The organism is Rhodoligotrophos appendicifer, assembly GCF_007474605.1.
Lineage (GTDB): Bacteria > Pseudomonadota > Alphaproteobacteria > Rhizobiales > Im1 > Rhodoligotrophos > Rhodoligotrophos appendicifer.
On record NZ_VHKL01000001.1, the window covers coordinates 113,608 to 228,950 of the forward strand.

At 61.4% G+C, this 115,343-nt stretch carries 97 protein-coding genes and 2 pseudogenes (2 of these 99 only partly in view); 54 read left to right on the forward strand and 45 right to left on the reverse strand.

The window, feature by feature from the left end; translation table 11 throughout:
* Positions 1 to 91 carry the beginning of an iron response transcriptional regulator IrrA gene (irrA, locus tag FKM97_RS00550; RefSeq protein ID WP_281290052.1) on the reverse strand. The gene continues 338 nt to the left of window position 1, outside the view, so only the first 91 of its 429 coding nucleotides appear in the window; its start codon is at positions 89 to 91; its stop codon lies beyond the left edge, outside the window.
* A gap of 261 nt (positions 92 to 352) precedes the next feature.
* Between irrA and fabA the strand changes: the two genes are divergently transcribed.
* From fabA to fabI, 3 genes are read left to right on the forward strand one after another with little or no spacing between them, the layout of a single operon-like run.
* On the forward strand, positions 353 to 868 hold the full coding sequence (fabA, locus tag FKM97_RS00555) for a 3-hydroxyacyl-[acyl-carrier-protein] dehydratase FabA (RefSeq protein ID WP_143957834.1): 516 nt from the start codon (positions 353 to 355) through the stop codon (positions 866 to 868).
* A gap of 29 nt (positions 869 to 897) precedes the next feature.
* Positions 898 to 2,118, forward strand: coding sequence for a beta-ketoacyl-ACP synthase I (gene fabB, locus FKM97_RS00560; RefSeq protein ID WP_143957196.1), 1,221 nt, complete (start codon positions 898 to 900; stop codon positions 2,116 to 2,118).
* A 19-nt stretch (positions 2,119 to 2,137) separates the two neighbouring features.
* Complete coding sequence (gene fabI, locus FKM97_RS00565; protein ID WP_246104880.1) at positions 2,138 to 3,010, forward strand: enoyl-ACP reductase FabI; 873 nt, start codon at positions 2,138 to 2,140, stop codon at positions 3,008 to 3,010.
* A gap of 273 nt (positions 3,011 to 3,283) precedes the next feature.
* Here fabI and pnp read toward each other — a convergent pair whose 3' ends face one another.
* The 22 genes from pnp to FKM97_RS00675 all read right to left on the reverse strand — a co-directional run bounded on the left by pnp (position 3,284) and on the right by FKM97_RS00675 (position 26,721).
* Positions 3,284 to 5,416, reverse strand: a complete 2,133-nt coding sequence (pnp, locus tag FKM97_RS00570) for a polyribonucleotide nucleotidyltransferase (RefSeq protein WP_143957197.1) — start codon at positions 5,414 to 5,416, stop codon at positions 3,284 to 3,286.
* Positions 5,417 to 5,557: 141 nt separating this feature from the next.
* Positions 5,558 to 5,827 (reverse strand): 30S ribosomal protein S15, encoded by a 270-nt coding sequence (gene rpsO, locus FKM97_RS00575; RefSeq protein WP_143957198.1) that lies wholly within the window; start codon positions 5,825 to 5,827, stop codon positions 5,558 to 5,560.
* A gap of 35 nt (positions 5,828 to 5,862) precedes the next feature.
* A complete protein-coding gene (gene truB / locus FKM97_RS00580; RefSeq protein WP_143957199.1) occupies positions 5,863 to 6,786 on the reverse strand; it encodes a tRNA pseudouridine(55) synthase TruB in 924 nt (307 codons plus the stop codon).
* A gap of 165 nt (positions 6,787 to 6,951) precedes the next feature.
* Entirely contained in the window at positions 6,952 to 7,365 is a 414-nt protein-coding gene (gene rbfA, locus FKM97_RS00585; RefSeq protein WP_143957200.1) for a 30S ribosome-binding factor RbfA, read from the reverse strand.
* A 108-nt stretch (positions 7,366 to 7,473) separates the two neighbouring features.
* Positions 7,474 to 10,122 (reverse strand): translation initiation factor IF-2, encoded by a 2,649-nt coding sequence (gene infB / locus FKM97_RS00590; RefSeq protein ID WP_143957201.1) that lies wholly within the window; start codon positions 10,120 to 10,122, stop codon positions 7,474 to 7,476.
* The gene (locus tag FKM97_RS00595) at positions 10,119 to 10,754 is read right to left on the reverse strand and encodes an RNA-binding protein (protein WP_143957202.1); all 636 of its coding nucleotides are present in this window, start codon (positions 10,752 to 10,754) and stop codon (positions 10,119 to 10,121) included. Before FKM97_RS00595 ends, infB begins: the two co-directional genes overlap by 4 nt.
* A gap of 21 nt (positions 10,755 to 10,775) precedes the next feature.
* Complete coding sequence (gene nusA / locus FKM97_RS00600; RefSeq protein WP_143957203.1) at positions 10,776 to 12,410, reverse strand: transcription termination factor NusA; 1,635 nt, start codon at positions 12,408 to 12,410, stop codon at positions 10,776 to 10,778.
* Between the two features lie 42 nt (positions 12,411 to 12,452).
* Positions 12,453 to 13,094 carry a ribosome maturation factor RimP gene (gene rimP / locus FKM97_RS00605; protein WP_428977885.1) on the reverse strand — a complete coding sequence of 214 codons (642 nt, stop codon included), beginning with the start codon at positions 13,092 to 13,094 and terminating at the stop codon, positions 12,453 to 12,455.
* An 80-nt stretch (positions 13,095 to 13,174) separates the two neighbouring features.
* A complete protein-coding gene (trmB, locus tag FKM97_RS00610; RefSeq protein WP_246104882.1) occupies positions 13,175 to 13,792 on the reverse strand; it encodes a tRNA (guanosine(46)-N7)-methyltransferase TrmB in 618 nt (205 codons plus the stop codon).
* Positions 13,793 to 14,019: 227 nt separating this feature from the next.
* Positions 14,020 to 15,189 carry a methionine adenosyltransferase gene (gene metK / locus FKM97_RS00615; RefSeq protein WP_143957206.1) on the reverse strand — a complete coding sequence of 390 codons (1,170 nt, stop codon included), beginning with the start codon at positions 15,187 to 15,189 and terminating at the stop codon, positions 14,020 to 14,022.
* A gap of 175 nt (positions 15,190 to 15,364) precedes the next feature.
* Positions 15,365 to 15,790: a helix-turn-helix domain-containing protein gene (locus tag FKM97_RS00620; protein ID WP_143957207.1), complete on the reverse strand. Its 426-nt coding sequence runs from the start codon at positions 15,788 to 15,790 to the stop codon at positions 15,365 to 15,367.
* A 193-nt stretch (positions 15,791 to 15,983) separates the two neighbouring features.
* Positions 15,984 to 17,630 (reverse strand): apolipoprotein N-acyltransferase, encoded by a 1,647-nt coding sequence (lnt, locus tag FKM97_RS00625; RefSeq protein ID WP_143957208.1) that lies wholly within the window; start codon positions 17,628 to 17,630, stop codon positions 15,984 to 15,986.
* A gap of 65 nt (positions 17,631 to 17,695) precedes the next feature.
* Positions 17,696 to 18,730 carry a hemolysin family protein gene (locus FKM97_RS00630; protein ID WP_143957209.1) on the reverse strand — a complete coding sequence of 345 codons (1,035 nt, stop codon included), beginning with the start codon at positions 18,728 to 18,730 and terminating at the stop codon, positions 17,696 to 17,698.
* A gap of 9 nt (positions 18,731 to 18,739) precedes the next feature.
* Entirely contained in the window at positions 18,740 to 19,276 is a 537-nt protein-coding gene (gene ybeY, locus FKM97_RS00635; protein WP_143957210.1) for an rRNA maturation RNase YbeY, read from the reverse strand.
* A 2-nt stretch (positions 19,277 to 19,278) separates the two neighbouring features.
* Complete coding sequence (locus tag FKM97_RS00640; RefSeq protein WP_428977875.1) at positions 19,279 to 20,310, reverse strand: PhoH family protein; 1,032 nt, start codon at positions 20,308 to 20,310, stop codon at positions 19,279 to 19,281.
* A 15-nt stretch (positions 20,311 to 20,325) separates the two neighbouring features.
* Positions 20,326 to 21,720: a tRNA (N6-isopentenyl adenosine(37)-C2)-methylthiotransferase MiaB gene (gene miaB, locus FKM97_RS00645; protein WP_143957211.1), complete on the reverse strand. Its 1,395-nt coding sequence runs from the start codon at positions 21,718 to 21,720 to the stop codon at positions 20,326 to 20,328.
* On the reverse strand, positions 21,717 to 22,703 hold the full coding sequence (gene olsA / locus FKM97_RS00650) for a lyso-ornithine lipid O-acyltransferase (protein ID WP_143957212.1): 987 nt from the start codon (positions 22,701 to 22,703) through the stop codon (positions 21,717 to 21,719). The genes miaB and olsA overlap by 4 nt, the downstream gene beginning before the upstream one ends.
* Positions 22,704 to 22,969: 266 nt before the next feature.
* The gene (locus FKM97_RS00655) at positions 22,970 to 23,401 is read right to left on the reverse strand and encodes a Fur family transcriptional regulator (RefSeq protein WP_143957213.1); all 432 of its coding nucleotides are present in this window, start codon (positions 23,399 to 23,401) and stop codon (positions 22,970 to 22,972) included.
* Positions 23,402 to 23,470: 69 nt separating this feature from the next.
* Complete coding sequence (locus FKM97_RS00660) at positions 23,471 to 23,944, reverse strand: GNAT family N-acetyltransferase (RefSeq protein WP_143957214.1); 474 nt, start codon at positions 23,942 to 23,944, stop codon at positions 23,471 to 23,473.
* Positions 23,941 to 24,615 (reverse strand): tRNA (adenosine(37)-N6)-threonylcarbamoyltransferase complex dimerization subunit type 1 TsaB, encoded by a 675-nt coding sequence (gene tsaB / locus FKM97_RS00665; protein WP_143957215.1) that lies wholly within the window; start codon positions 24,613 to 24,615, stop codon positions 23,941 to 23,943. Before tsaB ends, FKM97_RS00660 begins: the two co-directional genes overlap by 4 nt.
* Before the next feature lie 16 nt (positions 24,616 to 24,631).
* Entirely contained in the window at positions 24,632 to 25,189 is a 558-nt protein-coding gene (locus tag FKM97_RS00670) for an ActR/PrrA/RegA family redox response regulator transcription factor (RefSeq protein WP_143957216.1), read from the reverse strand.
* A 170-nt stretch (positions 25,190 to 25,359) separates the two neighbouring features.
* Positions 25,360 to 26,721 (reverse strand): ActS/PrrB/RegB family redox-sensitive histidine kinase, encoded by a 1,362-nt coding sequence (locus FKM97_RS00675; protein WP_246104883.1) that lies wholly within the window; start codon positions 26,719 to 26,721, stop codon positions 25,360 to 25,362.
* Between the two features lie 135 nt (positions 26,722 to 26,856).
* On the opposite strand from FKM97_RS00675, the gene FKM97_RS00680 reads away from it, so the two are divergent.
* The 9 genes from FKM97_RS00680 (at position 26,857) to FKM97_RS00720 (ending at position 35,578) form a co-directional block, all read left to right on the forward strand.
* Positions 26,857 to 27,612, forward strand: a complete 756-nt coding sequence (locus FKM97_RS00680; protein WP_143957217.1) for an ABC transporter ATP-binding protein — start codon at positions 26,857 to 26,859, stop codon at positions 27,610 to 27,612.
* A complete protein-coding gene (locus tag FKM97_RS00685; protein ID WP_143957218.1) occupies positions 27,609 to 28,436 on the forward strand; it encodes an ABC transporter permease in 828 nt (275 codons plus the stop codon). Before FKM97_RS00680 ends, FKM97_RS00685 begins: the two co-directional genes overlap by 4 nt.
* A 73-nt stretch (positions 28,437 to 28,509) precedes the next feature.
* Positions 28,510 to 29,133, forward strand: a complete 624-nt coding sequence (locus tag FKM97_RS00690; protein ID WP_205014634.1) for an SCO family protein — start codon at positions 28,510 to 28,512, stop codon at positions 29,131 to 29,133.
* Between the two features lie 259 nt (positions 29,134 to 29,392).
* Complete coding sequence (locus tag FKM97_RS00695) at positions 29,393 to 30,616, forward strand: polyhydroxyalkanoate depolymerase (RefSeq protein ID WP_143957219.1); 1,224 nt, start codon at positions 29,393 to 29,395, stop codon at positions 30,614 to 30,616.
* Positions 30,617 to 30,618: 2 nt separating this feature from the next.
* Entirely contained in the window at positions 30,619 to 31,347 is a 729-nt protein-coding gene (locus tag FKM97_RS00700; protein WP_143957220.1) for a M48 family metallopeptidase, read from the forward strand.
* 265 nt (positions 31,348 to 31,612) lie between these two features.
* Positions 31,613 to 32,626 carry a ligase-associated DNA damage response exonuclease gene (locus FKM97_RS00705; protein WP_143957221.1) on the forward strand — a complete coding sequence of 338 codons (1,014 nt, stop codon included), beginning with the start codon at positions 31,613 to 31,615 and terminating at the stop codon, positions 32,624 to 32,626.
* Entirely contained in the window at positions 32,623 to 34,227 is a 1,605-nt protein-coding gene (locus FKM97_RS00710; protein WP_143957222.1) for a cisplatin damage response ATP-dependent DNA ligase, read from the forward strand. Before FKM97_RS00705 ends, FKM97_RS00710 begins: the two co-directional genes overlap by 4 nt.
* Complete coding sequence (locus FKM97_RS00715; RefSeq protein WP_143957223.1) at positions 34,217 to 34,837, forward strand: DNA-3-methyladenine glycosylase; 621 nt, start codon at positions 34,217 to 34,219, stop codon at positions 34,835 to 34,837. The genes FKM97_RS00710 and FKM97_RS00715 overlap by 11 nt, the downstream gene beginning before the upstream one ends.
* An 81-nt stretch (positions 34,838 to 34,918) precedes the next feature.
* Positions 34,919 to 35,578: an endonuclease/exonuclease/phosphatase family protein gene (locus FKM97_RS00720; RefSeq protein ID WP_143957224.1), complete on the forward strand. Its 660-nt coding sequence runs from the start codon at positions 34,919 to 34,921 to the stop codon at positions 35,576 to 35,578.
* 8 nt (positions 35,579 to 35,586) lie between these two features.
* On the opposite strand, the gene FKM97_RS00725 is transcribed toward FKM97_RS00720, so the two are convergent.
* The 3 genes from FKM97_RS00725 to FKM97_RS00735 all read right to left on the reverse strand — a co-directional run bounded on the left by FKM97_RS00725 (position 35,587) and on the right by FKM97_RS00735 (position 40,323).
* Entirely contained in the window at positions 35,587 to 37,374 is a 1,788-nt protein-coding gene (locus tag FKM97_RS00725) for a chloride channel protein (RefSeq protein WP_143957225.1), read from the reverse strand.
* Positions 37,375 to 37,561: 187 nt separating this feature from the next.
* Complete coding sequence (locus tag FKM97_RS00730; protein WP_143957226.1) at positions 37,562 to 38,086, reverse strand: hypothetical protein; 525 nt, start codon at positions 38,084 to 38,086, stop codon at positions 37,562 to 37,564.
* An 89-nt stretch (positions 38,087 to 38,175) separates the two neighbouring features.
* Positions 38,176 to 40,323 (reverse strand): oxidoreductase, encoded by a 2,148-nt coding sequence (locus FKM97_RS00735; RefSeq protein WP_205014640.1) that lies wholly within the window; start codon positions 40,321 to 40,323, stop codon positions 38,176 to 38,178.
* Positions 40,324 to 40,483: 160 nt separating this feature from the next.
* Here FKM97_RS00735 and FKM97_RS00740 point away from each other — a divergent pair, with 160 nt between their 5' ends.
* The 6 genes and pseudogenes from FKM97_RS00740 (at position 40,484) to FKM97_RS00765 (ending at position 45,745) form a co-directional block, all read left to right on the forward strand.
* A complete protein-coding gene (locus FKM97_RS00740; protein ID WP_143957227.1) occupies positions 40,484 to 41,116 on the forward strand; it encodes a TetR/AcrR family transcriptional regulator in 633 nt (210 codons plus the stop codon).
* A gap of 65 nt (positions 41,117 to 41,181) precedes the next feature.
* Positions 41,182 to 42,732, forward strand: coding sequence for a trimethylamine methyltransferase family protein (locus tag FKM97_RS00745; RefSeq protein WP_143957228.1), 1,551 nt, complete (start codon positions 41,182 to 41,184; stop codon positions 42,730 to 42,732).
* A gap of 124 nt (positions 42,733 to 42,856) precedes the next feature.
* Positions 42,857 to 44,035, forward strand: coding sequence for a multidrug effflux MFS transporter (locus FKM97_RS00750; protein ID WP_246104884.1), 1,179 nt, complete (start codon positions 42,857 to 42,859; stop codon positions 44,033 to 44,035).
* A 3-nt stretch (positions 44,036 to 44,038) separates the two neighbouring features.
* Positions 44,039 to 44,823: pseudogene (locus FKM97_RS00755) on the forward strand (enoyl-CoA hydratase-related protein).
* 14 nt (positions 44,824 to 44,837) lie between these two features.
* A complete protein-coding gene (locus FKM97_RS00760; protein WP_143957230.1) occupies positions 44,838 to 45,485 on the forward strand; it encodes a CAP domain-containing protein in 648 nt (215 codons plus the stop codon).
* Between the two features lie 44 nt (positions 45,486 to 45,529).
* Complete coding sequence (locus FKM97_RS00765; RefSeq protein ID WP_143957231.1) at positions 45,530 to 45,745, forward strand: dodecin; 216 nt, start codon at positions 45,530 to 45,532, stop codon at positions 45,743 to 45,745.
* A 36-nt stretch (positions 45,746 to 45,781) separates the two neighbouring features.
* Here FKM97_RS00765 and FKM97_RS26620 read toward each other — a convergent pair whose 3' ends face one another.
* Entirely contained in the window at positions 45,782 to 46,507 is a 726-nt protein-coding gene (locus FKM97_RS26620) for a BA14K family protein (RefSeq protein WP_246104885.1), read from the reverse strand.
* Between the two features lie 99 nt (positions 46,508 to 46,606).
* Entirely contained in the window at positions 46,607 to 47,311 is a 705-nt protein-coding gene (locus FKM97_RS00775) for an EF-hand domain-containing protein (protein ID WP_143957232.1), read from the reverse strand.
* Between the two features lie 189 nt (positions 47,312 to 47,500).
* Between FKM97_RS00775 and FKM97_RS00780 the strand changes: the two genes are divergently transcribed.
* From FKM97_RS00780 to FKM97_RS00815, 8 genes are all read left to right on the forward strand, one after another.
* The gene (locus tag FKM97_RS00780) at positions 47,501 to 48,223 is read left to right on the forward strand and encodes a response regulator (protein ID WP_143957841.1); all 723 of its coding nucleotides are present in this window, start codon (positions 47,501 to 47,503) and stop codon (positions 48,221 to 48,223) included.
* Positions 48,220 to 49,620, forward strand: a complete 1,401-nt coding sequence (locus tag FKM97_RS00785) for an ATP-binding protein (RefSeq protein WP_143957233.1) — start codon at positions 48,220 to 48,222, stop codon at positions 49,618 to 49,620. The genes FKM97_RS00780 and FKM97_RS00785 overlap by 4 nt, the downstream gene beginning before the upstream one ends.
* 23 nt (positions 49,621 to 49,643) lie before the next feature.
* The gene (locus FKM97_RS00790) at positions 49,644 to 50,765 is read left to right on the forward strand and encodes an efflux RND transporter periplasmic adaptor subunit (protein WP_143957234.1); all 1,122 of its coding nucleotides are present in this window, start codon (positions 49,644 to 49,646) and stop codon (positions 50,763 to 50,765) included.
* Positions 50,762 to 53,845, forward strand: a complete 3,084-nt coding sequence (locus FKM97_RS00795) for an efflux RND transporter permease subunit (RefSeq protein WP_143957235.1) — start codon at positions 50,762 to 50,764, stop codon at positions 53,843 to 53,845. The genes FKM97_RS00790 and FKM97_RS00795 overlap by 4 nt, the downstream gene beginning before the upstream one ends.
* Before the next feature lie 138 nt (positions 53,846 to 53,983).
* The gene (locus FKM97_RS00800; RefSeq protein ID WP_143957236.1) at positions 53,984 to 55,525 is read left to right on the forward strand and encodes a CYTH and CHAD domain-containing protein; all 1,542 of its coding nucleotides are present in this window, start codon (positions 53,984 to 53,986) and stop codon (positions 55,523 to 55,525) included.
* Positions 55,522 to 56,154 carry a ParA family protein gene (locus tag FKM97_RS00805; protein WP_143957237.1) on the forward strand — a complete coding sequence of 211 codons (633 nt, stop codon included), beginning with the start codon at positions 55,522 to 55,524 and terminating at the stop codon, positions 56,152 to 56,154. Before FKM97_RS00800 ends, FKM97_RS00805 begins: the two co-directional genes overlap by 4 nt.
* 150 nt (positions 56,155 to 56,304) lie before the next feature.
* Positions 56,305 to 58,113 carry a translation elongation factor 4 gene (gene lepA / locus FKM97_RS00810; protein WP_143957238.1) on the forward strand — a complete coding sequence of 603 codons (1,809 nt, stop codon included), beginning with the start codon at positions 56,305 to 56,307 and terminating at the stop codon, positions 58,111 to 58,113.
* Positions 58,114 to 58,249: 136 nt separating this feature from the next.
* The gene (locus FKM97_RS00815) at positions 58,250 to 59,641 is read left to right on the forward strand and encodes a DcaP family trimeric outer membrane transporter (protein WP_143957239.1); all 1,392 of its coding nucleotides are present in this window, start codon (positions 58,250 to 58,252) and stop codon (positions 59,639 to 59,641) included.
* Positions 59,642 to 59,709: 68 nt separating this feature from the next.
* Here the strand turns inward: FKM97_RS00815 and FKM97_RS00820 are convergent, their stop codons facing one another.
* On the reverse strand, positions 59,710 to 60,522 hold the full coding sequence (locus FKM97_RS00820; RefSeq protein WP_143957240.1) for an outer membrane protein: 813 nt from the start codon (positions 60,520 to 60,522) through the stop codon (positions 59,710 to 59,712).
* Between the two features lie 294 nt (positions 60,523 to 60,816).
* Positions 60,817 to 63,099, reverse strand: coding sequence for an NADP-dependent malic enzyme (locus tag FKM97_RS00825; protein ID WP_143957241.1), 2,283 nt, complete (start codon positions 63,097 to 63,099; stop codon positions 60,817 to 60,819).
* 184 nt (positions 63,100 to 63,283) lie between these two features.
* Here FKM97_RS00825 and mutS point away from each other — a divergent pair, with 184 nt between their 5' ends.
* Both mutS and FKM97_RS00835 read left to right on the forward strand, forming a co-directional pair.
* A complete protein-coding gene (gene mutS / locus FKM97_RS00830; protein WP_143957242.1) occupies positions 63,284 to 66,028 on the forward strand; it encodes a DNA mismatch repair protein MutS in 2,745 nt (914 codons plus the stop codon).
* A gap of 78 nt (positions 66,029 to 66,106) precedes the next feature.
* On the forward strand, positions 66,107 to 68,893 hold the full coding sequence (locus FKM97_RS00835) for a [protein-PII] uridylyltransferase (protein ID WP_143957243.1): 2,787 nt from the start codon (positions 66,107 to 66,109) through the stop codon (positions 68,891 to 68,893).
* 17 nt (positions 68,894 to 68,910) lie between these two features.
* Here the strand turns inward: FKM97_RS00835 and FKM97_RS00840 are convergent, their stop codons facing one another.
* The 3 genes from FKM97_RS00840 to FKM97_RS00850 form a co-directional block, all read right to left on the reverse strand.
* A complete protein-coding gene (locus tag FKM97_RS00840; RefSeq protein WP_143957244.1) occupies positions 68,911 to 70,293 on the reverse strand; it encodes an AmpG family muropeptide MFS transporter in 1,383 nt (460 codons plus the stop codon).
* Positions 70,294 to 70,380: 87 nt separating this feature from the next.
* Positions 70,381 to 70,926, reverse strand: a complete 546-nt coding sequence (locus FKM97_RS00845; RefSeq protein ID WP_143957245.1) for a putative glycolipid-binding domain-containing protein — start codon at positions 70,924 to 70,926, stop codon at positions 70,381 to 70,383.
* Positions 70,927 to 70,941: 15 nt separating this feature from the next.
* Positions 70,942 to 72,066, reverse strand: a complete 1,125-nt coding sequence (locus tag FKM97_RS00850) for a DNA recombination protein RmuC (protein WP_143957246.1) — start codon at positions 72,064 to 72,066, stop codon at positions 70,942 to 70,944.
* A 138-nt stretch (positions 72,067 to 72,204) separates the two neighbouring features.
* Here FKM97_RS00850 and def point away from each other — a divergent pair, with 138 nt between their 5' ends.
* A complete protein-coding gene (gene def / locus FKM97_RS00855; RefSeq protein WP_143957247.1) occupies positions 72,205 to 72,723 on the forward strand; it encodes a peptide deformylase in 519 nt (172 codons plus the stop codon).
* Positions 72,724 to 72,740: 17 nt separating this feature from the next.
* On the forward strand, positions 72,741 to 73,667 hold the full coding sequence (gene fmt, locus FKM97_RS00860; RefSeq protein WP_143957248.1) for a methionyl-tRNA formyltransferase: 927 nt from the start codon (positions 72,741 to 72,743) through the stop codon (positions 73,665 to 73,667).
* Positions 73,668 to 73,689: 22 nt separating this feature from the next.
* Here fmt and FKM97_RS00865 read toward each other — a convergent pair whose 3' ends face one another.
* Positions 73,690 to 74,247, reverse strand: a complete 558-nt coding sequence (locus FKM97_RS00865; RefSeq protein ID WP_143957249.1) for a NifU family protein — start codon at positions 74,245 to 74,247, stop codon at positions 73,690 to 73,692.
* Positions 74,248 to 74,436: 189 nt separating this feature from the next.
* Between FKM97_RS00865 and FKM97_RS00870 the strand changes: the two genes are divergently transcribed.
* Both FKM97_RS00870 and FKM97_RS00875 read left to right on the forward strand, forming a co-directional pair.
* The gene (locus FKM97_RS00870) at positions 74,437 to 75,120 is read left to right on the forward strand and encodes a hypothetical protein (RefSeq protein WP_143957250.1); all 684 of its coding nucleotides are present in this window, start codon (positions 74,437 to 74,439) and stop codon (positions 75,118 to 75,120) included.
* A 53-nt stretch (positions 75,121 to 75,173) separates the two neighbouring features.
* Positions 75,174 to 77,489, forward strand: a complete 2,316-nt coding sequence (locus FKM97_RS00875; RefSeq protein WP_205014643.1) for an EF-hand domain-containing protein — start codon at positions 75,174 to 75,176, stop codon at positions 77,487 to 77,489.
* Between the two features lie 9 nt (positions 77,490 to 77,498).
* On the opposite strand, the gene trpS is transcribed toward FKM97_RS00875, so the two are convergent.
* Positions 77,499 to 78,533: a tryptophan--tRNA ligase gene (gene trpS / locus FKM97_RS00880; RefSeq protein WP_143957252.1), complete on the reverse strand. Its 1,035-nt coding sequence runs from the start codon at positions 78,531 to 78,533 to the stop codon at positions 77,499 to 77,501.
* Between the two features lie 30 nt (positions 78,534 to 78,563).
* A complete protein-coding gene (gene murJ / locus FKM97_RS00885) occupies positions 78,564 to 80,168 on the reverse strand; it encodes a murein biosynthesis integral membrane protein MurJ (RefSeq protein WP_170240669.1) in 1,605 nt (534 codons plus the stop codon).
* Positions 80,169 to 80,353: 185 nt separating this feature from the next.
* Here murJ and rph point away from each other — a divergent pair, with 185 nt between their 5' ends.
* The 4 genes from rph to hemW are packed head-to-tail and all read left to right on the forward strand — an operon-like array spanning position 80,354 to position 83,276.
* The gene (gene rph, locus FKM97_RS00890; protein ID WP_143957254.1) at positions 80,354 to 81,067 is read left to right on the forward strand and encodes a ribonuclease PH; all 714 of its coding nucleotides are present in this window, start codon (positions 80,354 to 80,356) and stop codon (positions 81,065 to 81,067) included.
* A gap of 4 nt (positions 81,068 to 81,071) precedes the next feature.
* Positions 81,072 to 81,482 (forward strand): VOC family protein, encoded by a 411-nt coding sequence (locus FKM97_RS00895; protein ID WP_143957255.1) that lies wholly within the window; start codon positions 81,072 to 81,074, stop codon positions 81,480 to 81,482.
* Positions 81,479 to 82,108 (forward strand): RdgB/HAM1 family non-canonical purine NTP pyrophosphatase, encoded by a 630-nt coding sequence (gene rdgB / locus FKM97_RS00900; protein ID WP_143957256.1) that lies wholly within the window; start codon positions 81,479 to 81,481, stop codon positions 82,106 to 82,108. Before FKM97_RS00895 ends, rdgB begins: the two co-directional genes overlap by 4 nt.
* Positions 82,095 to 83,276, forward strand: coding sequence for a radical SAM family heme chaperone HemW (hemW, locus tag FKM97_RS00905; RefSeq protein WP_143957257.1), 1,182 nt, complete (start codon positions 82,095 to 82,097; stop codon positions 83,274 to 83,276). Before rdgB ends, hemW begins: the two co-directional genes overlap by 14 nt.
* Here the strand turns inward: hemW and FKM97_RS00910 are convergent.
* Positions 83,273 to 84,517 (reverse strand): penicillin-binding protein activator, encoded by a 1,245-nt coding sequence (locus FKM97_RS00910; protein WP_143957258.1) that lies wholly within the window; start codon positions 84,515 to 84,517, stop codon positions 83,273 to 83,275. The genes hemW and FKM97_RS00910 overlap by 4 nt on opposite strands.
* A gap of 140 nt (positions 84,518 to 84,657) precedes the next feature.
* Here FKM97_RS00910 and rsmI point away from each other — a divergent pair, with 140 nt between their 5' ends.
* From rsmI to FKM97_RS00945, 8 genes and pseudogenes are all read left to right on the forward strand, one after another.
* Positions 84,658 to 85,608, forward strand: a complete 951-nt coding sequence (gene rsmI / locus FKM97_RS00915) for a 16S rRNA (cytidine(1402)-2'-O)-methyltransferase (protein ID WP_246104886.1) — start codon at positions 84,658 to 84,660, stop codon at positions 85,606 to 85,608.
* Positions 85,589 to 85,981, forward strand: coding sequence for a YraN family protein (locus tag FKM97_RS00920; protein ID WP_143957260.1), 393 nt, complete (start codon positions 85,589 to 85,591; stop codon positions 85,979 to 85,981). Before rsmI ends, FKM97_RS00920 begins: the two co-directional genes overlap by 20 nt.
* Positions 85,982 to 86,008: 27 nt before the next feature.
* The gene (gene gshB / locus FKM97_RS00925) at positions 86,009 to 86,947 is read left to right on the forward strand and encodes a glutathione synthase (protein ID WP_143957261.1); all 939 of its coding nucleotides are present in this window, start codon (positions 86,009 to 86,011) and stop codon (positions 86,945 to 86,947) included.
* A gap of 91 nt (positions 86,948 to 87,038) precedes the next feature.
* Positions 87,039 to 88,570: pseudogene (locus tag FKM97_RS00930) on the forward strand (YifB family Mg chelatase-like AAA ATPase).
* A gap of 130 nt (positions 88,571 to 88,700) precedes the next feature.
* A complete protein-coding gene (locus tag FKM97_RS00935) occupies positions 88,701 to 91,115 on the forward strand; it encodes a PAS domain-containing hybrid sensor histidine kinase/response regulator (RefSeq protein ID WP_143957262.1) in 2,415 nt (804 codons plus the stop codon).
* 124 nt (positions 91,116 to 91,239) lie between these two features.
* On the forward strand, positions 91,240 to 92,139 hold the full coding sequence (gene olsB / locus FKM97_RS00940; RefSeq protein ID WP_143957263.1) for a l-ornithine N(alpha)-acyltransferase: 900 nt from the start codon (positions 91,240 to 91,242) through the stop codon (positions 92,137 to 92,139).
* 78 nt (positions 92,140 to 92,217) lie between these two features.
* Complete coding sequence (locus tag FKM97_RS26165) at positions 92,218 to 92,367, forward strand: hypothetical protein (RefSeq protein ID WP_170240670.1); 150 nt, start codon at positions 92,218 to 92,220, stop codon at positions 92,365 to 92,367.
* 68 nt (positions 92,368 to 92,435) lie between these two features.
* Complete coding sequence (locus tag FKM97_RS00945; protein WP_143957264.1) at positions 92,436 to 94,121, forward strand: TetR family transcriptional regulator C-terminal domain-containing protein; 1,686 nt, start codon at positions 92,436 to 92,438, stop codon at positions 94,119 to 94,121.
* Here the strand turns inward: FKM97_RS00945 and FKM97_RS00950 are convergent.
* The 5 genes from FKM97_RS00950 to FKM97_RS00970 all read right to left on the reverse strand — a co-directional run bounded on the left by FKM97_RS00950 (position 94,067) and on the right by FKM97_RS00970 (position 102,074).
* The gene (locus FKM97_RS00950; RefSeq protein ID WP_143957265.1) at positions 94,067 to 96,190 is read right to left on the reverse strand and encodes an acetate--CoA ligase family protein; all 2,124 of its coding nucleotides are present in this window, start codon (positions 96,188 to 96,190) and stop codon (positions 94,067 to 94,069) included. The genes FKM97_RS00945 and FKM97_RS00950 overlap by 55 nt on opposite strands.
* 34 nt (positions 96,191 to 96,224) lie before the next feature.
* A complete protein-coding gene (locus FKM97_RS00955; protein WP_143957266.1) occupies positions 96,225 to 97,430 on the reverse strand; it encodes an aminomethyl transferase family protein in 1,206 nt (401 codons plus the stop codon).
* Positions 97,430 to 99,007 (reverse strand): phytoene desaturase family protein, encoded by a 1,578-nt coding sequence (locus tag FKM97_RS00960; protein ID WP_143957267.1) that lies wholly within the window; start codon positions 99,005 to 99,007, stop codon positions 97,430 to 97,432. Before FKM97_RS00960 ends, FKM97_RS00955 begins: the two co-directional genes overlap by 1 nt.
* Positions 98,994 to 100,613, reverse strand: a complete 1,620-nt coding sequence (locus FKM97_RS00965) for a phytoene desaturase family protein (protein ID WP_143957268.1) — start codon at positions 100,611 to 100,613, stop codon at positions 98,994 to 98,996. Before FKM97_RS00965 ends, FKM97_RS00960 begins: the two co-directional genes overlap by 14 nt.
* Positions 100,614 to 100,736: 123 nt before the next feature.
* Positions 100,737 to 102,074 (reverse strand): aspartate aminotransferase family protein, encoded by a 1,338-nt coding sequence (locus tag FKM97_RS00970; protein WP_170240671.1) that lies wholly within the window; start codon positions 102,072 to 102,074, stop codon positions 100,737 to 100,739.
* 380 nt (positions 102,075 to 102,454) lie between these two features.
* Between FKM97_RS00970 and FKM97_RS00975 the strand changes: the two genes are divergently transcribed.
* From FKM97_RS00975 to FKM97_RS01015, 9 genes are all read left to right on the forward strand, one after another.
* Positions 102,455 to 103,255 (forward strand): methyltransferase domain-containing protein, encoded by an 801-nt coding sequence (locus FKM97_RS00975; RefSeq protein WP_143957270.1) that lies wholly within the window; start codon positions 102,455 to 102,457, stop codon positions 103,253 to 103,255.
* A 14-nt stretch (positions 103,256 to 103,269) separates the two neighbouring features.
* Complete coding sequence (gene betI / locus FKM97_RS00980; RefSeq protein ID WP_143957271.1) at positions 103,270 to 103,947, forward strand: transcriptional regulator BetI; 678 nt, start codon at positions 103,270 to 103,272, stop codon at positions 103,945 to 103,947.
* A complete protein-coding gene (locus FKM97_RS00985) occupies positions 103,944 to 105,122 on the forward strand; it encodes an acyl-CoA dehydrogenase family protein (RefSeq protein WP_143957272.1) in 1,179 nt (392 codons plus the stop codon). Before betI ends, FKM97_RS00985 begins: the two co-directional genes overlap by 4 nt.
* A 162-nt stretch (positions 105,123 to 105,284) precedes the next feature.
* Entirely contained in the window at positions 105,285 to 106,388 is a 1,104-nt protein-coding gene (locus tag FKM97_RS00990; RefSeq protein ID WP_143957273.1) for a polyamine ABC transporter substrate-binding protein, read from the forward strand.
* Between the two features lie 27 nt (positions 106,389 to 106,415).
* Complete coding sequence (locus FKM97_RS00995) at positions 106,416 to 107,579, forward strand: ABC transporter ATP-binding protein (protein WP_143957274.1); 1,164 nt, start codon at positions 106,416 to 106,418, stop codon at positions 107,577 to 107,579.
* 5 nt (positions 107,580 to 107,584) lie between these two features.
* Positions 107,585 to 108,508, forward strand: a complete 924-nt coding sequence (locus FKM97_RS01000) for an ABC transporter permease subunit (protein ID WP_143957275.1) — start codon at positions 107,585 to 107,587, stop codon at positions 108,506 to 108,508.
* On the forward strand, positions 108,505 to 109,344 hold the full coding sequence (locus FKM97_RS01005) for an ABC transporter permease subunit (protein ID WP_143957276.1): 840 nt from the start codon (positions 108,505 to 108,507) through the stop codon (positions 109,342 to 109,344). Before FKM97_RS01000 ends, FKM97_RS01005 begins: the two co-directional genes overlap by 4 nt.
* A gap of 25 nt (positions 109,345 to 109,369) precedes the next feature.
* The gene (locus FKM97_RS01010) at positions 109,370 to 110,260 is read left to right on the forward strand and encodes a DMT family transporter (protein ID WP_170240672.1); all 891 of its coding nucleotides are present in this window, start codon (positions 109,370 to 109,372) and stop codon (positions 110,258 to 110,260) included.
* The gene (locus tag FKM97_RS01015; protein ID WP_143957278.1) at positions 110,257 to 111,144 is read left to right on the forward strand and encodes an NAD(P)-dependent oxidoreductase; all 888 of its coding nucleotides are present in this window, start codon (positions 110,257 to 110,259) and stop codon (positions 111,142 to 111,144) included. Before FKM97_RS01010 ends, FKM97_RS01015 begins: the two co-directional genes overlap by 4 nt.
* Positions 111,145 to 111,148: 4 nt before the next feature.
* On the opposite strand, the gene FKM97_RS01020 is transcribed toward FKM97_RS01015, so the two are convergent.
* From FKM97_RS01020 to FKM97_RS01030, 3 genes are all read right to left on the reverse strand, one after another.
* Positions 111,149 to 112,504, reverse strand: a complete 1,356-nt coding sequence (locus tag FKM97_RS01020; protein ID WP_143957279.1) for a malonyl-CoA decarboxylase — start codon at positions 112,502 to 112,504, stop codon at positions 111,149 to 111,151.
* Between the two features lie 121 nt (positions 112,505 to 112,625).
* Positions 112,626 to 113,162 (reverse strand): HdeD family acid-resistance protein, encoded by a 537-nt coding sequence (locus tag FKM97_RS01025; RefSeq protein ID WP_170240673.1) that lies wholly within the window; start codon positions 113,160 to 113,162, stop codon positions 112,626 to 112,628.
* 69 nt (positions 113,163 to 113,231) lie between these two features.
* Positions 113,232 to 114,134 (reverse strand): EamA family transporter, encoded by a 903-nt coding sequence (locus tag FKM97_RS01030; protein WP_246104887.1) that lies wholly within the window; start codon positions 114,132 to 114,134, stop codon positions 113,232 to 113,234.
* 96 nt (positions 114,135 to 114,230) lie between these two features.
* Between FKM97_RS01030 and FKM97_RS01035 the strand changes: the two genes are divergently transcribed.
* On the forward strand, positions 114,231 to 115,343 hold the start of the coding sequence (locus FKM97_RS01035) for a heavy metal translocating P-type ATPase (protein ID WP_143957281.1). 1,227 nt of this gene lie beyond the right edge of the window; the window shows 1,113 of its 2,340 coding nt (coding positions 1-1,113); it begins with the start codon at positions 114,231 to 114,233; its stop codon lies off the right edge, out of view.

A 115,343-nucleotide genomic window follows, 5' to 3' on the forward strand; every position in this document is an offset into this window, starting at 1 on the left:
GCGAAACGCGTTGCCGCGTAGGCCTCAATCCGGAATGACGCAGCTTTGCCACGACCATCGCCTCTCCGGCCTGTGCAACGGGTTCCATCATCTTAACCTTCGGTCCCTTCGGCACGAATGGCGTGCCGGTCCAGCAGTGAGAACGTCTCGCAATTACCATTTGTGAGCCACAGCGGCAAGCAGCATTCCGTCGCATAGTATGGCGTCCCACCATAAGGAGGTGAAAGCCTTTCGGCAGCGCGACTGGTGTGATAGGAAGCGGCAATGCAGGAGATTGGCTGGTGAACAGCCTGCCTTGGCTAGCCATCGGCCTCGTGAGAGTGTCGAACATTGAATGACAGAGCTGCGACGGATGCTTCACCGCAAATCGAGCTACCGCTATGAAGAGCTTCTTGCCTGCGCCCGGGGCGAATTGTTCGGGCCGGGCAATGCGCAGCTTCCTCTTCCTCCGATGCTGATGTTCGACCGTATATCGTCGATCACCGAGCAGGGCGGAGACTATGACAAGGGCCAGATCGTGGCTGAGCTCGACATCAGGAAGGACCTTTGGTTCTTTCCCTGTCACTTTCAGGGCGACCCTGTGATGCCGGGCTGCCTTGGTCTGGACGCCCTTTGGCAATTGCTTGGATTTTTCCTCGGCTGGCTGGGGAGTCCCGGCAAGGGTCGTGCCCTCAGTGTCGGCGAAGTGAAGTTCACCGATATGGTGGTGCCCTCCGTCACCAAGGTTGAATATGTCGTGAACCTGAAGCGTGTCGTTCAGCGAAAGCTGACTCTTGGCATCGCCGACGGCATTCTGAAGGCGGATGGGCGTCCCCTTTATGCGGCGACGGACTTGAAGGTTGGCCTGTTCACGCCAGCTAAGGCCTAGCGGAAATTCGGGAGAGGAAGGACCTGACCTTGAGGCGCGTCGTCGTAACCGGCATCGGGATCGTATCGAGCATCGGCAACAATGCGGAGGAGGTGACGGCCTCCTTGCGCGAGGCGAAATCCGGGATCGTCCGCGCCGATAGATATGCTGAGCTTGGCTTTCGCTGTCAGGTGCACGGCGCTCCTCGCCTTGACCCTGCCCAAGTCGTGGACCGTCGGGCCATGCGCTTCCTCGGCGAAGGAGCCGCTTGGAACCACGTCGCCATGGAGCAGGCGATCGGCGATTCCGGTCTTGAGCCGGGCGAGGTCTCCAACGAGCGCACGGGCATCATCATGGGCTCCGGTGGACCTTCCACGCGAGCTATCGTTGAGGCCGCGGATATCACGCGGGAAAAGGGGCCGAAGCGCATAGGGCCTTTCGCGGTCCCGAAGGCGATGTCGTCCACGGCGTCGGCGACACTTGCCACCTGGTTCAAGATCAAAGGCGTGAACTATTCGATCTCGTCTGCCTGTGCGACGTCCACCCATTGCATCGGCAACGCCGCAGAGATGATCCAATGGGGCAAGCAGGACGTCATGTTTGCCGGTGGCTGCGAAGAGCTGGACTGGACCCTGTCGAGCCTTTTCGATGCCATGGGCGCGATGTCGTCGAAATACAACGCGACGCCGGCAACCGCCTCGCGGGCCTATGATGTGAGCCGCGATGGCTTTGTCATTGCGGGCGGTGGCGGCGTGCTGGTGCTTGAGGAGCTGGAGCGGGCCAAGGCACGCGGTGCGAAGATCTACGCCGAGATCGTGGGCTACGGCGCCACCTCCGACGGCTATGACATGGTTGCCCCTTCGGGCGAGGGAGCGGAGCGCTGCATGCGCATCGCTCTTCAGGGACTGAAGGGCGAGAAGGTGGATTACATCAATCCGCACGCGACATCGACCCCGGCCGGTGACGGTCCCGAGATCGATGCCATCCGCCGCATTTTTGGCGCGGGCGACAAATGCCCGCCGATTTCTGCCACCAAGTCGTTGAGCGGGCATTCTCTCGGGGCTGCCGGAGTGCATGAGGCGATCTACAGCCTCCTCATGATGAGCAACAGCTTCATTGCGGAAAGCGCGAACATTCAGGATCTGGATCCGGCATTCGCCGACATGCCGATCATGCGGAAGCGCGTCGATGGCGCCGATCTGAATGTTGTGCTGTCGAATTCCTTTGGTTTCGGCGGCACAAACGGAACCTTGGTCTTCAAGAAGCACTAAGAATTGGAATTGATGAATAATGGCAAGATTGGGTGATGATATGGGGTCGCACGGGCTTATGGCAGGCAAGCGGGGCCTGGTCATGGGTGTAGCCAATGACCACTCCATCGCCTACGGCATTGCCAACGCGCTGCGCAAGCATGGTGCGGAGCTCGCCTTCACCTATCAGGGTGAGGCTTTCGGGCGCCGCGTTCGTCCTTTGGCGGCATCCTTGGGGAGCGACATCCTCATCCCATGCGACGTCGAGGATGTGGCGACGGTGGACAAGGCATTCACGGATTTGGGGGAGCGCTGGGAGACGGTCGATTTCGTCGTCCATGCCATCGCCTATTCCGACAAGAGTGAATTGAAGGGCCTCTATGCGGAGACGACCCGGGAGAATTTCATCCGGACCATGGTGATCTCCTGCTTTTCGTTCACGGAGATCGCCCGTCGCGTCGCGCCCATGATGCCGAAGGGCGGCTCGCTCCTGACATTGACATATGGCGGCTCGACCCGGGTCATGCCGAATTACAACGTCATGGGCGTCGCCAAAGCGGCTCTGGAGGCGAGCGTACGCTATCTGGCGGCGGACTTCGGCCCGCAGAACGTACGCGTGAACGCCTTGTCTGCGGGCCCCATGCGCACCCTCGCCGGCTCCGGCATCGCCGATGCGCGTGTCATGTACAACTATCAGAAGAAGCACGCGCCCCTGCGCCGGACCGTCACTCTCGACGAAGTCGGCGGCGCCGCGCTGTACCTGCTGTCAGATCTGGCCAACGGCGTGACCGGCGAGATCCATTACGTCGACTCCGGCTACAACATCATATCGATGCCGCGCCCCGACGACATCATCCGCGAGGCCGTGGAAGAAGAATCCGCCGCCCTCGCAGCACGCGAAGCCGCCCAGTAGCCAGCATCGATCCAACCATCCCGGCCGCCGTCATCCCGGCCGCCCCCTCCTGCACGTCATCCCGGGCGCACTGCAGCGCGAAGCGGTGCCGTGCAGACCCGGGACCCCATGCCCCTTCTTCCCCGTCACCCCGGCCACCCCCCCCCCCACGTCGTCCCGGCCGAAGAGCCGGGACCCCGTGCGACTGTCACTCCCAACGCCCTGACCCCGCAATGAAAAAGGGCGCCCTAACTTCAGGACGCCCTCGAATTCGCACCGAATGAGTTGGCAGCTTTACTCCGCTGCCTTCTCCTTCTTCGACAGGTCTTCGCCCGTCTCCTGGTCCACGACCTTCATCGACAGGCGGACCTTGCCGCGGGGATCGAAGCCGACGAGCTTGACCTTGACCGCTTGGCCTTCCTTCACCACGTCCGAGACCTTCTCGACCCGGTGAGGGGCCAGCTCGGACACGTGCACGAGGCCGTCCTTTGCGCCGAAGAAATTCACGAACGCGCCGAAATCGACGACCTTCACGACCTTCCCGTCATAGACTTCGCCGACCTCGGGCTCCGACACGATGCTCTTGATCCACTTCATCGCCGCATCGATCGCCTCGCCCTTCGAGGATGCGATCTTGATCGTTCCGTCGTCTGAGATGTCGACCTTCGCGCCGGTCTTCTCCACGATCTCGCGGATGACCTTGCCGCCCGAGCCGATGACTTCCCGGATCTTGTCCACCGGGATGTTCATCACTTCGATCCGCGGAGCATGCTCGCCGAGCCCTGCGCGCGCCGAGTTCAGCGCCTTCGACATCTCGCCCAGAATGTGCAGGCGTCCGTCCTTCGCTTGAAACAGCGCGGTGCGCATGATGTCTTCGGTGATGCCGGAGATCTTGATGTCCATCTGCAGCGAGGTCACGCCCTCCTCTGTTCCGGCCACCTTGAAGTCCATGTCGCCGAGATGGTCTTCATCCCCGAGGATGTCCGACAGCACCGCGACGCGGCCGTCCTCTTCCTTGATCAATCCCATGGCGATGCCCGCCACCGGACGCTTCAGAGGCACGCCGGCATCCATCAGCGCCAGTGAGGCGCCGCAGACCGAGGCCATCGATGACGAACCGTTGGATTCCGTGATCTCCGACACGACGCGGATCGTGTAGGGGAACTGGTCCTTCTGCGGCAGCAGCGGATGCACCGCCCGCCAGGCCAGCTTGCCATGTCCGATCTCGCGTCGCCCGGTAAAGCCGGTGCGGCCCGTCTCGCCCACCGAATAGGGCGGGAAATTGTAATGCAGCATGAAGGATTCCTTGTAGGTCCCCTCCAAGGCATCCACGAACTGCTCGTCGTCCCCGGTGCCCAGCGTGGTCACCACCAGCGCCTGCGTCTCGCCGCGCGTGAACAACGCGGTTCCATGGGCGCGCGGGATGACGCCCACTTCCGCCTCGATCTGCCGCACATCCGTCAGCGACCGACCATCGATCCGTTTGCCGGTATCGAGGATGTTGTTGCGGACGATCTTCTTCTCGAGGCTCTTGAAAGCTTCGCCGAAAGCCTGCGAATCCAGTGCGGGTTCGCCTTCGGCCGGCGCCAAGGCGGCCAGCGCCTGGGCCTTTGCCTCGCTCACCGCGTCCTGGCGAGAAGCTTTGGCCACGATCTGATAGGCCTCGCGCAGCTTGGAATCTGCAGCACCCTTGACCCGCTCGAACATGGCCGAATTGTCGGCCAGGCTGACATCGCGCGGCTCGCGCGCGGCATGCTCGGCCAGACGGACGATCGCATCGATCACCGGCTGGAAACCCCGGTGCCCGAACATCACGGCGCCAAGCATAATCTCTTCGGAGAGCTCATGAGCCTCCGACTCGACCATCAGGACGGCGTCCTGCGTGCCCGCGACCACGAGGTCGAGCTTCGTCTCGGCCATGTCGTGCAGGGGCGGGTTGAGCATGTACTCGCCATCCACATACCCGACGCGCGCCGCACCGATGGGTCCCATGAAGGGAATGCCGGAGATGGTGAGCGCTGCGGAAGCGGCGATCACTGCGACGATGTCCGGGTCGTTCTCCATGTCATGGCTGAGAACGGTGATGATCACCTGGGTCTCGTTCTTGAACCCGGGGACGAACAGCGGCCGGATCGGCCGGTCGATCAGCCGCGAGACCAGCGTCTCCTTCTCCGAGGGACGGGCTTCGCGTTTGAAAAAGCCGCCGGGAATCTTGCCGGCGGCGTAAGCCTTCTCCTGATAGTTGACGGTCAGGGGAAAGAAGTCGATCCCTGGCTTTGCGGTCCGCTCGGCGACAGCCGTGGCCAAAACCGTGGTATCGCCATAAGTCACCAGCACGGCACCGTCGGCTTGGCGAGCGATGCGGCCGGTTTCGAATTTCAGCGGGCGTCCGCCCCAATCCAATTCTTCTGTATGTATATCGAACATGTCTAACCTTCCTTCAGCCCTTCGCCACCCCATCGAGCGTTTATCGATGACCTTTGGCGGCATCCCTTATGGGCTAAGGACCGTCGGCCCCTGCCGGCGGTCCATGGGAAACGCGTAATCTGGTGTAAGCGGCAACGCCGATTAGCGGCGGATGCCCAGCTTCTCGATGATGGCCTTGTAACGGCCTTCATCCTTGCCCTTCACATAGTCCAGCAGCTTGCGCCGGCGGCTGACCATCTTCAACAGGCCGCGGCGGGAATGATTATCCTTCTTGTGCGTCTGGAAGTGCTCGGTGAGGTTCTTGATCCGCTCGGTCAGGACAGCGATCTGCACGTCGGCGGACCCTGTATCATTGGCGGAAAGGGCATTGTCTTTGATGACTTCGAGCTTGCGCTCGGTTGTAATCGACATCGGGGTTCTCCTGTACGTTCGGGCGACCTGGTCGTTCAGGTCAGATTGAACACGCGCTTCGGCTGAAGAGCCCCGTCACGGACCTCGACCAGCGCCACGGGCTTTCCATGGAGCTCGACGAGAAGTGTTCCGTTCAAGACGGGGGCGTCTCTGCCACGCATGACGACCGGCTGGCCTCTTTGAAGGCGAGCCGCATCCGCACTGCCGATGGCCAGGGCCGGGATGTCGTCCAGCGCGGTCCCGACAGGGCGGAGAACTTCTAAAAGGGCCTCGCGGCCGGGGTCCTTATCGCTCAAATCCTCAAGTTCTTCCAGCGAAATCATATCCTCTTCTGCAAGTGCGCCGACACGCATGCGTCGCAGCTCGGTCACATGCCCATGGCAGCCCAGAAGCCGTCCCATGTCGCGGGCCAGAGCGCGCACATAGGTACCGGGACCGCACTCTGTTTCGAAGACGAAATGATCGGCATCGAGGACTTCGATGAGGTCCAGGCCGGCCACGAAGACCTCGCGCGGCGGAATGAGAACCTCTTCACCGCTGCGAGCCAGGTCATAGGCCCGCTCCCCCGCGATTTTGATGGCCGAGAACTGGGGCGGCGTCTGCATGATCCTGCCGATGAAGCGGTCCAGGATCGCATCGACCTCCTCCGGCGTCGGCCGGATTGTCGATTCTGCGGTAACCTGCCCTTCCGTGTCGTCGGTGTTGGTCTCTTGCCCCCAGCGCACGGTGAAGCGGTAGTCTTTTGATCCCTCGACGACATAGGAGACGGTTTTGGTGGCTTCACCCAGGGCGATTGGCAACATGCCCGTCGCCAGGGGATCCAGCGTGCCCCCATGGCCGGCTTTCTGCGCATTGAACAGGCGCTTTACACGCGCCACTGCTTGCGTCGACGTCAGGCCCTGTGGCTTGTCCAGCAGGATCCAACCGTTTACCGCATCACCCTTCCGCCTGCGCGCCATCGTCTCAGCAGTCCTTTTTTCGTTAAGTCATGGAGCCCCCGCCTTTCGACGGTCTCTCCTTGCGGGAGAGGAAGGTCCCATTGCGCCGAGGATGTGGCGGGGCCGAAGCCTCTAGGCGAACCTGTCTCCTAGCCTCGACCAGGCGCACAAGGGAGGCGCATCCGCCTAATTCTTGTCGTCGCCTTCATCATCCTCGTCTTTGTCCAGATCCCGCGCGACTTCCGGCCGATGCAGGATCTCATCCACCTTCGCGGCGTAATCGAGTGATGTGTCTCGCCTGAAATGCAGATCCGGCATGAACTTTAAGTCCACCCGCCGACCCACTTCCGAGCGGAGCCGCTTGCGGCTGCGTTCGAGTGCGGGCATGACCTTGTCGGCCTTGTGCGTCCCGAACGGGACCACGAATGCCGTCGCATGTTTCAGGTCGGGGGTCATCGACACCTCCAGCACCGTCACGGCGCCATCGAGCGTCGGATCATCGACCTCGCCGCGCGCGAAGATGTCCGCGAGGGCATGACGGATGAGCTCTCCCACCCGCAGCTGCCTTTGGCCGGGCGTTCCCTTCCGATGTGTGATCATGATGGTGGTTCCAGATCATTTTCGAGCGAACCGGTCCCGGAGCGCGTCATGTACGAGATGCTCCGGGACCAAACCGCTTGATCGGACAATATCCGCCGGGGAAAACCCCTAGGCGAGACTGCGCGCGATCTCCTCGACGCGATAGCACTCGATGACGTCGCCCGGACGCATGTCCTGGTAGCCCTCGAAGGCCATGCCGCATTCTTGGCCGGACACCACCTCGCGCACTTCGTCCTTGAACCGCTTCAGGGTCGAAAGTGTACCTTCGTGGATGACCACGTTGTTCCGGATGAGTCGCACCTTCGCGCCGCGCTGGACGACGCCGTCGGTGACCCGGCAACCGGCGATCTTTCCCACCTTGGAAATGTTGAAGATCTCGAGGATCTCCGCATTTCCCAGGAACTCCTCGCGAAGCTCCGGTGCGAGCAGTCCCGACATGGCGCTCTTCACATCGTCCACGAGATCGTAGATGACGTTGTAGTAGCGGATCTCGATGCCTGCCTGCTCGGCGGCTTGCCGCGCTTGCGCATTGGCACGCACGTTGAAGCCGAGCACGACCGCCCCGGACGCGGAGGCCAGCGTGATGTCGGACTCGGTGATGCCACCGACCCCATACAGCAGCACACGGGCCGTGACCTCGTCGGTTCCCAGCTTGTCGAGTGCCTGGACGATCGCTTCGGTAGAACCCTGGACGTCGCCTTTGATGAGCACCGGCACTTCCTTGCGGGCGCCTTCGCGCAGCTGGCTCATCATCTGCTCGAGCGATGCTCTTGCAGTCGGTGCGGCACCCTTGAGCTCGCGACGCTTGCGCTCGCGATACTCGGTGATCTCCCGGGCGCGGCTCTCCGAATCGACGACGACGAACTGGTCGCCCGCTTCCGGAGTCGACCCGATGCCGAGAACCTCGACGGGGACGGACGGTCCGGCTGCAGTGATGTTCTGGCCGCGATCATTGATCAGGGCACGCACGCGCCCCCAGGCCGAACCAGCGACGAAGATGTCGCCGACATGCAGGGTGCCACGCTGAATCAGCACTGTGGCGACCGGTCCACGGCCCTTGTCGAGTTGTGCCTCGACGACGACGCCGTCTGCGGCGCGGTCGACATTGGCGCGGAGCTCGAGCACTTCGGCCTGCAGGATGATCGTTTCCAGCAACTTGTCGAGATTGGTGCCTTTGATGGCCGACACTTCGACTTCGAGCGTGTCACCGCCCATGCTTTCGACCACCACCTCGTGACGCAGCAGGTCGGTCCGGACCCGGTTGGGATCTGCGTCCGGTTTGTCGATCTTGTTGATCGCGACGATCATCGGCACACCGGCCGCCTTGGCGTGGTTGATGGCCTCGATCGTCTGGGGCATCACGCCGTCGTCGGCCGCCACCACCAGCACGACGATATCCGTCGCTTTGGCGCCGCGAGCACGCATGGCGGTGAAGGCCGCATGGCCCGGCGTGTCGATGAAGGTCACCGAACCCGACGGTGTCTCCACCTGATAGGCGCCGATATGCTGGGTGATGCCACCGGCTTCGCCCGCGGCCACCTTCTCGTGACGGATCGCATCCAGCAGAGACGTCTTGCCATGGTCGACATGGCCCATGACCGTCACGACGGGTGCGCGTGGAGTGGTGTTCTCAGCGGTATCGTCGATACCCATTAATCCTTCTTCGACATCGGATTCCGACACCCGCTTGACCCGGTGACCCATCTCTTCCGCGATGAGCTGTGCCGAATCGGTGTCGATGATGTCGTTGATCTTGAACATCTGCCCCTGACGCATCAGGAGCTTGATCACGTCCACGGCCCGCTCCGACATGCGGTTGGCGAGTTCCTGGATGGTGATGGCCTCCGGAATGACCACGTCGCGAACGATCTTCTCGCTCGACTGTTGGAACAGTCCGGTCTGCTTCTTTTGCCGCTCTTGCCGGCGACGCATCGCGGCGAGAGAGCGTTCGCGGCCCTCTTCTCCGGTAAGCGCGTTGCCGATTGTGAGCCGTCCACGCCGGCGCTCGGCGTCGGTTTTCGCACGGACCGGTGCCTTGACCTCGCGCTTGACCTTCGACCGGCCCCGCGCTTCCTCATCCTCGTCGATGTCGACGACTTTGGGGGCAGCCACGGGAGCGGCGACAGGCGCGGCCACAGGAGCTTTCACCGGTGCCGGCTCGGGCTCCGCCTTGACCGGCTCGCTTCTCTCGGCTGCCGGCTTCAGGGCCTCTTCCGCAGCGCGCAGCGCCTCGGCTTCCGCAAGGCGTTTTTCTTCCGCCTCACGTTCACGGCGCGCGATCTCGTCGATCTCGGCTTGTCGGCGTGCCTGTTCCTCTGCCCGTGCCCGATCCTCCGCGTCTCGGACGCGGGCATCGGCCAGAGCCTGGGTGCGGGCGTCCCGTTCCTCTTCGGTGAGCGTCCGCAGAACGATTCCGGGACGGTTATCTCGCGAGGGGGTCTGGGGGGGCCGACGGGTGGTTTCGGGCTGAGCGGCAGGTGCAGGCCGTGCCTGGGGAGCCGCTGGCGTGACTTCGACGGGAGCCGGGACGGGCTTGGGCTGTGGCGCCGGCGCTTCCGCCGTGACGGGCTGCTCCGGCCGGCCGCCGGGCGTGCCGGGCCCTACGATGCGCTTGCGTTTCTTCTCCACGACCACCTGCTTGGTGCGGCCATGGGAGAAGTTCTGCTTCACGCGTCCCTGCTCGACAGTGTTGCGGCGCAGACTCAAAGTCCGGCCGCCAGCCATCGAATTATTGTCAGTGTCTTTTGTATCCGTCATTCCTCAACGGTCCTGCAGCGCCACCTATCCGCCGTGGCAGAAACATAATGTCCGTACCTGTGCGCTGCCTTCAGGAACGCCTTTGTCAGTCTATCTTGGCCGAGCGCAGCATGTATCACATTTGCCCTGCCCAATGCCAAACTCAATTGCTCTCCGGTGAAGACTTCTACGGTCTCCACCTCCTTTTGACCCGATGCCGCGAGTTTGTCGGCAAGCTTGCGCCGACCATCCGCCGCCCCGTCTCGCGCTTCGACCAGAATCGCCACGCGTCGACGCGTGATCTGCTCGGCGACTTTCTCGAAGCCGGTCGTCACCAGACCGGCTCGATTGGCGAAACCCAGTAGTCCGAGCGCACGATCCGCCAACAATACTCCAACAAGGTCGGCGAGATCGTCAACAGCCCTTGCGGCCTGTTTGAACCCCCGTGCGAATAAACGCTTGCTGACCGCATCTGCGACCAGCGCCCGTTCCGCCGTCACCCATACCCCCCGACCTGGCAGCTCTCGCTTCAGGTCCGGAACCACCTGACCGTCCGGTGCGAGCACGAACCTCACCATGGCGTCTGGAGGCAATGTCGCCCGGGTCACGATGCATGTGCGTATGGGCTCCGCCGTCTCTCGCGACTTGACCATCGCAACCTGCCTCAGCCGGCCTTAGGCTTTCGCCTCCTCCGCCGCGTCGCCGTCGGCCCCGTCAACCGGTTCCTCGACTTCCGCGTCCGGCTCGGCCTCTTCGGCCGTGATCCAGCCGACCTTCACGCGCGCCGCCATGATCATGGCTTCGGCCTCTGGTCCGCTGACCTCGATCCCCTTGAAATAGCCGTCATGCTTGACGGTCTCGCCCTTCTGCCGCTCGGTCCAACCCACGAGGTCGTCCGTAGCGCAGCCGGCGAGATCCTCGACCGTCTTGACCTCGTTCTCGCCCAGCGCGACCATCATCGCGGGCGTCATACCCTCGATCTCGGCGAGCTCGTCGGAAACGCCGAGTTCCACCCGCCGCTGATTCTGCTCCGCCGAAAGCTTGTCGAGATGCTCCCGCGCCCGCATTTGCAGCTCTTCCGCGGTCCCCTCGTCGAAACCTTCGATTTCGGCGATGTCCTCTACCGCCACGTAAGCAACCTCCTCGATGGAGTCAAACCCCTCCGAGGCCAGGAGCTGGGCGATCATCTCGTCCACGTCCAGGGCTTCCATGAAGATCTGGGTGCGTTCGGCGAATTCCTTCTGCCGCCGCTCCGATTCCTCGGCCTCGGTCATGATGTCGATGTCCCAGCCGGTCAGCTGGGAGGCCAGGCGCACGTTCTGGCCGCGTCGTCCGATGGCCAGCGACAGCTGGTCGTCCGGCACCACCACTTCGATCCGCTCCGCCTCTTCGTCGAGCACGACCTTCGTCACTTCTGCCGGGGCCAGCCCGTTGACGATGAAGGTTGCCGCATCCGGCGACCACGGAATGATGTCGATCTTCTCGCCTTGCAGCTCGTTCACCACCGCCTGGACGCGGCTTCCGCGCATGCCGACGCAGGCGCCCACGGGATCGATGGATGAATCCTTCGACCGCACCGCGATCTTCGCGCGGCTGCCGGGGTCGCGCGCCACTGAGACGATCTCGACGATGCCGTCATAGACCTCAGGCACTTCTTGCGCGAAGAGCTTCGCCATGAAGTCGGGATGCGTCCGCGACAGAAAGATCTGAGGCCCCCGCTGTTCGCGGCGGACGTCATAGATATAGGCTCGGATCCGGTCGCCATTGCGCACCGTTTCGCGCGGCAGCGTCTCGTCCCGCCGCAGGATCGCCTCGCCGCGTCCGAGATCGACGATGACATTGCCGTATTCGACGCGCTTCACCACCCCATGGATGATGTCGCCGACACGGTCCTTGTATTCGTTATACTGCTTCTCCCGCTCGGCCTCGCGCACCTTCTGCACGATCACCTGCTTGGCGTTCTGCGCAGCGATTCGACCGAAATCGATGGGCGGCAGCGCCTCCGCGATGAAGTCGCCGACCCGGGCTGCGGGGTTTTTGCGGCTCGCCTCCGCAAGGCTGATCTGCGTGTGTTCGTTCTCGACGCTTTCGACGACTTCGAGCAGCCGCTGCAACCGCATTTCGCCGCTCTTCGGGTCGATCTCGGCACGAATGTCGTTTTCGCTGCCATAGCGAGACCGCGCTGCCCGCTGGATCGCATCCTCCATCGCCTGCAGCACGACGCTCTTGTCGATCGACTTTTCGCGCGCAACCGCATCCGCGATCTGGAGCAGCTCCAGCCTGTTTGCGCTAACCGCCGTTTCAGCCATTCATACCACTCCGATCATCGCCGAGGCGCCCCGCGCCGCGGTTCAACCCAGATATTCTTCGCCCTGTTCGTCTTGGCGCTTCAACGCCAGTCGGAACAACTCGTCCGTCATCACCAGCTTGGCCTCCGCGATGTCCTCGAACGGCACCACCACTTCGACCTTCTCACTCGCATCTTCGACCAGCACGCTGACGCTGCTGCCGGTGATGCCCTTCAGCGTGCCTCGAAATCGGCGCCGGCCATCCACCATACGGGTGAGTTCGACCTTCGCCACATATCCGGCCCACCGCTCGAAATCGCTCAGCCGAACCAGGGGACGGTCGATCCCTGGTGACGAGACCTCTAGCACATACTCTCCGGAAATCGGATCCTCGACGTCGAGCAGCGGCGAGATAACTCGGCTGACCGCTTCGCAATCATCGATGGTCATCGTCCCGTCCGGACGCTCCGCCATGATCTGCAGCGTCTGCCCGCTCTCGCCGGTTATCCGCACGCGGACGAGCCGGTATCCCATGTCGCTGAGTACGGGATCGATGAGTTCAGCCACAACCCGGGCCGGCCCTTCCTCTCGGGAGAGACGGGCTTCGAGTCCCAGCTCGGGTGTTTGATCCTCTTTATCAGGTGTATGCAACAACAAAAAAAGCGGACCCTTGACGGGCCCACTCCCACGATTGCCAAGCTCCAACAGAGCCAGCCATATGAGAATGACCATGCTTGGCCTGCAATATAGCGCTTTGGCATCGGAAGACAACCCCGTCGGCGCGTCTAGGGTACGGCATTCTGTCGACGGAAGCTCATATAGACGCTGCGGCGCCCTTCGCGTTCGGCTTTCTGTTCATAACGCGTGATCGGCCAGTCATCCGGTCGCACGCGCCAGTCGGTCGCGCTCTCGGCTGTCCATGCGAATCTCGGCACCTGTCGGGCATGCATCATGATCCAACGGACATAGCCGGGAATGTCGCTGCCGATTCTGAGGACCGACCCCGGTGTCATGATCCGCGCCAGATCTCCGAGCGTGTCGCGGTTGACGATTCGTCGCTTGTGGTGCCGCACCTTGTGCCAGGGATCCGGAAACAGGATGAAGGCACGCCCGATGCTGGCCTCCGGCAGTGCCGAAAGCAGCTCACGGGCATCCTGATCATAGACGCGGATATTCTGCAGCCCTTCGGCATCCGCCACCGTCAGCAGCTTGGCAACGCCGTTGACGAAGGGCTCCACACCGATGAAGCCGACATCCGGATGCTGTCGTGCCTGCCAGGCGAGGTGCTCGCCTCCGCCGAAACCGATCTCCAGCCAGATCTCCCGAACCGGGTTCGGAAAGAGGCTCCTGGGATCGTCGAGATGATCAAGGGAAACACGCAGCCGGGGCAGCAACTCGGCCATCAGCTCGCTTTGGGCGGCACGGAGCTTATGCCCATGCCTCCGCCCATAGATCATCCCTCGGCGTCGCTCCCCTGAAGCGCTTTCGCGATCCGATCCTTTGGGATCTGGGCAATCTTCAATCAAGGATCGATGGTCTCATATTGGTTTGAGGCGATGATCGTGTCGAACGCTCGAAAACGCAAAACCCCGGGGTCGCCCCCGGGGGTCAGGGCCGAACGAAACTGTCCTTACGCCAGCGCCCGGCGCAATTCCTCTGCGAGATCGGTCTTCTCCCAGGAAAATCCGCCATCGGCCTCCGGCTCGCGGCCGAAATGCCCGTAGGCGGCGGTCCGCGCGTAAATCGGACGGTTGAGCTTCAGATGCTCGCGGATGCCCCGTGGAGAAAGATTCATGATCTCGCCCAAAGCCTTCTCGAGCTTCGCCTCGTCCACTTCTCCCGTTCCATGCGTATCGACGTAAAGCGACAGTGGCTTCGACACGCCGATGGCATAGGAGATCTGGATGGTGCATCGGTCGGCAAGCCCCGAGGCGACGACGTTCTTGGCCAGATATCTGCACGCATAGGCCGCTGAACGGTCCACCTTGGTGGGATCCTTGCCCGAAAATGCGCCGCCGCCGTGAGGCGCCGCACCGCCATAGGTGTCGACGATGATCTTCCGCCCCGTCAGACCGGCATCGCCATCGGGTCCACCGATGACGAAACGGCCCGTCGGATTGACGTAGAAATCTTCATCCGCGCACATCCAGCCCTCTGGGAGCACGTCCAGCACGTAGGGACGCACGATTTCCCGCACCTGCTCAACCGAGACGCGTTCTGAATGCTGCGTCGAAACGACCACCGACGTGGCCCGCACGGGCTTCCCGTTCTCGTAAAGCAGGGTGACTTGGCTCTTGGCATCCGGCGCGAGGTCTGGCTGTGCACCGGAATGACGCGCTTCCGCCATGCTTTTAAGAATTTGATGGGCGAAATAGATCGGTGCCGGCATCAGCACATCGGTCTCGCGGCAGGCATAGCCGAACATGATGCCCTGGTCGCCGGCGCCCTCGTCCTTGTTGCCGGCGGCATCGACGCCAACGGCGATATCGGCTGACTGCGAATGGAGGTAGACCTGCACATCCGCATTCTTCCAATGAAACCCGTCCTGCTCATAGCCAATGTCGCGGATGCAAGCGCGTGCGACGTCGATCAAATGGTCCTTGGTAATGGTTTCTGGTCCCCGGACTTCACCGGCCAAGACGACCCGGTTCGTGGTCGTCAGGGTCTCGCAAGCGACCCGGGAATAGGGATCGGCGGCGAGGAATGTATCGACGACTGCATCCGAAATCCGGTCGCAGATCTTATCCGGATGCCCCTCGGAGACCGACTCACTTGTAAAGAGATAGCTTTTTCTGGCCACTGAACCTACTCAGCCCCCTGTTGGCCTTGGCACCTAAAAGGCGGCCAAGGACTGCAGCGCTCTGGAAATTGTTCAATTTCCCGCACCTCTGCCACAATCGCATGTGGCGCTCTTCTGTCAATTTACTTGAGGAGGGTCAAGATCAGCATTTCTCATCCGGGGTGGAAGTGCTGACTTATTGCTCGCGATCTGTGGCCTCGCCCGCGAGAGTCCGGACAAGCTCGACGACCTTTCGCCGCACGCTTGGATCTTTGATGCGGGTGAAGGCCTTGTTGAGTTGCAGCCCTTCGGAGCTCGTCAGGAAGTCCATGATGATGGGCTCACCGGCACTCTCCGCAAATCCCATCTCCGGAACCGAATTCGCCGACGAATGCGGCAGTTCCTCGAAGAAATACTGCACGGGAACACCGAGGATGCGCCCCATCTGGTACAAGCGGCTCGCACTGACGCGGTTCGAGCCCTTCTCGTATTTTTGGACTTGCTGAAAGGTGAGTCCCAGCTGCTCGCCGAGCTTTTCCTGGCTCATGCCGATCAGCATGCGTCGCATGCGGACGCGGCTTCCGACGTGAACATCGATCGGATTTGGATTGCGCTTTACCATACTCTGCCCCTCAGACCGTGTGCCCCCAGCCTGATCCCGCTCGAATTGTGAAGAATCGATACACTGTAATTGTCACCCGCACCATACGCTTGTGTAATATTCCTGCTCCGTCAAGTGTAACGCTGGGATCAATGACCGGCGTGTTTGCTTTAGAGAGGGGCGACTTCCACTCTCGGGACAGCCTAAGGTTGCGTTACAATATGGCTTGATTGTTCGGGGAATGGGCCCGCTTGGTGTTCAATTGAGTGAGTTTAAATCGAATTGAAAGCAGAAGAGCTGGAATGATCAGAAACAACATCATCCAGTTACCAAACTCGGCATAGATGGTTGGCGGCAGTGCTGTAGGAAGTTCGCCATCGATGACACCGCGTTCACCAAGCCCCAGGAATTTCACGATCCTGCCATAGGGATCAACGATGGCTGAAATTCCGGTATTGGCTGAACGGATCAGCGGCAGGCCCTCCTCGATGGCCCGGAACCGGGCTTGTGCAAAATGCTGATGCGGGCCCAAGGATGTGCCGAACCAGGCGTCATTGGTGACGTTCAGCAGCCAGGCGGGCCTGTCGGCTCCATCCACGACTGCGCCTGGGAAGACGATCTCGTAGCAGATCAGCGGACTGAACGGCAGAACGGCCTCCGCCTTCAGAGTTTCTGCCGCCTCTCCAGCCTGGAAGCCTTCCGGCAGGGTCACCAGTCGCCGGAAGCCGAGGGGTTTCAGCCAGGTCTCGAACGGCAGATACTCTCCAAAAGGCACCAGATGCGCCTTGTCGTAATGCGCCGTGACGGCGCCCGACCCGTTGAGGACAAGGAGGCTGTTATAGAAAATGCCCATGCTGTCCGGCGCTTGGGGGTCGGGTTCCCGGCGCAGTGCACCGGTAAAGAGCATCGTGTCCGGTGGCAGAATGGCGCCGATGGCACCGCGCACATCGGCCCTCTCTGCGACGAGGTAAGGGACCGCGCTTTCAGGCCAGATCACATAATTGATGCTGTCCAACCCCGCCGGGTTCTCCTTCGTGTTTTCACTCGAGAGTCTCAGGAAGAGCGAAAGCACCTCTTGGGCATGTTCGGGGTCCCACTTCTGCCCCTGCTCGATATTGGGCTGAACGATCCTCAGCCGGAGATGGGTGGAGCTGTCTGCGGGCTCCTGAGCCACGCGAATGGCGCCCCCTGTCCAGAGAACGCCCAGCACGGCGACAATGATGGCCAGGGGTAACATGCGTCTGCGCCTGTCTACGCTCTCATGATCGAGAGCCAGCACAGGGATCGCCGCCAGGACCAGCACGAGGAAGGTGAGGCCGTAGGCGCCCATCACGGAGGCGCTCTGGGCGAGCCCGTCAAGGATCCCCATCGCATAGCCGGGAAGGCTCCAGGGGAACCCAGTGAAGAGGACGCCCCTGAGCCACTCTGTCAGGGTGAGGCAGGCGGCCAGCGCGAGAATGCGGCCGGCACCGCGCTGCCAGAGTGAGCTGGCGGCGGCCGCTCCGGCACCCCAATAGAGCGCCATGCCCGCTGGCAGGAGGACGACGGCGAACGGTATCATCCAGGCATAGGTTTCCGCTTCGACCAGAAAGGCCTCTGCCACCCAGTAGAAGCTCAGCAGAAAATATCCGAACCCGAAGGACCAGCCGGTCTTGAAGCAGCTCCACAGCCGGCTGACTGGACCTTCGCCGCGAAGGCAGGCGCCATCGAGCAGCAGGACGAGGACCGGGACGCCGAGAAACAGCCCGGGAAAGATGTACAGCGGCGGCTGGGCGAGGGCGGATGCGGCGCCGGCGGCCATCGCGGCCGCCAGGCTCCGCCATCCGGTGAGAGCTCTGATCCGGGCGGCAAGGATGTTCATGCCCGGACCGATACCCTGCGGGCGCGCTCAGTCAACGCCAATCTGAGGATCCGTGTTGAAGGCCACTATTGCGGCGCCGAGGGGGCGCGCTCGCCATTCTGCGAACGGGCCAGGTGCGGTGACACATGGATCTTCACCGACTTGACCCGCCTTGGATCTCCGTCGACGACCTCGAATCGAATGCCGCTGCTGTGGTCGATCATTTCTCCTGGCGCGGGCATCCGCCCCACGAGGGAGAAGAGCAGCCCACCCACCGTGTCCACTTCCTCGTCGTCCTTGTCCGGCAGCAGGTCCACTTTCAGCAGCTCTTCGAGATCATCGATGTCCATCCGGCCGTCGGCGAAATACACGCCCTCCCCGAGAGGCTGGATGAGCGGCCCTTCGTCGTCATGCTCGTCATCGATGTCGCCGACGATTTCCTCGACGATATCTTCGATGGTCACCAATCCGCCGATCCCGCCATACTCGTCCACCACCAGGGCCATATGGCTGCGGGTCGACTGCATCTTGATCAACAGGTCGGCCGCCGGCATCGACGGCGGCACGAAGAGGACTTCTCTCAGGCAGCCGGTCTCCTTGACCGTCGTCTCGAGCGGAACCTTGGCCAGCGACAGTGCCGATGACGGTGCACCATCGATCACCTGCTCGTGCTTTCCCTGCCCGATGATCCAGCCGATCAGGTCCTTGATGTGAAGCATGCCTACCGGCTCGTCCAGGGTCTCCCTGTAGACGGGCATGCGCGAATGGTTGGCCTCGGCGAACACCAGCAGCGCCTGGGTCAGCGAGGTCGTCTCGTCGATTGAAATGATATCCGCTCGCGACACCATGACGTCGTCCACCCTGAGAGCACCGAACTCCAGGATGTTGAGCAGCATGGCCCGCGCTTCGGGCGTCACGACCACGTTGGAGGGCCCGGCATCATGTTGCTGGATGACGCCCTCCAGGCTCTGGTGCAGGCTGTCGTCCACGCCCGATCCGAAGACCTGCCTCAGCCGCGTCCAGATCTGGCTGAGGGGCTTGCGCTCGGTCCGCTCGGGCGGCGGCATCGGCAGGGAAACCGATGTCGATATGTTGGGTCTAGAGTGAGGGTCGTCGTCCATCGTCAAAAATCAGGGGTTGAGCGCGGCGATGGAAGGTCCCGCGGCATAGGGATTGGGCAAGCCAAGGCGCGCAAGAGCTTCCACCTCCAGCGCTTCCATCGTTTCAGCTTCAGCGTCGTTCTCGTGATCGAAGCCCGCAAGATGCAGCATGCCATGTACGATAAGATGTGTGACATGGTTTGCCAATGGCTTGGATTGCTCCAAAGCCTCTGCTGCGACGACCTCACGCGCCAGGACGATATCGCCGAACATGAGCGGCGCCCCCTCGGCGAGCGGTCCGCCCGTCGCCGGAAACGAAAGCACGTTGGTCGGCTTGTCTTTTCCGCGGAACTCGGAATTCAGCCGCCGCACCTCCTCATTGTCGGTGAACAGGACGCAGACTTCGGCCTCGTCGGCCTCCAGATCGGCCACTGCGCAAGCCGCCTCGATGGCCGAGCAGGTCAGCGCCTCGAGATCCGCGATCTCGCCCCATCTTTCGTCCTCGACGAGGATGTCGATGCTCAGGCCAGGCCCGTCCTCGCCCGTCTCCATGCTGTCTGACGTCATTCTCAGTCTTGGTCTTCCGGCCGCGACGTGGATCGTGAGTCTCTGTCATAGGCGTCCACGATCCGCATGACCAGCGGATGGCGCACGATATCGGAGCGCGAGAACTTCACATGGGCGATGCCCTCCACGCCCTCGAGCAGCCCGATCGCATCCACGAGACCGGACCGCACGCCGCGTGGCAGGTCCACTTGGGTCGGATCTCCCGTCACCACCATCCGCCCCCGCTCGCCAAGGCGCGTCAGGAACATCTTCATCTGTTGCGGAGTCGTGTTCTGGGCCTCGTCCAGGATGATGAAAGCCCGCTGCAGCGTCCGCCCTCGCATGAAAGCCAGCGGTGCGATCTCGATGGTGCCGTCCGTCATGCCCCGGGCCACCAGATTGGCCGGCAGCATGTCGTAAAGCGCGTCGTAGAGGGGTCGCAGATAGGGATCGACCTTTTCCTTCATGTCCCCCGGCAGGAACCCGAGCCGCTCGCCGGCCTCCACCGCCGGCCGTGACAGAATGATCCGGTCCACCTCCCCGGCAGCCAAGGCCGCTGCGGCCGCCGCCACCGCCAGATAGGTCTTGCCGGTTCCCGCTGGACCCGAACCGAACACGAGCTCATGGCTCTTCATCGCGGCCATGTAGGCGCGCTGTGTCGCGGATCGCGGATTGATGACCTTCCGCTTGGTGCGGATGCTGAAGTCTCCGGCCACGTCCGGTGCCTGCAGGCGCGACCGCGTCAACCTCAGTTGACCTTCCACTTCACCCAGATCCACCCGAGCGCCTCGCCTCAATTTTTCGAACAGTGCAAGCAGCACCTGCCGGGCAGTCTCTGCGGCCGCTGCCGGCCCGTGCAGAGCGACTCGATTGCCTCTTGGGGTGACTTCTATGCCGAGACGCTCTTCGATGAGCGCTAGGTGCTCGTCATGCTCCCCGAACAGCTCTGCCAGGAGCCGGTTGTCATCGAAGGCCAAGATCAGCGTATCTTCCTTGGCGACAGCGCGTCGCCCGCCTTCGAGAGTGTCGTCATCCGCCTGGAGGACAGGACTCAAAGTGTTGGATCTCCTTTAACCCGTTGCCAAGGCGTGAACCGGAGAATCGGAACCACTCTGTACAATATGTGCCGAAAGACTGTTGCCGCCAACTGAGTCGATGCACACTCGGACCACTTCGCCAATATTATTCGGACCGTGTTCTATATGCACCGCCTGCAGGTAAGGTGACCGTCCGGCCATCTGTCCCGGTCGACGCCCCGGCTTCTCGATCAATACATCCATCTCGCGCCCGATACAGGCCAGGTGAAACGCTCTTTGCTGCGCATTGAGGTAATCCTGCAGCCGGGCAAGTCGTTCCGACTTGAGCGTCTCCGGCACCTGCTCATCGAGCTCTGCTGCGGGCGTCCCCGGCCGCGGGCTGTACTTGAACGAGAACGCCGACGCATACCCCACAGCCTCGACCAGCTGCAAAGTTGCCTCGAAATCGGCATCCGTCTCTCCCGGAAAGCCGACGATGAAGTCTGACGACAAGGCGATGTCCGGCCGGGCCATCCGAATTCTGTCGATGATCTTGAGATAGTCTTCCGCCCGGTGGCGCCGGTTCATCGCCGTCAGGATCCGGTCGGAGCCGGACTGCACGGGCAGGTGCAGATAGGGCATCACCTTGGGATTGTCCCGATGGGCGGCGATCAGCTCGTCGTCCATGTCGCGCGGATGGCTCGTCGTATATCGCAGCCTCTCCAGTCCCTCGATGGTCGACAACGCCTCCAGCAACCGCCCGAGCGACCAGCGCCGCCCATCCGGGCCCTCGCCGTGATAGGCGTTGATGTTCTGGCCCAGCAGCGTGATCTCGCGCACGCCCCCGTCCACCAGCCGTCTCGCATCCGTGAGGATCTTGTCGATCGGCCGCGAACTTTCCGCCCCTCTCGTATAGGGCACCACGCAGAAGGTGCAGAACTTGTCGCACCCTTCCTGCGCCGTCAGGAATGCAGTCACGCCCCGCTTTGCGACCGCCTCCGTTGACGGCGCCCTCAGGTGATCGAACTTGTCTTCCGCAGGAAATTCCGTCTCCACCACCGCCGTCTTGCCCGACGCGAAGCGGGACATGAGGTCCGGCAGCCGATGGTAGCTTTGCGGGCCGAAGACGAGATCCACAGCGGGCGCCCGCCTGACAATCTCCTCCCCTTCCGCCTGAGCCACGCAGCCGGCGACGCCGATGATCGTTTCTTTTCCCGCTCTGCCCCGCTCCTGCTTGAGGGCGCGGTAGCGGCCGAGCTCCGAATAGACCTTCTCGGCAGCCTTCTCCCTGATATGACAGGTGTTCAGGATCACCAGATCCGCATCGTCTGGCGTTGCCGTTTGGTCGTAGCCCATCCCCGTGAGGACGTCGCCCATCCGTTCGGAATCATAGACGTTCATCTGACACCCATAGGTCTTGATGAACACTTTCTTCGGCGACGGCTTCATGACACCTGTTCTGCGGGAATGTCGTTGATGGGGACGCTGTACCCCTTCATCTCGACTGTCGGGCGCCCTTCGTCAACCCTGATGCCTCCGGCATCGCGTCCGCACAGCGCCGCGACCAGCCCGGCGCGCACCCGCTTTTCTGCCGTGATGGCGAGTTCCTTGCGCCCGTCGCAGGAGGCGATGTCCAGGGCATCATGCAGCACCACGTCGACCTCGAACGGCCCCAGCTTCAGCAGGGCCCACAAATGCGGGGCGAGTTCCATATCCCCATACCAGGTGAAGGCCGGCCTGAGGGAGCGGTCCAGCGGAATCCCGTAGCGACCGGTATAGGCGATGGTCACGGGCTGAACCGCGACCGGCTTCGCGTCGATCACCATGTTGGCGGCGCCGAGCAAGGCGCTCTTGAAGGGCAGGACGCGATTGCCGTCCGAGGAGGTTCCCTCCGGAAACAGCACGAGCCTGTCTCCCAAGGCCAGCCGCTTCTGTATTTCGTCGCGCGAATGATGCGTCCTGCTCCGCCGTTCTCTCTCCACGAAGACGGTTCGCTGCAGCCTGGCGAAACTGCCAAAGATCGGCCACCCTGCCACCTCCGACTTGGACACGAAGGAGAGCGGCGCGACGGCGCTCAAGGCCACGATGTCGACCCACGACGAATGATTGGCCGCAATCAAGCAGGGGCCGGCCTCCAGCGCGGCTCCTGTCACCCGCACCCGCATCCCCATCAACCGCGCGATGAACCGGTGATAGAGATGGGGGAGCCCGCGCGCGCCATCGAGCCATGTCCGCAGCAGAATGTGTTGCACCAGCATCAGGGGAGGCGTCACGATCGTAAGAACGCCGATGATGAAAGCCGCTCGTCCCGTGGCAAGCCACCCGCTGCCCAGGGCCTCGAGCCTCGCATCATCCGACGACAGCCCCCCGCGCGCCCGCTCCGGAGCCAACCCCCCCACTGTTCCAGGCCCTCGATAACCGCTCGACGTCATCCACCCAAACCGTCATCCCGACCGAAGCACGTCCCCCACCGTCACCCCAGCCGAAGCATTTCCCCCCTCAACCGTCATCCCGGCCGGAGCGAAGCGCAGAGCCGGGACCCCATGCGGCTCACGGATCCCGGGTCAAGCCCGGGATGACAGCCAGAAGAGACCCGCCTCCCAAGGACCTGCCCCCTCCCTCTCAACCGTCATCCCGGCCGAAGCGAAGCGCAGAGCCGGGATCCCAAGCCCCCTCCCAAAGCCCCAGAGCCGCGACCCTAATTCTTTCCCTCGGGCTTGATCGGCACGGCGAAAAGCTCGAGCCTGTGATCCACCAGCTTGTAGCCGAGCCGCCGGGCGATGAGCACCTGCAGCCGCTCGATTTCCTCGTCGCGAAATTCGATGATCTCGCCGCTGTGAAGATCGATCAGGTGATCGTGATGTTCCTCGGAAGCCTGCTCGTAGCGCGAACGGCCGTCCCGGAAGTCATGGCGTTCGAGAATTCCTTCGTCTTCCAGCAGCTTCACGGTGCGGTAGACCGTCGCCAGGGAAATCCGGTCATCCACCGCCGAGGCGCGGCGATGCAGCTCTTCGACGTCTGGATGGTCGGTGGCTTGCGCCAGCACCCGGGCGATCGTGCGCCGCTGGTCGGTCATGCGCAGGCCTTTGTCCTGGCAACGCTGCTCGATGCTGGTCCGATCTTCAATCATGCGCCCGACGCTCTGATTTTCGCTGTCATCTCCTGGTATAGAAACTTGGACCGCCCTGCGCAACGTCGGTCAGGACCGGTCGGATGGGGCCACCGCGCAGCGCATGTTCAGCGCATCATGGTGGCTGCCATCCGCATATCTGTAATAGCCTCGCCGGCGGCCGCATTCGGTGAAACCCATGCCGCGATAAAGGGCCAGTGCCGGTTCGTTTGTTGCATCGACTTCGATGAACATCATCTTTATCGCCGACCTTGCGGCGATCGCGAGCGCGGCTTCGATCATCCCTCGGCCCAATCCCCTCTGACGCGCTTCGGGAACCACGCCGATGCTGAGAATTTCAGCTTCGTCCGCGGCATGTCGGAGGATCGCGAGCCCAAGAGCCTCCTCTTGCTGCATCGCCATCAGGCAGTAGGAGCCAGGCATCGCGAGCAGCTTGGCGATTTCTGCGCGGCTCCAACCATCCTCGAAACAGGCGGCGTGGATCGCAGCAAGCACAGGCACGTCGCCCGCCCCCGCCAGTCGGACTTCCGCGTCAACAGTCACTGTCCCGCCCGCGACACCAGTGAGACCTGAGGTTTGGCATCAGGCGGACGAAGATAGAGCGGCAGCGGCGGTAATGTCGACCGCGCTGCAATCACGGCCACGCAGACCGGATCGGGAAGAATGTTGACTTCCGGCAGCGAGAACTGCCGATGCGGCAGAGCATTGGCCACGAGATGCGCGCCCGAGCCGATCAGGGCGACGTCGCCGTCAGGCAATACCCGCGCAGCATCATGGATCCCCAACACGAGCGGTTCGCCGACAGGAAGCATGTCGCATCCCGTGAAGACCTGGCCATAGACCTCGCCGCGGCTGGCATCGAAGAACACCGCGACCGGCATGCCCTCGCTTCGCCAGTTGCAGGCCACCGCCTGCAGCGTCGTGACGCCCACCACCGTCTTCGCGCTGGCCAGGCCGAACCCGCGTGCGGCCGCCACCCCGATCCGAGTTCCCGTGAACGTCCCCGGGCCGATCGTGACGCCGATGCGGTCCAGCTCAGTGAAGCTCAGCTCCGCCTGCGCCATGGTCTCGGCGACCATCGGGACCAGGGCCTCCGCATGCCCGCGAACCATGGCCGAGGAGGCAGACGCCATCACGCGGAAACCGCCGCTTTGGACATCGACGACCGCGACCGAGCAGGCATTCAGCGCCGTATCGAGGGCGAGCACCTTCATGAGCGGTGAGGCACGACTAGCGAGGCGCGCGTTTCGCGAGGATCCGTTGCAGCGTCCTGCGGTGCATGTTCAGACGTCGCGCCGTCTCTGACACATTGCGTCCGCAAAGCTCGTAGACGCGCTGGATGTGTTCCCATCTCACGCGATCCGCCGACATCGGGTTCTCCGGCGGCGGCGCCTTCTGCTCGCCATCGGCGACGAGGGCGTGATAGACGTCATCCGCATCGGCGGGTTTCGCGAGGTAGTCGACCGCGCCCAGCTTGATGGCGTTGACGGCCGTGGCGATGTTCCCATATCCGGTCAGCACGATGGCTCTGGCCTCGGGGCGAGCCTTGTGCAGGGCTTCGATGACGTCGAGACCGTTGCCATCCTCTAGCCGCATATCCACGACGGCATAGGCGGGGGGCAGCTTCTTCACCCGATCCACGCCGTCGGCGACCGTTTCGGCAATCTCCACGGCGAATCCGCGGGACTCCATCGCGCGTCCGAGACGCGTCAGGAAGGGTTTGTCATCATCGACGATAAGCAGGGTGCGATCGGTGCCGGCCCCTTCTTCAATCATTTGTTCGGCCATGTTCTTCGTGCCTCTTTCGGCAGGCTTCCAGATCTCGATCTGAGTATAAGCGTGTTTAGCTCTCCGATGATCCGGAACGCACAAACACGGTTATCGTGCTGCAACTCTATAACGCACTGGACGACAATTGGTCACAGGCGAGTCCCATTTGCTTACCCGAGCGGGTTTTTTCAAGAACTTCTTCTCTTTCCTGCCCTGTTCAGGTCGATGTCGTTGCGCCTCCACTCGATCCTGACCGTGGCGCCATGGTCCGGCGAGGGCTTGTTGGCGAGGGCGAGTGTGGCGCCGGATCTCTCGAGCAATGTCTTGGCGATGAAGAAGCCGAGCCCCATCCCGTCATGTCCCCCCGTCTCGCCGTCGAACGCGCCGCGGCGGCTGGTGACATAGGGCTCCCCGATCTTGTCGATGATGTCCTGGGCAAAGCCCGGCCCGTCGTCTTGCACAGTTAGCACGATCTTTTGATCGTCCCACCGCGCGTCGATCTCGACCCTCGAAGTGGCGAAATCCACGGCATTGTCGAGAAGATTGCCGAGCCCGTATCGGATCCCCGGATTGCGGGGGAAGATGGGCTCCTCGGCGGCGGCTCCTTCGACGCCCGGCGCAGGCTCGCAGGTCACCGCGACCTCGACGTCGCTGCCCGTCACCGGATCGGCGCATTCCTGGATCATCACCTTGAGCCGCAGCCGGTCGAACACGTGATCGCCCTCGGCGTCCTGGTTGGCCAGCTTGGCCAGGATGCCTCGGCACCGCTCCGTCTGGCTCGACAGCAGCTCCAGATCCTCTCGGAATCGCTCATCGTCCGGCATTTCACGCCTGAGCTCCTTCGCGACCAGCGCGATCGTCGCCAAAGGCGTCCCCAGCTCATGCGCCGCAGCCGCCGCCAGCCCATCCAGCGCCGACAGCTTCTGTTCGCGCGCCAGGACCATTTCCGTCGCCGACAGCGCCGCCGACATCCGCCGTGCCTCTTCCGCGATGAACCGTGAATAGATCGCGGCGAACACCGTGCCGGAGACGACAGCAGTCCACATCCCCGCCACATAGAGCCGGGGCAGCTCCAGCGGTTGGCCTTCATGCCAAGGCAGCGGCATGTGCGAGAAGGCCAGCACGGTCGCCGCCGCCAGCGACAGCCCGCTCAGCGCCACGGTCCTCTCCACCGGCAGGCTGGAGGCGGAGACCGTCACCGGTACCAGGAACAGGAACGCGAACGGGTTCTGCAGTCCTCCCGTCAGATAGAGCAGCACCGCGAGCTGCGCGATGTCGTAGGCCAGCAGCAACGCCGCGTAGCGGTCCGACAGCCTCAGAGTGGCCCGCCACCGCAACCCCAGCCAGATATTGAGCCAGGCCGAGAGCGCGATGACCGCGAGGCAGAGCCCCAGCGGCAGGTCGAAGCCCAGCCAGAACTTGACCGCCAGCACCGCGATCGACTGCCCCGCCACCGCCAGCCACCGCAGCCGCACCAGGGTCTGCAACCGCAAGCGGCCGCCATCCGTGCGGAAGAGATCCTGCTCCGTATCCGCCATGCTGAGGGTCACATGAGCCTCCTTCCGCGCATGGCTGTCCTACCATGTCTGAGATTGTAGCCTCGGCGATTCACGCTATGGTGCGCCCGCGCAAAACATTAACCACTGTCCGACCGGCCGCGGCGCCGGTCGCCGCGAGAATGACCGGTGCCGACGAACGCTTACCCCGCCATCAAAGTAACCGACCTTGTCAAGCGCTACGGTGCCGTCACGGCGGTGGATGGCCTGAGCTTTTCCATCCCCCGCGGCTCGATCACCGGCCTCCTCGGCGGCAATGGTGCGGGCAAGACCACCACCATTGGCATGCTCCTGGGCATCGTTCTCCCCACCGCGGGCGCGATCGAGATCTTAGGGGTCGACGTGATCCGTGATCGCTACCGGGTCCTCCCCTACATGAATTTCGAGAGCCCCTATGTCGAGATGCCCTTGCGCCTGACCGTGCGCCAGAACCTCTATATCTACGGCAAGCTCTACGGCGTCGCCGACATCAAGGCGCGCATCCGCCGGCTTGCCGACGACCTTGACCTCGGCAGCTTTATCGACCGTCCCACCGGCAAGCTCTCCGCCGGCCAGAAGACCCGTGTCAGCCTCGCCAAGGCCCTGGTGAACGAGCCGCTCATTCTCCTCCTCGATGAGCCGACGGCCTCTCTCGATCCCGATACTGCCGACTGGGTGCGCGGCCATATCCAAGAATATTGCGCTGCCAAGGGAGCCACCCTGCTGCTCGCGTCTCACAATATGGGCGAGGTCGAGCGCCTGTGCGATCATGTCCTCATGACCCGCCAGGGCCGCATCGTCGACCAGGGCAGCCCCGATGATCTCATCCGCCGTTACGGCCGCGACACCATGGAGGAAGTCTTCCTCGACGTCGCCCGCGGCACCAGCAGCATGGCCGCCGAATGAACGACCTGCCACCCTTGCGCCATTCCGTGACCTTCTCCATGTCCCGCGTCACCGCGCTCGTCCTGCGCTATGTCTATCTCCTGCGCGCCTCCTGGCCGCGCCTGTTCGATCTGATCTACTGGCCCACCATCCAGCTCCTGATGTGGGGCTTTCTCCAGGTCTATCTCTCCCAGCAGACAGGGGCCGTGGCCCAGGCGGCCGGCATCTTCCTCGGCGCCGTCTTCCTCTGGGATATCCTGTTCCGCGGCCAGCTCGGCTTCACCATCTCCTTTCTCGAGGAGATGTATTCCCGCAACCTCGGCCACCTCATGGTCAGCCCCTTGCGTCCGGCCGAATTCGTGGCCGCCCTCATGACCATGAGCATCATCCGCATTCTGATCGGCCTCGTGCCCGTCTCTCTCTTGGCCCTCGCCTATTTCGATTTCAACCTCTACGCCATGGGCCCCTGGCTGATTGTCTTCTTCTTCAATTTGATCCTCACCAGCTGGGCCGTCGGCCTCTTCGTCTGTGGCCTCCTCCTCCGCTATGGCCTGGGCGCAGAGAACATCGCCTGGAGCTTGATGTTCCTCTTCATGCCGCTGGCCTGCGTCTACTATCCGCTCGCGACCCTTCCCGACTGGCTGCAGTCCATCTCTCTCGCCATGCCGCCGACCTATGTCTTCGAGAGCATGCGCAGCCTCCTCCTTCACGATGTCGTGCGCACCGACCTCATGGTCACCGCCCTGGCCTTGAACGCCCTGTATTTCTTGATCGGTGCCGCGGGATTTGCTTGGTTCCATCGCGACGCCCGCATTCGTGGCCAGATGCTGTCTTTGGGCGAATGAAGCCGTCCATGGTGGGATGCGGCGTCAGTGACGCTTGCGTTTCACCGCCCCTCCGCGGCAGGAAGAAGACATCATGATCCGGTCACGCCTGTCTCTCGCCATCCTCTTGAGCTTCGTCGTTGCCCTCTTGGTCGGCGCAGCCGTCTTTCTCTACATGCCCACCGCCACCAACACGACGGTCACCAGCACCGGCAAAGCCCTGGTCGGGGGTCCCTTCACCCTCACCGACCAGGATGGCAAGCGCGTCAGCGACGCCGATTTCCGCGGCAAATACATGCTCGTTTATTTCGGCTACACATTCTGCCCGGATGTCTGCCCCACCGAACTGCAGGTCATGACCTCGGCCATTGGTCAGATGGACAAGGCTCAGGCGGATCGGGTTCAGCCGATCTTCATCACCGTGGATCCCGAGCGCGACACGGTCGAGAACATGAAGCTCTATGTGTCCAATTTCGGCGAGAGGCTGATCGGCCTGACCGGATCGGCGGAGGATGTGACGACGGCCACCAAGGCCTATCGGATTTACTCCTCCAAGGTGAAGGACGATGGCTCGACCGCAGAATACCTCATGGACCACACCAGCCTGGTCTTTCTGATGGGCCCGCAGGGTGACTTTCTCCGCGTGTTCTCCTACGGCACCGACGCCGAGACCATGGCCAAGGGAATCACCGAAGAGCTGCAGAAATCCGGCGCTTGAAGGCCCTATGATTTTTTTGCAATGCAGCAATCATCGGCATTTTTCTTGCCTTGCCCACTGAAATTCCCATATCTGCCCTAGGCTTTCGATCGGTTGCGATGCAGCGTTGGCGATCATGCAATGCAACGGAATATGAAAGGCTTGAGTTTACGAGTTCGTGATAGAACTATCGGCGTCGCCTCGGTTCAAGCTTCTATGCCTGACATCGAATGACGGATGACCTGCTTTTGGTCCGCCACGGCAGGGGAAAGGTTTTGCTTTGCTCTATTATCTCTATGAGATGAACCACGTCGCTGTAGCACCCTGGCGTGCCGCGGCGAATGCAACCAGGGCATTTTGGGACACCCCGATCAACCCACTGTCTTCGAGCGTTCTCGGGCGCACGATCAGCGCCGGCCTTGATGTCTTTGAGCGCATGACTCGGCGCTACGGAAAGCCGTTGTTTGGCATCGAGTCGGCCTGGGTCGATGGCGAGCGCGTGGCGGTTACGGAAGAGACGGTTCTTCAGAAGCCCTTTTGCGGGCTGCTTCACTTCTCCAAGGAGGGTGCAAAGCGCCATCAGCCCAAGCTCCTGATCGTGGCGCCCATGTCGGGGCACTACGCGACCCTGCTGCGCGGCACGGTTGAGACCATGCTGCAGGACCACGATGTCTACATTACGGACTGGGTCGATGCCCGGACCGTCCCATTGGTGGCCGGAAAGTTCGATCTCGACGACTACATCGATTACCTCATCGAGATGCTCCACCATCTGGGAGCGGGCACCTCGATCATGGCCGTGTGCCAGCCCTCTGTTCCCGTGCTCGCAGCTGTCTCGCTGATGTCGGAAGACAAGGATCCCTGCGTTCCTGCAGCCATGATACTGATGGGCGGGCCGATCGACACGCGCCGGAACCCCACGGAAGTGAATAAACTCGCCTCCCAGCACGACATCGACTGGTTCCGGAATAACGTGATCAGCACTGTGCCTCTCGGTAATCCGGGCTTCATGCGCGAAGTCTATCCCGGGTTCATGCAGCTGACCGGCTTCATGACGATGAACCTTGACCGCCACATCGACGCCCATCGGGCCTTGTTCTGGCATCTGGTTCAGGGTGACGGGGATTCCGCAGACAAGCACGACGACTTCTATGATGAGTATCTCTCGGTCATGGATCTCACAGCGGAATTCTATCTGCAGACCGTCGAGAAGGTTTTCATCCGGCATGAGCTGCCGAAGGGTGAGTTCATGCATCGTGGACGTTTGGTGCGACCCGAAACCATCACGAAGACGGCTCTGATGACGGTGGAAGGCGAGCGTGACGATATCTCCGGCGTGGGCCAGACCGAAGCGGCTCACACGCTGTGCAAGAACATTCCCGACGACCGCCGGGTGCATTATCTCCAGAAGGGTGTTGGCCATTACGGCGTCTTCAATGGCTCTCGCTTCAATGGTCAGATTGCTCCGCGCATTGCTGAATTTGTGGGACGAAGCATCGCCTGATTATGAAGCGCATGGGCCTGAAGCCCGCCACCCGCGGGTTGCTCATCGACGATCTGGAAGTGCCGGTTACGTTTCGGCGCAATGCACGGGCGCGCCGCATCGTCCTTCGCGTCAGTCCTGATCGCACGGGTATCGTGCTGACGCTTCCCCCGCGGACCAGTGAGCGTCTGGCGCTGGATTTCGCATCCAAGCAGCGAAGCTGGATCATGCAAAGGCTGAGCGACGGTGCCGGATCGGTCGCCTTCGCGCCCGGCTCGATCATTCCCCTGCGGGGCGAAGAGCACACGATCGTTCATTCGACGACCGGCCGCGATGTGGTGCGCATCGAGGTCGAAGACGGCGACCACCGCCTGCTCGTTCGCGGCGAACCCGCTCACCTTCCGCGCCGGATCGGAGACTGGCTGAAACGTCAGGCCAAGGCCGACATCGTGTCGAAATCGACTCATTATGCAGGCCGCATGGGAGTGACATTCAAGCGGATCACCATGCGGGATCAGAGAAGCCGTTGGGGCTCCTGTTCCTCCGACGGCAATCTGTCCTACTCCTGGCGCCTGATCCTCACCCCACCCTTCGTCCTCGACTATGTCGCGGCCCACGAAGTTGCCCACCTCCTGGAGATGAACCACGGCGACCGCTTCTGGTCTCTGGTCGAAAGCCACTGCCCCGCCACCCCCGAAGCCCGGAGATGGCTGAAGCAGCACGGCCCAGCCCTCCACCGCTACGGCCCTTGAGCCCGAAGCACTTCCCTCCCCCCCCACCGTCATCCCGGGCGCACTGCAGCGCGAAGCGGTGCCGTGCAGACCCGGGACCCCATGCGGCTCAGGGATCCCCGGTCAAGCCCGGGATGACAGCCAAAGAGACCCTCATCCTGAGGAGGCCCGCAGGGTCGTCTCGAAGGACGCCATCTTGTCTCCAACACTCCGCGGCCCGAGATAAGGGCCAGCCCATCCCGCTGGCCCGCCGCAACCAAGCCCTAGGCACCTGAGTTTCCCATCCATGCCGCAACCGCCCGTCCAGACTTGGCTCTACCCGACCGACCAGGGGCTCTATTGCGCGCCCGGAGACTTCTTCGTCGATCCCCATCGTCCGGTCGACCGCGCCGTCATCACCCACGGCCACGCGGATCATGCCCGTCCTAACAATCGCAACGTCCTGGGAACGCCCGAAACCATCGAGATCATGAAGGTCCGCTATGGCGAAGCGGCCGGCGGCACTCTGCAGGCTCACCCCTACCGCCGCGCCCTCGACATGAATGGCGTTTCCGTTTCCTTCGTCCCTGCCGGTCACGTTCTGGGCAGCGCCCAGGTCGTCATGGAGTGGCAAGGATGCCGCGCTGTCGTCTCAGGGGACTATAAGCGCGAGGCGGACCCGACCTGCGCGCCCTTCGAAGTCGTGACCTGTGATCTCTTCGTGACCGAGGCCACGTTCGGTCTCCCCGTCTTTCGCCATGAGCCTGCGGCCCGGGAGGCGGCACGCCTTGTCGCGGCCATGAAAGCCTCGCCCGAACGAGCTCATCTTCTCGGTGCCTATGGCCTGGGCAAGGCCCAGAGGATGATCAGCCTCGTTCGCGCCGCAGGCTATGACCGCCCCATTTACCTCCATGGCGCCATGATAGGCCTGTGCAATCTCTATGAACGGCTCGGGGTCCCTCTGGGAGAGCTTCTGCCCGTGACCGAAGCGGAGGTGAAGGGACTGCCCGGCGAGCTCATCGTCGCTCCGCCCTCTGCCTTGAACGACCGCTGGTCCCGCCGCCTGGCCGATCCGGTCACCGCCTTCGCGTCGGGCTGGATGCGTGTCCGCGGCAGGGCACGCCAGCGGGGCGTCGAGCTGCCCTTGGTGGTCTCCGATCACGCGGATTGGGAGGAACTCGTCACCACCATCGAGGAAACCGAGGCCGCGGAGATCTGGGTAACCCACGGCCGTGACGACGCCTTGGTTCATCAGATCGGCAAGATGGGCCGCAAGGGCCGCGCTTTGGCCCTTGTCGGCTATGAGGACGAGGACGAATGAGAGCATTCTCGGCCCTCCTGAATCGCCTCGTCTTCACCCCTTCGCGCAATGCCAAGCTGGCGCTGCTGAAGGCCTACTTCGAAGAAGCACCGGATCCGGACCGGGGATGGGCGCTTGCCGCGCTCACCGACGGCCTCTTCTTCCGCCTGCCCGTCCGACGCATCTTGACCGAGCTAATCGAGCCCTGGGTGGACCCCGTCCTGTACCGGCTGTCCCGGGACTATGTCGGCGACACGGCAGAAACCGTGGCCCTGCTGTGGCCCGAGCGGAAATCGGCTGGGGAGCCTCCGACCCTGGCGGAAGTCGTTAAGCAGATCGCCAAGGCGGACAAGACGGAGCTTTCCAGCCTCATTGCCGGCTGGCTCGACACCCTGGATGCGAATGGCCGCTGGGCTTTGCTGAAGCTGCTCACCGGGGCTCTCCGCGTTGGCGTGTCCGCGCGTCTCGCCAAGACGGCCATTGCCGACTTCGGCGGCGTTGATCCCGCCGATATCGAAGAAGTCTGGCATGCCGTTGAGCCGCCTTACACCGAGCTCTTCGACTGGCTCCGCGGCGCAGCAGATCGTCCTGATCCAGGTGCCAAGCCCGTCTTCCGCCCCCTCATGCTGGCTCACCCCATCGAGGAGGGGGATTGGCCGAACCTCGATCCGAAGGATTTTTTCGCCGAATGGAAATGGGACGGCATCCGCGTCCAAATTGCCGTGCGCGACGACGAGGTCCGTCTCTACTCCCGCGCGGGCGACGATATTTCCGCTGCCTTTCCGGATATCGCCTTCGCCTTCCGCGGCCGGCACGTGGTTCTCGACGGCGAGTTGCTGGTCGTCCGCGACGGCGAGATCGCCCCTTTTAACGACCTCCAGCAGCGGCTGAACCGCAAGGTCGTCACCCCGAAGATGGTCGAGCGCTACCCCGCTCACGTCCGGCTCTATGACATACTGATCGAAGGCACCGAGGATCTTCGTCCCTTGCCCATCGAGCAACGTCGCGCGCGTCTTGAGGATTGGCACGCCCTTGCCGCCCCGTCCCGCAGCGACGTCTCCGAGCTGATTGAGTTCGCCAGCTTTGCCGATCTCGACCTCCTCTGGTCGGCGGCCCGCGAAGCCGGGATCGAGGGCCTGATGCTGAAGCGTCGCGCCAGTCCCTATGTCGCCGGCCGTCCGAAGGGCCATTGGTGGAAATGGAAGCGAGCGCCCCTCACCGTGGACGTCGTCATGATGTATGCCCAGCGCGGCTCCGGAAAGCGCTCCTCCTATTATTCCGACTACACCTTCGGAGCCTGGCGCAACGGGGAAGACGGCTCCGAGGAATTGGTCCCCGTGGGCAAGGCCTATTCCGGCTTCACCGACGAGGAGCTCCTCCGCCTCGACCGCTGGATTCGCAACAACACGATTGACCGCTTCGGGCCGGTCCGCTCCGTCAAGCCCGGCATCGTGCTTGAGATCGCCTTCGACTCGGTGCACGTCTCCACCCGCCACAAATCCGGAGTCGCCATGCGTTTTCCGCGCGTCCATCGCATCCGCTGGGATAAGCCCGCCGAGGAGGCCGACCGCCTCGAGACCCTTGAAGCCATGATCGTGGGCACGCCTGCCGATGCTGCCTGAACCCTCTCGTGAATTCTTCGCTCGCGCCGCCCCCGACGTGGCCCGCGACCTCATCGGCGCCAGCTTCGCCGTCGACGGCATCGGCGGCATCATCGTCGAAACCGAGGCCTACGACCGCGAGGACCCCGCCTCCCACAGCTTTCCCGGCCCCACCATCCGCAACGCCACCATGTTCGGCCCTCCCGCCCACGCCTATGTCTATCGCTCCTATGGCATCCACTGGTGCCTGAACTTTGTCTGCGCCAATGCCGGAGCAGTCCTGATCCGCGCCATCGAGCCCACCATGGGCATCCCCGTCATGATCGCCCGCCGCGGTACGGATGTGCCTCGCCAACTCTGCGCTGGCCCTGGCCGACTCTGCCAGGCTCTTGCCGTCAGCCTCGAGCAGAATGGATGGCCGCTCGATGCCCCACCCTTTTCTCTGCGGATGGCCGGGGATAAGTCCGAAATCACCGTCGGCCCGCGGATCGGAATCACGAAGGCCGCCGAAATTCCATGGCGATTTGGCCTTGCCGGATCGCGATATCTCAGCCGTCGGTTTCCGTCCTTGTCACTGACGCCGCAGACAGGACCCGGGACACGTCGAAAAGTGTCTCAAAAGCCTCTGTAACGCGCGCATAACGGAAAACATGTCTCACTGTCTCAATAATTGGTCGCCGTCTTGAGCCAAACCATTGGAATAGCACGCATAATGACGTGGAACATCCATGGCGCGGTGGGTTTTGACCGGCGCTACGATCTTGATCGCATCATCGAGCTGATCCAGCGGCACGACCCAGATATCGTGGCTTTACAAGAGGTTGACGGCCGTCGGCGGGGTCGGAACAATGTCCCGCATGTTCTCTTGCAAGAAGCGCTCGGCAATCATGCCGCCGAAGCCCGGACCATCACCGCACCCGACGGCCACTACGGGCATGTGCTGATTAGCCGATGGCCCATGCAAGACATTGAATGTCATGACATTTCCGTCGGCAAGCGTGAACCGAGATGCGCTCTGTCTGTCCGGGTGCAGACGCCGGGGAAGCCGATTCACGTGGTCGCGGTCCATTTGGGATTGAGAACGTCCGAGCGGCGTTCTCAAGCGCAGCGTCTCGCCGAGATTGTAGGGACGGGAACCGAGACCACGGTTGCCTTGGGAGACTTTAATGACTTCCGCGGGATCGTCAGGCGCACCCTTTCGCCCCTCCTTCCCACCTTTACGAAGACAAGAACTTTCCCCTCGATCTACCCTATAATGCCGCTCGATCGCATTTATGTTAGGCCAGAAAGTGCCATGAGCAAGTATTTTACCGATACTTCGGCGTGGTACGCATCAGATCACCTTCCCCTTATCGCAGACATTCTGTACTAGGATCAGGATCATCTATCCCCAGCCAGGTCCTTTCTGGCCTTTTCCAGTTCTTCCGTATATCTGCGCAGAGTATGTGCTTCCGTGAGCAATCCGACGACCTTCCGGGTTGCGTTGCCGTCGATCACCGCGAGCGCTTCACTCTCGCTTTCGTCGAATTTCTGCGCAGCCTCTTTTATGTTCATCCAAGGCAGAAGAGCCAGGTCTTTATACCTTAGAAGTTCTTGGATCGTCTTCTTGTCGTCTTGCAGGGTTGGGCTATGAACGTCCGCGACCAATACAATGCCGACATAGCGTTCCTGGTCATCGACGACGATGACCCTCTGGGTTGATCCAAGGGAGAATTCCTGCCGGAATTGGCGGATGCTGATGGCATCGTGAATGGTCCGCACATCATGCCGCATGAGACGTCGCACGGTCAGATCGAACATCCAGCCGACGTCATGGGCGCTTCTTATGGCCTCGCCGCGAAGATGAAATCGCCAGGTGGCAAAAGAATATCCAAATGTTTTTCTCACTGCGACGGATGTAACCACTGCCGTACAAAGAACCGCGATGGTCAAAGGCAGGTCGTTGGTGGTCTCCAAGGCCAGGAATGCCATCGTTAGAGGCGCGCCGATGATGGCCACCGCGAGCCCGGTCATGCCGACGATCGCGGCGATCTGCGGGTCAGGCGCCAGCGCCGGATCGATCAAGGCGACGATCGCCACATAAGCCTTGCCCACGATCGCGCCCAGGAACAGCGACGCGAAAAACAACCCCCCGCGAAATCCGGAGCCCAGGGAAATGGCTGATGCGGCGGCCTTGAGGACGAGGAGAATGAGCAGCGCCCGCAATGTGGGCATGGAATCGTCGAGGACGAGTGAGAGTGCTCCGTGCCCAGATGACAGAATTCGGGGAGTGATGAGGGCGAGCATCCCGATGGCCAGACCGCCGACCGCCGGCCGGAGCCAGACAGGGATCTTGCTGAGCTTGAAGAGATCTTCGACTGCGGTCACTCCGCGCATGATCGCGATGCCCACACCTGCCGTGATGAGTCCGAGCAGCAGCAGGGTTGTAACCGCGGATTGTCCGAGCCCGATTGGCGAAGTGACGCTGATCGTATGGGCCGGCTCCACCAGGAGCGAGTTGACGACCACGCCGGTAATGGCGGCAAGCCCTATGGGGGCGAGGGCCGCAATCGTGTAGGTCCCCAGAATGAGTTCGAAGGCATAGAAGGCCCCCGCCAAAGGGGCGGCGAAAGCCGCGCCGATCGCACCTGCCGCCCCGCACCCGACCAGCAATCGCAGATCACTGCGCCGTAACCTGAACGCCTCTCCAATGGCAGAGCCGGTGCCTGAGCCGACCTGCGTATATCCCGCTTCCATGCCCACGGATGCGCCGAAGCCGTTCGAAATCATGGTTTGAAGGGCGATGTAGAAGCTGTCGATCAGAGACATCTTGCCGCCATGCAGGGCATTGGCTTCGATGGGATCGACCGGCGTGTTGCTGCGGTATCGACGGTAGGCCCAGGTGACAGCCATGAGCAGCAACCCACCCACTGCAGGCACCACCACGAACCACTTGTTGGGCAGGCTGTCGACACCGCTGAGATGTTCCGTCGCGCTGATGCCGAACAGAACTTGATGGAGGAATTGGGCGACCGCGGTCATCGCCGCGACGAGAACGCCTGACAGAGCCCCGATGATGCACGCAAGCAGGACCAGCCAGATTTCGCTGCGGCGGACGAGAGCGCGTAACGCCGTGGGAACCAGGACCAGACGATCCTGTACCGGCAAGCTCTGGTTTTCGGTGACCATGACCTGGGCGGCTTTGATGATGCCTTGAGCGGGCCAGAAGGAATGGCCTTATGTCACCAATCAAAGCCTATGTCAGTTGCTGATTGCTTAAATAGCAAAGGATAGGCGGCGAAATCTCAGGATTGTGATGCATCAGTGTGCGGGGACGCGATCGGGCAATCCCTGTGGGGAGCGCGTGCGCCAGCGCCTATCGCTCACGTCGCAGTTGTTCCACGGCCTCTTCTAAGGTATCGAAGCGTCTCCAGCCAGTAATGGTCTGAACATCCACGACCCCATTGTCATATTCGATGAAATGGCGTCCTTCGACCTCGCCTTCCTGCACGACCTGCGCGAACCCCGCCGCCGAGTCGGGCTCATCCGGCCTCGTTTCATCGACATGCACGGGCTGGAGTGGTGCACTCGGTTGGACGGCTGCGGGCGCTTTCACCACCGGCGCATGGGTCACGGCTCCCGCCGGCACGTCATGATCAAGCTCGGAGAACAATCGTGAAATGCGGGATGTGGCGAGTGCGATCGCCCCGAGGGTGATGAGCAGGTATCCCAGCAGAATGAGTTGCTGGACCAGGGCCACCCGCCCCACATCGATGCTGGGCGTACTTGGCATGTACGACAATGCTGCTGATGCCTGGCCTTCGAGGCCGTAGCCGGTCAAAAGGACGCCCCATCCCCCGAGGCTGACCAGCGCACCAATGGCAAGCAATGCGATTCCCATCTCTAACTCTCTCCTTGTGACGGCTCATCCTTAAGCCGATGTCCCCTTCGCCACAAGAGACCGTAACATTTCAGAACATGTCGCGACCACTATGCAATTGCTTCCAGCGCAGGACCTGATGCGTTCGGGCCGAACCTTTCGCTCGAATGCGGTATTTTGAAGTCGCCGTATTCGGATTCGGACGTGATCGGATGATCCTGCCTGTAGAGCCCATCGCTATCCGTATCGAGTTCCTCCGCATATTTGTGACCGAAAAAGACAGCATGCGCGATGGCGCCCGGCGCATACGCATCTCCGACTCTGTCGACCGATACGATACCCGCCTGTTCAAATCCGTTTCTCGACTGCATCAGCTCGTGGAAGAGCTGATCCCTGGAACGCCGCATTCCGACGATGACCAGGGATCTGCACGCAATATCGCGGCCTTCGCCTGTAAAGACATTGGCGAGCTCCAGCTTGGCGCCGTCGAAGCTCGATACGGTGGAAAGCGTAATGATGGCTACGCTTCTCCTCGCAAGCGCCTGATGAACTCTGGGCAATTCGTTGGACATGATTGTCCAGGCTGAAGCATGCCCCGACGGAGTGACATAGGATGTCTCAAGGCCTCTGATGGCCAGCAGCTCTGCGACGCAACTACCCATGTAATAATTATCAAAATCGAAAACGACGACGGGGCCCTCGATGTCTGCTCCTGCTGCAACGTCGTCCGGAGTGTAGATGCGAGGGCTATCCAACGGGGAACAAGGAAGCTCCATGGAGGAGAACAGCTCCGTCGTCCATGTGCTGCCCGTGGCCACGACGACCCTCTCGAAGCCTCCGCCCAGGATGTCGCCTGCGCTGAGATGGCTTCCCGCATAGAGGGAGACATTGGGCATTTGCCGCAGACGTCCCAGCCGAAAATCGACGACTCTGCCCCACTCCGATAGGCCCGGCAGCTTTCGTTCGAACAGGAGCCGGCCGCCAAGTTCATCTCGGCTGTCTGCGACGGTCACCTCGTAGCCTCTGCGACCAAGGGATAGTGCGCATTCGAGCCCCGCGGGACCACCACCAACGATCAGGACGCGCGATTGTGAGCCTTGCGGCCGCATGCGCTCTGGATGCCAATTGCGGCGCCACTCCTCGCCCGCTGTCGGATTTTGCGTGCAACGCACGGGAACGCCATCATGCCAGCTCGCGATGCAGATGTTGCACCCTATGCATTCGCGGATCTCATCCTCTCGGCCTTCTGCGATTTTACGGGGAAGGAAGGGGTCCGCGATCGATGGCCGTGCTGCGCCGATGAGATCGAGCACTCCTCTTCGGATCTGCGACACCATGGTGTCTGGTGACGTGAACCGACCCACGCCCACGACCGGCTTATCGGTGATTGTCTTCACGAAACTGATGATGGCCTCATGGCTTCCCTCTGGAGTAAACCGGGAAGCACCGCAATCGGTGGGACTTGAGTCCATCTTCACGTCCCAAAGGTCGGGCAGATCCTTCAATTCGGCAACGACCTCATGAGCCTCACTTTCTAGGTAAGATCCTGGTATTGCACGCAATTCCTCCAGGCTGATCCGGATGGCGACTGCACAGTGATCGCCCACTGCTTCCTTGGTCGCCTCGATCAACTGCCGCACCAGCCGCACGCGGTTGTGCACGGATCCCCCATATTCGTCCGTCCGCTGATTGTACTGGGGAAGGAGAAATTCATGCGGCAGGTAACCCATCCCTGCATAGACATAGATGATGTCGAAGCCCGCACTTTTGGCTCGTCTCGCGCCATCCGCTTGCCACCGAATGAGATCCTTGATGTCCTGCTGATCCATCACTTTGGGACGAAGATTCGACATGAATCCGGGGTGCGTGGGAAGCCAAGCGGTCCCGGAAGGCGACAGAGGCGCAAGTCGGCTTGTCCGATTCATCGTCGCCGCGCCTCCATGCCACAGTTCCACTCCGGCCAGTGCACCATGCCGATGCACGGCTTCCGTCATGAGTGCGTTGGAGCGTATGTCGTTGTTATCCCAAAGCCTTCCATAGGGAAGAGGACTGTCGTCGGAGGATTGATGAATGGCGCAGGTGCCTGTGCAGACGACGCCCCATCCACCTTCGGCTTTCATTTCACGAAATCCTGCTCTGACTCGCGGCAGGGCGTTGGTCATGCCGCTGGCGTGCGGCACCTGGTAAAATCGATTGGGAGCGGTTACCGGTCCGATTTGGACGGGCTCAAACAGAACGGCATATTGTGCATCCATCATTTCGCCCCGTTTTCCGACGCTCAGCAGTCTAACATGCCCCGGAGAGACGATAATAACTTTAATTGGTCAATCGTACAATTACCGCTGAGAACAGGAGATACCACGGGGCGACCCACAGGGGAATTTGAGATTCCGGAACCAATTTTGACGAGGACGAACGATGGCCGGAGAACAGAAGCTGCCGAGGCAGCGGCGATTGAATCATGCGGATCGACGGCAGCAACTCACGGAAGCCGCCATACGATGCATGGCCAAGAACGGCCCTTCCGGCACGAGCGTCAGGCAGATTTGCCGTGAAGCCGGCGTCTCCCCCGGTCTACTGAACTATTTCTTTCCGAGTTTTAAAGAGATTTTTCTGAGCTGCTACTTGCACATTACGAGCAAATTTGAATCGGAGCTTTTGGCCTCTAACAGTAGCGAATTTAATGATCCCGAGTCGGAATTACATTTTATATTGAATAACTACCTTTCCCCGGAATGGGTTAATTCGAATATTATTTCTGCATACATCACCTTATGGGCGTTCTCTCAAAATGAGCCGGAATTAAAGAAGGCGATGACCGAATCTCACCAACGCCAGATCGTCATACTATCTGAGCCTCTCAGAAAACTTGCGCGGGCTCGATCTCTTTCTTCGAATATCGAAGTCATCACTGAGAGTTTAATCATATTTCTCAATGGGATTTGGCTGGAGATGGGATTGAATCCCTCCAACTTGCCTCCCGAAAAAGCGCGTAAAATGCTCGACCTCTGGATCCGAGATCATTTCGATCAGAGACCTATAGCGCACTAGCGCCCATTGACGCCGCGCGACCTCACGTTATTGTACGTTCGTTCAATTGAACTGAGGTGGAAGCCATGACTCGCAGGGGCAAACGTTCTCAGGGGGTGGGAACAGCGTCGAGAATCGCGGGTACGATCCGCCAGGCACCGTTCCGGCAGGTCCAGTTCAACTATCCACCTATGGAAATACTGAGCAAAGATCATATCGCTCACATCCACGATGCATCTTTACGAATATTAGAAAACATCGGAATGCGAATACTTGAACCGCGTGCCCGTGAATATTTTCGCAAGGCGGGGGCATCGGTAGACGAACAATCTTTCATGGTGAAGCTCGATCGCCATTTGGTCCTTGAGAAACTGCGGCTCGCTCCATCGGAATTTCTTTTGGAAGCAAGGAACCCGTCCCGCAATGTCCATGTCGGAGGAATAAATACCTTTTTTTCAGCCGTCGGCGGTCCCGCATTCGTTCAGGACCTGGATCGAGGTCGCCGCGCCGGGACCTATGCTGAAGTCTGTGACTTTCTTAAGGTAATTCAAAGCCTTAACATTCTCCACCAAGAAGGAGGAAGTCCGTTCGAAGCTATGGATGTCCATGAGGATATCCGCCACCTTGATCTGCATCTGGCCCAGATAACCCTTCTTGATAAAAATTGGCAGCCTTGGGGTCTCGGCAGAATTCGCGCCAAAGACGGCCTCGAGATGATCGCGATTACATTAGGTATAGATCGCGAGTATCTCACCAATCATGTTGTTTTTACTTGCATCATCAACACCAACTCTCCCCTCACCCTGGACATACCGATGGCCGAGGGCCTCATCGAAATGGCGAGGCACGGGCAGGCTGTCGTGATCACGCCATTTACCCTGGCTGGAGCGATGTCTCCAATAACGATCACTGGTTCACTGGCGCAACAAAACGCAGAAGCCCTCGCCTGCATAACGCTGGCTCAATGTGTTCGGCCAGGCGCCCCAGTGGTTTACGGGGCTTTCACGACCAACGTCGACATGAGGACTGGATCCCCAGCCTTCGGCACGCCTGAATACACGCAGGCAGCCCAAATCTCTGGTCAACTTGCACGTTTCTACAACCTCCCCTTCAGGTCCTCGAATGTAACAGCGTCTAATGAGGTGGACGCTCAAGCAGCCTATGAGAGCCAGATGTCTCTCTGGGGCGCCGTCATGGGCCATGCTCACATGGTGAATCACGCTGCCGGTTGGCTTGGCGGAGGTCTCACGGCCTCGTTTGAAAAACTGATACTCGACGCAGAAATGCTCCAGATGATGGCAGCCTATCTCACCCCTCCCGTCATGGACGAAGAAAGCCTGGGGCTGAATGCGATCCAGGAAGTCGGCCCTGGCGGCCACTTCTTTGGCACTGAGCATACGCTCCAGCGTTATGAGGACGCCTTCTACTCCTCGATGATCTCGGACGGCGACAATTACGAGAACTGGCGTGACAAAGGCAGTCTGACAGCCACCCAACAAGCAAATCGGATTTGGAAGCAACTTCTCCACGAATATGAAAAACCCCCTCTCGATGCTGCGGTGGAGGAGGCGTTGCAAGACTATGTCCGGAGAAGAAAGGCCGAAATAAAGAGCGGTATTGACACCCCCTCAGCCTAGTTGGAGGGCATGCTTTACAGAACCAATGTTCTTTGGAGACACCTGCTTTCAAACTTGTTAGGACTGCCGCTCCCTCCAGAACGTAGATTCCTCGCAAATGAAGCTAAATCCCGGGACTCCGGCAATGACAGCGCTTCTTGCCATTCTGACGGCAATGGGCCCTCTCTCAACGGATATGTATTTGCCGTCCTTGCCGAGCATCACCCATTCGTTGAACACAGATGCTGCCTCGGTCCAACTCACTCTCAGTGTCTTCCTCGTTGGATTTGCTGTCGGACAAATCATTTACGGGCCCCTCTCCGACCGATTTGGCCGCCGGCCTATCCTATTAATAGGACTAAGCCTTTTCGGGATTGCGTCCGCCGGATGCATGCTTGCGAATACAATAGAGATTTTGATACTCGCCCGCTTCGGTCAGGCTGTGTCCGCATGCGCCGCTATTGTCATCGCCCGTGCAATAGTCCGGGATCTCTATCGTGCGGAGCAAGCAGGCAGGGTCTTGAGCCTGATGGGAGCGATCATGGGGATTGTTCCCGCCCTGGCGCCATTGTTGGGTGGCGTATTGGAGCCCTTATTCGGCTGGCGCTCCGTTTTCGGAGCAATCTCAATACTCGCCTCACTCGTTCTGCTGATCGTGGCTCTTTTTCTCCCCGAAACGTTGACGCACTCAAATCGTCAACCCGCGACGATTAAAGGAATGCTGAGCTCCTTTGGCGTCCTTCTGAATAACTTTCAGTTTCGTCGCTTCGTTGGGATGGTTTGCCTGTGTTACGGCGGACTTTTTGCATTCATCTCCGGATCATCTTTTATTCTCCAGGAGCACTATGGCCTCGACGAAATTCATTTTAGCTTCTCATTTTCTACCGCGGTCTTGGGGTATATTAGTGGAAGTCTTTTCGGCGCTCGATTTGGCACCAGGATCGGATTGAACCGGATGGTCTCAATTGGGGCCTGCATGTTGGCAGTCGGCGGCCTGACAATGATCATCCTCGTGCGCCTGCAGCCCCCAGCCGTTTGGCACGTCCTGATACCCATAACGATCTATATGTGCGGTGTCGGCCTCACATTACCACAATGTATGGCGGGTGCGATTACGCCCTTTCCTGAACGAGCAGGTGCAGCTTCGTCGCTGATGGGATTCCTTCAGATGTCTTTTGGCGCGTTGGTGGGCGTGTTGGTAGGACGTACGGTGCATCTGGGTCCTATGCCGCTGGCGATGACAATTGCAGCGGTTGGCTTATGCTGTTTTGGCATATCCTTGATGGGCAGGAGCTCGCCCCATCGACGCCACGAGGTGAGATAAACCATGCAGGAACAAGGACCTATACGAAGTCTGCGGCGCGGGCGGGTGCTTGAGGTGACGCTTGATCGGCCCAAGGCGAATGCCATTGACGCAGCAACCAGCCGCTTGATGGGCGAAACATTTGCCGCCTTCCGCGACGACCCCGAACTCAGGGTCGCCATCGTGACCGGCGCCGGAGAGAAATTCTTTAGTGCTGGCTGGGACTTAAAGGCCGTCGCCGAATCCGGCCATGCAGATTTCAACTTCGGCGTAGGAGGGTTTGCAGGCCTCCAGGAACTCCCGAATTTGAACAAGCCTGTCATCGCGGCGGTGAACGGAATCGCGGTCGGAGGAGGCTTCGAACTGGCTCTGGCAGCCGATTTGATCATTGCAGCCGATCATGCGCGCTTCGCTCTTCCCGAAATCAATGCGGGCACTTTGGCGGATGCGGCAACAATAAAATTACAACGTCGCATTCCGTATCATATTGCGATGGATTTGCTGCTCACAGGCCGCTGGATGGACACGGCTGAAGCAAAGCAATGGGGCCTGCTGAAGGACATTGTCCCAGCCTCCGAATGAACAGGGCCAGGGAGTTAGCGGATCTCCTGGCGGAGGGGCCACCGCTTGTCTTCGCCGCCATCAAAGAGACCATGCGCGAGACCGGTCATTTACCTACGCAACAGGTTTTTGATATGCTCAATGGGAAAAAACTCCCTAGTGTCAAGGCCTTATACGAGAGCGAAGACATGATGGAAGGAGCTCGGGCCTTCAGTGAAAAGCGAAAGCCGAGCTGGCAGGGGCGATAAATGAGACATCAAAAATGGATACGTTCTCACGCGACTACGTGTCATTTCCGATCGGCGGTGGAAAGCTCCAGAATTTCAGCATGTTGAGAAGATTGATACGGATCTTCGTGATCATCGGCCTGTGCCTGTTTCCTTCTTTTCAGCCCGCGTTTTCGGCGCCGGGCTATCGAGCCTACGCGGAAGGCCTGGTGAAAAATCCACCGACGGGAGCCTCCTTCCGACCCGAGCTGGAAGTCTACTTGGCAGACCTCCTGAACAGCTACCGCAAGTCGCAGGGCCGCAAGTCTCTCAACTACAGCAAGCAGGCAAACGTCGCCGCCCGCGCCCAGGCGCTGGACATGCTCAAAGGAAACTTCGTCGGTCATGAATCGGCGAGCGGCTATCGGTTCAATCAGCGCGTGGCCGCATTCGTGGGCGATACCCACAGCGTAGGGGAGAATGCTGCACGTGACAGGTTGCCAGGATCTGTCGACAACGCGAAGGCCAAGCGGCTCTTCCAGCAGTGGATCGACAGCACCGGCCACCGGCGGAACATGCTCTCGAACTCATATGCTGAAGTGAGCATCGGGGCGGTGCAGTTCGGCAATCATCTTTATGCCGTGCAGATCTTCTGGAAAAAGCAGGAAACACAAGACGGGTTATCTGCGTTTCGCACATGGTAGCGCCGTCAACCTGACGGCTTACAAACAAAAAGACGGAGATCCTCGTGAGCGACCATGTCTACAAAATCATCGAACTCGTCGGTTCGGCCCCGGACACGATTGAAGCCGCCATCAGCAATGCGATCTCCCAGGCTGGTGACAGCGTGAAGCATCTGCGCTGGTTTGTTGTCACCGAAACCCGCGGCCATGTCGAGAACGGCAAGGTCGCTCATTACCAAGTGACACTGAAACTCGGCTTTTCGATCGAGGCGACAATCTGAGAAAGCAAAGGCCCGGCATCTCGCCGGGCCTTTTTTCTAGCGGCAGAATTTCTGCTCACCCGCATAGGACGTATAATAGCCCGTCTCGGCGTTGAAGCTTTTGAACTTGTCGTAGCAATAGCTGTACCATGGCTTCGTCCAGGGTGCCGGCGTCCCACCTGAAGTGGCCCCTGAAGCTGAACCAGCATAGGCGACCTGGGCGGACTGCTGCTGCCGTCGCGGCTGCACGGGCGGCGGCGGCGGCGAATAGGCCGAAGCCGCACCCTGCTCGACATCCTCGCCGTAGCCTTGCGGCGCATAGGCTTCCGCATCCGACCCGTCATCATAGGACAGGCCATCTTCGGGATCGGCATAGACGACATCCGGACCATATGCCGGGTCACCATAAACCGGCGCGCCGTAGCCCGGCGGGCCGTAGGCCGGCGCCGGATAACCGGGCGCCATGTAGACAACGGGCGGACCATAGCCATAGGGATAGGCGTTCGCCGTGGCTGCAAGCCCCGCGGCCAAACCCACAGCCCCCAGCGCGACGGCTGCGCCGCCAGGACCACGTCGGTAACCACGGTGCCAACGCCGATCCGCATAATGGCCACGCTTCCAATACCGTCCCCCCGCCAGATGAACATCGCTTTGTGTCGCAACGCTCACCGAGGCGGAGCCAAGGGCAGGAGTTGCCAAACCTCCCGCCTGCGCCATCCCTCCAGAAGCCATGCCAACGCCGAGGGTGGTGGCGATTGCCGTAGCCTTGATCAAATTGAACATGGACATGGTCCTTGGTTGATGATGACGCCGCGATTTCATCGATGACAGGAAATCGCGGCGGGTTTTAGGCTGATATGCAAAGACTTACAGCCGGCTCTCTCAGTCCTCTGATCCACCTGTATCGTCGTCGGAATCACCAGACGTTTGGTCGCTGTCCCTTGGCGAGGCCCGATCATCATTCGGGGAGGCGCGATCGTTCATTTTTGCCGGTCCCGACTCGCAGCGGTCATTTCCCCGCGTTCCGGCACGACCTCCGCGACGATCCATTCGCTCGATGACACCATCCTTGTTCCGATCCAGGCGCTTGGCCATATCGGTGGCGAACTTGTTGTATTCCTCGATCGTCACCAACGCATCGCCGTCTCGATCGTAGCGCTGGAAGGAGCGAACCATCCGCTCACGCATCCGGTCGAGCCACAGAGCCTCGTATTCCGCGAGATCCAGCTTTCCGTCCACATTCTTGTCGAACTTCTTCATCTCGTCGGTCCGGATGGTAATCATTTCCTCGACCTTGATGCGACCATCATCATCGGTGTCGTAGCGCTCCATGATCATCTTGACGAAGCCACCAGGATGCGGCCCACCATGATGCGGCCCGCGATGACCACGGTCACCTCGTGGCCCGGAGTCGCCATGACGGAACCGGTCCCATTTCCGCTGCTCCCACCGCTTGCCCTCTTCCCAGCGCTTGCCCCAGCGCTCTCCTCCGCAATTTTCATCAGCCTGCGCTGTGGTGACCAAGGCTGATGCGCCAAGCGCAATCAGTGCAACACAACTGGTCAGTAATTTTGAACGCCGGGTCATGATAGATCCTCGTCTCGATTGTTGATGAGCCGGTTCTAGCAGTCATTTGTCGCAGATTTTCGCCGGTTGACCGCGATATTGTCTCAAGCTGTGTCATCCCTGGAGACTGACATACTTCGATACATTTTTGCACGAGCACTGGCCGATGCCCCGGGACATATAGGAGAGGTGAACGAAATGCTGGCCCAGATGGAACCTTCTCCGCACATTCTTGTGGTCGACGACCATCGCGATATCCGCGATGCCGTCAGCAAGTATCTTGCGCGCAACGGTTTGCGAGTGACCCCCGCCGACGGAGGGGCGGAGATGCGTGCCGTGTTGAAGACGGGGGCCGTGGATCTCGTTGTCCTCGATGTCATGATGCCTGGTGAGGATGGACTTTCGCTTTGCCGCTTTCTACGCGAGACGAGCGAGATCCCCGTGATCATGCTCACGGCGATGGCCGAAGATACGGATCGTGTTGTCGGACTCGAACTTGGAGCCGACGATTACGTGACAAAGCCGTTCAATCCGCGCGAGTTGCTCGCAAGGATCCGCGCTGTTCTCCGTCGCTCGCATTCCGGAGCGCGGCCCCGTGATCGCATCGATCCGCGTCGCACCCGATTCAATCAGTGGATTCTCGACTCGGCACGCCAGGAGATTCTGCAGGACGGTGGCGCCGCCATTGCCCTCAGCACCGCTGAGTTTCGCTTGCTCCAAACCTTTATCCAGCGTCCTCACGTGGTTCTTTCCCGAGACCAGCTTCTCGACTTGACCGCTGGCCGGGCTGCGCAAGTCTTCGACCGCAGTATCGACAACCAAGTGAGCCGACTCCGTCGCAAGATCGAAGAAGATCCAAAGAACCCTTCCATCATCAAGACGGTCTGGGGCGGAGGCTATGTTTTCGCAGCTGACGTCGAGGAACTGCCATGAGCCGCTGGCTTCCGAAGAGCATAGCCGGGCAGCTCATGTCGCTTTTGTTCGCGGCTCTCATTCTGTCTCAGGGATTGACCGTGGTCATGTTTTTCGGCGAGCGCGACGACGCCGTTCGGGAAGCCTGGCGCGAAGAGTTCTTCGCTCGGGTCGCTTCAGTGGCGAACCTGATCGACCAGACACCGGCCGCGGCCGAACGTGTCACCTCTGCAGTGAGCTCACGTTGGCAGACCTACCGCATCTCGAACACCCCTTCACCGGATACCCAGCCGCTGGATGCTGGGGATCGAGACCTTGTGCAGCGGCTTGGCGTCTATGTCGGCGGTGAGAGGGTCTCTGCCATTCGCATCCGATCTCGCGACGACGAACGGGAGACCCCAGCGTTCCTCCGATGGCTGGACGCGGCAGGCGGGGCCATCCTCGGGCGGTCAGGCAACGATGATTCTGATAAGGAACCGGTCCTGCAGATCGACGTGCCGCTCAACGACGGCCGTTGGTTGAATGTTCAGTTGCCGATGCGCGGCAGGCCGGTGGCATGGGCGCTGCTGCCCGTCGCATCATCAGCCATCATGGCCGCAGCGATCTTGCTGATCATCGCTCTCATCGTCCGCAGCATCACCCGTCCACTGCGCAACTTGGTTTCCGCGGCGGACAGTTTTGGGCGCGGTGAACCCATTTACGAACTTGAAGTCTCCGGACCCGACGAAATTCAACGACTTACAACAGCCTTCAACGAGATGAGCGCGCGCCTCACCCGCTTCATCGACGACCGCACCCGCATGCTGGCCGCCATCAGCCACGACCTGAGAACTCCGATCACAGCATTGCGCGTCCGCGCTGAGTTCGTCGAGGACGATGACACTCGCACACGGATGATCGAGACGCTCGATGACATGAAGCGCATGACGGAATCGACGCTGTCCTTCGCCCGTGACGAGTCCGTCGACGAGCCGGGGCGGCTCGTCGACGTGTCCGCGCTGGTCGAAAGCGTCGTGGACGACATGGCAGACCTGGGCAAGGCGGTCGACTTCGAGAGTACGGCTCCAGTTCCATTCACTTGTCGTTCCGCCAACCTGAAGCGGGCGCTGACAAATCTCATCGAGAACGCCCTGCGTTACGGCGGCAATGCGCATGTCAGCGTGGATGCGACGCCGGAGATCGTCACGATCACCGTCGATGACGACGGCCCTGGCATTCCTGAGGACAAGATGACCGAGGTCTTCGAGCCATTCATACGCCTGGAGAGTTCCCGCAGCCGAGACACCGGCGGCGCTGGGCTTGGGCTCGCCATTGCACGATCCATCGTCCTCGCGCATGGCGGAACCATTACCTTGGAAAATCGTCTGAAGGGTGGACTGCGGGCGATCATGGCGCTGCCGCGTCGGGCTTTGGGCTGAATTTTTGATCGAGGATACGACCTATGAGTAAGCTTTCCATGGCCTTGATCATCGCTCTGAGCCTCGGCGCCGGAGTCGGTTTGGGCGTGGGCGGCAAGTCGTTCGGCATCCCTGGCCTCGAGACCCTTGGGGTGACTGCTCCCAAACGCGAGGCCCGCGCTCCCGCTCGCCGCCCCAACGTCCCGGTGCAGGTCACCAAGATCGAAACCTCGACCTTCTCAGACGCCATCGAGGCCATCGGCTCGCTGCGGGCGAGGCAGTCCGTCAACATCGTCCCGGAGGTTGCGGGCAGGGTTGAGGAGATCCTGTTCCGTTCGGGTCAGAAAGTGCAGGCGGGGGACCTTTTGTTGCGCCTTGACGATCGCAATCAGCGCACGGCCGTCGAGGAGGCTAAGGCGGCCCTGTCCGAGGCCCTCCATGCCTATGAGCGCACCCAGAGCTTGATGAAGAACAGGGTTGCTACTCAGGCCACGCTCGAACAGACGCAGGCGGCCTATCTGAGGGCCCAGGCGGCGGTGGACCGGGCGGAACATGCTCTCGCCGACCGGCGGATCACCGCACCGTTCGATGGTGTGATCGGCCTCAACCAGACCGATATTGGTGCCTGGATCGACACGACCACCGTGCTGACCACCCTCGACGATCTGTCGGGAGTTGAGGTCGAGTTCTCCGTCCCGGAAAAGATGCTCCCCCGCGTCAGCGTCGGTCAGGTGATGACCGCGACGAGCGACGCTTATCCGGGCCGCAGCTTCGAGGGGACGGTGAAGGAAATCGACACGCGCATCAATCCATCCTCGCGCGCCTTCGCCATGAGGGCGGTCATTCCCAATCCAGATCTCGCCCTGAAGCAAGGCATGTTCGTGAATATTCGCCTGGTGCTCGATCAACGCACCGCATCCGCCTTGCCCGAGGAAGCCGTGCTGACGGCAGGCCGCGAGACATATGTCTTCACCCTGAATGACGGAAAGGCGGTCCGGAAGGCGGTGCAGCTCGGCGCCCGTCACGGCGGGCTTGTCGAAGTCGTGGAAGGGCTGCAGCCCGGCCAATCCGTGATCAGCAGCGGCACCCAGACCCTGACGGATGGGGTGAGCGTCGAGGTCATGAACAAGAATGTCGCCGAAGTCCGTACGAGGGCGGGGTCGTGAACATCTCGGAGCTTTTCATAAGGCGGCCCGTCTTTGCCATCGTCCTCAGCCTCATTATCGTGCTGTTCGGCACGGCGACGCTGCTGACCCTGCCCGTGCGGGAACTTCCCGACGTCGACACGGCCATTGTGACGGTGACGACGGAGTATACCGGCGCAGCCCCCGAAGTGACGGATACCCAGATCACCACGGTGGTCGAAGGCGCGATCTCCGGGATCTCCGGCATCCGGAGTATCACGTCGAGCTCGAGCCGCGGGCGGGCCCGCACCGTGCTGGAATTCGACACGTCTCGAAACATCGACGATGCCGCCAACGATGTCCGCGCCGCGGTCGCCCGTGTGGTCAACGACCTGCCCGTGGACGCCGACGAGCCGCGCATCACGAAGAGCGACAGCGACGATAGTCCGGTCATGCGTCTGAGCTTGACCAGCAGCCAGATGGATGCCGCCGATCTGACCGATTATGCCGACCGTTTCATCACCGATCGCCTCGCAGCGGTGGATGGCGTGTCGGACGTGGAGATCATGGGTGAGCGCACCTACGCGATCCGGCTCTGGCTCGACCGCCGTGCCATGGCCGCGCGCGAGGTGACGGTGCCGGAGATCGTGACGGCGCTCCAAACGAACAACGTCGAATTGCCCGCCGGCGAGATCGTCTCCACCACCCGCCGCTTCCAGGTGCGCACCGACACGCGCCTGTCCACGCCGGAGGAATTCGGCAATGTGGTGATCAAGACGAGCCAGGGCTATCCCATCCGCATGCGTGACGTCGCCACCGTCGAGCGCGGCGTCGAGGATGACGACACCATCGTCCGCAGCCTGGGCCAGACCGCCGTCACCCTCGGCGTTCTTCGCCAGTCCCAGGCGAACACGGTGAGCATCTCGACGGCCATCCGCGCCGAACTCGACGCCATGGCGCCGACCTTGCCGGAGGGCATGAAGATCGATGTCGGCAGCGACGACGCCGTCTTCATCCAGGCCTCCATCCACGAGGTCATGGTCGCCCTCACCATCGCCGTCCTCCTGGTGGTGGCGGTGATCTACGCCTTCCTCGCCTCTTTCCGCGCGACCCTCGTGCCCACCCTCACGATCCCGATCTCGCTGCTTGGCGCCTGCTGGGGCATCGCGCTCTTCGGTTACTCCATCAACATCCTGACCCTCTTTGCCCTCGTGCTGGCTATCGGCATCGTCGTCGACGACGCGATCGTCGTGCTCGAGAACATCCGCCGGCGCATGGAGGAGGGCGAAAGCCGCCTCGTCGCCAGCATCCGCGGCGCCAAACAGGTGACCTTCGCGGTTGTCGCGACCTCCCTGACCCTGGTCGCCGTCTTCATTCCGATTTCCCTCCTGAGCGGCACCGTGGGCCGCCTCTTCTCGGAATTCGGCATCGTCCTGTCTGTGGCCGTCGGCGTGTCCATGGTCGTGGCTTTGTCCCTGTGCCCGATGCTGTGCGCGAACATATTGCCCCAGGCGAACCAGCATGGCCGGCTGGAGCGCTATGTTGACCATGTGACCGAGAAGGTGAACCGGGCCTATGGCGCCAGCCTGCGATGGGCGTTGCGCATGCCGGCGGTGATCATCGGAGTGAGCCTGCTCATCGCAGCCTCCTCCGCCTATCTGTACACCCAGTTGCCGAAGGAGCTGACGGCACCGGAAGATCGCGGCGTCTTCTTCATCATGATCACGGCTCCCCAGGGGTCGAGCAAGGAGTATACGGACGCGGCGACGAAGAGGGTGGAGGCGATCGTCCAGCCCCTGGTCGACAGCGGTGAGGCAACGGCGGTCTCCACTTCCGTGGGCCGCAACAATGATCCGAGCACCGCCTTCGTGGTCGTCCGCCTGGCGGATTGGAGCGAGCGCGACCGGAGCCAACAGCAGATAACCCGCTCCCTGATCCCCGAATTGCGCAAGATCACCGATGTCCGCGCGTTCCCCATATCGCCGGCCGGACTGGGCATTCGCGGGTCCAGCAACCCGTTGCAGGTGGTTATCGGCGGCCCGGACTTCGAGAGCGTCAAGGAATGGGCGAACACCATGCTCGAGCGCGCCCGAACGAATCCGGGCCTTGAGAATGTTCAAATCAACTACGAAGAGAACCAGCCCGAGTTCGGCCTCTCCATCGACCGGGAGCGCGCTCGTGACCTCGGCATCGATATCGGTTTGATCTCCCAGACCCTCCAGGCTCTTTTCGCCTCCCAGGAGGTGACCCGCTATATCGACCGTGGGCGGGAGTACCCCGTGATCGTCCAGGCCAATGACGAGGATCGCACAAATCCCACCGACCTGACCGGCGCCTTCATCCGGACTGGCTCGGGCGCTCTCGTTCCGTTGAGCGGTTTCGTCACCCTGAACGAGACGGCCGCCTCCCCGAGCCTCGGACGCTATGACCGGCTGCCGTCGATCACCCTCTCCGCGTCCCTGGCCGACGGCTACGATTTGGGCCAGGCGATCACGTCGTTGCAGCAGACGGCAGAGGAGGTGCTGCCGGTCACCGCGAGGCTGAGCTTCTCAGGACAGTCCAAGGAATATCTGGAGACGTCTAGCGGAGCAAACCTGACGTTTCTGCTGGCGATCCTGATTGTCTATCTCGTGCTCGCAGCCCAGTTCGAGAGCTTCATCCACCCCATTACCATCCTGCTCTCGGTTCCTCTTGCGGTCACCGGAGCATTCCTGACCATCTGGCTCACCGGAGGATCGCTCAATGTCTACAGCCAAGTGGGATTGGTCCTGCTGGTAGGCCTGATGGCGAAGAACGGAATCCTCATCGTGGAATTCGCGAATCAGCTTCGGGACGAAGGAAAATCTGTCCGCGAGGCCGTCATGGAAGCCTCGGTCGTGCGCCTGCGGCCAATCCTCATGACCGTCATTGCCACCGTTCTCGGCGCCGTCCCGCTCGCCGTCGCAACAGGAGCCGGCGCCGAAAGCCGCATCGCGATCGGCACCGTGATTGTCGGAGGGTTTGGCTTGGCATCCGCCCTGACGCTCTTCCTGACGCCGGTTCTCTACGATCTCCTTGCGCGCCTCACGCGACCCCGCGCTCACGTGACGACGCGCCTCGAAGCGGAACTGCAGGGCGGATGAACATCCAGCGGTCGTTGTTATCCAATTGTCATAATAAGGACCGATGCTGATCGGCTGTTGCCCCGAGCTTCGCTTCTGATACGCTCCGCCAGCCTCCAAGCTGGAACGTTTCCGTTTCGGCGCCTAAAGGTCGTGAGCTTGAGTACGGAAACTGAGATCAAACTGGCGGTTCACCCCGAAGGGATGGCAGCGGTCGAGAAGCTGTTCGCCAAGGATTCTCCGATACTCGTCGAATCCACCTATTTCGACACCCCGGATTTTGCTTTTCGTGCCAAAGGCATTCAAATGCGCGTCCGGCGCGACGGTGACCAACTGCTCCAGACCGTAAAATTGGCGGGGGAGGATGGGAACTCCGCGCTGAGCCGGGCGGAGCATGAAGTCGAAATCGACGACGCGAAACCGAACCTCACTCATCTGTCCCTCGTGCTTCCTGACGGCATCGCCAGCAAGCTGGATCTGACCACTCTACAGCCGATCTTTACGACGAAGTTCATGCGGCGGCGCCATCGCGGGGGGACGGATGGCGCGGCTGAGTTTGCCTATGACCAAGGTGAGATTCTCGGCCGCGACGGCGCGACCCCGATTTCCGAGGTCGAGATCGAACTGAAGACTGCGGATGTCGCCGCCTATGTTCGTGCCTGCCTTGAGTTCCTGGAGCAGGTCCCTGCAGGCTTCATCGACAGCGGCAAGGCCGCCCGCGGTTACCGGCTGGCGACGGCCGAAGCACCACAAGCCTATTATTCGTCAAAGCTCGCTCTCGCTTCCGACATGCCGTTGCCGAGTGCCATTCGCTTGATGCTGCATCACAATTTTTCGCACTTCCTTCAAAATATCTCGGCCGTTCGGGCAGGCGTGCCTGAGGGCATCCATCAGATCAGGGTAGGTTTGCGCCGCTTCCGCTCGACCGTTTCCGCCTTCAAGCCGGTTTTGCGCACGCGCGAGGCCGACGCCGAGCTTGCCGCAGTGAAGGCGTTTTTCAACCTAACGGGCGCTGTGCGCGAAACGGATGTTTTCCTCGCAGAGACCCTGCCGCTCCTCGTCGAAACGGGGATGAAGCCACGTTTGGCGGAGGAGGTTACCAAAGCTGCTCACCGGTATCGCCAGTCCGCCTTGGACAAAGTCATATCGGCTCTGGACAGCACTGAAATGGCGCGGATGATCATTAGCCTGTATGGGTGGATCGAGGCCGGCAAGTGGATGAAGCGGACGACACCCTTGGATGCGCTCCTGGAGAACCGTCCGGTTCATGCATTTGCAGCGCCGCGCCTTCGCAAGCTCCATAAGAAGCTCCTGAAGATGGGCCGGGCCGCGCGGGGTTCGGTTCACGTGGCGGACTGGCATAAGGCTCGCATCTCGGCGAAGAAACTGCGCTACACTGCAGAGCCGCTTCTCACGACCTTGAACTTGGACGAAGCCGAGGTGGAGCAGTACCGGGACAATATCAGCGCCATTCAGGGTGAACTCGGGCGCCTGAACGATCTGAGTGTAGCGGAGGACTTCCTGAAGCGGTTGATCGAAGAGGCCCCTTCAAAAAAGCGCAAGCACCTAAAGGCCGCGCTGGACATTCTTCACCAATGGCATTTGACAGCCGAGGATGGTTTCATCGTGGAAGCTGCCAAAGCGTTTCGCAGCTTCGAACGTGAGGGCTTTCCCGTTCGTAACGGATCCCACGCCAAATGACTTTTTCCATCGCCGTCATGAACATCAAGGGCGGATGCGGCAAGACCACAATCGCCACCCACCTCGCTGCTGCCTACGCAGTGTCAGGGTTGGTGACAGCCTTGGCGGATTATGATCGGCAGAAGAGTTCCATGATTTTTAGTGAGTTGCGGCCGGAGAGCGCTGCATCCATCGATGTCATCGACTGGCGCGACGACTTTGGTGAGGTGTCCAAGAAGGTACAGCGTCTTGTCATCGACTGCCCGGCATCCCTGAAGAGCGAGAAGGTCCGGGAGGTCATCCGGGAGGCGGATGCGATCGTCGTTCCGTTGCAACCGTCAATCTATGACGAACGGGCGACTTTGAGCTTCTTGGATGAGATCGAGCAGGTCAAAAAGGTCAAAAGCGGAAAAAAGCAGACGCTGCTGGTGGCAAACCGATTTCGCGCGTCGACCCAGCAGGCAAAGCGCTTGGAGCGGATGATGATCGGCAATGGCTATATGATCGCCGCCCGCATTCCCGACCGGAGCGTCTATCCCCGCCTGGCCGAGCAGGGTTTGACTGTGTTTGACGTGAATACGAAAACCGCCCTGGCGGAGCAGGAACACTGGCTGCCGCTTCTCAAGGCGCTTGAATCATTCGCCGGATGACTGAAACCTCTGATCCTTGGCTTAAATCCAAGGCCCTCAGTCAGGTTTTCCGTAAACGGATTGAAATAATGGTCCCCCGAGGCCGGTGTGACTGCCTCCGCGGCCTCACGGCGCTTGACCGGCCCCCGTGGAGTGTTATCTAGCCCATCCATGACCGATCTCGCCCATATCCGTAACTTTGCCATTATCGCCCACATCGATCACGGCAAGTCGACGCTTGCCGACCGGCTTATCCAGTTTTGCGGCGGCCTGACCGATCGTGAGATGGCGGGACGTGAGCAGGTGCTCGACTCGATGGATATCGAGAAAGAGCGCGGCATCACCATCAAGGCCCAGACCGTCCGCCTCGATTACACCACGAAAAATGGCGAGCACTATGTTCTGAACCTGATCGATACCCCAGGTCATGTGGACTTCGCCTATGAGGTCAACAGGTCTCTGGCGGCCTGCGAGGGCTCTCTCCTCGTCGTCGATGCGAGCCAGGGTGTCGAGGCTCAGACCCTGGCCAATGTTTATCAGGCGCTCGAGGTGAACCACGAGATCGTCCCGATTCTCAACAAGATCGATCTTCCCGCCGCTGAGCCGGACAGGATCCGTCAACAAATCGAGGATGTGATCGGAATCGACGCGTCCGAGGCTGTCGAGATCTCCGCGAAGACTGGACTGGGGATCCCCGATGTGCTCGAAGCAATCGTCAAGCGCCTGCCAGCACCGAAGGGCGACTTGGCGGCCCCTCTGAAGGCCTTGCTCGTCGACAGCTGGTACGATCCCTATCTGGGCGTCGTGGTTCTGGTGCGCATCCTGGACGGTGAGTTGAAGAAGGGCCAGCGCATCCGCTTGATGAAGACCGGCGGCTCCTATTTGGTGGAGCGCGTCGGTTTCTTCCGGCCGAAGCAGGAGATCGTGGACAAGCTGGGTCCTGGCGAGCTCGGCTTTTTTACAGCAGCGATCAAGCAGGTGGCCGACACCCGCGTGGGTGACACCGTGACCGATGAGAAGCGGCAGACGGAGCACCCGGTGAAGGGCTTCCGTCCTGCGCAGCCCGTCGTCTTCTGCGGCTTCTTTCCAGTCGACTCTTCCGATTTCGAGAATTTGCGCGACGCCATGGGCAAGCTGGCGCTGAACGACGCTTCCTTCTCCTACGAGATGGAAACGTCAGCGGCGTTGGGCTTCGGCTTCCGCTGCGGCTTTCTCGGCCTGTTGCACCTGGAGATCATCCAGGAAAGGATCGAGCGCGAATTCGACATCGAGATGATCACCACCGCGCCGTCGGTGGTCTATCACATGCATATGACCGACGGCACGGTGATCGATCTGCACAACCCGGCGGACATGCCGGACGTGATGAAGATCGCCAAGATCGAAGAACCTTGGATCGAAGCGACGATCCTGGTTCCCGACGAACATCTCGGCGCCGTGCTTAAGCTCTGCGAGGATCGTCGTGGCCGCCAGAAGCAGCTGACATATGCAGGCGCTCGCGCCATGCTGGTCTACGAGTTGCCGCTGAACGAGGTCGTGTTCGATTTCTATGACCGCCTCAAATCCGTGAGTCGCGGCTATGCCAGCTTCGATTATCATATCCAGGGCTACGAAGAGGGCCAGTTGGTCAAGATGTCGATCCTGGTGAACGCCGAGCCGGTCGACGCCCTGTCCATGGTTGTGCATCGCGGGCGCGCCGAGCAGCGTGGCCGGGTCATGTGTGAAAAGCTGAAGGAGCTGATCCCCCAGCATCTGTTCAAGATCCCGATCCAGGCCGCCATCGGCGGCAAGGTGGTGGCCCGCGAGACGATCTCTGCGCTCCGCAAGGATGTGACCGCCAAGTGCTATGGCGGCGACATAACCCGCAAGCGGAAGCTGCTCGACAAGCAGAAAGCGGGCAAGAAGCGGATGCGGCAGTTTGGCAAGGTTGATATTCCGCAGGAAGCCTTCATCGCCGCGCTGAAGATGGACGCGAACTAGCTCTCCCTCCGTGTGACTTTCGGACAACAAAGCTCTGTCGTCGCTCGCTGACTACGAGCGGCTGTTGTCACGCTCCGATAAACGTAATACGTGCAGTTTGATTTTATGCACCTATTAGTTTTTGGAGTTTGTTTGTATGTGTCGCGTCGATTTCAAGCGGCTTCTTTTGGCCGGTGTCCCCCTGGCGATCTCTCTGGCTTCTGCCCAGGCGGATGAGCTCTCGTCGCTGAAGGCGGAGCTCGACCAGCTCCAGAACCGAATTCAGCACCTTGCTTCGCCGTCCCCGCAACCCCGCGATCCCGACGCCGCGATGGTCACGGTCCTTCGCGGACCTGGGCGATCGTCAGAATGGAAGACGAACCGAGCCGGCGAGCCGGCACCTGAGACGGGCGGCTTCACATTGGCCCTCACTCCAGCCGGAGATCGGCCAGCCCCCACCCACGAAGTCACCATATCCGGATACGTGAAGGGCGATGTCATCTATGACTTCGATCAGGATCTGGGTGACTTTTTCAGCTACACCCGAATCGCCTCTGTCAAGAACTCCACCCACACCCGCCTGCACGCCCGACAAAGCCGCTTCAATATCAAGTCGGGATCGGACACGCGCATCGGTCAGATCAGGACGCTGATCGAGGGCGACTTCATGGCGGGCGGATCCGAGGGCCCAGCCGAGTTTCGACTGCGTCATGCCTGGGGCGAATGGGATCTGACGCCGCATTTCACGCTGGGGGCCGGCCGCTACTGGCAGAACTTCATGTCCCCCTTCACCGGCATCACGACCGTCGATTTCAACGGCGATGTCGGTCTGATCGGCCGGACGCGCAACGACCAGGTGCGGTTCACATGGAGGGATGGCCCGGCTCTGGCCGCGATGTCGCTGGAGAACCCCACGGCCGAAAGGGGCGATCTGATATCGGCTGGAGCCAAGGCGGGCACCAAGGCGCCCGGCACGTCGGACAACCTGCCGGATCTCAATGTCCGCATGCAGTATGACATCCCCGGCGGTCACCAGCTGGTGGTCTCCGGGCTGCTCCGCAATTATCACGCCGAGTCGAATGGAGGTCGCGGCGGCGACGATGCCCTCGGATGGGGCGTGCAGGGGGCGGCAAACATCCAGCTGACCGAGTTTGCCTTGCTCTCGGCCGGCGCCATGTATGGAAGGGGCCTGGGGAGCTACCTGCTTGGCCCATCCTTCGGTGCCTATGTGAAGGACGGGAACATCGAATTGGTCGAGCAACTCGGCCTTTTCGCCGGCATCACTGTCAATGTGACGGATGCCACCTCGATCAATCTCGGCTGGGGCTATTCTGATCAGAACGACAAGGAAATCGCGGCCTCACGTGTCGAGAACGCGAATGTCGACGTCATGTCGGCTCATGCCAACATTATCTGGCAGCCCGTGGAGCAGCTGCGGCTCGGCGCCGAAGTGATGTGGGGTCGGCGGGAATTTACCACCGACAATCGGGGGACGGATCTGACCCGCGACGCCTGGCGCGGGCAGCTCGGCGCCTGGTTCTTCTTCTGAGCGTTAGACACACGAAAAAACGCGGCGCCCGAAGGCGCCGCGTTCCTCAGAGATCCCTTGAGGAGATCTCAGTAGCCGCCGAACTTGAAGCTGATGCCGGCCTGGACGGTGTGGTAGTAGAGATCGTCCTTGGTCTGCGCCTTGTAGGCATAAGCGTCGCCATTGATGCCAACGCCGCCCTTGTCTTCGAGCTTCACATCAAGGACGCCCTTGAAGCGATAGCCGACGTCGAGGTCGACTGCATCCGACAGGGCCCACTTGAAGCCGGCGCCCGCCTGGAAGGCAAAGTTCGTGTCGCTGTCGTCGATGAGCGAATCGTTACCAACCTTCAGGTGCTGATTGACGAAGCCAACACCGACGCCGCCGCCGAGATACGGCTTGAAGGGCATGCCCATGTTGAAATCGTACCACATATTGGCCAGCACGAAGAGGACGTCAGTGTGGTCCTTGGCATTGGCCTTGAAGCCACCGTTGTTCTCGATGATGAAGTCGCTATCATCGATGTCGAGGAAGGCATTGCCCTTCAGCCTGTCGTTGTTGGCCTGCAAGTAGGACAGTTCAACTTCGCCGCGGAGGCCATTGCCCATCTCGTAACCGACGTTGCCGCCGACCAGCCAGCCGGTGTCGTACTCGGTCTTGCCGTTGAAGCCAGCCGCATCGAACGTGTCAGTGGCACTGTCGTAAAACGCTGCGCCGGCCTTGGTCTTCGTGCTGAGCGGGAAAGCGGCACCGCCGAACACGCCGACATACCAACCACCGACCGGAGCCGGAGCGATCACCACTTCTGGCGGCGGAGGCGTGTAAAGGTCAGCTGCCGAGGCGGCCTGAGCGCCCAGGATCATTGCAGTGGCCGCAACCCCTGCATACAAATAGTTACGCATAATGTCTTCCTCTCTCCCGAAGAACTTACTGACAGGACCCTATACCTACGAGCAGGGAATGTCGGCAGAAAATGTTCGTCTGAGCAGGGAAGCGCGAGGGAATCGATAGGCCTGTTGCAGATCGGCAACGAGATTTCCTACTTATAGGTGCAATTTCGCCGTATTCCCGTATCGATCGATAAAGCTGTAGTCAAATTTTTACGATTTGTTCAGCAAACCGGCTGTTTGCCTGGCTTTTCACGGCGTCGTGATAGGGTTAAAAAACCCTCTCGGAAACCGTGAAAATGCTCTGTTTCATGTATTGAGGTCGAACGCCGCGATTGCAGCCATGTTCACGAGGTCATTCGCAGTTGCATTGAGCGGCGCGATCTGGACGGATTTCTGGAGGCCCACCAGAAGGGGGCCGACAAGCACCACGCCACCCAGCTGTTGGAGCATCTTCGTCGAGATGCTCGCCGAATCGGACGCCGGCATGACCAGCACGTTCGCCGGACCGGTGAGATTGCAAAAGGGATAGAGTGCCATTGTCTCGCGACTCAGCGCGACGTCCGCCTGCATCTCGCCGTCATACTCGAAGTCGACGCCGCGCTCGTCCAGGATCTGAATGGCCCGCTGGGCTTCCAGCGCCCGCTCGCTGGCCAAATGCCCAAAGGTCGACTGGCTCAGCAGCGCGACCCGTGGCTCGTAACCGAAGCGGCGGGCAACCCCGGCAGCTTCCTCCGCGATGTCGGCCAACTCCTCCGCCGTGGGCATGTCATGGCCGGTCGTATCGGCAACAAAGACTGTACGCCCGCGGCAGAGCGCCATGGAGACGCCCACAAGCCTCCGATTCTCGCGGATGTCGATGGCATGCTGAACGTCTTCGAGCGCCACGGCATAATGCCGTGTGATCCCCGTAACCATGGCATCCGCATCGCCGAGAGCAACCATACAGGCGGCGAAGACATTCCGGTCGTTGTTCACTAACCGCTGGCAGTCACGCATCAGAAAGCCGCTGCGTTGCCTGCGCGCGTAGATATAGCTGGCATATTCCGCATTCCGATCGGAGAGCCTGGCATTGAGAATGCTCACATGCTCGTGCAACTCGATCCCGAGAATCTTGACCGACTGCTCAATCTGGGCATCTCGACCGACCAGGATCGCCTGGCCCAACCCGGCATTCGCGAAGGCGTTGGCGGCGCGGATCATCCGCTCTTCCTCGCCTTCGGCAAACACGACGCGCCGCGAGCGTTGGCGCACCTGCTCGAAGATCCCTTGCAGCGAACCGGCGATTGGATCGAGGCGTGCCGACAGGTCCGCCGCATAGGCGTCGAGATCGACGATGTGCTTGCGCGCAACACCGGATTCCATCGCGGCTCGCGCGACGGCTTTGGGAATCGTGCTGATCAGCCGGGGGTCGAAGGGCACCGGAATGAGATAGGTCGGCCCATATTTGGGTCTCTGTCCGTGATAGGCGGCGGCAACTTCGTCGGGCACGTCCTCCCGTGCCAACCGAGCGAGGGCCTCCGCAGCCGCAATCTTCATCTCTTCATTGATGGTGCGGGCGCGAACGTCCAGTGCGCCACGGAATATGTAAGGGAAGCCAAGCACGTTGTTGATCTGGTTGGCGTAGTCAGAGCGACCGGTTGCCATGATGGCATCGTCTCGGACCTCGGCGACTTCCTCTGGCGTGATCTCCGGATCCGGATTGGCCATCGCGAAGATGATTGGCCGATCAGCCATGCTGGCCACCATTTTCTGCGTCAGTGCGCCCTGCACCGAGAGACCGAGGAACACATCCGATCCAGCGACGGCATCAGCCAGCGTGCGGGCATCGGTGACCGACGCATGAGCCGACTTCCATTGATTCATGCCGTCCGTGCGCCCCTGATAGACCACACCTTTCGAGTCGCAGAGAATGGCGTTTTGGGCGGGCAAGCCCATGGCCTTGATCAGTTCCACGCAGGCGATGGCCGCCGCACCCGCCCCATTGATGACGACTTTCACAGTCTTGAGCTCGCGCCCGGTCAAATGCAGCGCGTTGATCAAGCCTGCCGTCGCGATGATCGCGGTGCCGTGCTGATCGTCATGAAAGACCGGAATGTCCATCAACTCGCGGAGGCGCTGCTCGATGATGAAGCAATCCGGTGCCTTGATGTCCTCGAGGTTGATGCCTCCGAAGGCCGGACCCAGATAGCGGACGCAATTCACGAATGCGTCGACATCCTTGGTGTCGACCTCGAGATCGATCGAATCGACATCGGCGAAACGCTTAAAAAGGACGGCCTTCCCTTCCATGACAGGCTTTGCTGCCAGGGCACCCAAATCACCCAGTCCCAGGATGGCGGTGCCATTAGAGATGACGGCCACCATGTTTCCCTTTGCCGTGTAGTCGTAGACGGTATCGGGCTGTTCTGCGATCCGCCGCACCGGCACGGCAACGCCGGGCGAGTAGGCGAGGCTGAGGTCACGCTGAGTGGCCATCGGCTTCGTCGCGACGACCTCGAGCTTACCCGGCTTGCCGCGCTGATGGAACAGTAGGGCCTCGGCGTCGGAAACCTTGGGCTGCCGCCCGCCCGATCCATGCTCACCTGCCATCGTTCTGCCCTGCCCGTTGTTCTCTAGTTTAGTGGGGAGGCGAACCTAGACTGACAGTTTCCTCGTCTCAAGCCCCTATTGGGCATTCGTCTTCCATCAATCTCCCATGCAACGCGCTGTTATACACAGGCAACACCGATCGGCGTCGAGACAGTGCGCCATCCCCTCTGGTAATTTCCGCGCCATGAGAGACGCCGTCACAGAAGTTCGGGAAGGAATCGAGCCAGCCGCTGCAGACGCGGCTGCAGACAGTGTGGACGCGAAGGCGATCACTCCGATGATGGCGCAATACACCGACATCAAGGCTCAGCACCGGGATTGTCTGCTGTTTTTCCGGATGGGTGATTTCTACGAAATGTTTTTCGACGATGCCGTGAAAGCGTCGGACACACTTGGCATCGCGTTGACGAAGCGGGGGAAACATCTCGGCGAAGACATCCCCATGTGCGGTGTGCCCGTCCATGCGGCTGAGGATTATCTCGAGCGCCTGATTCGGGCCGGTCACAGAGTCGCAGTATGCGAGCAGACTGAAGACCCCGCTGAAGCGAAGAAGCGCGGTGCCAAGTCAGTCGTTCGTCGGGAAGTGATTCGACTGGTCACACCGGGCACCCTGACCGAGGACAGTCTCCTCGAGTCGAAGCGGCACAATTATCTTGCCGCGCTTGCACGCATCCGCTCCGGCGGAGAGCTGGGATTGGCTTGGCTGGACATCTCGACCGGCGACTTTTCCACTTGTGCACTCGATGCCGAAACGCTGCTTGCCGAGATTGCCCGGCTCGATCCGGGCGAAATCGTTGTTGCGGAGAATGTGTTGGCGGAACCTCGGCTGGCTTCCATGCTCAGAGGTCAGAAAGCGGCTCTCACCCCATTACCGACGTCTCGCTTCGACAGCATGAATGCGGAAAAGCGGTTGAAGGCTCACTTTGCGGTGGGAGCGTTGGAATCCTTCGGCGCCTTTTCGCGGGCGGAGATCTCTGCCTGCGGCGCGCTGCTGGATTACGTCGCCCTGACACAAGTCGGCAAGATCCCGCTTATCCGCGCACCGCGCCGCTGCGAGCAATCCGACTCCATGCTCATAGATGCGGCCACGAGGATCAATCTGGAGCTGGTGCGGACCACGTCGGGAGACCGTCGTGGCAGCTTGCTGTCTGCCATCGATCGGACCGTGACGAATGCCGGCGGCCGTCTGCTCGGCGATCGTTTGGCTGCCCCATTGACCGATTCCATCGCCATCAACGATCGCCTCGATACGATTGGATATTTCCTCGATCTCGATGAAATGCGCGCCGACATCCGGGCCGCCTTGAAAGCGGCACCTGATTTTGGCCGAGCCCTGTCTCGCGTGATGGTCGGTCGTGGAGGACCGAGAGACCTCGCATCCATAGGCTCGGGGTTGATGGCCTGTGCCACACTGCGGACGTTGCTGACCCGGGACACCGGCCTTGTGTCGCAGCCCGCCGGATTGTCGGCTCTGGTCCAGACGATGGAACAGGACGACGGCTCCCTGGCCCGTCGCCTGACCGAGACGCTCGCCGACGACCTGCCCCTCCAGGCCCGTGACGGCGGTTTCGTGCGTCGCGGTCTTATCGATGCGCTCGATGAGCAACTCCGGCTCCGCGATGAGAGCCGGAAGGTCATTGCCGGCCTGCAGGGTGACTATGCCGACTCGACCGGGATACGCGCGCTCAAGATCCGCCACAACAACGTGCTCGGCTTTTTCATTGAGGTGACCGCCCAGCACGGCGAAAAGCTCATGATACCGCCGCTCAATGCGCGCTTCGTGCATCGTCAGACGCTGGCGAATGCAATGCGCTTCACCACGGTCGAACTCGCTGACCTGGAGTCGCAGATCTCCATGGCCGGAGATCGTGCCGTGGCCATAGAGTTGAAGGTACTCGACGAACTCCTCGCTCTGATCCATCAGAACGCAGAAATGATTGCGATCATGGCCGGCGCCTTGGCTGAGATCGACGTTGCGACCGCTTTGGCGCAGTTGGCCGAGGATGAACGCTATGTCCGTCCTCGAGTTGACCAGTCGCGCGCCTTCCAGATCGAAGGAGGGCGCCATCCCGTGGTCGAACGCGCGCTCCAGGTCTTGGCCGAAGGCTCCTTCATCCCCAACGACTGCACCCTGACCGCGGATGAGGAAGGCCGTCACATCTGGTTGGTGACCGGACCGAACATGGCGGGCAAGTCCACCTTCCTGCGCCAGAACGCCCTGATCGCGATCATGGCGCAGATGGGCTCCTACGTACCGGCGGCATCTGCCCATGTCGGCATCGTGGATAGGCTTTTCAGCCGCGTCGGCGCCGCCGATGACCTCGCGCGCGGGCGTTCGACCTTCATGGTGGAAATGGTCGAGACGGCGACGATCCTGAACCAGGCGGGAGCGCGCTCCCTGGTCATCCTGGACGAGATCGGTCGCGGCACGGCGACCTTCGATGGATTGTCGATTGCCTGGGCCTGTGTGGAGCATCTGCACGAGATCAATCGCTGTCGTGCGCTGTTTGCGACCCATTTTCATGAACTCACCGCCTTATCCGAACGCCTGCCGAGGCTTGCAAACGCCACCATGAAAGTCCGCGAGTTCCAGGGCGAGCTGGTCTTTCTTCATGAGGTGGGCCCTGGAGCTGCCGACCGCTCCTATGGCATTCAGGTGGCCAAGCTCGCCGGCCTGCCAGCGCGGGTCATCGAGCGTGCCGCCGAGGTGCTGAAACTGCTTGAGAAGAGCGAGCGGGCAACGACACGACGCGGGGTCATCGACGACTTGCCTCTATTTTCCGTGGCTCGGGCGGCCCAGCCGCCAGCAAATGGCGGTTTTCGCGACAGCGCAATCGAGTCTCTGATGCGCGAGGTGCATCCCGATGATCTCACGCCACGGGAAGCGCTCGATCTGCTCTATGAGCTGAAGGCGAAGCTGGGCAGCTGAAGGCCCGTGCATGATGAGGACTTGAGGCCTATATAGCCGCCCATGGACAAGCTTGCTCAGCAGCCCCGGCAGGAGCCGATGGAATTGAAGCTGCGTGTCGCCGACGCCGATGCGTTGATCGATGGCGTCCGGCTGCGCCGCGAGCTGACCGAGCTGTACCGCCAGCACGAGGGCGATGACGCGGCAATGCGCCGGGCGCTGCTTTCGGCGTTGAAACAGGCTTTGCAGCAAGGGCGCCGGGAAGCCGAGCGGCGCCTCATGGAGGATGGCCGGGGAACGATCTGCGCCCGCAACCTGGCCTATGTGCAGGACGAGGTGATCTGCGCCCTCTACGACTTCACGGCCATCCACATCTATCGCGCCCGCAATCCGTCATCCGCCGAGCGGATCTCGGTCGTGGCGGTGGGAGGCTATGGCCGCGGAACGCTGGCCCCGGCCTCCGACATCGACCTTCTGTTCCTGCTGCCATACAAGCAGACGGCATGGGGCGAGAGCGTCATAGAATACATGCTCTACGTTCTGTGGGACCTGGGCCTCAAGGTCGGCCACGCGACCCGCAGCATCGATGAGTGCCTGCGCCTGTCGCGCAATGACACGACGATCATGACAGCCATCCTCGAGGCGCGCTTCATCTGGGGCGATCGCTCGCTATTCGAGGAGCTCGAGGGCCGCTACCGCAAGGAGATCGTGGCGGGTGGAGCCGCCGCCTTCATCACCGCCAAACTCGCCGAGCGCGATGCCCGCCACGCTCGGGCGGGCAATTCCCGCTATCTGGTCGAGCCTGACGTCAAGGATGGCAAGGGCGGTCTTCGGGACCTGCACACTCTGTTCTGGATCGCGAAGTTCCTCTATGGCACCGGCTCGCCCTCCGGCTTGGTCAGTGCGGGCGTCTTCACCCGCTCGGAAGCCCGCCGCTTCCGAGCTCGCGAGGACTTTCTCTGGGCCGTCCGGTGCCATCTTCATTTCATGACCGGAAGAGCCGGCGACCGCCTGACCTTCGACCATCAGGCCGAACTTGCGGAGCGCCTCGGCTATCACGCCCGCGGACGACTAAAGAGCGTCGAGCGCTTCATGAAGCACTATTTCCTGGTGGCCAAGGACGTGGGTGACCTCACCCGGATCTTTTGCTCGGTGCTGGAGGCCCAACAGGTCAAGAAGATCCCCACCATGAGCCGCATGCTGCAGAAGCTGCGCCCTCGCAGCGCAAGCCCCTTCGGCGACAACGCCGATTTCAAGCTCGATGTGGGTCGGATCAACGTGACCGATGAGACGGTCTTCGCCAGGGATCCGATCAATCTCCTCCGCCTGTTCCAGTTGGCGGAAAAGCACAACGTCCTGATCCACCCCGATGCCCTGAAGCTCGTCCGCCGCTCCCTGAGCCTCATCGACGAGGACGTCCGCAAGGATCCGGGGGCGAACGAGCTGTTCATGGAGATGCTGACCTCGCCTCGCGATCCCGAGACGATCCTGCGCAAGCTGAACGAGGCGGGCGTCTTGGGGCGCTTCATCCCCGAATTCGGCCGCATCGTGGCGCTGATGCAGTTCAATATGTATCATCACTACACCGTCGACGAGCATCTGATCCGCGCCGTCGGCATCCTCTCCGAAATCGAGCGTGGCGCTCTCGGCAGCGACCACCCCCTGTCCCACGACATCATCCGCAACATCCAGAACCGGCGCGTGCTCTACGTCGCGGTCTTCTTGCACGATGTCGCGAAGGGACGTCGCGAGGCGCACTCCTCTGCCGGCGAGCGCATTGCCAAGCAGCTCTGCCCGCGCTTGGGCCTGACGGCGGCCGAGACCGAGACGGTGGCCTGGCTGATCCGCAATCATCTGGCCATGAGCGATTACGCGCAGATGCGCGACCTCAATGATTTCAAGACCATCCTCGACTTTGCCGCCATCGTGCAGAGCCCGGAACGGCTGAAACTGCTGCTGCTGCTGACCGTGGTGGACATCCGCGCCGTGGGACCGGGCGTATGGACCGGATGGAAGGGACAGCTCCTCCGCACCCTCTATTTCGAGACGGAACCGATCCTGACCGGCGGCCATGCAAGCATCAGCAGGGCGGACCGGCTGGCGGAATCGCACCGGATCTTCAGCGGCGCCATCGCCGATTGGCCCGACCGCGAGCGCCGGCACTATATCGATCGCCATTACGACGCCTATTGGCTGAACGTGGATGCCGAGCATCATGTGGTTCATGCCAATCTCATCCGCAGCGCGGAGGCTTCAGGAAAGTCAGTAGCGACCCATGTGCGCACCGACGCCTTCACCGCAATCACCGAACTGACCGTCTTCGCGCCCGATCACCCCCGCCTCCTGGCCTTGCTGACGGGCGCCTGCGCCGTCGCCGGCGCCAACATCGTCAGCGCCCAGATCTTCACCACCACTGACGGCATGGCCCTCGACACGCTCCTGATCCAAAGGGAATTTGTCGAAGAGGAGGACGAGCAGAGGCGAGCCGAAAAAGTCACCTCCATGATCGAGCGTGCCCTGGCCGGCAAGGTCAACCTCGCCGAACAGATCGCCCGCAATACGAAAGGCCGGGGCCGCTACAGCGCCTTCAAGGTCGAGCCGCAGGTGATCATCAACAATGACTCCTCCAACCGCTTCACGGTCATCGAAGTCAACGGATTGGACCGGCTGGGCTTTCTCTATGACCTCACCGAGAGCCTCTTCCGCCTCAACCTGAACATCGGCTCCGCGCAGATCGCAACTTTCGGAGAACGCGCGGTCGACGTGTTCTATGTCACCGACTTGACCGGTGCGAAGATCACCAACAGCGCCCGCCGGGCAACGATCACCCGCCACTTGCTGGCGGCCATATCCGGCGAGAGGGCCAAACTGGAGAGCGCGAAATAGCCGACGGGCGCACCCTGTCAGCGGTCTTCTGCCTCAGGCTTTCGTCCCAGTCCCTCAAAGTGCCCTTTGCTCTGCAGCCAAGCCAAAAGAGCCAGGGCGGGCAAGGCGGCAACCGCTGTCAGCATGAAGAACAACACCCATCCGGTGGCCTCTGCAATGAAGCCGGAGACCGAAGCAAGGACCGTCCTGCCGACAGCGGACAGAGCGGAAAGCAGAGCATATTGCGTCGCCGTATGCAGTGGACTGGTGCAGAGACTGGAGAGATAGGCGACGAAGATCACCGTCCCGATCCCGCCGGTGAAATTCTCGACCGAAATGGCCACGGCCAGGGCGGTGAGATCATTGCCCACCCAGGCAAGCCATGAGAAGACCAGATTCGACCCCATCTGCAGGAAGCCGGCGATCCACAAGCAGGTCACCATAGGCAGCGCGCGAGCGAGAAAGCCTCCGGCAAATCCGCCAGCGAGGACGGCGAATAATCCGACGCCCTTCACGATCGTGGCGTAATCCGCCTTGTCGAAGCCGATGCGGATGACGAACGGCCCCGTCATGACCCCGGCAAAGGCATCGCAGAACTTGAACAGAAGCACGAAGAGCAGGATGGCGACGACATACGGCTTCGACAGGAAATCCGTGAAGGCACCATAGGCGGCGCTCCAGAGCTTCAGGATGGGATGGCCCTGCTCTGCTTCGGATGCTGCCGCCTCCGCAGCCGCGGCTTCCTTCGACGCAGGAGGCTCGGTGGCCATCAACGAGGCTCCGATGCCGACGCAGACGAGAGCCGCCATGGCGGCATAGCCGTAGAACCAGACGATGTCGGAAGAAATGCCGCTCCGCTCGAGCCACTCGACCAGGATGAGAACGAAGGCTGTGGCGACCAGCATGCCCACACGATAGGCGGGCACGAAAACCGCCATGCCGGGCGCCTGCTGGTCTTCGTCCAGGCTTTCCACACGGAAGGCATCGATCACCGTATCCTGGGTGGCGGACGCGGCTGCCAGGATCACCGCGCCCAGAGCGACGAGAACGGGAGCGGCAACAGGATCCTGAGCGCCGAGAAACAAGATGGCGGCCATCAGCACGATCTGCGACAGGATCAGCCAGCCGCGCCGTCGGCCCAGCAGACGCGACAGAACAGGGACGTTCCACGCATCCACGATGGGCGCCCAGAGAAACTTGATAGTGTAGGGCAGGCCGACAAGCGAGAACAAGCCGATGGCAGCCAGATCAACACCCCTATCGGTCATCCAAATCGCGAGCGTCGAGCCGGATAGAGCCAAGGGCAGGCCGGAAGAGAACCCCAGGAACATGATGGTCAGGACACGCGGCTCGAGATAGACGCTCAGCGTTCGCCGCCAGCGGTCCCGCCAACCTTCACCTGCCAACTGGCCGACACTCATGGTGCCTCTGTCCCTCAAGCCGAAATCTACCGATTCGCAATCAGTGACCTTACAGGCATGACGAGTGTTGGGCCAAATGGCACAGGTTCAGCCGATCCTGCGAAACAGCCCCGGATAGTGTGTCACCAATCCGAAGGCGTCCACCTCGATCTCCCGGGCGAAGCTTCCGTCGACGGCTTCATAGCGCCAGGACAGATCACCGATCCTGGTATAGCGCTGCTCATCGAGCGACACTGTGAGATCCGGAACGCTCACGTAAGCCGCTCGGATCACCGCAGCCTCACCGCGGGCGAGACCCAGCCGTCGAATGGGCAAGCTGTTCGTGAATGGCGTTGCACTCAGGTCCGCGTCGATGGCGCCCGCCAGAGCGGACAGCGGCGTTCTCGTCCCGGTGGTCCAGTTTCCGGCGCCATCGCTCCGCAGCGAAACCGACAGCTCGCTGCCGATGATCCGTGCATCCACGCTGACCACGCTCCAATCGGGACGGCAGCTGATGCGGTAGGACAGCGCGAAAGATTCGCCTTCTCGCCGCGCGATGATCACGCTTTCGATATGGATGCCGCTCCCGGTCTCCGACAGTTTGAGATGCTCTAGGGAAGCGCCGTCGCAATCGATCCACCGTGCCGTGATCATGGGCTTGCGCCTTGACTATTCCCCGGCCGCGAGTCGCGGTACCGGGGGTGTGAGGGCCTCAGGGGCCTGGAGATCCATCTGTTCGATCTTCAGCCCTCTCTTCGAGATTTTGTCGGAGGAAATCAGGATCTTGTCGATATCCGTAGAGGCTTGACCGAAATGCTTTTGAAGGTCGAGCACCCGGTCCTGAAGACGCCCGACATCCTCGAGTATGGCCGAAACCTCGCCCTTGATGAGCCCGGTCTGCTCGCGCATTCGGACATCTTTGAACACCGCCTGCAGGGTCTGGACGACGAGCATCATGATGTTGGGCGAGGCGATGATCACCCTGGATCTGTGCGCGCGCTGGATGACGTCCTCAAAATGCTCGTAGAGGTCTGCGTAGAGCGATTCCGAGGGGACGAACATGATCGCAGTGTCATGTGTCTCTCCGGCAATCAGATATTTCTGGGCGATATCCCGGATATGCTTGCCCACATCCTGGCGCAGACGTTGGGCCGCAGCGCGGATTTCCATGTCGTCACGGCCGGCCTTGAGGGCATTGAAAGCCTCCAGCGGAAACTTGGCGTCGATGACCAGCTTCAACCCGGTCTCTGGCAGGTCGACCAGACAATCCGGACGCATCCCGTTGGAGAGCGTCCCCTGCATCCGGTAGGCGTCCATGGGCAATCCGTCGCGAATGATCGCCTCCATTCGCGCCTGTCCGAAGGCGCCGCGGGACTGCTTGTTCGACAGGATATCCTGGAGACCGACGACACGCGTCGTGAGCTCGGTGATGTTCTTCTGCGCCCGGTCGATGACGGCGAGGCGCTCGTTGAGGAGGCTCAGACTGTCGCCCGTTCTTTTGGTCACCAGGTCCAGTCGCTGATCGAGGGTGCGCGAAAGATGATTTTCTCGGCTCGCGCTGGCCTCGGCGAAATGGCGTAGTTGCCCGGCCATGTCGGCGAGACGAAGCTCCAGGGCCTGTTCCCGGGCCAGACTCTGGGCATCGAACGGCAAATTCCGCCGACCGGCGCGCCATGCGAGGATGGTTATGGTGATGAGAAGCACCAACACCGAAGCCGCGATCCCGGCTGCAACTTGACCGTAAGTGATTGAGACGCCACCGAGAATGGCCAAGGTCTGGTTGGGTTCGAACATGGCGCCGACTGTACCAGATTCGCGCCAAGTGTATAGACCAAAGCAGGAACATCAGCAGCGAATATGACCGGTTTCCGCCGAAAAAGAACCACATTGACCCTTCACCGCAAGTCGCCTATCTCAGCGGTGGAGATTGATATGACCATCCGCCCGATCATTGAACTACCCGACCCATCCCTGCGCGAGGTCTCGAAGCCGGTCGCGGAGATTACGGACGAGACGCGAACGCTCATCGCCGACATGTTCGAGACGATGTATGACGCCGAAGGGATCGGCCTGGCAGCTGTCCAGATCGGGGTCATGCAGCGGTTGTTCGTGACCGATATAGCGCGGGACGAGGAGAGCCCTCAGCAGCTCGTCTTCATCAATCCGGAGATCGTCTGGTCCTCGGAGGCCGGCGAGGAATACGAGGAAGGCTGCCTTTCCATTCCGGAGCAGAAGGGCCTCGTGACCCGTCCATCTGAGGTCAAGATCACGTTTCTCGATCGTGAGGGTGCCTCGCAGGAGATGCATTGCACCGGGTTGCTGGCTATTTGCGTCCAGCATGAGTTGGATCACCTGAACGGCGTTCTCTTCATCGATTATCTCTCGCGGCTCAAGCGCGAGCGGATCACGAAGAAATTCGCCAAAGCCCGTCGCCTGGAGGGCACGAGCTGAGCGCCGGCCCGCGCAGCCTGCGCGTGATCTTCATGGGAACCCCGGGATTCTCCGTCCCGCCGCTGGCCGAGATTCTGTCGCAGGGTCATGAAGTCGTCGCCGTCTATACGCAGCCGCCACGTCCAGCCGGTCGGGGTATGGGAGTTCGCAAGTCTGCAGTGCAGAGCTTCGCGGAATCCCACGGCTTGACGGTCAGGCATCCGGCATCGTTGAAGACCGAGGCGGAACAAGCCGAATTTGCGGCGCTGAGGCCCGACGTGGCGATCGTCGTCGCCTACGGTTTGCTGTTGCCCCAAGCGATACTGGATGCGCCTGTTCAGGGCTGCCTGAATATCCACGCCTCGCTCCTGCCACGCTGGCGGGGAGCCGCGCCCATCCAGCGGGCGATCATGGCGGGAGATCCTGAAACGGGCGTGTCGATCATGCGCATGGAGGCCGGTCTCGATACAGGCCCTGTCTGTCTGTCGGAGCGCGTGCCCATCGAGGCGAGCACAACGGCAAGCGAGTTGCATGATACGCTGAGCGCAATGGGTGCCAGCCTGATCGGCAAAGCCTTGACGATGCTGAGCGAAGGCTCCCTTCACTGCACACCGCAACCCGAGGCGGGCGTCACCTATGCCCGCAAGATCGACAAGGCCGAGGCGCACCTGAACCTGGAGTTGCCGGCAGACCAGGTGTTACGCCATATCAACGGCCTGTCACCGTCGCCGGGCGCCTGGGTGATCATCGGTCCCCAGGGCGCGGCCTTCCGCCTGAAGCTGCTGAAAGCGGAAATCTCGCCGGAGAGCGGCGTGCCTGCGACAGTGCTCGACGACAGGTTGCTCCTGGCATGCGGCACGCAAGCCATACGGCCGCTCGTGGTGCAGCGCGAAGGCAAGGGGCCGATGGCATTGGCCGACTTCCTCCGCGGCACCAGCATCCAGCCCGGCAGCATGGTCCGCTAAAGTGTCGGCGCGGGCCTGAAAATCAGACCGCGCGAACTTCCTCGACTTCCGGAATGAAGTGGCGGAGCAGGTTCTCGATCCCATGCTTCAGCGTGGCGGTCGAACTCGGGCAACCCGCGCAGGCGCCTTCCATGTTCAGGAACACGACCCCGCTGCGATAGCCTTGGAAGGTGATGTTGCCGCCATCCTGGGCCACCGCCGGCTGCACCCGGGACTCGAGAAGCTCCTTGATGGTCTCGACGATCTCCTCGTCCCCATCATCGAAGAACTCGCCTTCGGTGCTCTTGGCCTCCGATCCTTCGTCGATGACCGGCTTGCCGGAGAGGTAATGCTCCATGATCACCCCGAGAATGGCCGGCTTCAAGTGCTGCCATTCACCATCCGCCTTGGTGACGGAGATATAGTCATCAGCCAGGAAGACGCCGGTGACGCCACCGACCTCGAACAGCCGGCTCGCCAAGGGAGACACGGCCGCATCGTCTTCGCTACGGAAATCCCGCGGGTCGCCGGGCAGAACGGTCCGGCCGGGAATGAACTTGAGCGTCGCCGGATTGGGGGTCGCTTCCGTCTGAATGAACATGCTGAAATCCTTGGCTTGGCAAAGTTCGGTTGCCCCTAAGATAGGAACGGCGGCGCGCGAAGTCCAGGCATAGCGGGGCCTCGAACTCTCCCGCGATCCGGTTGCGTCACAATCGAGCTCCGACCGAAATACCGCCCCCCACCAGACACATTCACCCGCTCATCTGCCCACGACAGCAATGGGGCAAAGATGAAGCCTAACCTGATCCTAAAAGGACTGATGATTGCCGCGATCACGCTGAGTGCGAGCCCGTCGCTTGGCCACGAAACCTGTGACCTGGGCACGCCCGAAGAGATCGTCTTCTACAGCGACTCTCCTGATCCGGAGCCGACCTTCTTCGAGCGGGTCGCGGGCTGGTGGAGATTCTGGTTCCACGAGCCGATCCCCAAGGAGCGCACCGAAGTCTACCTTCGGAAGTTTGCCGCCGATCCCAGCTTCACGGGAATCGAGCTGACCGGGATGGAGGTCACCTGCGGACCCGACCAGCTGACGCTTTTCAAATTAACAATGCTCCGCCAACCCAACGAGGAAATTGTATCGCATCATAAATTTGTATTTTCCAACACCATGGAGACGTTACGAAATAAACGGCATTCATTTGTCAATGAATGGGATGTTTACGGAGGCATAATATCCAAAAACACCCGCCGCTATGTTTTTAGTCGGAATGAATCAACGTTTGGAAGCTGCAGAGATGACTATAACAGTGTATACACAGTTGGTATTTGTCACTTTTACTCAAAGTTCGATAACTTGAAGATTGAAACATATATTATTGGCCAAAGACATGCCGATGATATTAGGAAAAACAAACATACAATAACAGAGAAGTTTGACTTTATTATAGATTCAATCTCAATAGACCTTAGGTAACAAGGTGTTACATGCAAACTAGTTCTAGTTATAGTAAAACTCACCACAGATCAATGACCAGTGACGAACACAAAATATTAGAATTCCTTAGTGAGAATTATCCAGAAGCTTCCTATCATTATCTATTTTCGATCACAGAAGAAACTTTTGATTCGAATGCTTGGTTTGCTCACGCCCGTTGGATAAACGCTGGAGTGGGCCCCGCGGCAGCATTTACCTACGCCAAAATACTTCATGCCTCCGTCGTTTTAGGGAGAACGTTGGATTCTACAGTCATCTCCAACGATATCCGAACTGATGTAGTTCAAAAAATACTTGATAGAAAATCCATCCCAACTCTCCATCAACTTCTTGAAAATGACGCTTCCGTAGTTGTGAACGGCCACAAAATTCCGAAACATCTCTGGGTTGGGAGGAGCATTTTATCTGAACTGTTTCTCGATGGTGATCAGGACACCTATGGCGACAACGCGAGCGATATAGCGCATGGCGTGGTGTCGGATCTTCTCGGAGGGTTGGCGGCATTCGGCCACGGCATCGCCCGGGGCCAGAGGCAAGACATTCTTCCTCAGATGATGATCGATGACCCGACCACCGAGAGCCACCATCTGGTGAAGTGGGAAAAGGCGATCGCTGAAGCTTATGTCGAAACGGGCGTGCCGCGCCCGGCCAGAGGCGACGCAAACGCAGCGCCGACCGAAAGGTCATGGTCCCAACTGATTGGCGACACTCTCGACACAGTGGAGCGCAACGTCGGCGACGTCTTCGATGAGATCGAAACAGTCGTGAATCACGTTACCAATAACAAGGATGAGTATATCGCTTTGCTGGGGACGCTTGGCGATGAGTTGCGGCTATTCAAGGACAGGCTTGAGGGCTCCACACCGGAGATGGCAGTCGGTGCCGGGACCACTCCCCTGCTCACTCATCAGCCCGCATCCGAAAGCAAGGCTGATGCGGAAGCCGCCAGCCCGCCCGGCATCTTCAAGACGGCGCCCATAGAACCCTTTCAACAGCCACAGGTGGAGCTGAAGGGCGACGCCGAGGCCACCGCCGCTCCTCTTTCTCCGACTCAATCCTACCCGCTCGGAAAGGAGTCGGCGCTTCCCGCAACGGTTGAGGCCATACCTGTATCGGCGTCGGCCCCGCCGGCGGCGGATGCGGCCCCCGAGCCCAAGACCCAGCCGACGCCGCGGCCTTACCATATCCTCGACTTGGCGCTCGAAGAGTTGTTTTCACCCGAAGCCTCCGCCTCACCGGCGAGGCCCGACACTGCCTCGCCGCACTCTGCCGCCCCGACTCCGGCCGACCCCGCCCCGATCGAGGAGCGGGCATATGTCGAAACCTCTCCCGAGAAATCCATCCACTGCAGGTTCAACTCTCTCGAACCCAGGTGCCAAACCAACCCCAATTACAATCCCGTGCACGTCCCGTCCGTACACATTCCCAAGAAGCCCAACTTCGCGCCCCCGAAGCCGGTTGCTCCCATCAATCCGCTTCCGGGTTTCAATCCCCGCCCGGGCTGGATGGAGCCGAAATGGGTACCGCCACATGAGACGTCCTCCGGAAGAGGCATGGGCACGTTCGGGGGGAGTAACGGCGGCGGAGGCACCGGCGAAGTCCGTTGGGTGCCGGATCAGAGTTGGAAGAGCAGTCCGCCGATCCCTCGAGCGAGGCCGGAACCCTTCGCTCCCGTCTCTCCCTTTAACATCAGCTCGCATACCGGCTTTGGCAGCAGCGGATTTGGTCGACGGGGAATGGTGCCGGTGGTCCTGGATCTGGACGGCGACGGAATTGAGCTGATCGGCGCCAGCCTTTCTCCCGTGGCCATGGACGTCGATGGAGATGGTGCGGTGGAGAGTGTCGGCTGGGTCGGACAGGACGACGCCTTGCTCGCCGTGGATCTTGATCAGTCCGGCGTCATCGAGGCATTGGAGGAATTCGCCTTTGCTCAAGCAGACGACGAACTGAGCGATCTGGAAGCCTTTGCGCGAGATTACGATAGCAACCGCGACGGCGTTTTCGATGCCGCGGATAGTGCATTCCCGCTGGCAGGCATCTGGCAGGACGAAAACCAGAACGGCATGTGCGAGCAAGAAGAATTCAGAACCCTCGCCGAAGCCGGCATTCTCGCCATCGATCTGGATGCCGAAAAGGATAATGTCGAGGTCGATGGCAACATCATCGTCGCCCACGGCCTGTATCGCCGTGATGACGGATCTGAGGGCATGCTTGCCGATGTTCTGCTCAGCCGAGAAGGCGATGATGACGAGGGTGACGGCCTAGAAAGGCATCTCGAACAGGCAATCGCCGAGATGACCGTGCTTGCGTTCCTCACGCAGCCTGAAACGGCCGCTTACGTACACTGAACCGGCCCATTACCCCACGAAGCCCACGATCTTCCTCACCTCTGCGAAGATCGGGGCGGCGATCTGCCGGGCGCGCTGGGCGCCCTCGGCGAGGATCGTGTCGATATGCGACTGGTCATCCATCAGCCGCTTCATCTCGCCGGTAATGGGGCTCAGTTTTTCAACCGCGACGTCGATCAGCGCCTGCTTGAACCCTGAAAACTGGGCACCGCCGAACTCCGTCAGCACATCGGCGATCGGCTTGTCGGTCAGCGCGGCGTAGATTCCCACCAGGTTTGAAGCTTCAGGGCGGCTTTCCAGCCCCTTCGCCTCGCTGGGGAGCGGCTCGGGATCGGTCTTCGCCTTGCGGATCTTCTTCGCGATCGTGTCGGCGTCATCCGTGAGGTTGATTCGAGACAGGTCGGAGGGATCGGATTTCGACATCTTCTTGGTGCCGTCGCGCAAGCTCATGACCCGCGTCGCCGGTCCCGCAATCAGCGGCTCGGTAAGGGGAAAAAAGCCATCATTGTAGCCGGCCTCGGCGATCGTCTCGGCAAAATCATTGTTGAACTTCTGTGCGATGTCGCGCGCGAGCTCGAGATGCTGCTTCTGATCCTCTCCGACAGGAACATGTGTCGCGCGATAGGCAAGAATGTCGGCCGCCATTAGACTGGGATAGGCATAGAGGCCGACGGAGGCATTCTCCCGGTCCTTGCCCGCCTTCTCCTTGAACTGCGTCATCCGGTTCAACCAGCCGAGCCTGGCGACGCAATTGAACACCCAGGCGAGCTCTGCATGGGCGGAGACCTGGCTCTGGTTGAAGACGATGTGCCGCTTTGCATCGATGCCCGCGGCGATGAAGGCCGCCGTCACTTCGCGCGTGTTATGGGCGAGCTCATGCGGATCCTGCCACACCGTGATGGCATGCATGTCGACGACGCAGAAGATGCATTCGAAGCTCTCCTGCAGCGGCACGAATCGCGACACCGCACCAAGATAATTGCCGAGATGCAGGTTTCCGGTCGGTTGAACGCCGGAGAATACGCGCGGGCGTAAGGAATTCATGAGGGTCTCCGCAAACTCGCGCTATATCGCCTAAATGTCCGGGGATGCCAAGCCCTCGGGTGGCGGCGACGCCGGCGGGCGGCGCATCATGCGTTTCATCTCGCCGAAGGAGAACGCCCTTATCAACTGGCCCACGCCGAAAAAAATCACCGCCCCACCGATGACCAGCGCCAGGAAGCAGCCAAGCTGCAGGAGGAAGGACACGCCCGGAACGAAAATTCCCGCTAGCGGCCATACCAATGCGGCGATGAGGCCGGCGCCCATGACGAGACTCGCCACCAGGATCCGCGGCAGCTTGGAGCGGAGCCGGTCATCCGTCTCGAACTGTCCTCGGTGCACCAGAATGCCCGCCAGCAGCAGCGTGTTGACCCAGGCGGAAAGCGTCGTTGCCAGAGCGATGCCCACATGGCCGATGAAGGAGAAACTCGCCAGGCTTCCGGTGATGTTGACCGCCACGGCCACCCCGGCGCAGATCATCGGCGTCTTCGTATCCTCATTGGCGAAGAATGTCGGCGTGAAGATCTTGATCAGCACATAGGCGGGGAGCCCGAGCCCAAAGGCAGCCAGCGCCTGCGAAGTCGCGACAGTGTCCGCCGCGGTGAAATTTCCGTACTCGAAAAGCATGTGCACGATCGCCACCGGCATGGCGACCAGCGCAATCGTCGAGGGCAGCGTCAGGAGCATCGACATCTCGATGGCGCGATTCTGGGTGTGCCGCATGCCGACCAGGTCACCCGCACGCAGGCGGCGCGACAGATCCGGCAAGAGCACGATCCCCATGGCGACACCGATCAGCCCCAGCGGCAGCTGATAGACACGGTCCGCGTAATAAAGCCATGCCGGGGCATGGGGAATGAGTGAGGCGATCATGGTGCCAATCACCAGATTGATCTGGGTGATACCGGCCGCGATCGTTCCCGGGATGCCCAGCCTGAACAGTCTGCGTACGCCGGGCGTGAGCCTCGGCATCCTGGGACGGAGATTCATGCCCGATGCATAGGACGCCCAGGCCAGCATGATGAGCTGCAGCAATCCGGAGATGGCGATCGACCACATCAGCAGTTCGGCCGTCCGAGCCTCTGCACCCCAGCTCAGCCAAGCGGCGGTCGCCAAAGTACCGATCTGCATCACGTTCAGGATGATGGGTGCGGCTGCAGGGAAGGAGAACTTGCCGAGGCTGTTCAGAACGCCAGAGAAGAAGGCGACTAGCGACATGAACATCAAATACGGGAACCCGATGCGCGACAGCGTCACCGCAAGGTCGAACTGTGCATCGCTCTCGGCAAATCCCGGTGCGATCACCAGCATGACGAGCGGCATGGCGATTTCGGCGACGACGACGAACAAGGTGAGCGCCACCACCATGACGCTCATGACCTCTTCGCCAAAGCGTCGAGCCGCGCCCTCCCCTTCTCCTTCCAGGCGCTTGGCGAAAAGAGGAACGAAGGCGGAGTTGAAGGCGCCCTCCGCAAACAGGCTGCGGAACATGTTTGGCAGCCGCACCGCCACCACGAACGCACCGGCCACAGGCCCGGTCCCGAGCATCCCGGCGGAGAGCGCGTCTCGCACATAGCCGAGCACGCGGCTCGCCATGGTGTAGCCGCTCACGGTCATCGCCGAGCGGAGAAGGTTCATGCCTCGGTCCCCGAAAAACATCTCTGTGGCCTAGTGCCTTATCAGTGCGGCGACTGAAGTTAAACGCGCCTTAAGCCGCGGCGGCGATCAAAGGCGGACTTTGCGTTGCGGCCTCCTCGTGCTTCGATTACAAACCCGGCTCGGTGCCGATCCGGCCCGCGACGACCAGCCGCTTAGGAGCATTGATGCGACCCTCTCACCGTGAAGCCCATGAAATCCGTGCCGTGAGCCTCGAGCGGGGCGTGTCGAAGCACGCGGAGGGCTCGTGTCTGGTCCGTTTCGGCGACACCCATGTCCTTTGCACGGCCAGCCTGGAGACACGCGTTCCAGGCTGGATGCGTGGCAACGGCAAAGGCTGGGTGACAGGCGAATATGGCATGCTGCCGCGCGCCACCCATGAGCGGACTCAGCGCGAGGCCGCCACCGGCAAACGCGGCGGGCGCACTTTGGAGATCCAGCGGCTGATTGGCCGGTCGCTGCGGTCGGCCGTCGATCTCGGCAAGCTCGGCGAGAACCAGATCACCATCGACTGCGATGTGATCCAGGCCGATGGCGGCACCCGGACGGCGGCGATCACGGGTGGCTGGGTGGCTTTGCATGACTGCCTCCATTGGATGAAGGCGCGCAACATGGTCAAGGAAATGCCCCTGACCCACCAGATCGCCGCCATCTCATGCGGCATCTATCGCGGCAACGCCGTATGCGACCTCGATTATGCCGAGGACTCAGAGGCGGGAGCGGATGCGAATTTCGTGATGAACGGCGACGGCCACCTGATCGAAATCCAAGGGACGGCTGAAGGAGCTCCCTTCACGGAGGAGCAGTTCATCGAGCTTCTGAAGCTGGCGCGTCAGGGGATCACCCGTCTCCTCGACCTCCAGAAAACAGCTGTGAGCTGAGACCATGAGCCCCGACGGCATCCTTGAGACGTCCCTCTACGCGACGGATCTCGACGCCGCTGAGGCCTTCTACACGGAGGTTTTGGGGCTGAAGCTGGTGATCAAGGTGAAGGGCCGTCATGTGTTCTTCTCCTGCGGTCAGCAGATGCTTCTGATCTTCAACCCTGAAGCGACGCGCGAACCGCCGAAGCCCGGAATGCTTCCTGTCCCGCCACATGGGGCGGAGGGGGAAGGCCATCTGTGCTTCCGCGCCGACGCCGAAGGACTCAAGCGTTGGCAGGCGCATCTCCAGGACCATGGCGTGGAGATCGAAGCGGCCTTTGAGTGGCCCAAGGGCGGCCGATCAATTTATTTCCGAGACCCTGCCGGCAACTCCATCGAATTCGCCGAGCCGAGCATCTGGGGCTTCTCGTGACGGCCCGTCTTTTCATCGGGCCGAAGCTGGTCGTGGCCAGCCACAATAAGGGAAAGCTCCGCGAGATCGCCGACCTCCTCGCCCCGCTCGGGATCGAGACCGTTTCGGCCGCAGATCTCGGGCTCGCCGAGCCGGAGGAAACTGGCAGCACGTTCGAGGCGAATGCCATCCTGAAGGCGCGTGCAGCGGCCATGGCCTCGCGATGGCCGGCGCTCGCCGATGACAGCGGCCTCTCTGTGGACGCGCTCGACGGAGCGCCGGGGATCTTCTCGGCACGATGGGCGGGCCCCTCCAAGGATTTTCACGCAGCGATGCAGAGGATCGAGGACGCGCTCCTGGAGAAAGGCGCCACGAGGCCGGAGCAGCGCGGTGCCTCCTTCGTCTGCGCCCTTGCCCTGGCCTGGCCCGACGACCATGTGGAAGTCTTCGAGGGCCGCGTCACGGGAACTCTGGTCTGGCCACCCCGCGGAAACCATGGGTTCGGCTACGATCCGATCTTCGTGGCGGATGGATCTTCCGAAACCTTCGGCGAGATGGACCCTGCGGCCAAGCATGCGATTTCACACCGCGCCCGTGCCTTTGCGGCGCTGACCGAACAGGTCTTGAAGACCCATGAGGACGACTGATCAGCCGGGTTTCGCGGTCTATGTGCACTGGCCTTTCTGTAAGGCCAAATGCCCCTATTGCGACTTCAACTCCCACGTCCGGCCGGATGCCGTGGCCGATGACTACGCCGCGGCACTGGTGCGTGAGATCGGCGACTTCGCCGACCGCACGCCGGGACGGACGGTGACCAGCATCTTCTTCGGCGGCGGCACTCCGTCCTTGATGCCGCCCTCGGCCGTCGGCCAGGTGATCGATGCGGTGGCCGGGCGATGGTCTCTGTCGCCCTGGGTGGAGATCACCCTGGAGGCAAACCCGACAAGCGTAGAAGCCTCGAATTTCGACGGTTACGCCGCGGCCGGCGTCAACCGTTTGTCCCTTGGCGTCCAGGCTCTGGACGACGCCTCCCTGAAAGCCTTGGGCCGTGAGCACTCGGTGGCCGAAGCCATGGCCGCTCTCGACATCGCTCAGACCCGCTTCAACCGCGTCTCCTTCGATCTCATTTACGCCCGCCCGGCCCAGACGGTGGCGGCCTGGACGCATGAGCTGTCGGCGGCCCTTGAACGCGGAACCGAGCATCTTTCCCTGTATCAGCTGACCATCGAGCCAGGTACACCCTTTGCCGCCCGCCACAAGCGCGGCACCCTGGTGGTCCCCGACGACGACTCTGCCATTGCGCTCTACGAGATCACCCAGGATCTCTGCAACGCCGCCGGCATGCCGGCCTATGAGGTCTCGAACCACGCGCGGCCCGGGGCCGAATCGCGGCACAACCTGACCTATTGGCGCTATGGCGAGTATGTCGGTGTGGGACCGGGCGCCCATGGACGCTTGATCATGAATGATGCTCGGCATGCTCTGCAGACCATTCGCACCCCCGCAGCTTGGCTCGCCGCCGTCAATCGCCGCGGCAACGGCATCGCTGACGACACCGCGCTCCTTCCTCAGGAGGCGGCGGAAGAACTCCTGCTCATGGGGCTTCGCCTCTCGGAAGGCGTATCGCTGGACCGCTTCGCCGACCTCCGCGGCGGTCGTCTGCGTCCTGGAACCCTGTCATCACTGGCAGAGGAGGGCCTCCTCCAGGTCAGCGACGACGGCCGCCGCATCGCCGCGACGGCCCGTGGACGGCAGGTCCTGAATGCCCTCATCGCCGCTTTGCTGACCTCCTTGGAGGCACAGGAAGCCGCCTAATAGGAGGCGCCGTTGAACCGGGTCGGCGCACCTTCCACGACCTGCGGTCCTGTGGACGTCACCTCCAGAATGGCGAGGCCGCGCTCGATCCTGCCGTCGGAGCGGAACCGGAACAATCCATTGACGCCCTGGAAACCCTCGGGATTGGTGATCTGTGCGGCCGAGAACCGCTGCTTGTCCGGAGCCTTCGCCATGGAGATCGACAGGCTGACGGCATCATACCCTAGGCTCGCCAGCCGCGGCGGCGTGCTGCCATAGGTGGAATCGTAGCGCTGCTCGAAGCGCGTGACCATCTGCGGCGCGACGCCCGCATACCAGCCCCCGAGCGAAATGGGCGTCGAGCGCGCGATCGGCCCGTCCCACAATCCCGTACCGAGGGTCTTCACCCGGTTCGGCGTCACACCAGCCGTCTGCAGACCATGTCCGATCTGCCGCAGATAGTCGCCGCCTTCCGGCAGCAGCAATGCCTGAACGTTCTTGGAGGGATCGTTGACCGCGGCCGCGATCTCTTTGATCGGATCGATAATTCCGGTCGGCGCGCGCGCATAGCGCGTCATCGTGACGATCTGACCGCCATTGATTCGCGCTGCTTCGACCAGCCCCCGCTCCACCGTCGCTCCGTATTGATCCTTGGGGATCATCGCGGCGATGTTCTTGCGGCCCTGCCGGATGGCGTATCCGGTGACGCTCGCCACCTCCTGCTCCGGTAGGAAGCTCATGAGATAGGTGCCGCCCCCCGCCACCGTACTGGACGAGGAAAAGGCGATCATCGGCACGTTGCGCTGCCGGGTCAGCGGCTGGACCGCCTGCACTTCGCTTGAGAGCAAGGGCCCCAGAATGATCTGTGCGCCTTCGTTAAGGGCTTCCTGGGCGGCGGCCTGCGCGCCTTGCGGGTTGCCCCTGGTGTCCTTGGTGATGAGCACGATGCCGGGGTCCCCGGAATCGAACATGGCGAGTTCGCCCGCCTGCTTCAGTGCCCGACCCACGCTGGCGGTATCGCCTGGACCCGAAAGCGGCACCAGCAATGCTACCTTGATGCCCTGCGTATTGATGCTCACCGTCTGCGGTGCAGCAGGTTGCACGGGGACCGGCGGCGCCTTCGAATCGCCGAACAGGCTGCTCGCGCTCATGCTGCAACTGGCGAGTGCCAGCGCGGCAAGCGCCGTCACGGCGACCTTGAACTGCGCGAACCGAGATGGAGAAGTGATGACCCTTCGAAGAGCGTCAGCAGATGATGCCACTGTGATTCCTGATGGCTGCTCTTGTCATTCAATTGGCAGACCGTCTGCCCGATAGATGTGGGCTAAGTCAATCCGCCCCTCGCCAGCCAGGCGAAGCTTCGCGTAAGCTATCGAAAGGCCGCAATGATGGAAAGCCTAACTTGTCCAGACCACTGAACGTTGATCCATCCTCGATCGAATCCGGCGAGGCAACGCGGCGTTTCGTCATCGAGGGTCGTAGCTTCTCGGCGGCGCGCGCCGAGCCCGGGCTGCATGTGACGGCGACGCCGATCGGCAATCTGGCGGACGTAACCCTACGGTCCCTGCAGACATTGGCGGGTGTCGACGCGATCCTGTGCGAGGACACGAGGGTCACGCGGAAGCTCACAACGCGGTACGGCATCGGAACGAAACTGGAACCTTACCACGATCACAATGCCGCGAAGGTGCGGCCGGGCATTCTGGATCGCCTTCAGGAGGGTGCGGCGATAGCGCTCGTGAGTGATGCCGGCACCCCGCTTGTCTCTGACCCCGGCTACAAGCTTGTCCATGAAGCGCGCGACCGGGGGATCCGCTTGCACGCGATCCCGGGCCCCAGCGCCGTGCTGGCAGGACTGACGATTTCCGGGCTCCCGAGTGACAGCTTCATGTTCGCCGGCTTTCTGCCCAACCGCGCCGGTGATCGAAAACGTCATCTGGCCCAGGTCGCCGATGTCCCGGCCACGTTGATCTTCTTTGAATCGGCCCAGCGGATCGAAGCGGCACTGGCCAGTGTCGCGGAGGTCATGGGAAACCGGCCCGTTGCCGTGACGCGGGAATTGACCAAGCTGCACGAGGAGGCCCTGACCGGTACTGCCGAGGAGGTCGCAGCGGCGATCGCAGTGCGCGGGGGCGTGCGGGGGGAAATTACCCTTTTGATCGGCCCGCCTGACGCGGCAGCCCAGGAAACCGACGATGGCGACATCGATGCCGAGGTGTTGACGGCTCTCCGCACAATGTCGGCCAGCCGCGCCGCAGCGCATGTCGCCGAAGCATTGAACCTGCCGCGGAAGCGCGTCTACGCCCGCGCGCTGGCCCTGAAGGAGGCGAGCGATGGCGGAAAGGACGCCTGAGCTCTCTCGCCGGCAGGCCTATCGGCGCGGCCATCGGGCCGAATCGGTCGCCGCCCTCCTGCTCCGCCTCAAGGGCTTCCGCATTCTGGAGCGACGCACCAAGACCCCCCTCGGGGAGATAGATCTGATCGCCGTTCGCGGCTCTCTGATCATCTTTGTGGAGGTGAAGCAGCGGGCCCGGAACGCGGCCACGCTGGAGGTGCTGACGCCGCGCCAGCAGCAACGGATCATGCGGGCCGCCCATTATTGGCTGCCGCGCCACCCTAGCCTCTCGGGGCACAACTACCGCTTTGACATGGTTGTTGTGCAGCCCTACCTATGGCCCCAGCATATCGCGGACGCCTTCACGGCCGGCTCTCATCGCTCGCCGTGATGTGCGTTTCTGTCCCCGGGGGGCTCCATGCCGTTGAAGATTGCCGTTCAGATGGATCCCATCGAATCCATCAGCATCAAGGGCGACTCGACCTTCGCCATGCTGTTGGAGGCCCAGCACCGCGGTCATGAGATTTTTTATTACGTCCCCAAGGCCCTGAGCCTGCGCGACGGCAAGCTGATGGCGCCCGGCTCCAGCTTGGAGCTGCGCGACGAACCTGGGGATTACTTCACCCTCAGCGATCGGCGGGTGGAGGATCTGTCGAATAGCGATGTGATTCTGCTTCGGCAGGATCCGCCCTTCGACATGTCCTACATCACGACCACGCACTTGCTTGAGCAGGTCCACCCCAAGACGCTTGTGGTCAACGACCCTGCCGAAGTACGTAACGCGCCGGAAAAGATCTTCGTCACCCGCTTTCCCGAATTCATGCCGCCGACCCTCATCACCCGTGACCGCGATGCGATCCGCGCCTTCAAGGACGAGTTCGGCGACATCATCTTGAAGCCGCTCTTCGGAAATGGCGGCGCCGGCGTGTTCCGGCTGAGCCACGGCGACGAGAACTTGGCCTCCCTGGTCGAACTCTTCGAACAATCCTTCCGCGAGCCGTTCATCGTGCAGAAATATCTGCCCGAGGTGCGAAAGGGCGACAAGCGCGTGATCCTGGTGGACGGCAAGGCCGTGGGCGCCATCAATCGCGTGCCCGCTTTGGGTGAGGCGCGCTCCAATATGCATGTGGGAGGGCGGGCTGAGCCGTCCGAGCTGACCCGCCGGGAACATGAGATCTGCGAAGCCATCGGACCCGAGCTGAAGCAGCGGGGCCTGATCTTCGTCGGCATCGATGTCATCGGCGACTGGCTGACGGAGATTAACGTCACTTCGCCCACGGGCATTCGCGAAGTGAAGCGCTTCGGCGGCGCCGACATCGCCGCTTTGATCTGGGACGCGATCGAAGACAAGCGCTGAGATCGTCAGCCCTCTGACGATGTTCTTTTTTTGTTCTTGTGCATGGATCCGCCGCGCGCTAGCCTGTTGCCACATGCAGCCGGGGGCGGTCGTGATCTCGCATATTGGAACGGTGGCCTTTCAGGGCATTGAGGCTGTACCCGTCGACGTGCAGGTGCAGATCTCGTCGGGCATGGTCAGCTTCATCGTTGTCGGTCTTGGTGACAAGGCGGTCGCCGAGAGCCGTGAACGGGTGCGCTCTGCCCTGACGGCGATCGGGCTTGCTTTCCCGCCGCGCCGCATCATCGTCAATCTGGCCCCCGCCGACTTGCCGAAGGAGGGCAGCCACTACGATCTGCCGATCGCACTCGGCTTGTTGTCGGCACTGGGCGTCATTCCCGGCGAGGCGCTGTCGCGTTACCTGGTCTTCGGTGAACTGTCCCTGGACGGCTCGATCTCGCCCGTGGCCGGGGCTCTGCCGGCCGCCGTCGCGGCGAACGCCCGCGGGCTTGGCGTCATCTGCCCCAAGGACTGCGGTCCTGAAGCCGCCTGGGCGGGCGAGGGTGTCGACATTCTGGCGCCGGCGAACCTCATCCAACTGGTCAATCACTTCAAGGGCGCACAGATGTTATCCCGCCCTGTGGTGAGCTTCTTGGTGGATCCTCCCCGCTTTAACGACTTGCGCGACATCAAGGGACAGGAGGCGGCCAAACGCGCTTTGGAGGTCGCCGCCGCCGGAGGCCACAACATGCTGATGGTAGGCCCCCCGGCGCAGGCAAGTCGATGCTGGCCCAACGCCTGCCTTCGATCCTGCCTCCGATGGAGCCTCAGGAAATGCTGGAGGTCAGCATGATCGCCTCCGTCGCCGGCGAGCTCGCCGGTGGACGGCTGAGCCGCAGCCGACCGTTTCGTGCCCCGCATCATTCGGCCAGCCAGGCGGCCCTGGTCGGCGGCGGCTTGCGTGCCCGTCCGGGCGAGATGGCCCTGGCTCACCGCGGGGTGTTGTTTCTGGACGAGTTGCCGGAGTTTCAGCCTCGCGCCCTCGAGGCTCTGCGCCAGCCCCTGGAGACCGGTGAGACGGTGGTGGCCCGCGCCAACCATCACATCACCTACCCCGCCCGGTTCCAGCTGCTCGCCGCGATGAACCCCTGCCGCTGCGGGCGCGCCGGAGATGCTGGCTTCACTTGCGCACGCGGCGCACGGTGCGCGACCGACTATCAGGCGCGGCTTTCAGGCCCGCTCCTCGACCGTATCGATCTCGTCATCGATGTGGCCCAGGTCCAGATCGGTGACCTCGCTTTGCCTCCCGCCCGCGAAGGCAGTGCCGAGGTGGCAGCCCGGGTCGCTGCCGCACGCGCCCTGCAACGGGCGCGGTTTCGTGGCTTGGGGCTTTCCCACCTCTCGACCAATGCCGAGGCGGATGGCGAGGTCCTGGAGACCATCGCACCAACCGATCCGGCTGCAGGCCGCCTGCTGAGCGACGTCGCGGAGCGCATCCGTCTGTCTGCGCGGGGCTATCATCGAGTTTTGAAGGTCGCCCGGACCCTGGCCGATCTCGCGGGCATGGAGACGATCACCAGGGCCCATGTGGCCGAAGCCCTGACCTATCGAAACGAAATGCGGAACCAGAGGCTTGCGGCATGATGGCCGGCTTTCGGTCCGAGGATGCCATGGGAGTCCCGTCCTCGGGCCTTGATCTCGTGGCCCGAACACGGTTTCTGTCCTAAGGTGCAGCAAATGCGGCCTGCGGGCGGCGCAGCAGGGATCCGGTTGAGTGGTCGACTCCTCTTCGCACAGTTTTTTGCCCTCCGACCCGGTACCGGTCCTCGACAGGAGCTCAGGCCGGGCCTCCTTTGGGCTTCACGACGAGCCGACTGTCGATCTTCCGACGAGGGATCTGCATCTGCTCCTGGCCTGTCTCGGACTGGTGGCCGTCATCCTCATAGCGGGTTGGATTGCGCTGGCTCCTTCTGTCTCGGCGACCGTGGAGGCGATGATTGCCGTCGCCTTTCTCGCATGCGTCGGAGCTGGCGTGTTCACTCTGATGGCGACACGAAAGTTGGCCCGAGTGGCGCCACAGCTCGAAAAGCGTCGGGACAGCGAAGCCCGATACCGCCAGCTCATCGACAATCAGGCCGATCCCATTTTCCACAGGGATCTGAACGGTCATATCACCTTCGTGAATGCAGCTTTCGAGCGCCTCTTCGGCACCACCAGCGAGACAGCCCTCGTCGAAGGCCTCAATTTCAAGGTCCTCGAGGGAATGACTCACAGCGAGGCGGACGCAAAGCTGTCGCTGCCGCCCCACAGGCTCAGTTTCGAACAGAAACTGCAAACTCGAACGGGCCACTGCTGGCTGTCTTGGGAGAGCGCTGCCCTCCTCGCGCCCGACGGCCGCTTGTTGGAAATTCAAAGTGTCGGCCGCGACATCACGGCCCAGGTTTCGGCCATCGAGGAGATCAGGCGGGCCCGCGACGACGCGGAGGCAGCCAACCGGGCCAAATCGATGTTCCTGGCGACCATCAGCCATGAGATCCGCACCCCGATGAATGGCGTGCTGGGAATGCTCGACCTGCTGATGGGCACCGATCTCACCCCGGAGCAACGGTCCTACATGCGGACGGCCGACATTTCCGGTCGCGCTCTCCTGTCGCTCATCGACGAGATCCTGGATCTGTCCAAAGCGGAGTCAGACCGGGTTGACTTGACCCTCGCCCCTTTCGATCTCACCGAGATGGTCGAGAACGTGACGGAACTCCTCGCCCCCCGAGCCCATGCAAAGAATCTCGAAATCGCCTGCTTTGTCGACCCCGCCTTGCCTCAGGAGATCGTCGCTGACGGCCCGAAGCTTCGGCAGATCCTGATCAATCTTGCCGGAAACGCTGTGAAATTCACGGAGAGTGGAGGCATAGCGGTCCGGGTATGCCTGAAGAACGACCTCGGTGGAACTGCCCGGGCGGGCCCCTATCTCACCGAGTGGTCGGTGACGGACACCGGCATTGGCATCGATCCCGATAAGATCCCCTTCATCTTCGACGCCTTCTCTCAGGTCGAGTCCGGGAATGCGCGGCGCTATGGCGGATCCGGCCTGGGACTGACCATTTCCCGTCGTCTTGTTGAACGGATGGGTGGCGATCTGAACGTTCGCAGTACGCCCTCGAGAGGCACGACCTTCCGTTTCGAGATCGCCGTGGAAGGCGTTGTTCCCGCAGAGTCCCAGGAGGAAATTCCGCCGCCGCTCCAAGGGATGACGGCCTTTTTGGTCATGAGCGACGGGACCCCGGCAGAGCTCCTGCAGGCCTATTTGGAAGGCGACGGCGCCGTTGTACACCGATGTCCGGATGCCGCGAGCCTTGGAAGCGTTGTGGATGCCATCGCTAAAGCACCAGCCTCGGGACCTCTGTCACAATTGCTCGTGCTGGTGGACAGTGACCTGTCGGCTGACTTCGTGTCTGCCATCGACGCAATAGGCAGGCCTGGGTCGCTTCCAAGGATCTGGCTGTTGCTCACCGCTGAAGAGCGGAGCGACGTCCTGCCTTTGATATCGGAGCTTTATGCCGGATACCTCGTGAAGCCGCTCCGGCGCAGTTCTCTCCGGCGCTGGTTGCCCCCTTCAGCCCATGTCGGTGGTGCCAAGGAGCAAAAAGGACCCCGGCGCAGCGAGGGCGCCCGGCCTCCCGAACCCAGGATTGACAGACCCCTGTCGATCCTCCTCGTCGAAGACAATCGGATCAACGCCATGCTGACCAGGGTCCTGCTTGAGCGGGTCGGACATAAGGTGACCCATGTGAAAACCGGTCTTGACGCCGTGGAGGCGGCCAGGGGGTCGATCGACACCGAGGGACAACCGTTTGATTTGGCGTTGATGGACATCCAGATGCCCGACATGGATGGTCTGGAGGCGACCCGCCAGATCCGTGCCGAGGAGGCGTCATCTGGCGACGGGCGCCGGCTGCCGATCGTGTCCCTCACAGCCAACGCGCTGGAAGAGGATCGCCTCGCCTGCCTGGCCGCGGGCATGGACTACTATCTCGTCAAACCATTCCGGCTTGCGGAACTGCAGGAGGCCATGGCCCACGCTTTATCAGCGCCGACGCTCCAGGTGTCGCAATCCGCAGCCGGCGCCGTCATGAAGACTGTAAGCCACTGGTCGCCTCCCAAGCGCCCCGCATCGGCACCCCCTCATTGAAACCAACGAGCAAGGTTCTTGAATCTTTCACCGTGATCGGGTTTGTGAGACAGTAACGTCATTTTCCGGGCCTACGGGAACATAGCGGCTTGTGACGGTCGCAAGTCAGGCAGGATCACAAGCGATGGGTGCCACCGCGAACTTTCAACAAGAATCAGACACCCTCACACGCCGAAGCAACGCGACCCCATCGGCGAGTACCTTGCTTGGCCGAAAGGGGTCTCTTGAGGTCCGCCTCTCCCGGGACCCCGATGACGTGGCTGCCGCGCAGTCCCTGAGATACCGGGTCTTTTACGAGGAGCTGAACGCCCGGGCCTCCGCCGAGACCCTGATCTGGCGCCGTGACGCCGACGCCTTCGACGCCATCTGTGATCACCTGCTGGTCCTGCAGACCGAGAACGGAGACACCAGCAGCGACGCCATCCGCATCGGCGATGCTCAGGTCGTCGGCACCTACCGGCTGCTGCGCCAGGAGGTGGCGCAACGGAACGCCGGTTTCTACACCCAGGACGAGTTTGACATTGCAACCCTCGTCGGCAGCAAGCCTGCACTGAAATTTCTTGAGCTCGGTCGCTCCTGCGTTCTGAAGCCCTATCGTACGAAACCCGTCGTGGAGCTGCTCTGGCAGGGGATTTGGAATTATGTCCGGCTGCATCAGCTCGATGTGATGCTGGGATGTGCGAGCCTCGAAGGGACCGATTTGGACGCCCTTCGCCTGCCCCTCAAATTTTTGCACGACGAGTTCTCGGCTCCCGCTGAATGGTACGTCCGAGCCCAGCCGGATCGCTATGTACCGATGGACTCTCCCGGTCTTCCTCCGGTGGATCCTCGGCAGGCGATGCGCAGCCTGCCGCCGCTGATCAAGGGTTACCTCAGGCTCGGAGCCTATATCGGTGACGGCGCCGTCGTGGATCATCAGTTCAACACCGTCGACGTTCTGATCATCCTTCCCGTGACGTCGATCAACAACCGCTATTTCAGCCACTTTGGCGCCCCTGACGACCTGCAGCTTCCCACGTCCTGACCATCAGCAAAATCGCTCCTCCCGGAACCTCGAGAGCACTCGTATCGTTTCTGCTGCAGAGGACCGAAAGGACGGAACATGCCGGATAAAAAGACCGAACAGCCGAAGAAGCAGGACGACAAGGAGTTGGAGAAAGCTCTCAATGACAGCTTTCCGGCGAGTGATCCTCCCGATCTGACCCCCAAGCCGGCCAACGAGCCTCAGCCGCCGAGACGCACACGTCCCTGACACCTATTGCGCGCCTCTACGGCTGGGATAGGATGGATATTTCCTCGACGCAGGGCGCGTAACGCAACATGTCGAAAGCGGGCCAGCCGCAGGGGGATCCTGTCAGAGAGCGGCAGTCACCAGATCGTCGTCGTCAACAACTAATTGACGCCGCCGTTCATGCCATCGCCCTTCACGGACTGTCCCGGGTAACTCTCCAGCAAGTGGCAAGCCTTGCCGGACTGACTGCTGGAATGGTGAACTTTCACTTCGACAGCAAACAGTCTCTTCTCACCGCCACCCTGAAGCACATCGCCAACGAATATAATTCTGCATTTGATCTCGCCGTCGAGAGGGCGGCGGGAGATCCGGTGGCGGCGCTTAGCGGTGTGATCGTTACCAGTTTGGATCACGCTGTGGCGTCTCCGGAGAAAGTCGCTGTCTGGTCGGCGTTCTGGGGCGAAACGCGGGCGAGAGACGAATATCTGTCTCTCTGTGGCGGCGTTGACGCCGCACAGCAAAAGCGGATCGAGGCCCTCATCAAGGAACTGGTGCAGCGCGAGGGTCGTCCTCTGGATGCCTATTCGATCGCCTTTGGCCTGAGCGGCGTCCTTGATGGTCTATGGCAGGAAATCCTGGTTCAATGGCAAGACTTTGATCGACATCGAGCGATCGAGCTATGCCATCGATACCTCGCGAATTTCTTCCCCGCATTTTTTGTGCCGCCACGACCGGAGGCGATCCCGCGTTCTTTGCCGGCATCAATCAGCCCTTATGCCAGTTTACCAGCGTCCGCCTATACAGACTCCAAGCGGTATCAACTCGAACGCACAGACATTTACCGCCACGCTTGGCACTTCATGGGCCATGAGAGCGAGATTCCGGACACCGGCTGCTACCGGACCCTGGCAGTCGCCGGCGAGCACGCCTTCGTAATCCGTGGTCCCGACGGCCTCATCAGGGCCTTCCATAACGTCGCTCCCCACCGTCCGATTCCGGTTGTCGAAGGAGAGCAGGGGGTAACGGGATCAATAATCACGATAGACGATCCTGGCCTGGCCTTTGATCTCAAAGGGGCCGTGCGAAATGCAACGCATTTGGCGGAAAGCAATCTGGCACTGCGACCTGTCGCAGTCGACGTTGCCGCGAATTTCATCTTCGTAAACTTCGGTGATGCCCCCAGGCTCATGTCCGATCGTCTGGCGGTATGGCCAGCCAACCCCTTGGCGGGCTTGTCGGGCCTGAACCAAGTCGTCTGGCGGGAGACCTGCGAATGTGGAGCCGATTGGAAGGCGGTGGTCGAAACCCTCCTCTACAATGGCGAAACAGCCAGCGCGCACACGGAGGAATTCGAGTCCGTGCGCATTGCCATACTCGACCAAGATCCCTTGAAGACCGCCTCCGGGGCGAAGGATGGCCTCGAACAGAGCGGCGATCCGGGTCAGCACTGCTTTCTCTATCCGAACCTCTTTCTTTCGGTGAGCGACGGAATAGTTCAGGCGATATCGGTTCTCCCGAAGGGTCCCGGCCGAACCAGCCTGCTCTCGGTGGGATACGCCGCCGGTGACCGGCTCGGACGGGCCGACTGGCCCGGCGAGTGGGCAGCATCACCGGCACTGAAATCCGCAGCCCGTCGCGCCGAGGCGATGCAGCAGCGGCTGCAGAGCCTCGCTTATTCCAGGGGGATGCGTCGCAAGGGTGAGCCAGCTCTCGGCAGCTTTCACGAGTGGCTGCAATCCGACGTGTCCTCGACCGAAGGAGACGATTTCGCTTGAGAGGAGCGCAGTTTGACGAGCGCATCCACCGCCACGCATCCTGTCGCTGTCACAAGGACGGGATTGACATCCATGGCGTCCAGCCACGGTCCAAGCTGTGACACCAGATGAGAGAACGCTGAAGCTGAGGTGCAGAACGCCTGGATATCCCCCGCGGGTCCGCCACGGACTCCATCGAGCAGAGGGCGCAGCCTGAGGCGTTGCAGGGCGATCAGGGCCTGGTCAGCCTCGAAAGGGGGAAGCAGCGCTTGGACGTCCTGAAGGATCTCGGCATGGATGCCGCCGAAGCCGAGCAGGACGATAGGGCCGAAATCCGGATCATGGATCATCCCTAGGAGCATTTCGATGGCCGGTGAAGTGATCATCTCGGCAACAATCATCTGCGGACCGAGGCGGCTCGCGATGTCCGCGAAGGCTTCTGAAAGTAAAGCCTCACCCGTGAGGCCGAGGCGTACGCCGCCTGCATCCGATTTGTGCGCGAGGCCTGGCGCGGCGGATTTCAGAACCACCGGATAACCTATGTCTCCGGCTGCCGCGATCGTATCGCCCAGAGAAGTCACCATCCGGTGCCTCGGGATGGTGATGCCGGCAGCAGCGAGCAGGCCGAGCGACTGAGCTTCGTCGAGTGGACTGCCGGAGGCCAACCGCTCCTGCCATTCATGATGGATGGGGTCGAGGCTCACCTTGCGTGCCGGAACGAAGTCGCGCCATCTCGTCAGATGGCCATAGGCCCTGAGGAAAACCGGAACGCCGTCGAGCACCGGAATGCCCGCCCGTGTGGAGTCGTTCGCCCTCGGATCGGCCCCGCTGCCCTGGTGGTTTGATACGATGAAAACGGGCTTGCCCGATGCTCGTCCAGCATGGGCAGCCATGTCGAAATAGTCGCTAAAGATGCGCCCGCCAACACCGCGGTCGAGCACGAGCGCGACAGCCGCCGTGTCCTCGTTCTCGGCAAGAGCCATTGTACAGGCATGGAAGTTGTCTGGATAATTGCGCCCCGTGCCCCAGGCATCCAGCGGATTGGCGGCGGCAAGGCCGGGATCCAAGGCCGCGGTCAGCCGGCCGATGGTCGCGGGCGACAGCGCCGCCATGGCGGTACCCGCATCACTGGCGAGATCGGCGAACAGGGCGCGCTCACCACCGGAATCATGGAGTGTGGCGAGGCCGCCAGGCCCGATGGCCGGCGTTGATTGGAAGGCGATCAACGTCGCGGCCAATTCGTCGATCGACGTGACGCGGGAGACGCCATAGGCCTCGAACACGGCCTGATACGCAGCATCATCGCCCGCCAGCGCACCTGAATGAGTCTCCGTGAAGCGGACTGCCGCTTCGCTGCGCCCGACCTTCAGCGCGACGACCGGGATCCGGCGGGCAGCGGCCTTCTCCAGAGCCAGGAGGAATCCGCCGGGGTCTCTGGCAGTTTCCATGAACAGGCCGATCACCCTCGTCTCAGCCTGTTCGAGGGCGAAATCCATGTAGTCGGCAAGAGTCAGCACGAGTTCCTGACCGGACGAGACCGCAAGGTTGTAGTCAATGCGCTCCTCTGCATCGAGGAGAGCCGTGAAAAGCGAGCCTGAATGACTGATCAAGGTCACGCCCCCGGGCTCGTGCCTCTCACGGGTTTGAAATCCGCAGACACGAACTCCGGCAGCGAAATTGTAGAAGCCCATGCCATTGCCGCCGCAGAGGAGAATGCCCGCGCTCCGGGCCATCTCTCCGATTCGATCCCGACGGGACACGCTGTCCGAGGTCTCGCCGGCGAGCGCCGAGACGATGGTGGCGGCACGGATGCCTTGAGCAATAGCGCTCCTGAACTCGCCCTCGATGCGGTCATCTGAGAGAGCGAACACCGCATGCTCTGGGACCCGGGGCAGCTCTGCCAAGGTGGCAAAGCATGGAACTCCCTCCACGCTGTCATAACCTGGATTGACGGCATGCAGCGCTCCACCATAGCCGCCTTGCAGCAATTGACGGATCATCAAATTGCCGACCGATCCGGGCCGCCGGCTGGCGCCGACGACGGCAAGCGAGCGCGGCTTCAGCAGTGGGTCAAGGCGATGGGGCGGCATGGAAGAGTCCTTGGCTGGTCCTTCGAGGCTCGCTCTAGAACCGCCCGGGCGGCGTCACCTTTTTCCTCGGCGGATCGAAGAATGGCCTCGGCACGATCCAGGCGCGCAACATGAGTTTCTGCCATTCCAGCTCTCGCATGGCATAGATCTCGACCCAGAGGTCATCCACCACCTTCACGCCATAGGGACGCTTGAGCGTGGCGATGGCGATGTTCCGCTTTGCCGTCGGCGACCACAAGGCGGCGGTGATGTGCCCGACTTCTTTGGATTTCTTGTGATAGATCAGCGAGTGGTCGGCCGCGACATTGCCCTCGATCTCCAGGCCCACGAGACAGAAGCGGGAGGTTCCCCGCTCCTTCTCGGCCAGCAGGGCGCGCCGGCCGTTGAAGTGGCCCTTGTCGAAGCTGAGCATCCACTCCAGGCCGATCTCGAAGGGCGAGCGCGGCCGGTCGCGTCGCACCGCCTGGTTGGCGGCGATAAAGTCCCCGTTGGTCTGGATGAACCCTGCCTCAATGCGCGCCATATTCAGCGCATGAGACCCGACTGCCCTCAGCCCGTACAGCGGGCCAGCCTCCCACAGGATGTCCCAAAGCGGCAGGGCATTGTCCACATCGGTCCACAGCTCGTAGCCGAGATCGCCTGTGAACCCGGTGCGCGAAATCAACACCGTGGCCCCATTCGCCAGCGAGAACTCCCGCAGATCGAAAGGCTTCAGCGTTTCGACCCCCTTGAACCCTGCCCGCTTGAGAACGGAGAAGGAGGTTGGCCCCTGCAGCGAGAGGGCGGCGATGTCGTCGGTCTCCTCCTCGATCTCGACCTGGAAGCCGATGGCGGAATCGAGGAGCCAGGGAAGATGCCGCTCCTGGCAGCACAGTCGGAAACGGGTGGGAGTCAGCCGAAAAATGGTGCCGTCATCGATGACCTTGCCATCATCGTCGCACCAGATTGTATAGACAACCCTCCCCGGTTTCTGCTTCGTCACATTACGGACCGTCAGCCGGTTCAGGAAATCCTCCGCGTCGGGGCCCTCGATGCGATACTTCACCATCGGCGTCAGGTCATAGAGGCTCGCCTGATTCCGGAGCGCAAAATACTCCGTCTCCTCTTCTTCATAGATGTTGACGGTGAGGTACCCGGCCCAGGGAATATAGGAGCCGAGCTTGCTCAGGGGCCTCGTGCGCTCGGCAAAAGGTGTCGGCAGCAGCGGAGTGCGGAAATGGCCCTTGTCGATCGGCTTCATCACTTGCCCTCCCGCTCCAGGACGCGCTTCGCCGCGTTCATCCCCGCAGCTCCCATGATGTGCCCCCCAGGATGACAGCCGGCGGAGGCGAGATAGAGCCCGCCGATGGGCATGTCGTATTGCGCGGCGAAGGGGACGGGTCGCAGCATGAACATCTGATCGATAGTGAGTTCGCCATGGTGCCAATGACCGCCCGGCATGCGGTAGCGCTGCTCGATGTCCGCGGGCGTCAGCAGGTCCGAGGCGACGATCTGGTCCTTGATGCCGGGGGCATACCGCTCGAGCCGATCGAGAATGGAGGCCTCGAATCCTCCCCGCGCGGTCTCCCAGCCATCCTTATGCTCGAAGGGCGCATAGATGACATTGGCTGACAGCACGTGCTTTCCCGCTGGCGCGAGCGACGCGTCGGTCATACTCGGTATGACCAGCTCCATGGCCGGCAGGACGGAGGCTTCGCCATACTTGACCGGGTTGAAAGCCTCTTCCAGCTCCGCGAGCGAAGGCGAAATGACGAGCCGTCCGGCCAGATGACGCGTCTCGAGCCCCCTGAAGGCCGGAACGCCGTCCAGTGCCAGGTTGAGCTTGGCGACATTGCCTTTCATGCGGATGGACTTCAGTCGCCGGACCATGCCCGTGTCGAGATGGCGGGCACCGACCAGATCCATGAGGGTCGTCCGCGGATTGGCGCCGCAGACGACGACCTTGGCCTGGATCTCCTCGCCGCTGGCGAGACGCACCCCGGTGACACGATCCTCTGCGACGAGAATGCGCGCGGCCACGGAGTCGGTGCGGATCTCGGCCCCGGCCGCCTGGGCAGCCTTGACCAGAGCATCCGCAACCGACCCCATGCCGCCCTTGGGCAGTGCAAGCGCACCGCCCATGCTTCCGCTGTCCCCAGCCAGGCGGAAGTAATAAGTCATCAGCGAATTGGGGGACCGTGGCCCCATATGGGTCCCGAGGACAGCATCGAAGCCGATGGCTCCCTTCAGGCCGACATCCTCGATCTCGTCATCGAGCACATCCTCGATGTTCATGAGCACCATACGCAGGAACTCGCGCATGTCCTCGCGTCCGAGACGGCGGATCGCCAGCCCGAGGCTGCCGAGCGTCATGATGTCCTTTGTCGAGCCGAAATCGAAGCGCGGCGGCGTCTTTGCCAGGAACGGCTTGAGGACGCCGGCAACGCGCGACAGCTTCACATGCAGAGCGGACCAGGCTGCCTTGTCCGCCGGGTCGAGCTGTCCCGACAGCGCCTCCACATCGCCGCGCCGGATGCGAAGGTGACGACCCCCTGCATCGAGCGCGATCGTATCGATGTCGCTGGCGGAAAGGCTGAGCCCGTGACGCTCGAGGTCGAGCCCGGAAATGACTTCGGAGTGGAGATGCGTCAGAACATGGGCAAGGCCGGAGACCTTGAACCCTGGTGCGATCTCCACGGTCCGGGCGCCTCCGCCGACGACACTGTCGGCCTCGACAACCAGAACCTTGCGGCCCTTTTTGGCCAGCAGACCCGCTGCGACCAGCCCGTTATGGCCGGCCCCGATGACGATGACGTCGTAGGACTTAGAGGGTGGCATAGGCGTCGCTCATCTCGACCGGCTTTTTCTTGAGGTCGCGCAGCACCTCGGCCGCAGCATTCCGACCCGGTGCACCCATGACGCCGCCACCCGGATGGGTTGATGATCCACACATGTATAGACCACGGACCGGCGCGCGATACTGCGCATATCCGGGGACCGGCCGGTTGAACAGCAGCTGGTCGAATGTCAGCTCACCCTGGAAGATGTTTCCCTCGGTAAGACCGACCTCGGCCTCCAGTTCACGAGGCGTTCTCACCTCCGCATGCAGGATCAGATCCTTGAAGTTCGGGCTGTACTCGGCGATCTGGTCGATCACCGTCTGGCCGAAAGCGTCGCGATCGGCATCCGTCCACGGCTTTCCCTCGATGAAGGGCGGACAATATTGGATGAAGCAGGTCATGTAGTGCTTGCCGGGCGGCGCCATGGTCGGATCGATCTGGGTCGGGATCAGCATGTCGAGGAACGGGTCGCGCGAAAAATGACCCCGTTTCCAGTCGTCATAGGCCCGCTCCATGCGCTCCACTGAATCGGTGAAGTGGAGGTCACCGCGATAGCAGGGAGAATCGTCCGGCAGGGCGGGGAATTTTGGCAACCCATCCAGCGCGATGTTGAGTTTCCCCGACGAGCCGCGGATCTTGAACCGCTTGACCCCGCGCAGGAAGGTCTCGGGCAGCTCTTTCTCCTCGACCAGCTTGAGAAAGGTGCGCTTCACGTCGAGATTGGAGAGGACGAGCTTCGCTCGGATTTCTTCGCCATTCTCCAGAACGACTCCGGTGGTGGCGCCGGCGTTGACCATCACCTTGTCCACGGGCGCCGAGGTCCGGATCACGCCACCATAAGATTGGAACGCCGTCGCTAGGGTGTTGGCGATCTGGCCCATGCCGCCGCGGGTAAAGCCCCAGGCCCCCACATTGCCATCGACCTCTCCCATGTAATGATGCAGCAGCACATAGGCCGTACCCGGTGAATAGGGACCGAGTGCCGTGCCGATGATGCCCGAGACGCAGAAATAGGCCTTCACCACGTCCGTCTCGAAATACTCGTCGAGGAATTCGGCGATCGACATCGTCCAGAACCGGACGATGTCGTACATCTCGGCTTCCGTCAGGCCATGAAATTTCTTGCCCAGGAACAGCAGTTCGCCGATGTCGCGGGGCTTGAACGAGGTGGGATCCGGCGGTGCCCGCATCAGCAGTGGCCGGATGAATCGGCACTGACGCAATACCTCGGCAGAATATTCGTCATAAGCCTCTGCGTCGCGCCGCGAAAAGCGAGCCAGCTCGCGCCGGTTGGCCTCGTGGTTCTTGTACGTCGCGAGATAGCCGCCATCCTGGGTCAGGACGGCGCCTCCCTGATAGGGGATGACCTGCAGTCCGTGCTTGGGCAGTTCCAGATCGCGCATGATCTCGGGCCGGAACAGGGAGCAGACATAGGAGCAGTTGGAATATTTGAAGCCCGGATAGAGCTCGCGGCTGACCGTGGCACCTCCGATATACTCGTTCTTTTCCAGCACGATGACATCGAGCCCGGATTTGGCCAGATAGCTCGCGGCGACCAGGCCATTGTGCCCGGCACCGACGACGATCGCGTCGTATGACTTCATGTGGCCCCTGCCCCTCTTGTTCTTGCCGGCCGCGCATCTTTCGAGCTCGCTGGCGCGAGCACCTCAGGATGAGGATTGAGGTCTACCTCATCCGGAGGAGGCCCACAGGGCCGTCCCGAAGGATCAGGACGCCGCGCTCATCCGCCCCTTGAGCTGCTCAAGCGTCAGGTCGACGGCCACCTCGAAACCCTTCAGCGTCGTCTCTAGGCAGCCCTTGTCATGGGCCTCGCAGATGAACCAAGGCTCGCGGCTGTCCGGCTCGCAGAGCACGCCCTGATCGTGCAGGTGCTGAGCCATCGTATCGTAGAAAGTATAATCCGAGGTCCGCCAGTCGCGGTAGTTCTTCGGCGGATTTTCCGCAAAGAACAGACCGCCCATGGACGGATGTCCAGAGAAGGAATGCACGATCCCGCGCGCATTCAACACGGCGCTCATGCCCTTCTGCATGTCCTTGCCATACTGCGCGATGGTCTCCAGGGCTGGCGTTTCCTGAATGATCTCAAGGGTCTTTGCCGCTGCTGCGATCGAGACGGAATGCGCGGTATAGGTGCCCCCATGAGCGACCCCCTGCCCGAATTTGCGCATGATCTCCTCGCGCCCCCCGATGGCCGAAATCGGATAGCCATTGGCCAGCGCCTTGGCGAAGGTCGAGATATCGGCCTCGATGCCGAACAGCTCCTGGACCCCACCGCGGGCGACGCGGAAGCCGGACTTGACTTCGTCCACGATCATCAGCACGCCATATTTCGTGCACAGCTCACGGACGGCTTTCACATAGGCCGCATCGGCGGTGATCCCGCAGCAATTGCCCATGATCGGCTCGATCAGGATGGCCGCGATCTCATCGGCATGGGCTTTGAAGATGCTCTCTACCCTGTTGGCGTCGTTCATCGGCGTCATATGAAGAAGCTGCCGAGCGACCTTGGGAATCCCCTGGCCATAGGGAATGACGGTCGGATCGATGTTGGACCCAGGGACCCATTCCGACATGTTGGCCGCCCACATGGCCGCATCGAAGAGCCCGTGATAGCCGCCTTCATGGAGAACGTAGCCATCCTTCTTGGTGAAGGCGCGCGCCAGCCGCAGCGCAGCCATCACCGCCTCGGTGCCGGAATTGGAAAAGCGCACGAGATCGACCGAAGGCACCATCTGAGCGATCCGGTCGGCGACTTCGTATTCCTTCTCGGTGGCGAGCGCGAAGACACCACCGACCTTCATGCCCTCGATCACGGCCGCATCGACTCGGTCGTCTGCATAGCCGAGGATCGCCGGGCCATAGCCAAGGCGGTAATCCACATAAGCATTGCCGTCGAGGTCCCAGATCTTGCCGCCCTTGGCGTGATCGACATAGAGCGTCTTGTCCTCACCCCAATACCGAAAGTTTGACGCCACGCCCAAAGGCAGCCGAGACACGGCCTTTTTGAAATGCGCGTTGGATTTCGCCAGATTTCTGGTCGTCATTTTAGTCTCCATGGTTTGGCCCGCGCGACAGGAGGCACCTGTCGCCATCGGGGCAGCCAAACCTGAGCGAGCATCACGAGAGGTTTGTGCAGCCAATGCGGCCGCGCCTCGATGTTGATTGAACAATCATTCAGAAAATGCCCTACAGCTCATTGAATGGTCAATCAGAATCTTGCTCGGGCGGGAAGATGGTGCTTATGATCTCGCAGGGGTGAGAGCGATTGGAACATGAACCGTTTACAGCACGTCGTCCTCGGGCTTGACCGGAGGACCCGGGGGCCGAACGGTACAAGCTTCCCCCTACAGTCTTGGATCGCCGGGTCAAGCCCGGGGATGACGAGGCGGAAGAACACGGGGCGGGCAACGATGACGAGGCTTCGATGACGGCGGACACCCTCGACACTGAAGACGACGATCACTCCTACACAAATGAATTGATCGGCATGCTCGAGATCGTCTGGGGCGAAGGTTGGCTTTCGCCTGGTGGTCCCCAGGAAGTCGATCGTGTCGTCGAAGGGCTGGATCTTCGCGACAAGCACGTTCTCGACATCGGATGTGCCGTGGGCGGCATAGACTTTCACCTGGTGGAGAAGCATCACGCCGGACATGTGACGGGAGTTGACGTGGAGGGGCCCGTCCTCGCAATCGCGGAGCGGCGCGCGGAGGAGCGTGGCCTCAGCGGTCGGATCGACTTCAAGAAGGTGGAACCCGGGCCCCTGCCTTTTCCGGATGCGAGTTTCGACATTGTCTTCTCCAAGGATGCGATGGTCCACATTCCCGACAAGGACGCCTTGGCTCGAGACCTCTTTCGAGTCCTGAAGCCGGGAGGAATTCTCGCGGCCAGCGATTGGATGATCGGCCATGACGGCGCACCTTCCGCAGAGATGCAGCACTACATCGATCTCGAGCATCTCGGTTTCGGAATGGGCTCGCCCGAACGCTATCGCCGTGCTTTTCGTGATGCGGGATTCATCGATATCCGGCTGACCGATCGCAATCACTGGTATAAGACGGTTGCCCGCGACGAATTGGCGACGATGCAGGGCGAGATCTATGACGAGGCGGTCGCGAAGCTCGGTAAGGAGTTCGTCGACCACAACATCGAGATCTGGAAAGCGATGATCGTCGTCCTCGACAAGGGTGAACATCGGCCGACGCATCTGCGCGCCCGTAAACCGTGATTGGATCGAACTCGATGATAGCAGGCCAGGTGGCACGCGCTGCGGTTCCCAGCCGCAAGGCGCACAAGGAGGTCCGCCGACAGCAATTGATCGAAGCCACGATCGACACCCTGGCGACCAAGGGTTATTCCGACACGACGATTGCCGAAGTGGCCCGCCGCGCCGGAATGTCCAGCGGCATCGTCAATTTCCACTTCGAGAGCAAGGAAAAGCTTCTCGTCGAAACCCTGAGTTACCTCTCGGAAGAATATCGCAGCAACTGGCGCAATGCCGTGGCGAAGGCGGGAGCCGCCCCTGCGGCACAGCTGGCGGCGGTCATCGAGGCCGATTTCGATCGTAAGATTTGCACAAGGCGAAAGCTGGCGGCCTGGTGCGCCTTCTGGGGCGAGGCCAAGACCCGTCCGGCCTATCTCCAACATTGCGGCGCCAATGATGACGAGTTCCAGGCGACGGTCCGCGATCTTTGCACGAGACTGGTGCGCGAGGGTGGCTACGAGGGCTATGACGAACAGCATATAGCGCGCGGGCTCGACGCGTTGCTCGAGGGCCTTTGGCTCAAGCTGCTGACGGCCTTCAGGAATGTCTCCCGTGAGGAGGCGCGTGCCACAGCCTTTGCCTGGCTCGCCATGGTGTTCTGGAAGCACTTCACGACCGAAGGACCCATACCGCATATCGAGGGAGGGAATCGTTGAGCTTCGCGCTGACGGAAAGCGCCAGAGCCTGGGCCGTGCGGATCCGCGACTTCGTGGACCGTGACCTCATCCCCTGGGAAGTCGAAGCCGAGATGAACGAGGGCAAGATTCCGCCCGATATCGCCCGGCAGCACGAAGAGAAGGCCATCGGCCTCGGCCTCTCACGGATGGACGTTCCAAAGCACCAGGGCGGGCTCGCAAGTCCGATCCTGGACCAGGTCGCAGCCGTGGAGCAGATCGGCCGCGTGACCAACGCCCTGGGATGGTGTTACGGCGAAGGCCAGCAATGGATGTACGAGGCCTGCAACGCCGAGCAGGTCGAGCGGTATATAAACCCGATCTGGCGGGGAGAGCGCCACGCGGCCTACGCCATCACCGAAGAGGGCGCCGGGTCCAATGTCGATGATATCGAGGCCACTGCGAAACGCTCCGGCAACGGCTATGTCTTGAACGGAGAGAAGTGGCACGTCACGAGCGGCAACAAGGCTGATTTTTTCATCTTTCAGGGAAAAGTGGTCGGCGGTGAGAACGACGGCGGCCATGCTCTTTTCTTCGTCGAGGCGGATTTACCCGGCATCGAGCTGGTGCGCACCCCGCTCTACACCCACACCTATGATCATCATCACCCGATCTATCGTTTCGAAGATGTCGTCGTTCCCGCCGACAATCTGATCGGCGAAGAGGGCGACGGCATGGCCTTCACCCATGGCTGGTTCCGCCGCGAGCGGCTGATGATCGCCGCCCGCTGTTGTGGCGCAGCTGCCCGCCTCCTGGAAGAGACGACGGCCTTCGCCCAAAGCCGCATCATTGGCGGCCAACCGATCGCAGAGTTCCAGTTGATCCAGGCGATGCTGGCGGACTGCCTCATGGAGCTCCATGCGGCACGGCTGATCACCTATGAGGCGGCCGAGGCCCATGATCGCGGTGAGGATGTGAAGTCGCTTCACGCGCGCTGCTCCCTGGCGAAGCTCTATGCCTCGGAGATGGCATGGAAGGTCGCCGATCGTGCGGTCCAGATCTTTGGCGGCCGTGGCTACATGCGTGAGAACGTGGCGGAGCGCTTCCTGCGTGAGCTCCGGGTCGATCGCATCTGGGAGGGAACCAGCGAGATTCAGCGACTGATCATCGCCCGCAGCCTGTTGAAACGAGGGGTTGCCGGGACGATTGGAGGCTGATCGCCATAGAGATCGTGAGGTTCATAAAATCTGCAGCGAGCCCTTAAGCATCTAATCACTTTGGGCGGTTGCCGCCGCTGAATTTCCGGACCATGATCCCGTGATCGAGGGTTGAGGGACTTGAGCATAGCAAAAGTGCAATGACTTGTGGGGAGGGGCCAGATGTTTGCTGTGAAGAGCTTTGCCAGCGCGATGATGGGGATGGTGATCGGCCTCGGTTTCGCACCCGCCTCCGCTCAGGAAGAAAAAGTCGTCAACGTCTACAATTGGGCGGACTACATCGGCGAGACCACCCTCAAGGACTTTGAGGAGGCAACGGGCATCAAGGTCGTCTACGACACCTATGACGCCAGCGAAACCGTCGACGCAAAGCTGCTTGCCGGTCGCTCCGGCTACGACGTGGTCCTGCACTCCAGCTCCTTCATCCCAAGGCTCATCCAGGCCGGCATCGTCCAGAAGCTCGACAAGGCCGCACTCACCGGCTGGTCTCACCTCGACCCCGAGCTGATCCAGAAGATGGAAGCCTGGGATCCGGGCAATCAATACGCTGTCCCCTACATGTGGGGGACGGCGGGCGTGACCTACAACACCGACATGGTCAGCGAGCGTATCAAGGATGCGCCTTACAACTCGCTCGATATGCTGTTCAAGGAGGAATATTCGTCCAAATTGGCGGATTGTGGCATCAGCATTCTCGATAGCCCGACCGACATCGTGCCGATGGTTCTCTCCTATCTCGGCAAGGATCCCCAGTCTGAGAACCCCGAGGATTTCGACGCCGTGGTCGCAGCCTTCCAGCCGATCCGCAAATACATAAAGACCTTTGATTCCGCCAATTACCTGAACGCCTTGCCGAACAAGGAGCTCTGCATGGTGTTCAACTGGTCGGGCGACTACGCGACGGCGACCCAGCGTGCGGAGGATGCGAAGGTGGAGATCAACCTGGCCTATTATGTGCCCAGCACCGGCTCACCGGCCTGGTTCGACGCCTGGATCGTGCCCGCCGACGCGCCTCATGCTGAAAACGCGATGAAATTCATCAACTTCCTGCTTGATCCCAAGGCGATCGCAGACGCGACGAACTTCACCTATTACGCCAACGCCAACAAGGATGCCGTCGAGTTCGTCAACAAGGATATCCTGAACGATCCCGCCGTCTATCCCACGCCTGAACTGATGAAGCGCCTTTGGAACCCCCACATCTATTCGCAGAAGGGCCAGCGTGCGCTGACCCGCGCCTGGAGCAGGATCAAGACGGGCCAGTAGAACAGGCCATCGGGAGGCGCGGAGGCGATGACGATGGTGCAGGATCGGCCAAAGGCGAATGAGCAGCTCGTCGTCGATCGTCCCTGGCTCGATCCCAAAGCACCCCCCTTTGTCCATCTTCAGGGGATTACCAAGAAGTTCGGCGACTACACGGCTGTCGACGATGTCGACCTGAAGATCTACAAGGGCGAGCTCTTCGCCCTTCTCGGCGCGTCCGGATGCGGCAAGACGACCTTGCTGAGGATGCTGGCCGGTTTCGAGACCCCGACCGACGGCAAGGTCTTCATCGACGGCGTCGACATGACCAAAGTCCCGCCCTATGACCGGCCTGTGAACATGATGTTCCAGTCCTATGCGCTGTTTCCGCATATGACGGTCGAGAAGAACATCGGCTATGGCCTGAAGCACGAGAGCATGTCCTCGTCCGAACGGCAGGACCGCGTCCGAGCCATGCTGGAGCTGGTTCAGCTCCAACCTTTCGCCAAGCGGCGGCCGCACCAGCTCTCGGGCGGGCAGCGTCAGCGCGTCGCTCTGGCCCGCGCGCTCGCGAAAGAACCGAAACTGCTGCTCCTCGATGAACCTCTGGGCGCCTTGGACAAGAAGCTGCGCGAGCAGACGCAGTTCGAACTCATGAACATCCAGGACAAGATCGGCGTCACCTTCGTGGTGGTCACCCACGACCAGGAGGAAGCCATGACCCTGGCGACGCGCATCGCCGTGATGAACCGCGGCTATATCGCCCAGATCGGCACACCCACCGACGTCTACGAATTTCCTCAGACGCGTTTTGTCGCTGATTTCATCGGCTCGGTGAACATCTTCGACGGTAATGTGGAGAGCGTGGAGGCGGACCGGATAACGATCGCATCAGGCGAGGTCGCCTGCCCCTTGATCGTCGGCCAGGGATCCACTGCCCGCATCGGCACCTCGGTCGGCGTGGCCGTGAGACCGGAAAAAATCCATATTGCCAAGACGCCCCCGCCGGAGGGGACCGCCAATGTCGTCCGCGGCAAGGTCCTGGACCTCGGCTATTTCGGCAAGGACTCGCTTTACCGGGTGCAGCTCGCCTCGGGCAAGATCATCCGGGTCAACCACGCCAATGAACGTCGCCTGGCGGAACGCAAGCTCGAATGGGAGGATGAGGTCTATATGTCCTGGGATCCGTCGTCCGCCATCTTGCTGCTCGAGTAGCCCCTATGGCGACAGCTCCAGGCCACCGGCTTTCGGATCGTGTCGCCAACCTGTGGCGGGCGATCTTCCTGGTCGTGCCCTACGCCTGGCTCCTGGCTTTCTTCCTGATTCCCTTCGTCATCGTCTTGAAGATCAGCTTCGCCGAGTCGCTGATCGCACTGCCGCCCTATTCCCCGCTCTTCCAATGGGCGGAGGAGGCGACGTTGCAGATAAAGCTGAGCTTCGCGAACTTCCTCTATCTGACCGAAGACAATCTCTATTGGTACGGCTACCTGAACTCCATCAAGATCGCGGCGATCTCGACCGTCCTGACGCTGATTATCGGCTATCCCATGGCCTATGGTATCGCCAGGGCCTCCAGCACATGGCGCAACATCCTGCTGTTGCTCGTGATCCTGCCGTTCTGGACGTCGTTCCTGCTGCGCATCTATGCCTGGATGGGGATGCTCAACCGCGAGGGCGTGATCAATAACGTGCTGATCTGGCTGGGGCTGACCAGCGAGCCGATCCAGATGATGAACACGGATTTCGCCGTCTATCTCGGGATCGTCTATTCATACCTGCCCTTCATGATCCTGCCGCTCTACTCGACCCTGGAACGTCTTGATCTGAACTTGAACGAGGCGGCGATGGATCTGGGCAGCCGCCCCATGCGGGTCTTCTTCGACGTGACGCTGCCCTTGTCGATGCCCGGTATCATCGCCGGATGCCTCCTCACCTTCATCCCGGCGACCGGCGAATATGTCATTCCCGCTCTCCTCGGCAGCCCCTCGAGCCCGATGATCGGCAGGGTGCTGTTCGATGAGTTCTTCTACAACCGAGATTGGCCGGTCGCATCGGCGGTGGCCGTGGTGATGCTGATCGTGCTCGTGGCCCCGATCATGTTCTTTCAATATCTGCAGAGCCGCGAAGCCGGGGCCGCACGATGAGGAACCGATCCATCTTCCTCATGACGGCTTTGATCCTCGGCTTCGCCTTTCTCTACATCCCGATTTTCTCGCTCATCTTCTATTCTTTCAACGCCGCCCGGCTCGCCACCGTATGGGGCGGTTTCTCCACCAAATGGTATTTCGAGCTCTTCAAGAACGAACAGATTATCGACGCAGCAATCTTGAGCCTTCAGATTGCGACAGTAAGCGCCACGGTCGCCACTGTGTTCGGCACCATGGCAGGCATCGTGCTCACCCGCTTCGGCCGCTTCCGCGGCCGCACCCTGTTCACGGGAATGATCACCGCGCCGCTCGTGATGCCGGACGTCATCACCGGCTTGTCGCTGCTCCTGCTTTTCGTGGCGATGGAGCTGACCTTCGGCTGGCCGTCCGGCCGGGGGGCCACCACCATCGGAATTGCGCATATCACGTTCTCCATGGCCTATGTGGCCGTGATCGTGCAATCCAGGCTTGCCGCTATGGACGAGAGCCTGGAAGAGGCCGCCATGGATCTCGGCAGCCGGCCCTTCCGGGTACTCATCGACATCACCTTGCCCCTGATTGCCCCGGCGATGCTCGCTGGCTGGCTTCTGGCATTCACCCTGTCGCTGGACGATCTCGTCATTGCGAGCTTTACATCTGGCCCGGGCGCGAGCACCTTGCCCATGGTCATTTATTCGAAAGTCAGACTAGGCGTGACACCCGACATCAATGCGCTCGCAACGATCATCATCACAGTGGTGACGGTCGGCGTGATCATCGCCGGCATCGCGATGCATCGTCGTGAGAAGCAGCGGCTCAGAGACATGCAGATGGCGGCTTCGGGGAACTCGTGAGTCTGTCTCGCTGATGTCCGCCTCCATGGATGAATCTGCCCGCAGGAGCCGCGGCATCCTCTACATGGTGATTGCTTTCACCATGTTTTCGGGGCTCGACGCTTCTGCCAAATACCTGTCCGCGAACTACCCGACGATCCAGATCGTCTTCGCCCGCTACAGCGTGGCCTTCGTCTATGCGGTCGGCTACCTCTTCCTGACCCGGACCATTTCACATGCGCGAGCGCGCAATCTAAAGCTTCAGGTCATCCGCGGAATGCTCTTGCTGGGCTCCACCGCTCTGAACTTCCTGGCCTTGCGCTATCTGCAGCTCGCAGAAACCGCATCCATCTCCTTCTCGAATCCTCTGTGGGTGTGCGCGCTTTCTGTACCCCTTCTCGGCGAGCATGTGGGACCACGTCGTTGGATGGCCGTCATTGTCGGCTTCATCGGCGTGCTCATTATCGTCAGACCCGGCCTCAGCGGCTTTCAGCCGGCAGCTCTGATCTCGGTGATCGCGGCACTGCTTACCGCCCTCTACCAGTTGGCGACCCGGAAGATTGCTGAATATGACAGCGCCGAAACCACCCTGTTCTACACGGCTGCCGTGGGAACGGCCGTTCTCATACCGGTCATGCCCTCGGTCTGGGTCGCACCCGACACTCAGGGTTGGATGCTCATGCTGCTGGTGGGAGGCATCGGCGGCGTCGGTCACCAGCTCCTGATTCATGCCCATCGATTGGCCCCGGCACCAGTCCTGGCCCCCTTCTCCTACAGCCAGATCGTCTTCATGGTCGTCTTCGGCTATTTCATCTTCAACGATGTTCCCGATCGTTGGACGATCGCCGGCGGGTTAATCGTGATTGGCAGCGGCCTCTACCTTTTCTACCGTGAGAGGCAGATCAAGAACCGCCAAAAGGAAATGCGATCGCCATGAGCCTGCCCCGGATCGGCTTTCTCGGCACCGGCATCATGGGCGGCCATATGGCCCGCCGCCTGAGCGAGGCTGGTTACCCCGTCACCGCCTGGAACCGCACGGCAGCGAAAGCCGCTGCCCTGGAAGCCAACGGGGTTTCATGCGTGTCTCACCCACGAGATGTGGCCATGGCGGCGGAGGCCGTCATCGTCATGTTGAATGACGGACCGACCTGCGACGAAATCCTGTTCGAAGAAGGCGTGGCATCGGCCATGCCTGCCGGCGCGATGGTGGTCGTCATGGCATCGATTCCGGTGGAGACGGCGAAACTCCAAGCCGAGCGCTTAGCGCCCATGGGTCTGCATTACCTGGATGCGCCGGTCTCTGGCGGCGAAGGCGGCGCCCGTGATGGCACCTTGGCGATCATGGTCGGAGGCGCGAGAGAGGATTTCACGCGCACCGAACCAATGTTCAATGTTCTGGGTCGCCCCACGCTGGTTGGCCCGGTCGGATCCGGTGAACTGGCGAAATTGGCAAACCAGATCATCGTCGCGAATACGATCGCGACCGTCGCCGAGGCTATTCTTTTCGCCGAGCGCGGAGGTGCGGACCCCACGGCCGTGCGCCAAGCGCTGATGGGAGGCTTTGCGGACTCGACGATCCTCAAAATTCATGGGGCCCGGATGATCGACCGGAACTTCGTGCCCGGTGGAAAGGGCAAGATTCAGCTTAAGGATTGCCGTACCGCCATGGCTTTAGCTCGCAGCATCGGCCTTGACCTGCCGGTATCGGAGATGGTGACCGAGCTGTTTGCGGAAATGGTCGAAAATGGCGGCGCCGATACGGACCATTCTGGGCTGTATCTGGAGTTGGCGCGCCGCAATGGCCTGGTGAGCGGAGAATAAAGCCTCAGCTGGCCGGTACGAGTGAACGGCGGGAACGCTCGGTCCTGGCCAGCTTGGTGACGGCACTGGAACTGACCACCTTTCCCTGCTCCGCATAGGCCTCGTGATTTTTCTCGATGTCTTTGAGGTCATAGAGATAATTGACCATCAGGCCCGCGGCCTGCGCCAGTCCGCGCGGGGAAAGATCCCCCGGCCAGTTGATCCGCTCCAGCCGGGCGCCATTGCCAAGATGAAACCGCGCCACAGGATCGAGCGGCTGTCCGTTCGCACGCTTCTCCCGCACGAAATAATGCGCGCCCAGCTCGCACAGCAAAGGCTTCAGCAGGCGCACCGCTTCGGTGTCGTTGTACCAGCCCTCCTGATCCATCAGGCTCAGCGTCTCTGCCTCGGCAGCGCCGATGACCTGAGATGCCTCGGCCTCCCGCTCGCCGTCCAGCCAGGCCTTGAACCCCGGGACCGGCGACAGCGTGACGAATGTCTTCAGCGAGGGGATCTCGCGGGAAAGGTCGGTCACCACCTGCTTGATCAGGAAATTTCCGAAAGAAATGCCGGCAAGTCCCTTCTGGCAGTTCGAGATCGAGTAGAAGACTGCCGTATTGGGCGTTTCGGTAACGGCGGCGGTCTCGGCTCTTATCAGATCCTCGATGGATCCTTCGATCTGGTGAACCAGGGCGACTTCCACGAAGATCAGCGGCTCGTCGATCAGCGAGGGATGGAAGAAGGCGTAGCAGCGGCGGTCTTGGGGATCGAGCCTCCGCTTCAGGTCGTCCCAACCATGAATCTCGTGCACCGCCTCATACTGGATGATTTTCTCCAGAATGTTCGCGGGCGTCGACCAATCGATCCGCCGCAGGACCAGGAAGCCTCGATTGAACCATGAGCCGAACAGATGAACGATGTCCTCATCGACCGGCCTGAGTTCTGGATGCTCCTTGAGCAGATCCAGCAGATCGGCGCGCATGCCGACGATAGCGGAGGTGCCCCCCGGCGCGAGATTGAGGCGGCGAAAGAACTCCTGCCGCGGCGGCTCGATTGATGCGCTGAGCTGCTGCAGTCGCTGTGGCGTCTGTTCCTCCGAATAAGCAGCAGCCGCCGCCAGCACGCGGGCGACATCAGGAGCGAGATCGGTTGCCAGCATGGTGAAGAAGGCAAGCCGTCCTTCCTTCGGAAGCGACGCATAGGCATTGAGGATCCGTTGGGCCAGAACGGCACCCGTCGACTCACCCCGGCGGGAGAGCAATTGCCTGCCCAGATCCACGGCCTCGGCGTTCGAGTCGTTGGAGCTTAGGGTCAGATTGGTGAGTGCCCGCCCTCTGTCGACGATCGTATCGAGCAGTTCGCGGAAGAAAGAGACATTCATGGCCGAGCCTGGGCGAAAGACTTAATCGTCGACTATGTGGTGAGCCATCGATGACAGCACCATGAAAACATCAACGGCGGAGGCTTTCGCCGTGGATTGTCGTCGCAGCGGGAGACGAAGATTATTTTGGAGCGTAGGCGGAGGTGCCCAGCGCGATGAAGCTGGCACCGGCGAAGGCCAGGTTGATTCCGAGGAGCATGCCGATCGCCCATATGGCGGATCCCGGCAGATTGGCCCAGATCATGCCCCCTAGGACGATGGACACGACGCCTCCGAAGATCAGCCAGATCGCCCCGCTATGCGGCCGCGCCTTGAGACCCAACAGGATGCGGAACACGCCATCGACGATGAAGATGGCCGCCAGCGCCATAGTGAAGGCGATGATCCCGCCCAGGGGATTGAATAGAAAATAGAGCCCGCCGACGAGATACAGGACACCCATCAACAGCTCCCAGAAGAAGCCGCTCCAATTCCGTTCGCTGAAAGAATGAAACAACAGGGCGAGACCGCCCGCCGTGAGGCCGATGCCGACGAGGATTTCTGCGGTCAGCGTCAGGATGAAGGGAAAGAGGACGGAGAAGACCCCAACCACCAGCAACACGATGCCGAGAGTGAGAAACCATCCACGGTTTGAAGCAACAACATCGGTATGGGCCATGGTCCATCTCCCTCCAGCGAATCTGATGCGCGGATCATAACTCATTCGCACAAACTATACAGTCGTCGCTTACACGAGACGGAGAACGGCAGCGCCGGCGACGATCATGATGGCTGCGGCCGTGCGCCAGCGCGTCAAGGGCTCCTTGAGTGCGATCACGGAGATGGCCAGGGCGAACAGGATGCTGGTTTCCCGCAATGCGGCAACGGCGGCGATGGGAGCGCGGGTCATGGCCCAGATCGCGATCCAATAGGCCGACAGTGAGAGCGCTCCCGCGATCAGTCCGGAGACCCACACCCCGCGCAGCTTGATGATGGCTTTTGGTCCCCGGACGGCAAGCGCGATGGCGACCATGACGACACCCTCGAGCCCGAGCAGCCAGAGTGTGTATCCCGAGGCGCTGCCGGACGCCCGGCCGCCGATCCCGTCGAGGATGGTATAGGCGGAGATGAATCCGGAGACGAACAGCGCTGAGACCACGGCATGGCGGTGGAGTTGCGCCTTCTCCCGCCCGCCTTTGAAGGACATGAGCCAGACGCCACCAACCAGGACGAGAATTCCGATCCAGCCCAGCGGCGGCAGCGCCTCTGCCAAGACGAAAGCGCCGAACAAGGCGACCGACAGCGGCGCCGTTCCTCTTGCGAGCGGATAGATCTGACCGAGGTCCCCCAGCCCGTAAGCACGGACGAGAGTGAGGTTGTAGCCTATATGACAGAGGATCGAGGCAATGATGAACGGCCAGGACTCAGGCGCGGGCAAAGGGAAGAATGGCGTCAGCGCCAGGGCGATTCCCCCCATGCAGGTCCCCATCAGCGCCATGGACATGAACCGATCGAGCCCGATCTTGATCATGGCGTTCCAGGCGGCATGCATGAAGGCAGCAGCCAGGATCGCGGCGAATGTCAGGGTATCCATGTCGAGAAGGCTACTCGTGAGACCGTAATGAACTGTCATATACAGTGCATTGGGCATTCGCGCTCGTCTTCAAATAACATGTCTCCGCCCCTTGACCTTGCGGGGGTGGCAAGCCCCACATGTGCAGCGATTGTCTGAACAGGGAATGTGATCATGGACCATGGCCAGGGAAGGACGTGCTGCGACGGCGGCAGTCAGAATTCTGCTGTTGCCATCGATCCGGTCTGCGGGATGAAGGTCACCATCGAGACTGCCCGCCATGTCCATGAGCATGACGGGCAACCCTATTATTTCTGCTCCGCCGGCTGCCGCACCAAATTCATGACCGATCCCGACAAATACCTGGGAGATCGGGTTGAGCCGGAGCCTGCACCGCCTGGGACGGTCTACACCTGCCCCATGCATCCCGAAATTGAGCAGGTTGGCCCGGGCGATTGCCCGATTTGCGGCATGGCTCTCGAACCCAAAGGCATTCCCGACACGGCGGGTCCTAACCCCGAACTGATCGACTTTACGCGCAAATTCTGGCTCGGCCTTCCCTTCGCAGTGCTTCTCTTCGTCATGGAGATGGGCAGCCATCTGGGACTGCCGTTTCGGGAATGGCTGGGCCCTCGGTCCTACAATCTGGCGCAGCTCCTTCTCGCCACGCCCGTCGTCTTGTGGGGAGGCTCGACCTTTTTCCGGCGCTGCTGGGCCTCACTCCGCAGCATGAACCTGAACATGTGGACGCTCATCGGGATCGGAGTGGGCGCCGCCTATCTCTACAGCGTGGTCGCCACCCTCGCACCGGAGATCTTCCCCTCGGGATTTCGCGGGCATCACGGCGATGTCGACGTCTATTTCGAGGCAGCGGCCGTCATCACCATTCTGGTTCTGCTGGGGCAGATCTTGGAGCTCAAGGCGCGGGAGCGGACCTCCGGCGCGATCCGTGCACTTCTGGACCTGGCGCCTCCAACGGCGCGCCGTGTTCGACCTGATGGGACGGATGAGGACGTGCCCCTGGCAGAGTTGCACCCGGGCGATAGGCTCCGGATCCGTCCTGGTGAGAAGGTCCCCGTCGATGGAACGATCCTGGAGGGAGCCTCAGCCATTGACGAATCCATGCTGACCGGCGAACCCGTCCCCGCCGAGAAACAACCAGGCGACGCGGTGACGGGGGGCACCCTGAACCGTTCCGGCTCCTTCATCATGGAAGCGCGCAAGGTGGGCGCCGATACGGTGCTGTCCCGCATCGTCGCACTGGTCGCCGACGCGCAACGCTCTCGG

What these genes read in the sequence shown, in the direction of transcription:
- fabI (WP_246104880.1), top strand. Translation starts at nt 2,138, where the DNA reads ATGGCAAGATTGGGTGATGATATGGGGTCGCACGGGCTTATGGCAGGC.
- FKM97_RS00760 (WP_143957230.1), top strand. Translation starts at nt 44,838, where the DNA reads ATGGATACGTTCTCACGCGACTACGTGTCATTTCCGATCGGCGGTGGA.
- FKM97_RS26165 (WP_170240670.1), top strand. Translation starts at nt 92,218, where the DNA reads ATGCCGGATAAAAAGACCGAACAGCCGAAGAAGCAGGACGACAAGGAG.
- murJ (WP_170240669.1), bottom strand. Translation starts at nt 80,168, where the DNA reads ATGAACCTTCTCCGCTCGGCGATGACCGTGAGCGGCTACACCATGGCG.
- ybeY (WP_143957210.1), bottom strand. Translation starts at nt 19,276, where the DNA reads ATGACGTCAGACAGCATGGAGACGGGCGAGGACGGGCCTGGCCTGAGC.
- FKM97_RS00785 (WP_143957233.1), top strand. Translation starts at nt 48,220, where the DNA reads ATGAGCCGCTGGCTTCCGAAGAGCATAGCCGGGCAGCTCATGTCGCTT.
- FKM97_RS00805 (WP_143957237.1), top strand. Translation starts at nt 55,522, where the DNA reads ATGACTTTTTCCATCGCCGTCATGAACATCAAGGGCGGATGCGGCAAG.
- truB (WP_143957199.1), bottom strand. Translation starts at nt 6,786, where the DNA reads ATGGCGCGCAGGCGGAAGGGTGATGCGGTAAACGGTTGGATCCTGCTG.
- FKM97_RS00945 (WP_143957264.1), top strand. Translation starts at nt 92,436, where the DNA reads ATGTCGAAAGCGGGCCAGCCGCAGGGGGATCCTGTCAGAGAGCGGCAG.
- FKM97_RS00780 (WP_143957841.1), top strand. Translation starts at nt 47,501, where the DNA reads ATGGAACCTTCTCCGCACATTCTTGTGGTCGACGACCATCGCGATATC.
- tsaB (WP_143957215.1), bottom strand. Translation starts at nt 24,615, where the DNA reads ATGAAGGTGCTCGCCCTCGATACGGCGCTGAATGCCTGCTCGGTCGCG.
- FKM97_RS00970 (WP_170240671.1), bottom strand. Translation starts at nt 102,074, where the DNA reads ATGACGACCAGAAATCTGGCGAAATCCAACGCGCATTTCAAAAAGGCC.
- FKM97_RS00735 (WP_205014640.1), bottom strand. Translation starts at nt 40,323, where the DNA reads ATGATGGATGCACAATATGCCGTTCTGTTTGAGCCCGTCCAAATCGGA.
- FKM97_RS00790 (WP_143957234.1), top strand. Translation starts at nt 49,644, where the DNA reads ATGAGTAAGCTTTCCATGGCCTTGATCATCGCTCTGAGCCTCGGCGCC.
- FKM97_RS00975 (WP_143957270.1), top strand. Translation starts at nt 102,455, where the DNA reads ATGACGGCGGACACCCTCGACACTGAAGACGACGATCACTCCTACACA.
- FKM97_RS00725 (WP_143957225.1), bottom strand. Translation starts at nt 37,374, where the DNA reads ATGGTCACCGAAAACCAGAGCTTGCCGGTACAGGATCGTCTGGTCCTG.
- FKM97_RS01005 (WP_143957276.1), top strand. Translation starts at nt 108,505, where the DNA reads ATGAGGAACCGATCCATCTTCCTCATGACGGCTTTGATCCTCGGCTTC.
- def (WP_143957247.1), top strand. Translation starts at nt 72,205, where the DNA reads ATGACCATCCGCCCGATCATTGAACTACCCGACCCATCCCTGCGCGAG.
- rpsO (WP_143957198.1), bottom strand. Translation starts at nt 5,827, where the DNA reads ATGTCGATTACAACCGAGCGCAAGCTCGAAGTCATCAAAGACAATGCC.
- FKM97_RS00630 (WP_143957209.1), bottom strand. Translation starts at nt 18,730, where the DNA reads ATGGACGACGACCCTCACTCTAGACCCAACATATCGACATCGGTTTCC.
- FKM97_RS00875 (WP_205014643.1), top strand. Translation starts at nt 75,174, where the DNA reads ATGACCAGTGACGAACACAAAATATTAGAATTCCTTAGTGAGAATTAT.
- FKM97_RS00700 (WP_143957220.1), top strand. Translation starts at nt 30,619, where the DNA reads ATGAAGCGCATGGGCCTGAAGCCCGCCACCCGCGGGTTGCTCATCGAC.
- olsB (WP_143957263.1), top strand. Translation starts at nt 91,240, where the DNA reads ATGGGTGCCACCGCGAACTTTCAACAAGAATCAGACACCCTCACACGC.
- FKM97_RS00740 (WP_143957227.1), top strand. Translation starts at nt 40,484, where the DNA reads ATGGCCGGAGAACAGAAGCTGCCGAGGCAGCGGCGATTGAATCATGCG.
- FKM97_RS26620 (WP_246104885.1), bottom strand. Translation starts at nt 46,507, where the DNA reads ATGTTCAATTTGATCAAGGCTACGGCAATCGCCACCACCCTCGGCGTT.
- FKM97_RS00850 (WP_143957246.1), bottom strand. Translation starts at nt 72,066, where the DNA reads ATGTTCGAACCCAACCAGACCTTGGCCATTCTCGGTGGCGTCTCAATC.
- FKM97_RS00845 (WP_143957245.1), bottom strand. Translation starts at nt 70,926, where the DNA reads ATGATCACGGCACGGTGGATCGATTGCGACGGCGCTTCCCTAGAGCAT.
- FKM97_RS00710 (WP_143957222.1), top strand. Translation starts at nt 32,623, where the DNA reads ATGAGAGCATTCTCGGCCCTCCTGAATCGCCTCGTCTTCACCCCTTCG.
- FKM97_RS01030 (WP_246104887.1), bottom strand. Translation starts at nt 114,134, where the DNA reads ATGCCCAATGCACTGTATATGACAGTTCATTACGGTCTCACGAGTAGC.
- olsA (WP_143957212.1), bottom strand. Translation starts at nt 22,703, where the DNA reads ATGACGTCGAGCGGTTATCGAGGGCCTGGAACAGTGGGGGGGTTGGCT.
- FKM97_RS01025 (WP_170240673.1), bottom strand. Translation starts at nt 113,162, where the DNA reads ATGGCCCATACCGATGTTGTTGCTTCAAACCGTGGATGGTTTCTCACT.
- FKM97_RS00990 (WP_143957273.1), top strand. Translation starts at nt 105,285, where the DNA reads ATGTTTGCTGTGAAGAGCTTTGCCAGCGCGATGATGGGGATGGTGATC.
- lnt (WP_143957208.1), bottom strand. Translation starts at nt 17,630, where the DNA reads ATGAACATCCTTGCCGCCCGGATCAGAGCTCTCACCGGATGGCGGAGC.
- FKM97_RS00775 (WP_143957232.1), bottom strand. Translation starts at nt 47,311, where the DNA reads ATGACCCGGCGTTCAAAATTACTGACCAGTTGTGTTGCACTGATTGCG.
- FKM97_RS00705 (WP_143957221.1), top strand. Translation starts at nt 31,613, where the DNA reads ATGCCGCAACCGCCCGTCCAGACTTGGCTCTACCCGACCGACCAGGGG.
- hemW (WP_143957257.1), top strand. Translation starts at nt 82,095, where the DNA reads ATGAGGACGACTGATCAGCCGGGTTTCGCGGTCTATGTGCACTGGCCT.
- mutS (WP_143957242.1), top strand. Translation starts at nt 63,284, where the DNA reads ATGAGAGACGCCGTCACAGAAGTTCGGGAAGGAATCGAGCCAGCCGCT.
- betI (WP_143957271.1), top strand. Translation starts at nt 103,270, where the DNA reads ATGATAGCAGGCCAGGTGGCACGCGCTGCGGTTCCCAGCCGCAAGGCG.
- lepA (WP_143957238.1), top strand. Translation starts at nt 56,305, where the DNA reads ATGACCGATCTCGCCCATATCCGTAACTTTGCCATTATCGCCCACATC.
- nusA (WP_143957203.1), bottom strand. Translation starts at nt 12,410, where the DNA reads ATGGCTGAAACGGCGGTTAGCGCAAACAGGCTGGAGCTGCTCCAGATC.
- infB (WP_143957201.1), bottom strand. Translation starts at nt 10,122, where the DNA reads ATGACGGATACAAAAGACACTGACAATAATTCGATGGCTGGCGGCCGG.
- FKM97_RS00655 (WP_143957213.1), bottom strand. Translation starts at nt 23,401, where the DNA reads ATGATTGAAGATCGGACCAGCATCGAGCAGCGTTGCCAGGACAAAGGC.
- FKM97_RS00870 (WP_143957250.1), top strand. Translation starts at nt 74,437, where the DNA reads ATGAAGCCTAACCTGATCCTAAAAGGACTGATGATTGCCGCGATCACG.
- FKM97_RS01010 (WP_170240672.1), top strand. Translation starts at nt 109,370, where the DNA reads ATGGATGAATCTGCCCGCAGGAGCCGCGGCATCCTCTACATGGTGATT.
- FKM97_RS00955 (WP_143957266.1), bottom strand. Translation starts at nt 97,430, where the DNA reads ATGAAGCCGATCGACAAGGGCCATTTCCGCACTCCGCTGCTGCCGACA.
- FKM97_RS00920 (WP_143957260.1), top strand. Translation starts at nt 85,589, where the DNA reads ATGGCGGAAAGGACGCCTGAGCTCTCTCGCCGGCAGGCCTATCGGCGC.
- FKM97_RS00690 (WP_205014634.1), top strand. Translation starts at nt 28,510, where the DNA reads ATGATCCGGTCACGCCTGTCTCTCGCCATCCTCTTGAGCTTCGTCGTT.
- FKM97_RS00670 (WP_143957216.1), bottom strand. Translation starts at nt 25,189, where the DNA reads ATGGCCGAACAAATGATTGAAGAAGGGGCCGGCACCGATCGCACCCTG.
- FKM97_RS00820 (WP_143957240.1), bottom strand. Translation starts at nt 60,522, where the DNA reads ATGCGTAACTATTTGTATGCAGGGGTTGCGGCCACTGCAATGATCCTG.
- FKM97_RS00815 (WP_143957239.1), top strand. Translation starts at nt 58,250, where the DNA reads ATGTGTCGCGTCGATTTCAAGCGGCTTCTTTTGGCCGGTGTCCCCCTG.
- trpS (WP_143957252.1), bottom strand. Translation starts at nt 78,533, where the DNA reads ATGAATTCCTTACGCCCGCGCGTATTCTCCGGCGTTCAACCGACCGGA.
- FKM97_RS00965 (WP_143957268.1), bottom strand. Translation starts at nt 100,613, where the DNA reads ATGAAGTCATACGACGCGATCGTCGTCGGTGCCGGGCACAATGGCCTG.
- FKM97_RS00730 (WP_143957226.1), bottom strand. Translation starts at nt 38,086, where the DNA reads ATGGGAATCGCATTGCTTGCCATTGGTGCGCTGGTCAGCCTCGGGGGA.
- FKM97_RS00865 (WP_143957249.1), bottom strand. Translation starts at nt 74,247, where the DNA reads ATGTTCATTCAGACGGAAGCGACCCCCAATCCGGCGACGCTCAAGTTC.
- fabA (WP_143957834.1), top strand. Translation starts at nt 353, where the DNA reads ATGCTTCACCGCAAATCGAGCTACCGCTATGAAGAGCTTCTTGCCTGC.
- trmB (WP_246104882.1), bottom strand. Translation starts at nt 13,792, where the DNA reads ATGGCCGAGTTGCTGCCCCGGCTGCGTGTTTCCCTTGATCATCTCGAC.
- FKM97_RS01000 (WP_143957275.1), top strand. Translation starts at nt 107,585, where the DNA reads ATGGCGACAGCTCCAGGCCACCGGCTTTCGGATCGTGTCGCCAACCTG.
- pnp (WP_143957197.1), bottom strand. Translation starts at nt 5,416, where the DNA reads ATGTTCGATATACATACAGAAGAATTGGATTGGGGCGGACGCCCGCTG.
- FKM97_RS00620 (WP_143957207.1), bottom strand. Translation starts at nt 15,790, where the DNA reads ATGGTAAAGCGCAATCCAAATCCGATCGATGTTCACGTCGGAAGCCGC.
- FKM97_RS00825 (WP_143957241.1), bottom strand. Translation starts at nt 63,099, where the DNA reads ATGGCAGGTGAGCATGGATCGGGCGGGCGGCAGCCCAAGGTTTCCGAC.
- FKM97_RS01015 (WP_143957278.1), top strand. Translation starts at nt 110,257, where the DNA reads ATGAGCCTGCCCCGGATCGGCTTTCTCGGCACCGGCATCATGGGCGGC.
- FKM97_RS00750 (WP_246104884.1), top strand. Translation starts at nt 42,857, where the DNA reads ATGACAGCGCTTCTTGCCATTCTGACGGCAATGGGCCCTCTCTCAACG.
- FKM97_RS00895 (WP_143957255.1), top strand. Translation starts at nt 81,072, where the DNA reads ATGAGCCCCGACGGCATCCTTGAGACGTCCCTCTACGCGACGGATCTC.
- FKM97_RS00960 (WP_143957267.1), bottom strand. Translation starts at nt 99,007, where the DNA reads ATGCCACCCTCTAAGTCCTACGACGTCATCGTCATCGGGGCCGGCCAT.
- FKM97_RS00685 (WP_143957218.1), top strand. Translation starts at nt 27,609, where the DNA reads ATGAACGACCTGCCACCCTTGCGCCATTCCGTGACCTTCTCCATGTCC.
- FKM97_RS00745 (WP_143957228.1), top strand. Translation starts at nt 41,182, where the DNA reads ATGACTCGCAGGGGCAAACGTTCTCAGGGGGTGGGAACAGCGTCGAGA.
- FKM97_RS00950 (WP_143957265.1), bottom strand. Translation starts at nt 96,190, where the DNA reads ATGCCGCCCCATCGCCTTGACCCACTGCTGAAGCCGCGCTCGCTTGCC.
- miaB (WP_143957211.1), bottom strand. Translation starts at nt 21,720, where the DNA reads ATGAAGCCGTCGCCGAAGAAAGTGTTCATCAAGACCTATGGGTGTCAG.
- rph (WP_143957254.1), top strand. Translation starts at nt 80,354, where the DNA reads ATGCGACCCTCTCACCGTGAAGCCCATGAAATCCGTGCCGTGAGCCTC.
- FKM97_RS00835 (WP_143957243.1), top strand. Translation starts at nt 66,107, where the DNA reads ATGGAATTGAAGCTGCGTGTCGCCGACGCCGATGCGTTGATCGATGGC.
- FKM97_RS00840 (WP_143957244.1), bottom strand. Translation starts at nt 70,293, where the DNA reads ATGAGTGTCGGCCAGTTGGCAGGTGAAGGTTGGCGGGACCGCTGGCGG.
- FKM97_RS01020 (WP_143957279.1), bottom strand. Translation starts at nt 112,504, where the DNA reads ATGAATGTCTCTTTCTTCCGCGAACTGCTCGATACGATCGTCGACAGA.
- FKM97_RS00715 (WP_143957223.1), top strand. Translation starts at nt 34,217, where the DNA reads ATGCTGCCTGAACCCTCTCGTGAATTCTTCGCTCGCGCCGCCCCCGAC.
- rbfA (WP_143957200.1), bottom strand. Translation starts at nt 7,365, where the DNA reads ATGATCACACATCGGAAGGGAACGCCCGGCCAAAGGCAGCTGCGGGTG.
- gshB (WP_143957261.1), top strand. Translation starts at nt 86,009, where the DNA reads ATGCCGTTGAAGATTGCCGTTCAGATGGATCCCATCGAATCCATCAGC.
- FKM97_RS00720 (WP_143957224.1), top strand. Translation starts at nt 34,919, where the DNA reads ATGACGTGGAACATCCATGGCGCGGTGGGTTTTGACCGGCGCTACGAT.
- FKM97_RS00995 (WP_143957274.1), top strand. Translation starts at nt 106,416, where the DNA reads ATGACGATGGTGCAGGATCGGCCAAAGGCGAATGAGCAGCTCGTCGTC.
- FKM97_RS00595 (WP_143957202.1), bottom strand. Translation starts at nt 10,754, where the DNA reads ATGGTCAAGTCGCGAGAGACGGCGGAGCCCATACGCACATGCATCGTG.